113 protein-coding genes and 4 pseudogenes (2 of these 117 cut by a window edge) are annotated in these 113,737 nt (G+C 58.8%); 78 read left to right on the plus strand and 39 right to left on the minus strand.

Annotated features, from left to right (window positions below; genetic code table 11):
- On the plus strand, positions 1-568 hold the 3' portion of the coding sequence (locus EP837_RS18565) for an IclR family transcriptional regulator (RefSeq protein WP_197486439.1). 290 nt of this gene lie to the left of the window's left edge; only the last 568 of its 858 coding nucleotides appear in the window; its start codon lies off the left edge, out of view; its stop codon occupies positions 566-568.
- A gap of 141 nt (positions 569-709) precedes the next feature.
- On the opposite strand, the gene EP837_RS18570 is transcribed toward EP837_RS18565, so the two are convergent.
- From EP837_RS18570 to EP837_RS18580, 3 genes are all read right to left on the minus strand, one after another.
- Positions 710-1,516, minus strand: coding sequence for a sugar phosphate isomerase/epimerase family protein (locus EP837_RS18570; protein WP_066532024.1), 807 nt, complete (start codon positions 1,514-1,516; stop codon positions 710-712).
- A gap of 476 nt (positions 1,517-1,992) precedes the next feature.
- Positions 1,993-2,157 (minus strand): aldehyde dehydrogenase family protein, encoded by a 165-nt coding sequence (locus EP837_RS21685; RefSeq protein ID WP_225870686.1) that lies wholly within the window; start codon positions 2,155-2,157, stop codon positions 1,993-1,995.
- 215 nt (positions 2,158-2,372) lie between these two features.
- The gene (locus EP837_RS18580) at positions 2,373-2,759 is read right to left on the minus strand and encodes a carboxymuconolactone decarboxylase family protein (RefSeq protein ID WP_082919845.1); all 387 of its coding nucleotides are present in this window, start codon (positions 2,757-2,759) and stop codon (positions 2,373-2,375) included.
- 254 nt (positions 2,760-3,013) lie between these two features.
- Here EP837_RS18580 and EP837_RS18585 point away from each other — a divergent pair, with 254 nt between their 5' ends.
- From EP837_RS18585 to EP837_RS18600, 4 genes are read left to right on the plus strand one after another with little or no spacing between them, the layout of a single operon-like run.
- The gene (locus EP837_RS18585; RefSeq protein WP_225870687.1) at positions 3,014-5,104 is read left to right on the plus strand and encodes an acetate--CoA ligase family protein; all 2,091 of its coding nucleotides are present in this window, start codon (positions 3,014-3,016) and stop codon (positions 5,102-5,104) included.
- Positions 5,105-5,140: 36 nt separating this feature from the next.
- Positions 5,141-5,887 (plus strand): 3-oxoacyl-ACP reductase FabG, encoded by a 747-nt coding sequence (gene fabG, locus EP837_RS18590; RefSeq protein WP_066532028.1) that lies wholly within the window; start codon positions 5,141-5,143, stop codon positions 5,885-5,887.
- A gap of 15 nt (positions 5,888-5,902) precedes the next feature.
- Positions 5,903-7,153, plus strand: coding sequence for a thiolase family protein (locus tag EP837_RS18595; protein WP_066532030.1), 1,251 nt, complete (start codon positions 5,903-5,905; stop codon positions 7,151-7,153).
- A 2-nt stretch (positions 7,154-7,155) separates the two neighbouring features.
- Positions 7,156-8,013: a MaoC/PaaZ C-terminal domain-containing protein gene (locus EP837_RS18600; RefSeq protein ID WP_066532031.1), complete on the plus strand. Its 858-nt coding sequence runs from the start codon at positions 7,156-7,158 to the stop codon at positions 8,011-8,013.
- A 291-nt stretch (positions 8,014-8,304) separates the two neighbouring features.
- Here the strand turns inward: EP837_RS18600 and EP837_RS18605 are convergent, their stop codons facing one another.
- On the minus strand, positions 8,305-9,048 hold the full coding sequence (locus EP837_RS18605; protein ID WP_066532032.1) for an SDR family NAD(P)-dependent oxidoreductase: 744 nt from the start codon (positions 9,046-9,048) through the stop codon (positions 8,305-8,307).
- A gap of 342 nt (positions 9,049-9,390) precedes the next feature.
- Here EP837_RS18605 and EP837_RS18610 point away from each other — a divergent pair, with 342 nt between their 5' ends.
- On the plus strand, positions 9,391-10,155 hold the full coding sequence (locus EP837_RS18610; RefSeq protein ID WP_082919847.1) for an SDR family NAD(P)-dependent oxidoreductase: 765 nt from the start codon (positions 9,391-9,393) through the stop codon (positions 10,153-10,155).
- 79 nt (positions 10,156-10,234) lie between these two features.
- Complete coding sequence (locus EP837_RS18615) at positions 10,235-10,819, plus strand: carboxymuconolactone decarboxylase family protein (protein ID WP_066532035.1); 585 nt, start codon at positions 10,235-10,237, stop codon at positions 10,817-10,819.
- Positions 10,820-11,558: 739 nt separating this feature from the next.
- Here EP837_RS18615 and EP837_RS18620 read toward each other — a convergent pair.
- Complete coding sequence (locus tag EP837_RS18620; RefSeq protein ID WP_082919848.1) at positions 11,559-12,176, minus strand: VOC family protein; 618 nt, start codon at positions 12,174-12,176, stop codon at positions 11,559-11,561.
- 677 nt (positions 12,177-12,853) lie between these two features.
- Here EP837_RS18620 and EP837_RS20755 point away from each other — a divergent pair.
- Positions 12,854-13,309, plus strand: coding sequence for a nuclear transport factor 2 family protein (locus tag EP837_RS20755; protein ID WP_082919849.1), 456 nt, complete (start codon positions 12,854-12,856; stop codon positions 13,307-13,309).
- Between the two features lie 140 nt (positions 13,310-13,449).
- Here EP837_RS20755 and EP837_RS18630 read toward each other — a convergent pair whose 3' ends face one another.
- Positions 13,450-14,787: a hypothetical protein gene (locus EP837_RS18630; RefSeq protein ID WP_225870688.1), complete on the minus strand. Its 1,338-nt coding sequence runs from the start codon at positions 14,785-14,787 to the stop codon at positions 13,450-13,452.
- Between the two features lie 25 nt (positions 14,788-14,812).
- On the minus strand, positions 14,813-15,673 hold the full coding sequence (purU, locus tag EP837_RS18635) for a formyltetrahydrofolate deformylase (RefSeq protein WP_443019162.1): 861 nt from the start codon (positions 15,671-15,673) through the stop codon (positions 14,813-14,815).
- Positions 15,674-15,968: 295 nt separating this feature from the next.
- Here purU and EP837_RS18640 point away from each other — a divergent pair, with 295 nt between their 5' ends.
- The 8 genes from EP837_RS18640 to EP837_RS18675 all read left to right on the plus strand — a co-directional run bounded on the left by EP837_RS18640 (position 15,969) and on the right by EP837_RS18675 (position 28,801).
- Positions 15,969-16,871, plus strand: a complete 903-nt coding sequence (locus tag EP837_RS18640; protein WP_066532041.1) for an NAD(P)-dependent oxidoreductase — start codon at positions 15,969-15,971, stop codon at positions 16,869-16,871.
- A gap of 81 nt (positions 16,872-16,952) precedes the next feature.
- Positions 16,953-18,524 (plus strand): phytoene desaturase family protein, encoded by a 1,572-nt coding sequence (locus EP837_RS18645; protein ID WP_066532044.1) that lies wholly within the window; start codon positions 16,953-16,955, stop codon positions 18,522-18,524.
- The gene (locus EP837_RS18650) at positions 18,521-18,724 is read left to right on the plus strand and encodes a hypothetical protein (protein WP_066532046.1); all 204 of its coding nucleotides are present in this window, start codon (positions 18,521-18,523) and stop codon (positions 18,722-18,724) included. Before EP837_RS18645 ends, EP837_RS18650 begins: the two co-directional genes overlap by 4 nt.
- Positions 18,725-18,886: 162 nt before the next feature.
- Positions 18,887-21,388: a TonB-dependent receptor gene (locus tag EP837_RS18655; RefSeq protein ID WP_156518760.1), complete on the plus strand. Its 2,502-nt coding sequence runs from the start codon at positions 18,887-18,889 to the stop codon at positions 21,386-21,388.
- Between the two features lie 321 nt (positions 21,389-21,709).
- A complete protein-coding gene (locus EP837_RS18660; RefSeq protein WP_066532049.1) occupies positions 21,710-24,019 on the plus strand; it encodes a TonB-dependent receptor in 2,310 nt (769 codons plus the stop codon).
- 215 nt (positions 24,020-24,234) lie between these two features.
- Positions 24,235-25,317 (plus strand): alpha/beta hydrolase, encoded by a 1,083-nt coding sequence (locus EP837_RS18665; RefSeq protein WP_066532052.1) that lies wholly within the window; start codon positions 24,235-24,237, stop codon positions 25,315-25,317.
- A 293-nt stretch (positions 25,318-25,610) separates the two neighbouring features.
- A complete protein-coding gene (locus EP837_RS18670) occupies positions 25,611-27,947 on the plus strand; it encodes a TonB-dependent receptor (RefSeq protein WP_066532060.1) in 2,337 nt (778 codons plus the stop codon).
- Positions 27,917-28,801 (plus strand): SDR family NAD(P)-dependent oxidoreductase, encoded by an 885-nt coding sequence (locus EP837_RS18675; RefSeq protein WP_082919852.1) that lies wholly within the window; start codon positions 27,917-27,919, stop codon positions 28,799-28,801. Before EP837_RS18670 ends, EP837_RS18675 begins: the two co-directional genes overlap by 31 nt.
- A 58-nt stretch (positions 28,802-28,859) precedes the next feature.
- Here the strand turns inward: EP837_RS18675 and EP837_RS18685 are convergent.
- The 3 genes and pseudogenes from EP837_RS18685 to EP837_RS18695 form a co-directional block, all read right to left on the minus strand.
- Positions 28,860-29,620 (minus strand): annotated as a pseudogene (locus EP837_RS18685) (CmcJ/NvfI family oxidoreductase).
- Positions 29,621-29,820: 200 nt separating this feature from the next.
- The gene (locus tag EP837_RS18690; RefSeq protein ID WP_066532069.1) at positions 29,821-30,207 is read right to left on the minus strand and encodes a nuclear transport factor 2 family protein; all 387 of its coding nucleotides are present in this window, start codon (positions 30,205-30,207) and stop codon (positions 29,821-29,823) included.
- Between the two features lie 156 nt (positions 30,208-30,363).
- Complete coding sequence (locus tag EP837_RS18695) at positions 30,364-30,741, minus strand: FAD-binding oxidoreductase (RefSeq protein WP_066532071.1); 378 nt, start codon at positions 30,739-30,741, stop codon at positions 30,364-30,366.
- 293 nt (positions 30,742-31,034) lie between these two features.
- On the opposite strand from EP837_RS18695, the gene EP837_RS21185 reads away from it, so the two are divergent.
- Both EP837_RS21185 and EP837_RS20760 read left to right on the plus strand, forming a co-directional pair.
- The gene (locus EP837_RS21185; RefSeq protein ID WP_156518763.1) at positions 31,035-31,187 is read left to right on the plus strand and encodes a hypothetical protein; all 153 of its coding nucleotides are present in this window, start codon (positions 31,035-31,037) and stop codon (positions 31,185-31,187) included.
- Between the two features lie 318 nt (positions 31,188-31,505).
- The gene (locus EP837_RS20760; protein WP_237234903.1) at positions 31,506-31,727 is read left to right on the plus strand and encodes a c-type cytochrome; all 222 of its coding nucleotides are present in this window, start codon (positions 31,506-31,508) and stop codon (positions 31,725-31,727) included.
- Between the two features lie 34 nt (positions 31,728-31,761).
- Here EP837_RS20760 and pcaF read toward each other — a convergent pair whose 3' ends face one another.
- From pcaF to EP837_RS18710, 3 genes are read right to left on the minus strand one after another with little or no spacing between them, the layout of a single operon-like run.
- Positions 31,762-32,970 (minus strand): 3-oxoadipyl-CoA thiolase, encoded by a 1,209-nt coding sequence (pcaF, locus tag EP837_RS18700; protein ID WP_066532073.1) that lies wholly within the window; start codon positions 32,968-32,970, stop codon positions 31,762-31,764.
- Between the two features lie 19 nt (positions 32,971-32,989).
- The gene (locus tag EP837_RS18705; RefSeq protein ID WP_066532074.1) at positions 32,990-33,646 is read right to left on the minus strand and encodes a 3-oxoacid CoA-transferase subunit B; all 657 of its coding nucleotides are present in this window, start codon (positions 33,644-33,646) and stop codon (positions 32,990-32,992) included.
- 13 nt (positions 33,647-33,659) lie between these two features.
- A complete protein-coding gene (locus tag EP837_RS18710; protein WP_066532075.1) occupies positions 33,660-34,343 on the minus strand; it encodes a 3-oxoacid CoA-transferase subunit A in 684 nt (227 codons plus the stop codon).
- Between the two features lie 140 nt (positions 34,344-34,483).
- On the opposite strand from EP837_RS18710, the gene EP837_RS18715 reads away from it, so the two are divergent.
- The 6 genes from EP837_RS18715 (at position 34,484) to EP837_RS18740 (ending at position 41,179) form a co-directional block, all read left to right on the plus strand.
- A complete protein-coding gene (locus tag EP837_RS18715; RefSeq protein ID WP_066532366.1) occupies positions 34,484-35,221 on the plus strand; it encodes an IclR family transcriptional regulator domain-containing protein in 738 nt (245 codons plus the stop codon).
- Between the two features lie 698 nt (positions 35,222-35,919).
- Entirely contained in the window at positions 35,920-36,909 is a 990-nt protein-coding gene (locus EP837_RS18720) for a LacI family DNA-binding transcriptional regulator (RefSeq protein WP_197486424.1), read from the plus strand.
- A gap of 121 nt (positions 36,910-37,030) precedes the next feature.
- Positions 37,031-37,846 carry an SDR family NAD(P)-dependent oxidoreductase gene (locus EP837_RS18725; RefSeq protein ID WP_066532078.1) on the plus strand — a complete coding sequence of 272 codons (816 nt, stop codon included), beginning with the start codon at positions 37,031-37,033 and terminating at the stop codon, positions 37,844-37,846.
- Positions 37,847-37,948: 102 nt separating this feature from the next.
- Positions 37,949-38,857, plus strand: a complete 909-nt coding sequence (locus EP837_RS18730) for an NAD(P)-dependent oxidoreductase (RefSeq protein WP_066532081.1) — start codon at positions 37,949-37,951, stop codon at positions 38,855-38,857.
- Between the two features lie 4 nt (positions 38,858-38,861).
- Positions 38,862-40,292, plus strand: coding sequence for an MmgE/PrpD family protein (locus EP837_RS18735; RefSeq protein WP_225870676.1), 1,431 nt, complete (start codon positions 38,862-38,864; stop codon positions 40,290-40,292).
- 86 nt (positions 40,293-40,378) lie between these two features.
- Positions 40,379-41,179: an N-acyl homoserine lactonase family protein gene (locus EP837_RS18740; RefSeq protein ID WP_066532085.1), complete on the plus strand. Its 801-nt coding sequence runs from the start codon at positions 40,379-40,381 to the stop codon at positions 41,177-41,179.
- 69 nt (positions 41,180-41,248) lie between these two features.
- On the opposite strand, the gene EP837_RS18745 is transcribed toward EP837_RS18740, so the two are convergent.
- Positions 41,249-42,511 carry a DUF3422 family protein gene (locus tag EP837_RS18745; protein WP_066532369.1) on the minus strand — a complete coding sequence of 421 codons (1,263 nt, stop codon included), beginning with the start codon at positions 42,509-42,511 and terminating at the stop codon, positions 41,249-41,251.
- 245 nt (positions 42,512-42,756) lie between these two features.
- Here EP837_RS18745 and EP837_RS21190 point away from each other — a divergent pair, with 245 nt between their 5' ends.
- Complete coding sequence (locus EP837_RS21190; protein ID WP_156518765.1) at positions 42,757-43,287, plus strand: hypothetical protein; 531 nt, start codon at positions 42,757-42,759, stop codon at positions 43,285-43,287.
- Positions 43,259-44,137: an N-acyl homoserine lactonase family protein gene (locus EP837_RS18750; RefSeq protein ID WP_066532087.1), complete on the plus strand. Its 879-nt coding sequence runs from the start codon at positions 43,259-43,261 to the stop codon at positions 44,135-44,137. The genes EP837_RS21190 and EP837_RS18750 overlap by 29 nt, the downstream gene beginning before the upstream one ends.
- Before the next feature lie 136 nt (positions 44,138-44,273).
- Here EP837_RS18750 and EP837_RS18755 read toward each other — a convergent pair whose 3' ends face one another.
- The 8 genes and pseudogenes from EP837_RS18755 to EP837_RS18785 all read right to left on the minus strand — a co-directional run bounded on the left by EP837_RS18755 (position 44,274) and on the right by EP837_RS18785 (position 50,672).
- A complete protein-coding gene (locus tag EP837_RS18755) occupies positions 44,274-45,116 on the minus strand; it encodes a CmcJ/NvfI family oxidoreductase (RefSeq protein WP_156518767.1) in 843 nt (280 codons plus the stop codon).
- A 113-nt stretch (positions 45,117-45,229) separates the two neighbouring features.
- Positions 45,230-46,636, minus strand: a complete 1,407-nt coding sequence (locus EP837_RS18760) for an aminomethyltransferase family protein (protein ID WP_066532091.1) — start codon at positions 46,634-46,636, stop codon at positions 45,230-45,232.
- 19 nt (positions 46,637-46,655) lie between these two features.
- Positions 46,656-46,850 (minus strand): hypothetical protein, encoded by a 195-nt coding sequence (locus EP837_RS21195; RefSeq protein WP_156518769.1) that lies wholly within the window; start codon positions 46,848-46,850, stop codon positions 46,656-46,658.
- Between the two features lie 315 nt (positions 46,851-47,165).
- Positions 47,166-47,355, minus strand: a pseudogene (locus EP837_RS20765) (histidine phosphatase family protein); the annotation flags it as partial.
- Positions 47,356-47,499: 144 nt separating this feature from the next.
- The gene (gene folB, locus EP837_RS18770; RefSeq protein WP_066532096.1) at positions 47,500-47,862 is read right to left on the minus strand and encodes a dihydroneopterin aldolase; all 363 of its coding nucleotides are present in this window, start codon (positions 47,860-47,862) and stop codon (positions 47,500-47,502) included.
- A complete protein-coding gene (folD, locus tag EP837_RS18775; RefSeq protein WP_066532099.1) occupies positions 47,862-48,725 on the minus strand; it encodes a bifunctional methylenetetrahydrofolate dehydrogenase/methenyltetrahydrofolate cyclohydrolase FolD in 864 nt (287 codons plus the stop codon). Before folD ends, folB begins: the two co-directional genes overlap by 1 nt.
- On the minus strand, positions 48,706-49,599 hold the full coding sequence (locus tag EP837_RS18780; protein ID WP_197486425.1) for a dioxygenase family protein: 894 nt from the start codon (positions 49,597-49,599) through the stop codon (positions 48,706-48,708). Before EP837_RS18780 ends, folD begins: the two co-directional genes overlap by 20 nt.
- A gap of 2 nt (positions 49,600-49,601) precedes the next feature.
- Entirely contained in the window at positions 49,602-50,672 is a 1,071-nt protein-coding gene (locus tag EP837_RS18785) for a maleylacetate reductase (RefSeq protein WP_066532106.1), read from the minus strand.
- Positions 50,673-50,847: 175 nt separating this feature from the next.
- On the opposite strand from EP837_RS18785, the gene EP837_RS18790 reads away from it, so the two are divergent.
- The 5 genes from EP837_RS18790 (at position 50,848) to EP837_RS18810 (ending at position 55,523) form a co-directional block, all read left to right on the plus strand.
- Positions 50,848-51,624 carry a GntR family transcriptional regulator gene (locus tag EP837_RS18790; RefSeq protein ID WP_082919857.1) on the plus strand — a complete coding sequence of 259 codons (777 nt, stop codon included), beginning with the start codon at positions 50,848-50,850 and terminating at the stop codon, positions 51,622-51,624.
- Positions 51,625-51,744: 120 nt separating this feature from the next.
- A complete protein-coding gene (locus EP837_RS18795) occupies positions 51,745-52,641 on the plus strand; it encodes an MBL fold metallo-hydrolase (protein ID WP_066532110.1) in 897 nt (298 codons plus the stop codon).
- A 35-nt stretch (positions 52,642-52,676) separates the two neighbouring features.
- Positions 52,677-53,108 (plus strand): nuclear transport factor 2 family protein, encoded by a 432-nt coding sequence (locus tag EP837_RS18800; protein ID WP_066532115.1) that lies wholly within the window; start codon positions 52,677-52,679, stop codon positions 53,106-53,108.
- Positions 53,105-53,857 (plus strand): SDR family NAD(P)-dependent oxidoreductase, encoded by a 753-nt coding sequence (locus tag EP837_RS18805; protein ID WP_066532117.1) that lies wholly within the window; start codon positions 53,105-53,107, stop codon positions 53,855-53,857. Before EP837_RS18800 ends, EP837_RS18805 begins: the two co-directional genes overlap by 4 nt.
- 22 nt (positions 53,858-53,879) lie before the next feature.
- Positions 53,880-55,523, plus strand: a complete 1,644-nt coding sequence (locus tag EP837_RS18810; RefSeq protein ID WP_066532128.1) for a GMC family oxidoreductase — start codon at positions 53,880-53,882, stop codon at positions 55,521-55,523.
- A gap of 40 nt (positions 55,524-55,563) precedes the next feature.
- Here EP837_RS18810 and EP837_RS18815 read toward each other — a convergent pair whose 3' ends face one another.
- Genes EP837_RS18815 through EP837_RS18830 form a run of 4 tightly spaced genes read right to left on the minus strand, consistent with a single transcriptional unit; the run spans position 55,564 to position 59,917 of the window.
- Entirely contained in the window at positions 55,564-55,998 is a 435-nt protein-coding gene (locus EP837_RS18815; RefSeq protein WP_066532131.1) for a nuclear transport factor 2 family protein, read from the minus strand.
- A 12-nt stretch (positions 55,999-56,010) separates the two neighbouring features.
- Positions 56,011-57,105, minus strand: a complete 1,095-nt coding sequence (locus EP837_RS18820; protein ID WP_066532371.1) for a CaiB/BaiF CoA transferase family protein — start codon at positions 57,103-57,105, stop codon at positions 56,011-56,013.
- Between the two features lie 8 nt (positions 57,106-57,113).
- Positions 57,114-58,703 carry an AMP-binding protein gene (locus tag EP837_RS18825; RefSeq protein WP_066532133.1) on the minus strand — a complete coding sequence of 530 codons (1,590 nt, stop codon included), beginning with the start codon at positions 58,701-58,703 and terminating at the stop codon, positions 57,114-57,116.
- On the minus strand, positions 58,700-59,917 hold the full coding sequence (locus EP837_RS18830) for an MFS transporter (RefSeq protein ID WP_197486426.1): 1,218 nt from the start codon (positions 59,915-59,917) through the stop codon (positions 58,700-58,702). Before EP837_RS18830 ends, EP837_RS18825 begins: the two co-directional genes overlap by 4 nt.
- Positions 59,918-60,241: 324 nt before the next feature.
- Between EP837_RS18830 and EP837_RS18835 the strand changes: the two genes are divergently transcribed.
- The 4 genes from EP837_RS18835 to EP837_RS21690 are packed head-to-tail and all read left to right on the plus strand — an operon-like array spanning position 60,242 to position 62,659.
- Positions 60,242-60,625, plus strand: a complete 384-nt coding sequence (locus tag EP837_RS18835; protein ID WP_066532373.1) for a carboxymuconolactone decarboxylase family protein — start codon at positions 60,242-60,244, stop codon at positions 60,623-60,625.
- Positions 60,626-60,651: 26 nt separating this feature from the next.
- Positions 60,652-61,821 carry a serine hydrolase domain-containing protein gene (locus EP837_RS18840; RefSeq protein WP_066532134.1) on the plus strand — a complete coding sequence of 390 codons (1,170 nt, stop codon included), beginning with the start codon at positions 60,652-60,654 and terminating at the stop codon, positions 61,819-61,821.
- 2 nt (positions 61,822-61,823) lie between these two features.
- Positions 61,824-62,147: an SDR family NAD(P)-dependent oxidoreductase gene (locus EP837_RS21840; RefSeq protein ID WP_066532135.1), complete on the plus strand. Its 324-nt coding sequence runs from the start codon at positions 61,824-61,826 to the stop codon at positions 62,145-62,147.
- A complete protein-coding gene (locus tag EP837_RS21690; protein ID WP_250637322.1) occupies positions 62,048-62,659 on the plus strand; it encodes an SDR family NAD(P)-dependent oxidoreductase in 612 nt (203 codons plus the stop codon). Before EP837_RS21840 ends, EP837_RS21690 begins: the two co-directional genes overlap by 100 nt.
- 57 nt (positions 62,660-62,716) lie before the next feature.
- On the opposite strand, the pseudogene EP837_RS18855 reads toward EP837_RS21690, so the two are convergent.
- Both EP837_RS18855 and EP837_RS18860 read right to left on the minus strand, forming a co-directional pair.
- A pseudogene (locus tag EP837_RS18855) lies at positions 62,717-63,507 on the minus strand (N-acyl homoserine lactonase family protein).
- 5 nt (positions 63,508-63,512) lie between these two features.
- A complete protein-coding gene (locus tag EP837_RS18860) occupies positions 63,513-64,766 on the minus strand; it encodes an FAD-dependent oxidoreductase (RefSeq protein WP_066532138.1) in 1,254 nt (417 codons plus the stop codon).
- Positions 64,767-64,951: 185 nt separating this feature from the next.
- On the opposite strand from EP837_RS18860, the gene EP837_RS18865 reads away from it, so the two are divergent.
- Together EP837_RS18865 and EP837_RS18870 are read left to right on the plus strand one after the other, a co-directional pair.
- Positions 64,952-66,136 (plus strand): cytochrome P450, encoded by a 1,185-nt coding sequence (locus EP837_RS18865; RefSeq protein WP_066532140.1) that lies wholly within the window; start codon positions 64,952-64,954, stop codon positions 66,134-66,136.
- 14 nt (positions 66,137-66,150) lie between these two features.
- Entirely contained in the window at positions 66,151-67,593 is a 1,443-nt protein-coding gene (locus EP837_RS18870; RefSeq protein ID WP_066532142.1) for an NAD-dependent succinate-semialdehyde dehydrogenase, read from the plus strand.
- A gap of 124 nt (positions 67,594-67,717) precedes the next feature.
- Here the strand turns inward: EP837_RS18870 and EP837_RS18875 are convergent, their stop codons facing one another.
- The 4 genes and pseudogenes from EP837_RS18875 to EP837_RS21695 form a co-directional block, all read right to left on the minus strand.
- On the minus strand, positions 67,718-69,022 hold the full coding sequence (locus tag EP837_RS18875) for an MFS transporter (protein WP_066532374.1): 1,305 nt from the start codon (positions 69,020-69,022) through the stop codon (positions 67,718-67,720).
- A 68-nt stretch (positions 69,023-69,090) separates the two neighbouring features.
- Complete coding sequence (locus EP837_RS18880; protein ID WP_082919863.1) at positions 69,091-71,400, minus strand: TonB-dependent receptor; 2,310 nt, start codon at positions 71,398-71,400, stop codon at positions 69,091-69,093.
- Positions 71,401-71,566: 166 nt separating this feature from the next.
- Positions 71,567-72,427 (minus strand): SMP-30/gluconolactonase/LRE family protein, encoded by an 861-nt coding sequence (locus EP837_RS18885; protein ID WP_066532144.1) that lies wholly within the window; start codon positions 72,425-72,427, stop codon positions 71,567-71,569.
- A gap of 1,282 nt (positions 72,428-73,709) precedes the next feature.
- A pseudogene (locus tag EP837_RS21695) lies at positions 73,710-73,910 on the minus strand (hypothetical protein); the annotation flags it as partial.
- 124 nt (positions 73,911-74,034) lie between these two features.
- Here EP837_RS21695 and EP837_RS18890 point away from each other — a divergent pair.
- The 6 genes from EP837_RS18890 to fdhD all read left to right on the plus strand — a co-directional run bounded on the left by EP837_RS18890 (position 74,035) and on the right by fdhD (position 81,112).
- Positions 74,035-74,937, plus strand: coding sequence for a LysR family transcriptional regulator (locus tag EP837_RS18890; RefSeq protein WP_066532385.1), 903 nt, complete (start codon positions 74,035-74,037; stop codon positions 74,935-74,937).
- 96 nt (positions 74,938-75,033) lie between these two features.
- On the plus strand, positions 75,034-75,486 hold the full coding sequence (locus EP837_RS18895; protein ID WP_066532147.1) for an NAD(P)H-dependent oxidoreductase subunit E: 453 nt from the start codon (positions 75,034-75,036) through the stop codon (positions 75,484-75,486).
- On the plus strand, positions 75,483-77,060 hold the full coding sequence (locus tag EP837_RS18900; RefSeq protein WP_066532149.1) for an NADH-ubiquinone oxidoreductase-F iron-sulfur binding region domain-containing protein: 1,578 nt from the start codon (positions 75,483-75,485) through the stop codon (positions 77,058-77,060). Before EP837_RS18895 ends, EP837_RS18900 begins: the two co-directional genes overlap by 4 nt.
- Positions 77,057-79,903, plus strand: coding sequence for a formate dehydrogenase subunit alpha (fdhF, locus tag EP837_RS18905; protein ID WP_066532150.1), 2,847 nt, complete (start codon positions 77,057-77,059; stop codon positions 79,901-79,903). The genes EP837_RS18900 and fdhF overlap by 4 nt, the downstream gene beginning before the upstream one ends.
- A gap of 10 nt (positions 79,904-79,913) precedes the next feature.
- The gene (locus EP837_RS18910; RefSeq protein WP_066532153.1) at positions 79,914-80,219 is read left to right on the plus strand and encodes a formate dehydrogenase subunit delta; all 306 of its coding nucleotides are present in this window, start codon (positions 79,914-79,916) and stop codon (positions 80,217-80,219) included.
- A 50-nt stretch (positions 80,220-80,269) separates the two neighbouring features.
- A complete protein-coding gene (gene fdhD / locus EP837_RS18915) occupies positions 80,270-81,112 on the plus strand; it encodes a formate dehydrogenase accessory sulfurtransferase FdhD (protein WP_082919874.1) in 843 nt (280 codons plus the stop codon).
- Positions 81,113-81,734: 622 nt separating this feature from the next.
- On the opposite strand, the gene pabB is transcribed toward fdhD, so the two are convergent.
- Entirely contained in the window at positions 81,735-82,964 is a 1,230-nt protein-coding gene (gene pabB, locus EP837_RS18920) for an aminodeoxychorismate synthase component I (protein WP_082919864.1), read from the minus strand.
- 370 nt (positions 82,965-83,334) lie between these two features.
- A complete protein-coding gene (locus EP837_RS18925; protein ID WP_156518775.1) occupies positions 83,335-84,030 on the minus strand; it encodes an alpha/beta fold hydrolase in 696 nt (231 codons plus the stop codon).
- 1,278 nt (positions 84,031-85,308) lie between these two features.
- Here EP837_RS18925 and vapB point away from each other — a divergent pair.
- From vapB to EP837_RS18980, 12 genes are all read left to right on the plus strand, one after another.
- Positions 85,309-85,539: a type II toxin-antitoxin system VapB family antitoxin gene (vapB, locus tag EP837_RS20775; protein ID WP_082919875.1), complete on the plus strand. Its 231-nt coding sequence runs from the start codon at positions 85,309-85,311 to the stop codon at positions 85,537-85,539.
- Positions 85,539-85,949, plus strand: coding sequence for a type II toxin-antitoxin system tRNA(fMet)-specific endonuclease VapC (gene vapC, locus EP837_RS18930; protein ID WP_066532158.1), 411 nt, complete (start codon positions 85,539-85,541; stop codon positions 85,947-85,949). The genes vapB and vapC overlap by 1 nt, the downstream gene beginning before the upstream one ends.
- A 107-nt stretch (positions 85,950-86,056) precedes the next feature.
- Positions 86,057-86,302, plus strand: coding sequence for an AbrB/MazE/SpoVT family DNA-binding domain-containing protein (locus tag EP837_RS18935; protein WP_066532161.1), 246 nt, complete (start codon positions 86,057-86,059; stop codon positions 86,300-86,302).
- Positions 86,299-86,688, plus strand: coding sequence for a PIN domain-containing protein (locus tag EP837_RS18940; protein ID WP_066532163.1), 390 nt, complete (start codon positions 86,299-86,301; stop codon positions 86,686-86,688). Before EP837_RS18935 ends, EP837_RS18940 begins: the two co-directional genes overlap by 4 nt.
- 244 nt (positions 86,689-86,932) lie before the next feature.
- Positions 86,933-87,337, plus strand: a complete 405-nt coding sequence (locus EP837_RS18945) for a DUF411 domain-containing protein (RefSeq protein WP_066532165.1) — start codon at positions 86,933-86,935, stop codon at positions 87,335-87,337.
- A 143-nt stretch (positions 87,338-87,480) separates the two neighbouring features.
- On the plus strand, positions 87,481-88,818 hold the full coding sequence (locus tag EP837_RS18950; protein WP_066532167.1) for an anti-phage deoxyguanosine triphosphatase: 1,338 nt from the start codon (positions 87,481-87,483) through the stop codon (positions 88,816-88,818).
- Positions 88,819-89,288: 470 nt separating this feature from the next.
- The gene (locus EP837_RS18955; protein ID WP_066532169.1) at positions 89,289-89,771 is read left to right on the plus strand and encodes an Lrp/AsnC family transcriptional regulator; all 483 of its coding nucleotides are present in this window, start codon (positions 89,289-89,291) and stop codon (positions 89,769-89,771) included.
- Positions 89,772-89,776: 5 nt separating this feature from the next.
- A complete protein-coding gene (locus EP837_RS18960) occupies positions 89,777-90,334 on the plus strand; it encodes an Lrp/AsnC family transcriptional regulator (RefSeq protein WP_197486427.1) in 558 nt (185 codons plus the stop codon).
- 152 nt (positions 90,335-90,486) lie between these two features.
- Positions 90,487-90,723 carry a hypothetical protein gene (locus tag EP837_RS18965; RefSeq protein WP_066532173.1) on the plus strand — a complete coding sequence of 79 codons (237 nt, stop codon included), beginning with the start codon at positions 90,487-90,489 and terminating at the stop codon, positions 90,721-90,723.
- A gap of 33 nt (positions 90,724-90,756) precedes the next feature.
- Positions 90,757-91,074, plus strand: a complete 318-nt coding sequence (locus EP837_RS18970; RefSeq protein ID WP_066532176.1) for a 2Fe-2S iron-sulfur cluster-binding protein — start codon at positions 90,757-90,759, stop codon at positions 91,072-91,074.
- 444 nt (positions 91,075-91,518) lie between these two features.
- Positions 91,519-92,433 carry a MucR family transcriptional regulator gene (locus tag EP837_RS18975; RefSeq protein ID WP_225870677.1) on the plus strand — a complete coding sequence of 305 codons (915 nt, stop codon included), beginning with the start codon at positions 91,519-91,521 and terminating at the stop codon, positions 92,431-92,433.
- Positions 92,434-92,566: 133 nt separating this feature from the next.
- Positions 92,567-92,989 (plus strand): HIRAN domain-containing protein, encoded by a 423-nt coding sequence (locus EP837_RS18980; protein ID WP_066532180.1) that lies wholly within the window; start codon positions 92,567-92,569, stop codon positions 92,987-92,989.
- Between the two features lie 27 nt (positions 92,990-93,016).
- Here EP837_RS18980 and EP837_RS18985 read toward each other — a convergent pair whose 3' ends face one another.
- A complete protein-coding gene (locus EP837_RS18985; protein WP_066532183.1) occupies positions 93,017-93,553 on the minus strand; it encodes a hypothetical protein in 537 nt (178 codons plus the stop codon).
- Between the two features lie 174 nt (positions 93,554-93,727).
- Between EP837_RS18985 and EP837_RS18990 the strand changes: the two genes are divergently transcribed.
- From EP837_RS18990 to EP837_RS19005, 5 genes are all read left to right on the plus strand, one after another.
- On the plus strand, positions 93,728-94,003 hold the full coding sequence (locus EP837_RS18990) for an HU family DNA-binding protein (RefSeq protein WP_066532389.1): 276 nt from the start codon (positions 93,728-93,730) through the stop codon (positions 94,001-94,003).
- A gap of 426 nt (positions 94,004-94,429) precedes the next feature.
- The gene (gene istA / locus EP837_RS18995; protein WP_156518777.1) at positions 94,430-95,725 is read left to right on the plus strand and encodes an IS21 family transposase; all 1,296 of its coding nucleotides are present in this window, start codon (positions 94,430-94,432) and stop codon (positions 95,723-95,725) included.
- Complete coding sequence (gene istB, locus EP837_RS19000) at positions 95,725-96,522, plus strand: IS21-like element helper ATPase IstB (RefSeq protein ID WP_066532187.1); 798 nt, start codon at positions 95,725-95,727, stop codon at positions 96,520-96,522. Before istA ends, istB begins: the two co-directional genes overlap by 1 nt.
- A gap of 17 nt (positions 96,523-96,539) precedes the next feature.
- Positions 96,540-96,671 (plus strand): DUF4186 family protein, encoded by a 132-nt coding sequence (locus EP837_RS21200; RefSeq protein WP_156518782.1) that lies wholly within the window; start codon positions 96,540-96,542, stop codon positions 96,669-96,671.
- Between the two features lie 136 nt (positions 96,672-96,807).
- A complete protein-coding gene (locus EP837_RS19005) occupies positions 96,808-97,791 on the plus strand; it encodes a GSU2403 family nucleotidyltransferase fold protein (RefSeq protein ID WP_066532189.1) in 984 nt (327 codons plus the stop codon).
- Positions 97,792-98,034: 243 nt separating this feature from the next.
- On the opposite strand, the gene EP837_RS19010 is transcribed toward EP837_RS19005, so the two are convergent.
- A complete protein-coding gene (locus tag EP837_RS19010; RefSeq protein ID WP_066532191.1) occupies positions 98,035-98,502 on the minus strand; it encodes a PIN domain-containing protein in 468 nt (155 codons plus the stop codon).
- Entirely contained in the window at positions 98,499-98,729 is a 231-nt protein-coding gene (locus tag EP837_RS19015) for a type II toxin-antitoxin system Phd/YefM family antitoxin (protein ID WP_066532194.1), read from the minus strand. Before EP837_RS19015 ends, EP837_RS19010 begins: the two co-directional genes overlap by 4 nt.
- Positions 98,730-98,844: 115 nt before the next feature.
- Between EP837_RS19015 and EP837_RS21455 the strand changes: the two genes are divergently transcribed.
- From EP837_RS21455 to EP837_RS19030, 3 genes are all read left to right on the plus strand, one after another.
- Entirely contained in the window at positions 98,845-99,183 is a 339-nt protein-coding gene (locus EP837_RS21455; RefSeq protein ID WP_197486428.1) for a hypothetical protein, read from the plus strand.
- Positions 99,184-99,235: 52 nt separating this feature from the next.
- Positions 99,236-99,694, plus strand: a complete 459-nt coding sequence (gene trxC, locus EP837_RS19025) for a thioredoxin TrxC (protein ID WP_066532196.1) — start codon at positions 99,236-99,238, stop codon at positions 99,692-99,694.
- Positions 99,695-99,856: 162 nt separating this feature from the next.
- The gene (locus EP837_RS19030; protein ID WP_225870678.1) at positions 99,857-100,759 is read left to right on the plus strand and encodes a lytic transglycosylase domain-containing protein; all 903 of its coding nucleotides are present in this window, start codon (positions 99,857-99,859) and stop codon (positions 100,757-100,759) included.
- An 8-nt stretch (positions 100,760-100,767) separates the two neighbouring features.
- Here the strand turns inward: EP837_RS19030 and EP837_RS19035 are convergent, their stop codons facing one another.
- Together EP837_RS19035 and EP837_RS19040 are read right to left on the minus strand one after the other, a co-directional pair.
- Positions 100,768-101,265: a hypothetical protein gene (locus EP837_RS19035; protein WP_066532203.1), complete on the minus strand. Its 498-nt coding sequence runs from the start codon at positions 101,263-101,265 to the stop codon at positions 100,768-100,770.
- A gap of 116 nt (positions 101,266-101,381) precedes the next feature.
- Positions 101,382-101,759, minus strand: a complete 378-nt coding sequence (locus tag EP837_RS19040; RefSeq protein WP_156518784.1) for a hypothetical protein — start codon at positions 101,757-101,759, stop codon at positions 101,382-101,384.
- A 446-nt stretch (positions 101,760-102,205) separates the two neighbouring features.
- Here EP837_RS19040 and EP837_RS19045 point away from each other — a divergent pair, with 446 nt between their 5' ends.
- The 15 genes in view from EP837_RS19045 to trbC are tightly spaced (at most 59 nt apart) and all read left to right on the plus strand, a layout consistent with a single transcriptional unit that may run on beyond the window.
- Entirely contained in the window at positions 102,206-102,445 is a 240-nt protein-coding gene (locus EP837_RS19045) for a hypothetical protein (RefSeq protein WP_443019163.1), read from the plus strand.
- 59 nt (positions 102,446-102,504) lie between these two features.
- Positions 102,505-102,795 carry a type IV conjugative transfer system protein TraL gene (gene traL / locus EP837_RS19050; protein ID WP_066532209.1) on the plus strand — a complete coding sequence of 97 codons (291 nt, stop codon included), beginning with the start codon at positions 102,505-102,507 and terminating at the stop codon, positions 102,793-102,795.
- A gap of 1 nt (position 102,796) precedes the next feature.
- On the plus strand, positions 102,797-103,360 hold the full coding sequence (locus EP837_RS19055; protein WP_066532212.1) for a type IV conjugative transfer system protein TraE: 564 nt from the start codon (positions 102,797-102,799) through the stop codon (positions 103,358-103,360).
- Positions 103,360-104,163 carry a type-F conjugative transfer system secretin TraK gene (locus EP837_RS19060; protein WP_066532215.1) on the plus strand — a complete coding sequence of 268 codons (804 nt, stop codon included), beginning with the start codon at positions 103,360-103,362 and terminating at the stop codon, positions 104,161-104,163. The genes EP837_RS19055 and EP837_RS19060 overlap by 1 nt, the downstream gene beginning before the upstream one ends.
- Entirely contained in the window at positions 104,163-105,479 is a 1,317-nt protein-coding gene (locus EP837_RS19065) for a TraB/VirB10 family protein (protein WP_066532399.1), read from the plus strand. The genes EP837_RS19060 and EP837_RS19065 overlap by 1 nt, the downstream gene beginning before the upstream one ends.
- Entirely contained in the window at positions 105,466-106,335 is an 870-nt protein-coding gene (locus tag EP837_RS19070; RefSeq protein ID WP_066532217.1) for a DsbC family protein, read from the plus strand. Before EP837_RS19065 ends, EP837_RS19070 begins: the two co-directional genes overlap by 14 nt.
- Positions 106,332-107,168 carry a TraV family lipoprotein gene (locus EP837_RS19075; RefSeq protein WP_225870679.1) on the plus strand — a complete coding sequence of 279 codons (837 nt, stop codon included), beginning with the start codon at positions 106,332-106,334 and terminating at the stop codon, positions 107,166-107,168. The genes EP837_RS19070 and EP837_RS19075 overlap by 4 nt, the downstream gene beginning before the upstream one ends.
- Positions 107,168-109,750: a type IV secretion system protein TraC gene (gene traC, locus EP837_RS19080; protein ID WP_066532225.1), complete on the plus strand. Its 2,583-nt coding sequence runs from the start codon at positions 107,168-107,170 to the stop codon at positions 109,748-109,750. The genes EP837_RS19075 and traC overlap by 1 nt, the downstream gene beginning before the upstream one ends.
- A gap of 5 nt (positions 109,751-109,755) precedes the next feature.
- Positions 109,756-110,091 carry a hypothetical protein gene (locus EP837_RS19085; protein ID WP_066532411.1) on the plus strand — a complete coding sequence of 112 codons (336 nt, stop codon included), beginning with the start codon at positions 109,756-109,758 and terminating at the stop codon, positions 110,089-110,091.
- Positions 110,084-110,734, plus strand: coding sequence for a type-F conjugative transfer system protein TrbI (locus EP837_RS19090; RefSeq protein WP_066532227.1), 651 nt, complete (start codon positions 110,084-110,086; stop codon positions 110,732-110,734). The genes EP837_RS19085 and EP837_RS19090 overlap by 8 nt, the downstream gene beginning before the upstream one ends.
- Positions 110,715-111,251 carry a S26 family signal peptidase gene (locus EP837_RS19095; RefSeq protein ID WP_066532229.1) on the plus strand — a complete coding sequence of 179 codons (537 nt, stop codon included), beginning with the start codon at positions 110,715-110,717 and terminating at the stop codon, positions 111,249-111,251. The genes EP837_RS19090 and EP837_RS19095 overlap by 20 nt, the downstream gene beginning before the upstream one ends.
- Positions 111,248-111,904 carry a type-F conjugative transfer system protein TraW gene (gene traW / locus EP837_RS19100; RefSeq protein ID WP_066532231.1) on the plus strand — a complete coding sequence of 219 codons (657 nt, stop codon included), beginning with the start codon at positions 111,248-111,250 and terminating at the stop codon, positions 111,902-111,904. The genes EP837_RS19095 and traW overlap by 4 nt, the downstream gene beginning before the upstream one ends.
- On the plus strand, positions 111,904-112,173 hold the full coding sequence (locus EP837_RS19105; RefSeq protein ID WP_066532233.1) for a hypothetical protein: 270 nt from the start codon (positions 111,904-111,906) through the stop codon (positions 112,171-112,173). The genes traW and EP837_RS19105 overlap by 1 nt, the downstream gene beginning before the upstream one ends.
- A 5-nt stretch (positions 112,174-112,178) precedes the next feature.
- Positions 112,179-113,189, plus strand: a complete 1,011-nt coding sequence (gene traU, locus EP837_RS19110) for a conjugal transfer pilus assembly protein TraU (RefSeq protein ID WP_197486441.1) — start codon at positions 112,179-112,181, stop codon at positions 113,187-113,189.
- A 31-nt stretch (positions 113,190-113,220) separates the two neighbouring features.
- Positions 113,221-113,737, plus strand: the 5' portion of a protein-coding gene (gene trbC / locus EP837_RS19115; protein WP_066532237.1) for a type-F conjugative transfer system pilin assembly protein TrbC. 233 nt of this gene lie beyond the right edge of the window; the window shows 517 of its 750 coding nt (coding positions 1-517); it begins with the start codon at positions 113,221-113,223; the stop codon falls past the right edge of the window.

Genomic DNA, 113,737 nt, shown 5'->3' on the forward strand with positions numbered 1-113,737 from the left:
CAGGAACACCGATCCGCTGCTGAAGGCGTCGGAAGGTATCCTTGGCGAGCTTGTCAAAGCCACCACGCACTCCGCTCTGCTGTGCATGCTGTTCCAAAACTCGTTGGTCTGCATCGCCGATTGCCAGACCCAATTCAGCCCGAAGACCATATTCGCGCGCGGACAGCGCAGACCGCTGTTTAAGGGCGCCGTCTCGAGAGTCGTTTTAGCGAACCTGCCTAATCATAGGCTTCGGAGCATTTTCGCGCGTCGCCAAGATGCAATACTAGAAGCCAGGCTCGGAGACTCCTGGGAGGAGTTTAACGAGGCAATGAGCAAGATCCGGTCCGAAGGCTTCGTCAAGTCGATCGGCGAGTTCAACCCAGGCATTGTCGGCATCGCGGCCCCGGTGTTTAATGGCGAGGACGCGATCATCGGTTCGGTAGGGGTTTCCTGGGAAGAAGAGGAGATCGAGGATATCGACATCAACCGGACCGTGTTGCTGGTCAAACGCGCCGCCAGGGAAATTTCGCAGCGGATGGCCAAGAGCGATTCAGAGTTGATCCTGCCGCCGCGTGCCGTTGGCTAGGCTGCACTGAAAAATGGGCGGCTATTTTCTTAAAAGGCAGATAGTGACCCCGTTCAGCGACCGCGCGCCAGCTGACGATGGATCGATTGCCAGCGCGAGGCAGCGACATTTTTTTGCGGTTTGGGCCGCTGCCGGCACCTTTCACCTCCGAACTGCGTCGATAATCCCGCGCGTTGCCTCCGCGGCTTGCTGCGCCCGCACGAGAATCGGCAAGCCTGCCCGGGTAATGTCAGGCACTTCGACTCCGATGGGAATCTCGCGCGGCAGCGCGCTCAGCATGTCCTCCAGAGGCAATCCGCCTTTCCCCGGCAGTAGGCGGCCGAACCGCGCCTCTCTGGGGAGATCGTCGGGAGCAGCAGCGGGCGCATCGCAGACCTGGAAACAGGAAATCAGACTGGGATCGACGCGCGCTAGTTCGTCGGGCGTGCCGCCGGAACGATGGAAATGCAGCGCATCGACACAGATAGTCAAATTGGGGCGCTCCACCCTCTTCACCATCTCCAAAGCGGCACGCAACGTACCGATGCTGCGATATTTCATGAATTCAAGCGACGGCGATGGACCGTATTGCGCGGCCAAATCGCACAGTCTGCCAAGATTACGCGCTGTGGCTTCCAGATAGCCGGGCGTCCAGTCACCATGCGGCTCCCCGGTGATTGCAATCGAGCGGGCGCCGATCTCGCCCGCATAGCACAGCAACGGCTCCCACGCGTCGACGTCCGTCTCCGGAGAGATGCGGACGACTTCCACATCAAGCACCTTGATGCCGGTTTCCGATAGGCGTTGTGCAATCGTGGCCCGTAGCGGCGCGTCAGCCATGATGTCCGGGTCCGTCGCCAATGTGGCCGTCACCCGTAGCCCGATCGCATCATAGTTCGCCTGAATCGCTGCATCAATCTGTTCGAGCGGTGAGCAAGGAAGAACGGTCAGTGGGCACAAGGAAAACATGCATCTCTCCCAAAGCATTTCAGTCATGGCTTAGCTGCCTGAGCGGCAGAACATAACCGAGGCTCTAAAAAAATCCACATTGATCTCACACTGTGAGATAATTCATATTCTTTTGCGGGGCAGGCCGGTGGGCTCGCCCAGATAAATCAGTTAGCCTTAAGGACGCTGGGGCCGAAGCGGGGAGGGAGGTGCGCTTCCTCGCTTCCTGCACACCGTTCTGCGCGTCGAGGCTGCATATCTGCTAGGAATAGCGGAACGATCCCCGTGTCAGAGCCTCGACAGCTGCAGCCACGTTCGTTCCTTCCGGCAGAATCCCCGCCAACTGCCGCCGCAGCTCCAATGTGAAGGGTCGCAGAAGATCACCGCATTTGCCGGCGAGCTTCCGACCAGTGATGGTCGATCCCAGAACGACACCTTCTCGACGCCCGGATAGAGCGCCAGACATTCGCTGACCTCGCGCTCGGCGGGAAGAACGTTCACCGCGCCTTAGGGCAGTCTGGCGTCGGCCGCATTTCGGCCAGCATGTAGGCATCGAGCGGCGGTTCCGGCGCGGGTTTCAGAACGACGGTGCAGCCGCTGAGCAGCGCCATACTCCTTTTCGCTATTATCGCCATCAAAGGTGCCTTCCAGGGCACGATCATCGCCTGATTCCCTTAGAACTGCGATGCACTATTGCATTCCAGTGCTGGGCCGGCGAATTTTTGTCCAACGATAACTGCTGGCGATGTCGGCATGCGTTTCGAGCGTTCGCACCGGGAAGCGGACTGGATCGTTCTCGACCGGGTGAACGAGCTATTCATCTCCACCCCCAGAGTTCCCGCAGTCCGACGCACCGTCAGCGGCGAGAGAAAGTCGATCAGTCGCCAGCATTCTTCTTGAAAGCCTCGATTTCCTCTACGGCGGCGGGCAGCGCGGTGCTCATTCCATGGAGGTTCGAAACACCTACGATCTGCAGCGCTTCTAATATCTCTTCCTCAGTCGCTCCGGCCTTTAGCGCAGCTCGTGTCTGTGCTCGAACTCCGAACTCATGGAACTGGAAAGCATTCAGGCAGGTCATGATGATGTATTTAAACTTTCGCGGCAAAGTATCGCGGTGGAACAACGGGTGCATCACAGTATCATGAAGGCGCTCCAGGAAATCAGGATCGCGCTCAGCCATGATTTTGGTCCATCCGCGAGCCATGCCACGCTCACGCTCTACCCTCTCTAGGATTTGTTTCGTTCTGTTGGGGTCGACGGCCATTCCAATTATCCTCTGAAATTGTGGTGATCAAGAATATCCTGATATATGGGACGGCTGTCAATCTCGAGGATTGGAGCGGCCAGAGCATACGCCATGAGCAAGCGATTGCCGAAAGAACCATGATTACGGCGCCGAGTTATTCGAGTTGAATCAAGTCCCAGAATATGACAATAGTTTCCCAGAGGTGTGCGGCGTCCGTAGGTCGAACGGTACCGTCACCTAACCGCTCACCAAACAGGAATAGGAAGCCCATCGTGAATTTAGAAAGTAAGAGGCAGTTCGAGGCGCTGTTCGCACCGAAAAGCATCGCACTGATTGGCGCATCCAGCGACTCGAAAAAGCATACCTCGCGGCCTCAGCGCTCTCTTCGCAAGCAAGGTTACGAAGGCAGGATATTCCCCATCAACCCGAACCGCGCGGAGGTCGGGGGCGATGTCGCTTATCCGTCGCTACTTGATGTGCCCGCAGCGGTTGACCATGCCTTCATCATGGTTCCCCGGGATGCGGTTCCAGCAGCGATCGAACAATGCGTCGCCAAGAATGTCCCTGTGGCAACGATCTGCACCGACGGTTTTGCCGAAACAGGGGACGAGGGCCTAGCGATCCAGCAGCAGATCCTGGCCACTGCGCGCGCAGGCGGCCTCCGCCTGCTGGGCCCCAATTGCAGCGGCATATATAGCAGCACGCCGTCTTGCGCCTTGTCGATCAATGCGTCGGTCGAGCTGCTGGACGTCCGCCCGGGACCGCTGGCAATCGTCTCGCAGTCTGGGAGCATGACCGGCGGCCTGATGTCTCGTGGATTGGGTCGTGGCGTCGGTTTTTCCCGCATCGTTTCGATAGGTAACGAATGCGATCTGTCGGTGGGTGAAATCACCGACTGGCTAGTCGATGACCCGGAAACAGGAGCGATCCTCCTATTCTTGGAGACGTTCAGAAAGGCGCCCGACCTGGCGCGTGCGGCACGACGTGCAATCGAGGCGGGCAAGCAGATCATCGCCTACAAGCTGGGGCGCTCCGATCTGGGGCGCGACCTTGCAGCATCCCACACAGGCGCCATGGCGGGTGGGGACGAGGTCGCGAATGCCTTCTTCCGCGCGAACGGCATACTGCGTGCCGATTGCTTGGAGACATTGTTCGAACTTCCGCTGCTGCTGGCCAACCGGCGTCCTTCAGCGCAGCATCGCGTGGCCGTGATGACCACGACCGGCGGCGGCGGCGCGCTGGTAGCTGATCGGCTCGGTACGCTGGGCGTCAACATCGTCGCGCCAACAGACAAGGTGGTTGAGAATTTGGCCAAAAAGAATATCAGTATCTCCAAGAGCCGGCTTACTGACCTAACGCTCACCGGCACCAAGGCGGAAGTTTACGGAGCGGTCGCGAGTGAATTGCTCGCATCGGATCATTGCGACCTTGTCCTGGCCGTCGCGGGCAGTTCCGCGCAATTCCAGCCGGAAATTACCGTCGGATCACTGGTCCAGGCCGACAAGCACGGCAAGCCGCTGGCTGTGTTCATCGCGCCCGATGCGCAGGTTGGCCTGCAACAGCTGGCCGACGCCGGCATCGCCGGGTTCCGCACGCCGGAAACCTGCGCGGATGCAGTCAGTTCCTGGGCCAACTGGGCCATGCCGCAGGAGCAGCCCAAGGCTGATCCCGCTACGATCGAAGCGGTGGAAGGCGCAATCAGCGCTCTTGCCGGCCGTCAGCCCAACGAATTCGATGCGGGCCTGATCTTCGGCGCGATCGGCATTCAGACCGCGCCGGCCAGCATCATCCGGGAACCGGGGGAGCGGGTCGATCTCCAGTTTCCAGTGGTGGCGAAGATCCTGTCACCGGACATCCCGCACAAGACCGATGCAGGTGGGGTCGTGCTGGGTATCAAGGGTCAGGACGCCCTTGCCGAAGCGGCAACGCAGATATTGAGCCGCGTCGGCGCCGGTCATCCCGGCGCGGCAATCGATGGCATATTGGTGCAGCAGATGGAGCGCGGCAGCCTGGCGGAGGCGATTTTGGGATTTCGCAACGACCCGGAGGTGGGCCCGATCGTGGTGCTCGGCATCGGCGGCATCCTTGCCGAAGTTTACAAGGACGCGGCAATCCGCCTCGCCCCCACTACGTCAAAGGAAGCGCGCTCGATGATTGAGGAGGTGCGGGGGCTGGCGGTGATCCGCGGCTATCGTGGGCTGCCTGCCGGTGATTGCGATGCCCTTGCCGACGCGATCGTGTCGATGTCTCGGCTCGCGGAGATCCAAGGTATCGCCGAGGCCGAGATCAACCCGCTGTTCGTTAAACCGGCCGGTCAGGGTGTGGTCGCGGTCGACGGGTTGGTCATACTCGACAGGGACTGACTTGCCTGGGCTTCATGAAATGAGAGGAATGCCAAAATGGATTTGGGTTTGACCGGCAAGACAGCCATTGTAACCGGAGCCGGCAGCGGCATCGGGGCCGGCATCGCGGCGCGTTTCTGTGCGGAGGGCGCGAATGTCGTGGTCGCCGACGTCAATCTGGAAGCGGCCGAAGCACAGGCGCAAAAACTTCGCGAAGCTGGTTACAACGCACTCGCGGTCGGCGTGAACGTGATCGACGAGGCCGCCGTCAATGCGATGGTTGAAAAGGCTGTTGCGGAGTTCGGGCGGATTCACATCCTGGTGAACAATGCGGGCCTTGCGCGCGATATGCGGATCACCAAGATGACCACGAATGACTGGGACATCGTCCTCGACGTGATCCTCAAGGGCTCCTTCTATTGCACGCGCGCGGTCGTTCCGCATCTGGTGGAACAGAAATGGGGCCGGATCGTGAACATCTCATCGCGCGCGCATCTGGGCAATCCTGGGCAGGCAAATTATTCCGCCGCGAAGGCGGGCATCATCGGCTTCACCCGGGCGATGTCGCTTGAGCTTGGCCGGCATTTCGTCACCGTGAATGCGGTAGCCCCCGGAATCATTGAAACGCCGCTGGTGAACTCTCTGCCCCATTGGGACAAGGTTCGCGAAAATGCGGAGAAGACCACGCCGGTTCCGCGCATCGGCCAACCGGCGGACATAGCCGACGCCGTCGTGTTCCTGGCGTCCGAAAACGCCGGCTACATCAGCGGCGACGTGCTGCACGTTACCGGCGGCCGGTACTGATAGAGGATAATGAGTATGACCGAAGCTTATATCATCGGCGCCGGAATGACGCCGCTTGGGAAGCACTGGAACGAGAGCGTCAAACAGCTCTCCGGACGGGCGATCGACGCTGCGCTGGCCGACGCCGGCATCGGCCTGGATTCCATCGAGGGCGCATGGTTCTGCAACACGCGACTCGGCGTGCTGGAGGGTCAGCATAATATTCGCGGCCAAACGGTCCTGCGCGCCTATGGTTTCGAGAATATCCCCATCTTCAACACCGACAATGCGTGCGCCAGTTCCAGTTCCGGCCTGGCGCAGGCCTGGGCCGCGGTCCGTTCCGGCATCCATGACGTCGTGCTGGTCGTGGGCGCCGAGAAGATGAACTTCAGCGACCGGGACGAGCAGATGTTCGAGGCTTTCAAGGGAAGCTGGGACCGTGATCTCGCCGACCAGCAGATGGAAGCTCTGCTGGCCTTGGGCGAAGATATGACGTTGCCCGAAAAGGCGCTCAACCAGGCCGGTCAGCGCTCCGTCTTCATGGACATCTACGCCGCGATGGCGCGATACCATATGTATCGGTTCGGCACCACCGAACAGCAGATTGCCGAGGTTGCCGCGAAGAACCACTGGCATTCGCAGTGGAATGAATATGCCCAGTACCGCACGCCGATGACGGCGGAAGAGGTTCTGGCCGACAAGCTTATTTCCTATCCGATGACGCGCGCCATGTGCGCGCCGATGAGCGACGGTGCCGCCGCACTCGTCATCGCCTCCGAGCGTGCGATGAACCGTTTCGACCGGACGCGGGCGGTTGGCATTCGCGGCGTGGCCGTGAGCAGCGGCAGCAACCGCAAGCCCGAGGAGCTGGACAAGCACCTCACCAGGACCGCCGCCAATCGCGCCTATGAACTGGCCGGGCTGGGGCCGGACGATGTTTCGGTTGCCGAGCTGCATGACGCCACCGCCTTTGCCGAAATCATGCAGAGCGAGCATTGCGGTTTTGCGGCCTATGGAGAGGGCGGGCCGCTGGCGGAAAGCGGTGCGACGCGTCTTGGCGGCAGGCTTCCCATCAACGTGTCGGGTGGGCTCCTATCCAAGGGGCATCCGATCGGCGCGACCGGGGCCATCCAGGTCAACGAGATCGTCACGCAGCTGCGCGGCGAAGCCGGCGCACGGCAGGTCGAAGGCGCCCGGATAGGCCTGTGCGAGAATGGCGGCGGCTTTTACGGCTTCGAGGAGGCAGCCTGCGTGGTTTCCCTGTTCGAGGCACCCGGCAGGAACTGAGCATGGCTATCGACCGGGAAAGACTCCTGGCCTATCGGGTCGAGGACGTTCGGCAGGAATATAGCGCGCGCGACACGGCCTTCTACGCTCTGTCCGTGGGTATGGGCCACGATCCGCTCGACGAACGCCGCCTGGCGTTCGTCGACCCGAACAAGGGCGCGGAACAGCAGGTCCTGCCGTCCATGGCGCTGGTGCTGGGCTATCCGGGCTTCTGGCTGGTCCGGCCAGAAACGACGATCGATCCAAGCCGGATATTGCATGGAACGCAGGCCGTCGAATGGCATAATCCGCTTCCGCCCAGCGGCGCTGTGATCGGCCGTACCAGCCTTATCCAATTGATCGACCGTGGAGAAGGAAAGCATGGCTTCGCCGTCTCCAAACGCGAAATCGTGGATGCCGTAACGGCGACATTATACGCCACGCTGACGCAGGTTCACGTCCTGCGCGGGCAGGGCGGTTTCGGGGGAGAGGACGCACCCCTGGCGCCGTCCCAGAAGCTGCCGGACGAGCCGCCCTCCTGCCAGGTCGATGTTCCGACGCAGGCCGACCAGGCGCTGTTTTACCGGCTGAACGGCGACCTTTTCGGACTCCATGCCGATCCTGAACTGGCGCGGCGTTCCGGTTTTCCCAAACCCATCCTTCATGGAATGTGCGTTGCGGGAATCGTCACCCAAAGCCTGATGAAAACACTGGTGGGGGACGACCCCGTGCGATTGAAAGCCATCGAGATGCGCTTCTCTGCACCGCTTTTCCCCGGCGAAACGGTGCGGGTAGAGATATGGCCCGACGGCTCTTTCCGCGCGCTCAGCGTGGAGCGGAACTTGGTCGTACTCGACAATGGAAGGGTCAGCTGGACTTGATGAACGCCGCTGGCTCTGTCGATAGTCGGTGAGCCAAGGTCCGCGCGTTTTTCCAAGCGATCGGATTCCCTTGTCGGAAAATCCGTTGGTTGGGTCGATCCCAACACGCCTATGTCTCGGCGTGCCTCGAAAATAATCGAGTATGATTGCCGCCACTGCGGCAGCGGTTGCCTTGCCCACCGCGCCAGCATGAGGCAGGGCGGGTAGGGACGATCCTCGCGATGACAGCAAAACAAAGCTACGCGTCAGCTGAGGATCGTCCTTTACAAGGTCACGAAAACGAACTGAGTGTCACCAGCCGATTTTCAGCAGCATGCCGCCTTCAACAGGCAGCGTCACGCCAGTGATGAACTTCGCCTCATCCGAGGCGAGGAACAGCGCAGCGTTGGCAATGTCCCAAGCCGATCCTCCCTGCCGGCGCAGCGGAACCTTGCTGTTTCGTTCCGCGATCAGATCTTCCCGCGACCGTCCGGTGGTGCGCATGCGCGTATCGATCGACATTGAGGTCTGCATCAATCCGGGCAGGATGGCGTTGGCCCGAACCCCGAATTCAGCATTGTGCATGGCGAACAATTGCATAAAGGCGATCATGCCGGCCTTGCTGGTCCGATAGGCGACGAGCGGCGTGAAGGTTTCGATGGCCGACATTGAGGACACGAAGTTCACCGCGCCGGAACCTTGGGCACGCATGATGGGCGCCACGAATTTCGCCGCCATGATCGCGCCGCGCAAATTGATGTCATTCACGCGATCAAATGTCTCGTCCGTTATTTCGTCAAGGTTCTGGGGGCCGCCCATGATGCTCACCCCGACATTATAGTGGAGAATGTCAATGCGTCCCCACCTGTCGTAAGCATCTTGGATCGCGGCACGCAAAGTTTCGGTGTCCGCGGCATCTGCCTTGAGGGCGTGCGCATCGACGCCTTCACCCATCATCTTGACGGTTTCGCGCGCGGAGTCTTCATTTAGATCTACTGCCAGCACCGCTGCACCTTCTTGCGCGAAGCGGATCGTAGTTGCCCGTCCATTGCCCATTTCTTCTCCTGGGCTCTGGCCTGCTCCAATGACAACGGCGACTTTTCCTTTTAGCCGATCCACCACCTTCAGTCCTCCTCATTTATAAAATGTGCCACAAAGATCAACGGACGATCCTTGCATATAATCTAAAGGCGGATCGAACTTTTGTCACGCGACTATTAAATATTCCTGCATGTTGACATTATTTGCCGTCGCTTGTAGGGATCGATGATTGTTTTTGCGACGGCTGCCCTCTAGCGGCCCTAAATGCATGCGATGCCCCGAAGTTTGACGCATGAAATCCTCTGTTACCCGGCTGCTTTTGACCTTAGGGAACATCGAATAGGAGAGGTTATGTAAGTGGCGAGGATAGCAGTAATAACCGGCGGCACCTCCGGTTTGGGGAAGCGCGTGATTGAACGCCTTCTCGATGATGATTGGCATGTCTGGTCGCTAAGCCGTAGCGAAAAACGCCTGGAAGAGCAGCAGGCGGCTTTGAACGCCGGTGACCGTCTCCGTTATGCCCCATGTGATGTCGGCGATCATGAAAGCGTGTCTAACGTATTCGCGCTGATCCGTAGCCAGACTAACCAAATAGACGCGTTGATTTGTTCTGCCGGGATCAATATTCAAGGCTCACTGGAAGATATGACGCCTCAACAGGCCAATGATCTGATCGGAACCAACTTGCTGGGTCCATGGCTATGTGTACGGGAAGCGCTGCCCTTGCTACGTGAAAATGCCGATGTCTCAAATCCGAAACGCGTGGTGATTATCGGGTCCATCGGGGGCATGCGTCCGAAAGTGGGTGCGGGCATCTATTCGGCGACGAAGGCGGCCGCCCACATTCTTTCCCAGGTTTTTGCGGTAGAACTCGCTTCGTCGGGGATAGTTGTGAACGTGGTGGCGCCGGGCAGCACGAACACGCCGATGCTGGCAGAAGCACAGCAGGCGGTCGGAAATTCGGCCTATAGACCGTCTGGCGCTTCGCCCTTGGGCCGGATTGCGGAACCCGACGACATCGTTGATGTTGTCCAGTTCTTCCTGAGCGATGCGGCCAAATTCGTGAACGGCGCAATATTACCTGTCGATGGCGGTACGCGAGCGGCATATATGAAGACATGAGTCGCGGCGTTCGAATCCTCCACGGTCGGCAGATTGCTGGTGCACCTGGCAACTCTTTGTAAAGAAGTGGAACAGATAAGTGGCGCGACTCCCCTATCTTCCCGCAAGCCTGGACGAGCCAAGGGACATCGTCGATGAGGTCAGGGCCCGGCGAGGTGGCTCGCTGAATCGTATCGACCGTTTGCTGCTCTACAGTCCGCAATTCGCCTCAGCGTGGAATGCCTACGCCAGGACGATCCGGACCCGGCTTTCCTTGCCGCCGCTGCTTAGGGAATTGGCGATAGTCGCCGTGTCTGCGCTGATGGGGACGGAGCATGAGATCAATGTTCATGGTCCGCATTTTCTCACGGCAGGCGGTTCGCAGGAACAACTGGATGCGTTGCGTGACGTCGACGGGGCTGCCGCCAATGGCGATCTGTTTGACGAAACCGAACGCGCGGCTCTGGCAGTCTGTCTGGAGATGACGCGGGCGATTCAGGTCGAGGACGCCACCTTTGCAAAGCTTCTCGCCGCCCTTGGGAGCCCTCAAAATGTTCTCGAACTCATAGGAGTTGTCGCCACCTATAATATGACCAACCGAGTCCTTATAGCCCTCGACTTCGAGCCCGAAAGCAAGGTTGCGCCATCAACGTCGCCGGTGAGCGGGCCGAACGATCGCAAATAGTAACGGTCTCGCACTCTGGTAACGATCGATAGGAAAATGCCCCGGTGATCACGATGAGCGGGAAATGGCTGGCCCCCACGTGTGTGATCAGCATCCAGGAACAAGGATTAACTGTCCCATCGATGCAGCGCCGGCAGGTGGCCACCTATGTTATCCTTGGCCTTCTTGTAATCGCCGGTGAAGGAAGGCCGTTGATAGATGTATTTATCGTTTGTGCCTTAGTTGACAGCGGCACGGACGGCCGGACTACCGCTCACCGGTACGTTTAGCACCCGGTGGCGCGGCGAGAGCGCCATTTTCCGTCGGTAAATTCTCCCGATCAAAACCAAAATGCCGTGGTTCGTGATACTTGGATGTGCCCGCAGTCGCAATGCAACAACATTGCGTTCTATAGTTTGATCGAATCTCTTCTAGAACCGCCTGCAATAACGGTATCCACCGACAAGCTGCTGATCGTATTGACTGTCGCCAGCATTGACGCCGGCTTTGCCGGCTCAGGAGGTCGATGCGTATCCCGCCTCGATGATTGAACTGAGAGACTAAAAGGTCTGAGTTCTCATTTGCGCCCTGAATCGCTGATATTTCGCCGTCGGAACTCGCTTGTTCGTAGCGGCGACCCTCTTGAAGAGGGCTGCAGCCAGGCACATCGTGAGGTTGGCAGCAGGGGTCCTCCTTGGCCCAAGATGGAAGGCTGACTGTAACGGCATTCCACAAACACCGATCTGGTCTGATTATTGACTTAGACCTCAACGCCTTCGCCTGAAGCCAAAAACTCCGCGCGGCCCGAGAAGCGGCGGACAGGACGGGTCTTGCCATCCCAGCTTCGCGCAATCTTTTCCATCCTGCCAAAATAGGCCGCGCGCTGTTCGGTGAGCGGCACCAGTTCGACAATCCCACCCATCACACAGGGCGACTCATAGTAGGCTCCGCTGCGCCTGCCATCAGTAAGCACGGCGTATATTTCCTTGAAGCCCTGTTCCTCGAAATGACCGCGGGCCAACTCGAAATCGTCGGGCCAAAATCCGATATGATGTAAGCCCTCTCGACCACTGTCGAGAAATTCCCGAAAGGGGGAAGGTTCGTCATCGAGCGGCTGAATTATCTCGATCTGGACATCGCCTATATAGGCAAACGCCAGGGATATGTCTGCGTAGGTTTGCGTACCGCGATACAGAATAGTACGGCCATCGCGCGATCGGTCGAAAACGACGAAAGGGCCTACCTTCATGACATCGAGCCAGTGCTCGAGGGCAGCGTCCATGTCGCGGACGACATAAGCCATCTGAATGCGCTTACCCAGATAGTTTAAAGCAGGAGTGGGATCAGGAAGATTCACAGCCATTTCCTCCAGTTTCATCGCAAACGCACGCGGCGCGAGATTGTGGGCCAGCCTGTCGACAAAAGGACAATATACGGAAGGATTGGCTTCAACAACAAGCCTTTTGGGCCTAATACTGGATAGATGCTACTGTCGCTACTAATGTCTTGCCGGCCGGTGAGAGCCGCGTGTCAGCTGGCGGGTCTTACGAATAACAATGATGGCACGCACTGCCGTCCGAGGCGGCCTCTCTAGCTTTTTAGCCTATCTCTAAACATTCGAACCGCGAAACTCAACGACATCGATCCGAACGATAGGATTGGCTTGTTCTCGGACGTCTCAATCGCACAGAGCCGTTGGTCAAATGCTGTGCCGCTTCGTATGTCAGATAGCCCGCAGCATAATATCCTTGATGGATACCCTTGCGAAGTCTGGAAATGGCTACGGCGACGCCGTCATGATCGAAAGCGCAGACCTCCTCGACAGGATTGCCGAATAAAAACGCACATTCATTTATGCCGTCGTCGAAAAGGACCATTGAAGCTCATGTGATTTAAGGTACGGCCTGAAATTTATTGAAGATGTTTAATGCGCTAAATTCCAGGACATGGTGCCCTAACAAATCTGCAATCTTCAATGGATTAAATTCCTCTATGTGATTAGATGTTGTATAAGTACTTTATAAAAGATGAAGATTTTCCGCTAGGAGGTTAAACATGATACATGATGAATATTCTCATATAGCGCAGCTAGGTTATCTGTACGGGAGAGGAGCCGATAACAGAGGGGAATTTGGACATAAATTTTTTGATAAATCTCTCTTGGATGACGTGGAAGTTGTATATGATTTTGGGCGGTGGCGTGGTCTAGCTGAACATAAGAAGAGGATTGCAAATCTCCAAGCTGCTTTCACATTCACCCACCACGCTGTCACATCTCCCTTGATCGACATTGTTGGGGACGAGGCGATGAGCGAATACAAGGTTGTCGCTGGGCATGGCGTGCTGGTCGATGGGCGGACGCACGTCGTCTGGGGTGGTGCTATCTATCGTCAACATTGTTTGCGCACAGAAGCGGGTTGGCGCGTTCGCCAACATATCTGCGAAAATAGCTGGGTCGATGATCCCGCCGGTCTGATGGCTCGCGCAATGGAGGCTCTTAGTCAGAACTGACTTAACGATCGTCGGGCAGCAAATGGTGACGTAGCGGCCATTGGACGAAAGGCGCGTTCTGCTTCTCTCCGGTGTCGTCAGGCGTTATCGAAATGAGGTTGAGATGTGGGTGCAGCCGATCTGCTGCACCCGCATTTTCTTCAGATGTAGGACGGCAGCGTATTGACGTCGATCTTGCGGTTGTCAGGCTTATAGGGCGCCGGCGCAACTGTAGCGCGGATCAGTTTCTGCGGCCCGGTCGACGGTCCCCAAAGTACTTCCACTTCAGTTCCGGGCGTGCTCAAGAGCGGGTCAATGACACAGAGAGAAAGCATCTGCCGGAAATGATAGCTATAGCATCTCGATGTAGCCGTACCAACGAGGACGCCGTCCTTGAGCACCTTGTCCGCCCACATAGCGCCAAGCAGATTACGCGGCATTTCCATAAATTCATAAGGCGTTTCGGAGCGATACAATGATGCTTGCACGTCAGCGACGTCTTCAGAATTCCACACCAGGGTGACCATAGCTCCGGTAGGGGCAGCCACTTCCTTTTCGAGGGCGGCTCGCCCCAAGAAATCATGTGTGAACTTGATGTTCTTGGACCATCCCATCTCGACCGGGGAGCGGTAATAATCGCTGATATCGGAGGATTCCAAGCTGCCGGCCGGCTTGAGGATCTTCAGGAATAGAGGCGCGACGTCCTGCATGATCTGGTGGAATTCGCGCTCCTCCTCGGTGAAGAGGGCGGGTATATAGTCAACCGTGGGGGTCGGGAAGCAGGCTTCCACATGGTTGACCATTTTCGTTCGGCCGCCCAGGCGACGAATGCCCCATTTTTCGCCTACCTCAAGGAGTCGATTGTAGATCGCCACGCCGTGGTCGGAGCGGCCATGCAGCTCATATCCAAGTTCGCCCGCCATGCCCTGACGGAGAATGTCGAAGGACATACCGTCGATCTCGGCTCTCCTGAACCGCATGAAGCCCACGTCTCGGATGGACGAGCCGATTGCCTCTTCGAGAACGAACAGAGCGTGGGGCCCCTGAACCTGGAAGATAAACTGATTCTCGCTGATGAGTTCTGCGGTGGCGTCGTAAGTTCCCTTCTGGAACTGATAGTGCATCCAGGGAATGCCGGGTCCACTGGTGAACAGGAATTCTTCGTCCGCTTGGCGCATCAGAACGCCCTCGCCCATCAGCTTCCCGGCGCGGTTGCACATAATGATGTGCTTGGCCTGCCCGATGTCGAATTTATGGTAGCCGTTGACTGTGATGTCCGAGAAGAAACGGATCGCATCGGGCCCCTTGATCTTCAGCTTGAACAGGGGGGACCAATCTCCAATGAAGCAGCTCTTCTTCCAGGACATGCTCTCGTCGATCCAGCCGCTATATTCATGCGGCTCGAAACCCATGCCAAACCGCGTGTACGTCACGGCCATCGGGTCGAACGGTACTTCTGGAATGTGTGGCAGCGATAAGGGCGTTGCGGCAGTTTTCATGAAAAGTCCTCTCAAAAGGTCTTTGCTATTCTGGAAAGACCACGGTTTTGGCACCATTCGTTATGACGCGATCGAGAAGATGATAACGCACAGCGCGGGCGAGGACCCGGCGCTCAATGTCGCGCCCCTTGCGCACCAGATCATCCGGCGTATCCCGATGCGAGATCCGCTCCACATCCTGCTCGATGATGGGGCCCTCATCAAGGTCGGACGTCACATAATGCGCCGTCGCGCCGATAAGCTTGACCCCACGCTCATGTGCCTGATGATAGGGTTTGGCGCCCTTGAAACCAGGCAAGAAGCTGTGATGGATGTTGATGCAGCGGCCACTGAGCTTGGCTGAAAGATCGTCTGAAAGGACTTGCATATATCGGGCGAGAACGACGAGATCGGCCTGCGTTTCCTGCACGATCCGCCAGATTTCAGCTTCCTGAGCCGCTTTCGTCTCTTTTGTAATGGGAAGATGATGAAAGTCGAGATCGTCGAAACGCAATCGGCGATAATTTTCGACGGCGTGATTGGAAATCACGCCCACGACGTCCATCGCCAGTTCGCCGTCGCGCCAACGATAGAGAAGATCGCCTAGGCAGTGATCGAATTTGGAAACGAGGATAAGCACCTTTTGCCGCTCTTGGGTAGAGCGCATTGTCCATTCCATCGCGAAGGATATGGCCACTTCGGAAAACTGATCTCGGGTGGCGGAAAGTTCCGCGCTGTCGAGGCCTTCGAAAGCGAATCGGGCAAAGAAGCGGCCGGTCTCGCTGTCATCGAATTGATTCGCTTCCACGACATTGCAGCCGCGCTCGAACAGGAATTTCGATATTGCCGCCACGATTCCAGGTCGGTTGGGGCATGAAAGCTTCAGGATGATGCCTGGCTGGCTCACCTTGTTTCTCCTATCCTCTCAATAGATGTTCAGCCATCTTGGCCGGACAAGTATGGTTCAGATAGATGGTCGCATGCAACAAGTCCATAGGGGGATTCGACGAAAAACGCTATTGGCAAGACTTTCCATTCGCTCTACCTATCCGTACATGTGATCGGGCGGCCATTCTGAGAATGGCACTCGATCGAGAGGGTGGCGGAGGCGTCGTTCGGCTGGCTTGCCGCGTCCGCCCACATTTTTGTCATTCCCAGGGGACGCCTCCTGCTGGGCAGCGCATGCGAAGGTTGAAGCGGGTATGGAAAAGGCAGCAGGATTTGTTGGGCTCGGTAATATGGGCGATCCATTTTGCCATCACCTCAAGGATGCAGGTTATGAACTCCATATCTGCGAGTTGCGGCCGGACGTCGCCGCGCGCTGGGCACAGGAGGGTGCAACGGTTTACGGCTCGGCCAGGGCTCTGGCCGACGCGGTGGAGACTGTATTTCTGAGCCTGCCGACGCCCGACATCGTCGAAACGGTGGCGATCGGGCCTGAGGGGCTCATCGAAGGTGGTCGCATAAAGCGGGTCATCGACCTGTCCACGACCGGCCCGGACGTTGCGAAGAGCGTTGCTGCGGCCCTGGCTGGGAAAGGGGTCGCCTTTGTCGATGCGCCGGTAAGCGGCGGAGTCGCCGGTGCACGTGCGGGCAACGTTGCAATCATGCTGGCCTGCGATGACGAGCAGCGAAGCGCTGTCGAAGCCATGCTCGAGACCTTCGGCCGGATCTATCATGTAGGACAGGCACCAGGGTTGGGGCAGATCACGAAGGTTCTCAATAATCTTCTATCTGCCGGTTCGCTTGTCCTGGCGGGCGAGGTTGCCGCGCTGGGGGCCAAGGCGGGCCTTCACCCCAAGGTCATGATCGATGTCTTCAACGCGGGCAGTGGCAGGAGCAGCGCTACGCTCGACAAATATGTAAAAGCGATCCTGCCGGGGACGTTTACGACAGGATTTACGAACCGGTTGATGTACAAGGATGTATCTCTGTGCCTTGCTCTGGCTGAGAAGATGGGGCTGGAAATGCCGGCGTCCGCGGCGGTGAGGGATGAATGGCTCGCTGCGATGAACGAGGTTGGTGCCGATGAGGACTTCAGCAAGATCGTGCTGATGCGCGAGCGGGCGGCTGGCGTCGAGGTTCGGGATTTGGCCCAGGGCTGATTAAGGGCCGGCAACTCTGCGGAGACGGATTCCGCACGGCGCTGTCACAGACGGTAAATAGGAATATCAGGAGAAGATGAAATGACCCAGTTGAGCGACATCGTTGCAGTCGGTTCCGGGCATAATGGCCTTATTGCGGCAGCCTATTGTGCCAAGGCGGGGAAAAAGGTCACTGTTCTTGAACGCAACAACTGGTTTGGCGGCGGCTGCGTTTCCCGCGAACTGACCGTGCCTGGGTTTACGCACGACCAGCATTCGATGTCGCATATTTTTATTCAGGCGAACCCGCTTCTGAAAAATGACGAGCTGGGCTTGCTGAGCAAATATGGGCTGAAATATGTCTATCCCGATTCCCCAATGTTTTCGGTGTTCGAAGACGGGACGACGCTGGGCCAATACAGGGATCGCAACCGGACCGCTGCCGATATTGCAAAATTCTCGACGAAGGACGCAGACGCCTATCTGAAGCTGGCGGCCAAGGCGGCTGAGCTGTTGCCGATGTTTGTGTCGCAGCTGTTCGTGCCGCCTATGCCGAACGGTGCAATAAGCGCCATGATGGACCAGAGCCGCGAAGGCCGGGAGCTTGGGCGACTGCTCCAGATGTCCAGTCATGACCTGCTTTGTGACACGTTCGAGCATGACAAGGTTCGCATGCATTTTGCCCGCGTTGCAGGCGAGGCGCTGGTGTCCCCTGATGAAAAGGCCACGGCAATCGGAATCTTCGTCTTTGTTGGTTTCATGGAAGCGACCGGAATCGGCGTGCCGGTTGGTGGGAGCGGGCAGCTGACCCGTGCGCTGATCGATTGCATCCGTGACCATGGCGGGGAAGTGCTGAGCGACGTCGACGTAACCAAGGTCCGGACGTCTAACGGTCGCGCGACGTCCGTCGCGGCAGCTGACGGCCGGGAATGGCAAGCGCGAGAGGCGGTCATCGGTGCGTTCCATCCGCACGTGCTTGGCGACATCGTCGAGGGTGTCGACCCCTATGTGGATAGAACGGCCAAAGAAACCCATGTCAGCCACACCGGCTGCATTACGCTCCACGCATCTCTCAGCGAGCCGCTTCGCTTCCGTGCCGGGGCGGACATACAGGGGGCGATGATCGAACTTCTGCCCAATAATTACGACACCCTGCGCAAATCTTTCGACTGTCTCCGGTACGGCGACTTGGTCAGCCATCCTCTCATTGGCGTTGGCATGCTGACCCAATTCGATCCGAGCCGTGTTCCCCCGGGCAAGAGCATTCTTCACAGTTGGGATTATGCGCCCTACGAGCGGCCGGACGGCAGGAGCTGGGACGAGGCGAAGGAGGAATATGGCCAGCGCATGATCGCATATATGCAAAAATATTTCGAGAATTTGAACGAGGACACGATCCTGGGAATCCATATCGACAGCCCCGTCGATATGTACCGCACTTCGCCCTCCTTCTATCGGGGCGACCTGCACGGCATCGCTGAGACGAGCTATCAGCGCGGATCCTGGCGTCCGACGGCGGAGCTTGGAAATTACAAGGTGCCCGGAATAGAGGGGCTCTATCTCGTGGGTCCGTTCCAAGCGCCCGGTGGCGGTGTATATGGTGCTGGTCGTGCAACGGCGATCAAGATGTTCGACGACATGGGCATCGATATGGATAAGGTGATCGACAAATGAAATTGTTCAGCGCGGATAAGAGTGAGCTGATGAATGTTTCCGCAATAGAACGCGACGGAAACGATCTGGTCATCAAAGGAAAGGTTTTCGGCGCGATGCCGATGGTCGCGCGCCTGACGCCTGAGCAGGCTCGCTCGGCCTTCAAGCTTGTCGACCTCAAGCTCATATTCTTTGTTTTGACCCTCCCCTTCCGAAAATGAAGGTAATCTGTCCGGACATTTATATGGACCAATAAGCCACCCTGAAAAGAGTGGCTTTTTTGTAACGCTATTTCTGAAAATCCTCGCGCAGCGACCAATGACTTGACCGGACATGTTGGTGTGCAGTATCTGGCCATCAATAGGCAAAAGCGCCGGATTATCATGGGGGGATTCGAGATGGGCACCAAGGTGCGAGCATTTCTGCTGACGGCAACTTCAATCATGGCCTTCGCTGGTGTCAGCAACGTCGCAGCCCAGAATAGTTCAAAGCTGGAAAAAGATGCGCCCGAAGGCCTGGCGGACATCGTCGTGACCGCTCAGAAGCGCAGCGAAAATGTTCAGGATGTTCCGGTTGCAATCACAGCCTTTTCCGGCGAGGCAATCACGCAGCGCGGCATAACCGGCGTCCAGCAGCTAGGCGCCCTGTCGCCTGGCGTCAATCTCGACGAAACATCGCCTTTCTCAGGTTCGTACAATGTGTTGGCCGCTTCCATCCGCGGCGTGGGCCAGGATGACTTCGCGCTGAATGTCGATCCTGGAGTAGGCGTCTATGTGGACGGCGTCTATCTGGCGCGCACAGTGGGCGCAAACCAGGATCTCATGGACGTCGAGCGGATCGAGATCCTCAAGGGCCCTCAGGGCACACTTTTTGGTCGCAATAGTATTGGCGGCGCCATCAGCATCGTGACCACGCGACCCAAGGATGAGTTTTCCGGTCAGGCGAAGGTCACTCTGGGTAGCCGGAACCGACGGGATTTTCAGGCATTCCTGAACGTTCCTCTCACCGAGAGGGTGCTTTCCACTCTCTCTGCATCCAGCAGGCAGCAGGATGGGTTCCAGAAGCGTATCCCCTTCCCGGGGCTGGCAAATTATTACAGCGATCCCTTTGTCTGGCAGCATGCTGGCAATGACCGGAGCGATGAGGCCCAAGGCGGAAAGAATCTTTTCAGTATCCGCGGAAAGCTTCTTTTGCTGCCTGCTGACGATCTCGAAATCACCGTGTCGGCAGACTGGGCGCATGAAGATTCTCCATCGACGGCTGCCACCGTCCTGGCGACGGATGGGTCTCCAAGCGCGTTTCTTGCGAACATCTACAACACATGCATTTCCAATTCTGCCGCTGCGCTCGCCGGAATGGGTCTTGGCGCTGTGTGTGGGCCGCGGGCGATGGTGGGAACGGGCCTTGCTGGAGCCAATGTCCCGGGATCGACAACGGGTCCACGGTTGCCATGGGGCGATCTGTCTGTCGCCAACACGGGCAATATCGACACCACCTATGCCAATGGTCTGAATTTCACCAAAATCGACAGCTATGGCGGTTCGGTGACCGTCGATTATGATCTTGGCACCGAGATCTCGCTCAAATCGATCACCGCCTATCGTGAGCTGCACTGGAAGGCCGGCATGGATAATGACGGTTCGATCCTGCAGATGAATGAGCCCAGCTTCCCGATCGACGAATGGCAGTTCTCCCAGGAGCTTCAAGCCACCGGCAAGCTGTTCGACGGGTCAGTCGATTACGCGACAGGCCTCTACTATTTCAAGGAAAAGGGCACGACCAGCAACTATGTGGTGCTTGGCCAGGGGCTGCTGCAGGCGGCGCCATCCTTGGGTTATGAGGACAGCGCTGAAATTGGCGCGGAATCCTATGCCGCCTATGCGCATGTCAACTGGAAGCTGTCGGATCGGCTGGGCCTGACCCTTGGCGCGCGCTATACCCGGGAAAGCAAAACGATCGAAGGCAATCAGGCGGACCTCAATTATTTCGGTCTCAAATTCGCCTGTGGGTCGCCGCCGTTCGACCCCGGCTGTGTCGCTGCGGCGGGATATCCTGTCCCGACGATGCCCGAGCGTCTCTTCCCCGAGGGCCGATACAAGCTGAATTACACTGTGTTCACGCCACGGATCGGCGCCGAATATCATGTGACGAATGATGTCATGGCCTATGCCAGCTATTCGCGGGGTTTCAAGGCCGGAGGCTTCAACGAGCGTCTGACGGCCGCCGCTTTGGATGCGCCAAGCTTCAAGCCCGAGCGAAACGATGCCTATGAGGGTGGCATCAAGGCCGAGTTGTTCAATCGCCGGCTGAGGCTGAATGTCGCTGGTTTCATCCAGGATTATAAGAATATTCAGCTGCTGCTGACCTTGCAGGGTGCCGCGTCGCCGCTATTCGGAAATTCTGGGGATGCGAAGATCAAGGGCTTCGAGGTTGAAGCGACGGCGCTGGTGGCCAAGGGCCTGACTATTTCGTCGGGGTTGTCTCATGTTGACGCGCGTTACACGCGTGTGGAATCCAACGCGGAGATCGGTATCGACACGAGGCTTCCGAAAACGCCGAGCTGGAAGTTCTTCGTGAGCCCGAATTTCGAGCATAGCTTGCCCGGTGGCGGAAAGATCCGGATTGGCGGCGACTACACCCACACGACCAGCCTTTTCAATGATGTTGCGAACAATCCGATCGTGGCCAGGGCGCCCACCGATATTGTGAACGGGCAGGTGACCTACACGCTGCCCAGCGGCGCGGTGGACATCACCGTGGGCGGTCGCAACCTCACCGACGAGCGCTACAAGATTTCCGGTTTTATCAACTTGGCAGCGGGCGCGGTCGGAGCAAACTATTCCGCGCCGCGCGAATGGTTCGCCAGCGTCGCCGCGCGTTTCTGATCATACTGAAGGGGGGGGTAGCGGCCGGGCGGACCGGCCGCGAGTGCTGCACTTTGCTATATGTATGGACATGTGTTCGAAAAATATTCGACCACATATTCATACCGGCAGGATTTCGCGGTTGTAGCTGCTGAAAGCCTGTTCAACCGTAGCAGAATATCAACATGGCCGAACAACTTGTGATGCCTGGCCACCGCAGAGGAAGGTTCCGATTGACCAGCAAAGGTTGAGGCAATCGGCTCCTGTCCTCTGCGTTCGATCGAGTGGATGCGGCGACGGGCCGGCCACCAGAAATCATTCATTGCGGGAGGAAATGAAAAGATGAACTCCAAGTCAGCATGGGTCCACCTTGGCGCCGCGCTCATTGCACTCGCAGCCGCGGAAACGGCAAATGCCCAGTCTTCGCAGACAACGGACACAGACATCGTCGTGACTGCGCAGAAGCGCGAACAGAGCTTGCAGGATGTGGGCATCTCCATCGCCGCCTTTGGCGGGGAGATGCTGAAGGATATGGGCATCAGCAACGCGCAGCAGCTTCAGGTCGCGGTGCCGGGGTTACGGATGGAATCACCGGGTGGGCCAGCTGCCACCACCTTCACGGTGCGTGGCGTCGGGCAGCGCGATATATCCGACCATAATGAAGCCGCCGTGTTGCTGTATAATGATGGCGTCTATGTGAGCTGGATCGGCGCGGCCGGTGCTCCGCTGTTCGATGTGAAGCGCGTGGAAGTCCTTAAAGGGCCGCAGGGCACACTTTTCGGCCGGAACTCGACCGGTGGCGTGATCAGCATCATCAACAACAAGCCGGAGCGCGAATTTGGCGGCTATGTGAAGGCGCATGTGGGAAGCTACAGCCAGTATGGCGTTGAAGGGGCACTTAACGTGCCCATAAGCGATGCGCTGGCGGCTCGTATTTCGTTCAGCACCGATCGTCATGACGGTTATTACGAGAACAGCCTTGGCAAGGACTTGCAAGAGAGCGAGAATTACAATGTCCGCGCGCAGCTTCGCTTCCGCCCGAACGATGATGTCGATCTCAATCTGCAGGCGCGGATCACTCGCTTCGAGCCTGCTTTAACGCAAGGCGTGCAGTCCAAGCCGCTGATTGTCGATGGCAATGGCGACATCCGCAATCCGGTCAGCAGAGATGAATTCGTTTCTTACTGCAATGCGACCTTTCCTGCGGCGGGCGCCTTTGGCTACCAGCTGGCGCCCATCGGCAGCGAGGTGAATGGTAACTGCTTCGCGGCAGGCAGTGCCGATCCCTACAAGGGACGCTGGCTCCAGCCGAAATATTACAACCGCTATGAAGATTATTCCGGCACTCTCAATGTCAACCTGACGGATGGGCTGTCTGCGACCATCATCAGCTCCTACCAGCTGCTGGAAAAACAATATCAGGCTGACGACAGTGTCGGGGCGTTCCCGCGTCTTTTCTTCTTCGACAACCAGACATCGGGCAGCCAGTTCACGCAGGAGATGCGGATCCAGGGTGAGGGTTCCCAATATCATTGGGTGCTGGGAGGTTATTATTTCTGGCGCGTGGACGATGTTTACACGTCACTGGATTTCTATAACAATCCTGCTCTCGGCGTGCAGATCGGCTCCAGTTTCCGTTCCAAATCGGAATCGTCGGCAATCTTCTTCCAGGGCGACTATTCGCCCGTCGACCAGGTGACCATCACGCTGGGAGGCCGTTACGGAACCGACGCAAAGCGCATCGACAATATGCCCTTCTGCGATCCCAATCCCGCTTTTACCGGAGCGGTCGTACCCGGATTCAATCAGTGCCAGCTGCTCGGGACATTCGTTTTCCCGCAGAGCTTGCAGTTCCATGGCCGGTATCGCGCGGCTTTTGAAAATAACGACTATGCTTTGAAGGCCCAGGTCGATGTCCGTCCCGTTGAAAATGTACTGATCTATGCCGGCTTCAACCGGGGCATAAAGGCAGGCGGATTCAACGCTGGCGCCGCCCAGTTCTATGCTTTGTCCGATGTTTATTATAAGCCGGAAACGCTATATGCCTATGAAATCGGTTTCAAAACCGAGCCCATGCGCGGTCTCACCTTCAACGGTGCCGGCTTCTATTACGACTATAAGAATTATCAGACCTTTGTTCTCAATCAGGGTGCATTCCAGACACTGAACGTCAATGCAACCGTCAAGGGTGCCGAAGCTGACCTGACCTGGCAACCGGTCGGCGGGCTGAGCCTGCGTGCGAGCGCCACATATCTCGACACGCGGCAGAAGGATGTTCCCTACAAGGGCGGCTTTGCCGATTTCGTAATGCCCAGCTCGCCCAAATGGTCGCTCGCTGGTTTTGCCAGGTACGAGATCCCGGAGAGCGATGCCGGCACCTTCGCCCTGCAAGGAGATGTTTCCTATACCGCCAAGCGCAGCACGAACGCGGTGGATTATCCAGGTCTTCGGCTGGGGGCCTATACTTTGGTAAACCTGCGCGCTTCCTTCACTTCCGCTGACGGGGACTGGGAAGGCGCGGTGTTCGTCAATAACGTGACGGACAAGGCTTACACGCTGATCCGCAGCGGGGTCGAAGGGCTGACGGGCGGAACGACAGATACCTATGCCCGGCCGCGGTGGTTCGGTGCGAGCCTCCAATATAATTTCTGAGCCTCCCCATGCGGGCCCCTCAATGACGAGGGGCCCGTCTTTTTTCAGATCCTCATGCGGAATGATCAGGTCAAGGTGGAGCCATGTGGTATCCGCGCGCCAACGGTCGTTCCAACCGCTGACAGCGTCTGGCGCAGGTGGCTTTCAAGTCCAGATATCTGGGGCCGACCCTTTCAAAGCCAGAGCATATCTCGTCCGAAGCCGCGGAGATACTCATGACCCGATTATTTTCCCCTCAGGCGCTGCATGCTGCCGCACGCGGCGCGCTGAGATTGTCCGATTTTGGGATCTTTTGGACCGGCATCGAGCGCATTTCTTTGCCCGGCGGCACGGGCCTGCGGGGCCAGAGCTGCGTTGAGTATTTCATTCCCGAGAAGCTGACAGAGAAATATCCTATCGTCTTTTTGCATGGTGGCGGTCAGGCAACAGACTTTTTGAGCACAGCGGACGGACGACCTGGCTGGGTCCACCACTTCGTCCGCGAGGGCTATGCCGTCTATCTGGTCAATCAGCCCGGAACGGGGCGATCAAGTGGTGCGCCTGACTTGAACGGCCCCTTCGCGCCCAGCAACAGCTATGAGTCGACCGTTGCGATGCTGGTCGCGCCTGAACTGGTGCCCTCAAACTACCCGCAGGCACAGCTGCATACCCAGTGGCCCGGCAAGCCCGAAATAGGGGATCCGGCAACGGATGCCTTTGTTGCTTCAGGCGAGCCATTCAAGCTCAATCCGATCCAGGCCCAGGAAGACGTTGTTCGTGGCGTAAAGGAACTGTTGGACCATACCGGTCCCGCCATTCTCGTCACCTGCTCGGCCGGAGCTATTCCGGGATGGCTCATCGTCGACCGCGCACCCGACAAGGTAGCTGCCATCGTTGCGGTGGAACCCTTTGGCCCCCCAGTAGATGGCATCGGGCCGATGCAGTTGCCATGGGGAGTCACGGCCTCTCGCATGGCCTATGATCCTCCAGCAGAGGATGCAGCCGAGCTTCATTTCGTTCTGAACGATCCGCCATCTCCTGATCGCGTCGCGTGCAAGCTCCAAGTCGAGCCGGCGCGCCAACTTGTCAATCTGCGCAATATCCCCATCGGAATTTTTACATCGGAAGCGTCCTGGATGGTCCTCGACAACCATGGCACCGCGGCTTTTCTCCAGCAGGCAGGTTGTGATGTCGATCACGTCTACTTCGCGGATCGCGGCGTTCGCGGTAACGGCCATCTTCCAATGCTGGAACGCAATAGCGATGAAGCGGCCGCATGTCTGACCGAATGGATTCGGGCGAAGCTTTCGGCCGCGTAATCGCTCGGACAGTCGCAAGCCCAGCAGTGCGATCTTCCCGGGGCGATTTACAAGAGCGAACGCGCTGCCTGAGCGGCTTGTGGTGACTGGCGAATGGCGGATTGGGGTCCAGCGGGTTCGCCTGTACTGCGGGGAAGCGACCTGTCCGAACAGGTGGTAGCCGTTCCAAGCTTCTTGACTGCCCAGTTTTGCTATGCCAGCACGCCGGCGCTGGTTGACATGTCCGGTCCTGTTGATACTGTATCTGACAAGTTCGATGGGTGAACGTCGAACCATTCAGGTGGAGGATTGACATGAAAAGAACCGGAAGGGTTTCGTTGGCTGCGCTCGTCATGGGCATCCTGGCACATGACAATTCGGCGTTCGCTCAGTCGGGGCCGGGCGCACCTGACGCCGCTGACCAACAGCAAGAAAAAGCTTCAGCGATCGGTCAATTGACCGACATCATCGTGACGGCTCAATTCAAGTCGGAGAATGTCCAGAAGGCGCCTCTGGCTATCACGGCCGTCAATGCCGAGATGCTTGAGGCGAGGAGCCAGAGCAGCGTCACGGACGTGGCGAACCGCGCGCCGAGCGTTCAGCTGAGCACCGGCGGCCAAGGCGGAGGATCGCAAACCGCGGCCGTCGCCATTCGCGGCATCGGAACAAACGACTTCCAGTTTCCTGTGGAACCTGGCGTGGGCATTTATATCGACGACGTCTATTACGGGATATCGTTCGGTTCGTCGTTCGACCTGGTTGACCTTGATCGGGTCGAGATATTGCGTGGCCCTCAGGGAACGCTGTCGGGCAAGAACTCGATCGGCGGTTCGATCAAGCTGTTTTCCCGCGCTCCAGGACCAGATCCGGATGCCTATGTCGAGGGCACTTATGGGTCGTTCAATCGCCTATCGGTGAAGGCGGCGTCGAACTTCACTCTGGTGCCAGAAAGGCTCTATGCACGCTTCACCGGCATGGCCCGTCATGTCGCAGGCTATATGAAGCGATATGATTATGGTTGCGTTACTGGACGCAATGCGCCCGGCGGCAACTTCGCGCCCGGAGCTGGGAACTGCAAGATCGGGACCGAGGGTGGTCAAGAAGTCTATGCGGTCAGGGGGGCGTTGCGCTGGATCGCATCCGATCGCATCGAGGACCATCTCGTTGTCGACTTCACGCAGGATCGTTCGGAAGCCTCTCCGGCAAAGCTCCTTTTGCAGCACGATTTCGGGAACGGAAACAATTATATAACTGGTCCCAAGGATTATACCAGTTACGCAAATTACACGGGCCATCCCGGTACGGCCGACCAGTTCACGGTGCCGGCGATCAGTCATTTGAAGAGCTGGGGAATTGCAAACACGCTGGATGTTCGCCTGAATGAGAGCCTCTCCCTGAAGTCGATCACGGCATTTCGGAAATCCTCGGGCCAGAACGCGTGGGATGGTGATGCATCGCCCGAATCCGTGTTCAATAATTTCAATGTCTTCACGCACAAGCAGTTTACGCAGGAACTGCGGCTTTCTACGTCTTTGGGCTCACTCGTGGATGCGACCTTGGGGGGCTATTATTATGATGCCGACAGCACATTGGGTGGACGGATCGATGTCGAGGCTGCGGGGCTGGAGTTCGCGTTCGACGATCCGTTCAAGCAGACGTCCAAGTCGGGTTTTCTCCATGTCGTCGTTCATCCCAGCAGCCGTTTGAATATTACTGGCGGGATACGCTACACGAAGGAGGATAAGGACTATACCTTCACGCGGTTCAGCCCCATCCCGGGGCAGCCGACCAGTCCCTTCGTCGCGCCCCTCGACGGCGTACAGCGCAGTTTTTCCGGAAGCCGCTGGGACTACCGGATCGCAATCGACTATGAAATCGCCGATGATATCCGTCCTTACGCGCAGGTTGCGACCGGCTTCAAAGGCGGCGGCATCAATCCACGGCCCTTCTTCGTTTCGCAGGCGGTTACCTTCGGCCAGGAAAAGGTGACTTCATATGAAATCGGGCTCAAGACCATGCTCCTCGACCGTCGACTGCGGTTGAACGGTGCGATCTATCAGACCGACTATAAGGACTATCAGGCGCAGCTGCTTTTCTGTCCTGACCTGTCTCCGCCGGGCCTTGGTAACAACTGCGCCGCCACGCAAAATGTCGCGGATGCCAAGATTCACGGGTTCGAGGTCGAAGGGGAATTTCAGCCAGTTGATGGCCTGTCGATCGACGGCTCAGTCAGCTATGTCGATTTCAAATTCCGCAACATCGATCCGGCCAGCGGCCTGACCGCGAATACGAGGCCTCAATTCTCTCCCAAATGGAAATATGCGATCGGCGCGCAGTATCGTGCCGATCTGGGCGGGCATGGATCGCTGACACCCCGACTGGACTGGGCCTATCGCTCCTCCATCGAAAGCAACGCCATAAACAGCACGCCTGGCTTCATGATGGGGCATGTGAACGCGGTGGGGCTTCTCAATGCCCGGCTGACCTATCGGAGTCCGGATGAGGACTGGGAAGCTTCGCTGGCTGTGACGAACGTCACCGACAAATTCTACTATATCAATAAATATGACCGCGAGGCCGGGTTCAATACTGTGTTTGGTCAGCCTGGCAGGCCGCGTGAATGGATGGTCAGCATCAAAAGGAAATTCTGAACCCGTCGTTGGCCGGAGCCTGGTCTCCGGCCAGTTTGCCGTTCAGCGCACGATTTTACAGACCCCCGATGAAAGATCGTTTACGGATGACCCAGCCGATAGCTTATGACTTTCAGAACAAGTGCGTGCTTGTCATAGGCGGCACGAGTGGGATCGGCTGGGCCACCGCGAAGGCTTTTGCCAGGGCCGGGGCGAAAGTTGCGGTCGCGGGACTTCTGGACCGCGGCGGCCTGGAAACAGAGCTGCTCGATTCAGGAGCGCAGGATGCGTTCGTCATGGCATTGGACGTTCGTTTCGAGGAACAGGTTGCTGCTTGCTGCGATCAGATCGCGGCTCGTTTTGGCGGAATCGATGTGGGTTTGAATTTCGCAGGGACGGAGGGACCATTTGGCGGCATCGAAGCGATGGATCAGGCCGATTTTGACCGCGTCATCTCGATCAATCTTCGCGGCGTATGGCTAGGGATGAAACACCTGATCCGGCATATGCTCGTGACGGGCGGCGGCGTGATCATCAATATGTCGTCGAGTGCCGGGATCAAGGCGATTCCCAATGTCACAGTCTACTCGGCCAGCAAGCATGGAATCATCGGACTTACGAAGGGCGGAGCGCTTGAGCATGCAGCTGCCGGCATCCGTATCAATGCAATTGCTCCTGGGCCGGTTGAAACGGGGCTGCTGTCCCGGATGGTCGATGGGCATATCTCCATTTCAGATATAGCAGCGGGCGTACCCATGAAACGGATCTCACAACCCGAAGAAATTGCCAATGTTGCGTTATGGCTAGCATCCGATGGGGCATCGTTCGTCAATGGCGAAACCATCGTAGTCGATGGCGGCATGACACAGCTCTAAGTCCCCAGCATGGAACCCCAAGAGAGAGTAAGATTGCTTGCCCTTGGGGTGAAGAGGCTCAATAAAGAACCAGGAATCGAGCGTCTAAACTGACACGCGGGAGAGCGTCTTCTGGTGTGGTCGGATCTTCGAAGGCGGTATGCGCCGCCCATTGAGGTTGATTCTGGTCCGTATCCCACATTTTTAAGATCAGCGCCTCATCCGCGCGCATTTGCGGGAAATACGCCCAACGCTGTTCGGGGTTGAAACGGACACCGAGGCCCGTGCGGGGGAGGAGAGGCTCACCAGGGCGGGTCCCCACGCCAGTCGGGATCAGGTCACGCTCGAACACGGTTCTTGCATCGCACACCGCGAGCGGGAAAGATTCCACAGTCGCAAGCGGTTTCCAACGTTATAGGCACCCCAATGTTGGGTCAGCCAATATTCTACCTCTTCCGGCGGCATGACTTGCGTCATACTATATTCGTATGTCGCCTGGTCGTGATCGACATGAACGTTAGTGGCCGGGCCCAGATTCTCGTCATTGGCGCTTTCGCGCATATCTCTGGCAAGCGATGCGAACATGATCACCTGCCGGGCAGCGAGCTTTTGGGCTAGCAGCCATTCCGCCTCGGGCTTGAAGATGGTCTGAACTGCTGCCTTGTCCAAAACATCTTGGAGACTTGTTTCAAATTGAACGAGCTCGAAGCCGCTTGTTTCTAATTGCGGGGGCACGTCGTAAAGTCGGGCATTCTTGATGTTAACCACATGAGGTTCCAACTTAATCGTCGTTGCTGCATAATCTACCAGATAGACGATCGGGTGATTTTCTTGTGGCACGGTGAACGCAGTTCCGCCTTTACGGCCTTGGTAGTGTGGGTATCGTCTTGGTAGCGCTTTGCTCTGGAACCGTTCATCTTTTGCTCTCCAAATTTTCGAAGGCTCGCTCGCGCCTCGATGACGGGTGCAGCTACTCGCGAAATTATTTCAACATGTCCAGACATGTCAAATAAGTTGCGCCTGGGAGCTAACCGCGTTGCCTATCTGAACGCTGAAGTGATAGCGTTTGTGTTACAATATTCCCGCATCTCATGAATTTGGCCGTCAGCGATCACGAACAGAAAATGATAGATGTTTGAATAGGTTCTTCCATTCGTCAGCTCGGCCCGCCCCGAAGCTGCGATTGCGACCCGGTTCTGCTCCGCAGTTATTCCCAAGATGTTCTGTTGAAACGGTGATGCTAGCAGCGTCCGAAAAGCCTCGAGTTGCATGCGAAGTTGTGTTTTTGAAGAAGCTGTTCCGTCACCGCCCTTGATGCACGCATCGTCTGAGATGAGATCGAAAGCAGCGTCGATACCGCCTGCCTTGACGTGATCGAGAAAAGTCAGTGCGATCTGTTTGGTCGATATGGGTGATGGGCTAGACATTGACAGCTCTCCTTTGCTTCAGATATGTGCGGATAAGTTCTACGTCTAATGGGCGGCGTCAAGCTGCCAGGCACAAGTTGGAGAGCGTAACTTATGGAGTCGAAGTGGTTGCCAGTGAGTGTCTCACTGTTGCTGACTGCGACCCCGACGGCCGTATTAGGTGCGGCAGGTGATGCGGTCCTCATCGATAGCTAGGATACGGTTCATTCGTTTAAGATCGAGCACGACACTGCCCGTCATCGCTGGCGCTGCACCCCCATAACCAAGATTGCGGCCCGTTGAGATGGCGTAGAGAGGGATGCGGTACCGGTTGGCGATGCGGACAACCGCCTGCACCTCCTCAACATTGGAGGGAGCGACTGCCGCAGACGCGAGACGCTCAGCCGGTTGATCCTTTAAGGGCGAATAATCATCGCGGTATAGTGCGACATCCTCATCATTGTAGAACACCCATTGCGCCTCGACTGTAGCCCTGAACTGCTCAAGCGCCGCACTAAAGTCCAGCTCCGAAACCCCGTCGGGAAGATTACTCATGTGATGATGCCCCGGCCCCGGTGTCACCTCTGCAGTCGCGATCGTTCGCCCGCCTGCCGTGCGTCGCACTCGTGCCCATTATGACCCCGACTGAAAAATATGAGCGACAATCTTCGCCCGCTCCTGCGCATTAGCAATGCCAGGAAACATTGATGACGGAAGCGCTGCCTTCGCGCGCTGTACCGCCTGCCATAGCCTGTCGGCCACGAAAAAGACGATCGGGCCCAGCCTTCCGCTCTTGCTGGACGTAAGGCTGGCACTCTGGCCGGCTACAATTCTTCTTCCGCTATGCGATGTCCCTGCTTTTCGTCGACGCCGATTTGCCTGGAGCTGAACTGCTCGGCCGGCAATGGCTGGTTGCACAGGGGGGAGAGATGATCGTCTATCGCCATGACATCGGGCGAGCTTGGTACGGTCATCTGCATCGTAAATGGGACGGGGAGTAAGCAGGCTGGCGGGTATTACGACGCGAAATGCCTATTTCTGCATCGCAATGCTGACTCGATCGCATCGCTCCAAGACATTGACGGTCGATACCAACAAGCTGGCGATGGATGGGACAGAACTGTGTCGGTGGATGATAGGGCCGGCACATTCGGTGCTTCCAGCAGGAGTAATCGTATGAAGTATTTGGCAACTATTCTGCTGTCCAGCGTGCTCGTTGGTGCTGCCCGGTGCAATCGAGGACGGGTGGCCGGAACAGGGCCACGCCCAGCGGGCAGGCTGTATTCGGACGCTGGTGTGCAGCCTGTCACGCAGCTGGCATGCCGGGAACCAGTGCAATTCAGATCAAATATGAGGGGCAAAGGCCTGCTCGTATAGAGGATTGGCCTGATCTCTCGTCAGAGATCACAGGTCTGGTCGTGCGCAAGGGCGTTGGCGCAATGCCGCGGTTTCGAAAGACGGAAATCACCGATCCTGAACTCACGGCATTGTCCGCCTATCTCGGTTCACCCCACAACAGGAAAGCGGCCGCGCGCCCTTGAGTGACTAGGTGCAGTGCACTGAAGGCACTGGCCGTCAAATCCTTTCGACCGCCAAGGCGAGGCCCATGCCCACGCCGATGCACAGCGTTGCCATACCACGCTTCCCACCGGTCTTTTCCAGTTGATGCACTAGCGTCATTGCAATCCGCGCGCCCGACATGCCCAGTGGATGGCCGAGTGCAATCGCGCCACCGTTGGGATTCACATGCGCCGCATCGTCGGGCAGGCCAAGGCGTCGCATCACTGCGATGCCCTGGCTGGCAAAGGCTTCGTTGAGTTCGATCGCGTCGAAATCATCGATGCCGAGGTTAAGACGTGCCAGCAACTTCTGTGTCGCTGGCAAGGGGCCGATGCCCATCACGCGCGGTTCAACCCCGACCGATGCCATTCCCAGAATGCGGGCGCGCGGGATGAGGCTATGGGCTTTCGCCGCCGCCTCGTTGGCGACGATCATAGCCGCTGCGCCGTCATTGATACCCGACGCATTGCCCGCCGTGACAGTGCCCTCTGGCCCGAACAGCGGCTTAAGATTCTGCAACGCCTCGATACTCGAGTCGGCGCGAGGATGCTCGTCCATGCTCACCTGCAGCGTCTCGCCGCGCTTCTGGCCGGGTACGGCGACGGGGATGATCTCCTCGGCAAAGAAGCCTCTTGCCCGCGCGGCGGCAGCCCGCTGCTGGCTACGAAGGGCGAATGCATCCTGGTCAGCACGGCTGATGCCATATTGTTGAGCGACATTCTCGCCGGTACGCGGCATGGTTTCCGTGCCGTAGAGCGCATCGAGTGCCGGGTTGACGAAGCGCCAGCCCATTGTCGTGTCCTCGATCTTATGATTTCGGCCGAAGGCGCCGTCCGCCTTGCCCATGACGAAGGGCGCACGGGTCATGCTTTCTACCCCGCCGGCGATTGCTATCGCCATCTCATCGGATCGGACAGCTCGCGCTGCCGTTCCTACAGCTTCCAGTCCCGATGCGCACAAGCGGTTAAGCGTTACCCCCGGGACGGTATGCGGTAGACCTGCGAGCAGCAGACTCATGCGCGCAACATTGCGATTATCTTCCCCGGATTGGTTGGCGCACCCGTAAAAGACCTCCTCAATGAGTGCCGGATCCAGCCCCGGGTTGCGTGCCAATAAAGCTTTCATTGGCAGGGCACCTAAATCATCCGCTCGGATATTGGCCAAAATACCGCCGTACCGGCCAATCGGCGTGCGTACGGCGTCGCAAATAAAAGCGTCGGTCATCAATCAATCCTAATGATTGTCAGGCACATTCCGTTTTTCCGGCAGGGGTAAGCGGCACACCCGTCAGTCTGCGCAGTTCTTCGATCGATACGCCTTCCACCATCTCAATCACCTCTGCACCCCGCGGACCAACCGCGAAAACGGCAAGATCGGTATAGATGCGCGACACGCAGCGAAGGCCAGTCAGCGGATAGCTGCACGCCTCGACGAGCTTGCTCTCATTCTGCTTAGTCAAGAGATCCATCATCACGAACGTCTGCTTGGCGCCGATGGCAAGGTCCATCGCTCCGCCCACGGCCGGGATCGCACCTGGTTCCCCTGTATGCCAATTGGCAAGGTCGCCTTTCACTGACACCTGGAACGCACCAAGGACGCAGATGTCGAGATGGCCGCCTCGCATCATCGCGAAGCTGTCCCCATGGTGGAAGAAGGAGCCGCCGGCGAGCAGAGTGACCGCCTGCTTGCCTGCGTTGATCAACTCCCAATCCTCGTCGCCCGGCGCGGGCGCAGGTCCCATGCCCAGCAGGCCATTCTCACTCTGAAGGAAAATGTCGCGATCGACGGGGAGGTAATTGGCGATCCTTGTCGGCAGGCCAATTCCAAGGTTGACATAGGCGCCTTCTGGGATGTCGCTAGCCACGCGTGCGGCCATCTGCTCACGGGTCAGTCGGTTCATGCTCGTCTCCCGGTCACGCGGCAGTGGAGAGGGCGGGGGCGATTTCAACTATACGCTGGACGAAGATACCTGGCGTCACGATGGCTTCCGGATCCATTTCGCCTAACGGCGCGATCCGAGACACTTGCGCGATCGTCGTCCTGGCAGCCATCGCCATAATCGGGCCGAAGTTGCGAGCGGTCTTGCGATAAACAAGATTGCCCCAGCGATCCCCCTCATGCGCCTTGATTAGGGCGAAATCGGCGTGGATAGGGTATTCCAGCACATGCTCCCTGCCGTCGATCTGGCGGGTTTCCTTGCCTTCCGCCAGCAAGGTTCCGTAGCCTGTAGGTGTGAAGATTGCGCCCAGACCAGCACCGGCAGCCTGAATGCGGGCAGCAAGATTACCCTGCGGAACCAGTTCCAGCTCAATCTGTCCTGAACGATAAGCCGTATCAAAATGATGCGAGTCTGACTGCCGTGGGAAGGAGCAGATGATCTTCTTCACCCGGCCTTCGCGGATCAGCGCAGCAAGGCCCTCTTCGCCATTGCCGGCGTTATTGTTGATGATCGTCAGGTCACCGACCCCGCTCGCGATTAGTGCGTTGATCAGCTGATCAGGCATTCCAGCCGTACCGAAGCCTCCGATCATGACCGATGCCCCGTTCGGAATGTCGGATACAGCTGCCTCCGCGCTGACTCTTTCCTTGTCGATCACGCGACTCCTCCTCTCGGTCCGAACTACCGCCGTGTCGGCGCGACCGACTATTGCGTCAACCGATAAACGTTATATTGTCCGGTTATCGGTTAGTAAAATTGGAGCGCACAGTGTTGGATGCAGACGGCGATCCGGAGTTTATGACGTCGCTAGCAAAGGGATTGGCAGTTTTGCGCTGCTTTGCTGACGCGCAGACACCTATGACCATTGCGCAAGCCGCGAAAATGACAGCGTTGAGCCGCCCCTCCGTTAAGCGCTGCCTGCATACGTTGGTGCGGCTAGGATATGCGGCGCTGGACGGCACACGTTACACGCTTCGGCCCAAAGCGCTGGCCTTGGGTTATGCATACCTGTCGTCCAGCCCTCTGGCGATTCGCGCTCAGCCGATGCTCGATCAGTTGCGCGACGAGCTTCACGAAAGCTGCTCGGTTGGCGTGCTCGAAGAAGATGAGGTCTATTATGTCGCGCGCGCGGAGATCTCGCGGATCATGTCGATTGCTCTGCGAGCGGGAAGCCGCCTGCCCCTTTATTGTACGTCCATGGGGCGGATATTGCTGGCTGCGCAGGATCGGCAGAGCCAGATCAGCTATCTTAGGCGAACCAGGCTGATTGCCCGGACTGATTACACATGCACTCAGCCTTCCGACCTTCTGGAGATACTGGCGAGCGTCGCTGAGGAAGGCTATGCGATCGTCGACCAGGAATTGGAAGTTGGGCTTCGCTCCGTCTCTGTTCCAATCCTAGGTCGCCGTGGCGTTGTAGCCGCGCTCAACATCGGAACTCAGGCGGCTCGCGTGCCGGTGACTGAATTGAGGACGCGCTATCTCCCTGCGCTACGTCGCATCGCGCAGGAGCTGACGGCTGTAGGGTTTGGGTGAAAGCGGACTTCAGCTTCGCACGAGCATCAGCTTCGCAATTCAGCGCCTCCGATGTTGCTTCCTCCTCGGTCGACTTCCTTGACGGACCCTGCTATCCTGCTGCGACGTTGGATTGCATGTTGGCGGTCAGGAAGCATCCAATGAGCGATCTTTCTGTTGCCGATTACTAGTGTGATATACAGTTCGGCCTACCTTAGGTCGAAACGAAGAGTAGATGCCCCAGTCGGTGGGGGCGGCTCATCAAGCGACCGCTGGTGGCTTCCTGTAAATACCAATCCTAACCTCCGCGACGGCAGACCGATCGCGGAGCATCGCGGTCTTGAGCCAGGTCGCGGCACTTGCGACTTGATAAACTTCCCTTGAATGGCGAACTGCGCTCGTCTTCGCTGAATCCGGAGGGATCGGAAAGTAACTCAACGCCTGTCAAAATGGGGGGATGCCCCTGGGAACGACGGGGAGCGGCGCTTGCTTGGGATTCAAGGCTTCTAGCACGGCGTGTCGAATTTTGGCGGGTGATGGATGTCCGTTGAATACGAAAGCGACCCGGCGGCTTCCTCCCAACCTTTCGCCGCGACCTAGCGATCGCGTGCGCATCGAGATTGGCCTTGCGCCTTCCGAACGGTATATGATTTCGTGAAGGGAAAATTATGCCGAAGCAGAGAAAGACAGGTAGCAACGGGGGAGAAGCAACCGTTCGCATGGGGGACGTGGCCAAGCATCTCGGGGTATCGAAGATGACTGTGTCACGCGCGTTGAATAAGCCAGGCCGTGTTTCCGCAACGATGCGTGAGCGGGTGCTTAGCGCCGTAGAGGAGATCGGCTATCTGCCGAACCAGCTGGCAAGCAGCCTCTCGTCCAATCGGTCGATGATCGTAGGGTTGATTGTTCCGAGCATCGAGAACTCAATCTATACTTCGACAGTGGCAGGACTATCGCAGATAATGAGGGAGGCCGGTTGCCATGTGATGATCGCGGAGTCCAACAACAGCCCTGACGAGGAAGAGAAGCTTGTTACTGCGTTTCTCGCGCACCGTGTCGGCGGACTGGTCCTCCATGGGACAAGGCACACGGAGCGCGCAATTAAGCTCATCCGCGCCTCCGGCGTGCCGGTCGTGGAGAACGGCAATATTCCCCTCGATCCTCTAGATATGGTTGTCGGATTCTCCAATTTCGATGCGGCGCATGCAATGACCATGCATCTGGGGCGACTGGGCTACAAACATATAGCGCTCGCCACGCTGTCATCAGTCAATAATGACCGGGCGCATGATCGCGTGCAGGGGTATCGCTTGGCGCTCGAAGAACTTGGTCACTCGCCCGATCCGCGGCTGATCATCGAATGCGGGCGCGGCGTGACAGCCGGCGCTGAGATGGTTAGCCATCTCGTGGAAACGGCGCCGGAAGTCGATGCGCTGTTCTGCGCCGGCGACGTCATTGCCTTGGGTGCTTTATTCGAGTGTCAGAAGCGGGGCTGGGCAGTGCCTGAGAGGCTTGCCATCGCAAGTTTCGATGATGTGGAAATACTTCGGCATGTTACCCCCGCGATCACCACACTGCGCCTTCCGCGCGGAGAAATTGGCGTGCAGTCCGCCATGCTATTGACCTCCCGAATGATGGGGCGCGCTGATGATGCGCGAGGCAGGGTGATCAAACTGAATTTCGAAATCATTCAGCGCGGCAGCACCTAAAGTTACATGAGAGAATTGCCTCCGCGAAAGATGCTCGCTATCGGAGCGGAATGGTTACCGGTATCCACGCGACATTTCGGCTTGATAGTGCCGCAGTCAAAATCAGGGGCGGGCGAAGAAAATGACAACGGCAACGGTAAACGAAAACGGCGCGTTCGGGTTGAAAGGGAGGCGCGCTCTAGTAACAGGATCGACCGGCGGACTGGGCCTGGCGCTCGCCCAGGCATTGTCCCGCGCAGGTTGCGACGTGATGCTTAGCGGCCTGGAAGCCAGTGCCAAAGTTCAGCCGCAGATTGATTCGATACGCCTGGAATCGGATTCAATCGTAGCCTATCGGCAAGCTGATCTTTCATCGATCGACGGCGTGAATGCGCTCGTCGATGCAACTGCCAAGCAGCTTAGCGGGGTGGACATTCTCGTTAATAACGCGGTCGTCCGACACTTCGGTCCGATTGCCGATTTGTCGCCAGAGAATTGGGAACACGGTTTGGCCGTCAACTTGTCAGCGGCGTTTTATAGTACCCGCCGAGTGTTACCGGCCATGCGGCAGAACGGATTTGGCCGCATATTTAATATGGTTTCGGTCTACGGCTTGAGGGGTACACCGGACCGGGTCGGGTATGTGACCGCCAAGGCCGCTCTCATCGGGCTAACCCGGGCCGTGGCACTGGAAAACTTGGACTATGATATCACCTGCCATGCACTCTGTCCGGGGTCGGTCCTGACGCCGGGTACCGAAGAGCGCGTCGAGGCTATGGTTGCTGAGGGCCTTGATCGAGCGGCCGCCGAACGTCGGTTCCTTGAGGGTAAGCAACCCAGCGGCAGGTTTGTATCGACCAGCAGTGTGGCTGACCTGCTTGTTTTTCTGTGCGGTCCGGTCGCGCAGGACATGACCGGATCCCTGTTGCCGGTTGAAGGTGGATGGCTGGCCAGTTGAACCATGGGTCAAGGGGCGGGCAGCCTGGAGGATCGGGGTTTCGCGGTCGTCTGGACGCATCGCTCGGACCGGCCACGTTGAACATAGATTGAGGAGAATGGAGTGACAGGTCAGAAAATAGGGTTCGCTGGGGTTGGGCGAATGGGTGCGCCGATGGTGCGGCGATTGCTCGAAGCCGGTTATGAGGTGACCGTCTTCGATCCGAACGCGGAGGCTGTCTCCTCTCTGCAAGAGAGGGGCGCTCGTGCTGCCTTGACGCCTGCCGAACTGGCAAAAAACAGCGACATCATATTCTTGTCGCTGCCGACGCCCGACATCGTCGAGCAAGTGATCGGCGGCGAAAATGGGATGATCGAGGCAGGAGGCGAACGGATCGTGGTCGATCTTTCCACCACGGGCCCGAGCGTGGCGCAAAAAATGGCCGCCATGCTGTCGAGCGTCGGCATGTTGCCAGTGGATTGCCCGGTCAGTGGCGGGGTCGCGGGTGCCGAACGCGGAACGCTGGCGCTGATGGCGGCATGCGCAAACGATGTTCTGCCGCGGATTCGCCCCGTGCTCGAGAATTTGGGCACGCTGACCCATGTCGGCGAGCAGGTGGGCATGGCGCAGATGCTGAAGGTGCTCAACAACATCATTTCAGTCACTTCGCTGGCGATATGCTCGGAAGCTCTGGTGGCCGGTGTGAAGGCAGGTCTTGATCCGCAGATCATGATGGACGTGATCAATGCGGGTTCGGGCCGGACCAATGCGACGACGGACAAAATTCCGAAATACGTCCTGACTCGTCAGTTCGACTTTGGCTTTGCGCTCGGGCTCTCGGCCAAGGATCTGCGCCTTTGCATTGAGGAGACGGCGAAGCTGGGCGCGCCGATGGCGGTGGGCGGCGCGGTGAGGCAGATGGTCGACGCCGCGGTCGAGCATCTTGGACCCGCCGCAGATCTCACCGAGATCATCCGACCGCTCGAACAACAGGCGGGCGTGGAAGTGTCCGGCGACCGAAAGGAGCGTTGAGCCAGTGGCCGATCTCATCTCTGACGGTGGTCAAGTGCAAGAAATGTTGCCGACGATGAGCCGTCAGCTTGCCTCGTTTGTCGCAGGCTCCCAGCTTGAAGCCATCCCTGCTCATGTGCGGCACCATGCGGTTCTGGCGCTCTTCAATGCTTTTGCCGCGGGGCTGGCGGGGGCGGGTGACGACGTCATCGCGCGACTAGGCGTCGCGTTCGAATCAGTGTCAGGGACGGGCAATCATGGTCTCATCGGCAGCGCGGGCCGGCACGATATTCAGTCAGCCGCCTTCATCAATGCCGCGACGATGAACGTTCTCGATTTCGACGACACCCACATACCCACGATCATCCATCCCACATCCGTGGTGGCCCCGGCCGTGCTCGCCCTGGCCGAGCGACTTGCGCTGTCTGGTGCCGAGGCTTTGCACGCTTTGGTCCTGGGCATGGAAGTCACCTGCCGAATTGGCAATGCGGTTACGCCGGGTCACTATGCCCGCGGCTGGCATATCACGGCGACCTGCGGCATATTCGGTGCAGCGGCGGCCTGCGCAAAGTTGCTAGGCCTGGATGAGCAAGCCACCCTGTGGGCGCTCGGCAACGCCTCATCGCAAGCTGGCGGCCTGGTCGAAACGCTCGGCTTTATGTCCAAGAGCGTGGGGGTGGGAGCCGCCGCGCGGGGCGGCCTTATGTCGGCGATCATGGCAAAGGGCGGCGTGCAGGGGCCGCCGCTTCCTCTTGAGGGGCCGCGCGGCTTTGTGCAGGTCACCTCTGATCGTCCGGAATTCGAACGCCTGCACACCGGCCTGGGAGAGGAATGGGACATGTTGCAAACCATGTTCAAACCCTATCCCTGTGGCGTTGTCCTCAACCCTGTCATCGATGCAAGCCTGACTGCGCGGAACCTTCTGCGCATCGACCCTGCCCAGGTCAGTTCTATCGTTGTGACCGGCAACCCGTTGCTGAGGAACCGGGCGGATCGCCCTGCAATTACCGCCGGGCGCGAGGCGCAGGTCAGCGCTCAACACGCGATCGCGGCGAGCCTTCTTAAAGGCGCGGCTGGCGCAGCCGAATTTAGCGATGCCGCTGTCGCCGATCCGCATTTGCGGGCGTTTCGAGCCAAGGTGCGATCAGTCGAGGTGGATCAAGACATCCCAATTGAAGCCGTGAGGCTGCGCATCGAATTGACGAACGGGGAAGCGGTCGATGTGGAGGAGGTCTGCGCCCGGGGCAGCGCAGCGCGCCCAATGGACGATGGTGACCTGTCCGCTAAAATGACTGCTGCAGCCAAGTTTGGCTGCCCGGGACTGGATTGCGAACCTTTGGCGGATGCGCTGTGGAATGTGCGCGATGTACCGGAAGCCTCGATATTGATGAAACTGGCTAACCCCGCGGATAGCGACGCAGCAGCAAGGCATGTCCGGTCAAATCTTCTGGTATGATGAGCATGCGGGATTTAAGATGGGTTGCCCGGACGGTGGGCATGACCCGGTTGATATTGGTCTTCCCAGATGCATGAGTGCAGACGATGACAGATTTTCCGCAATATGAAATCCTCGCTCTCCGTTATGCGGTCAACGAACGACAGGTGGCGACGCATAATTTCATCGATGGGGACGATCATGATCGCCTGATGCCGCTGGATTATTATATGTGGGTTATTCGGTCGGGTGATCGTGCCTTTCTGGTCGACACAGGCTTTGATGCGGAGGCCGCGGCCCAGCGGGGCCGAAGATTGCTTGCGACGCCTCAGCAATTGCTCGGCAAGATCGGCCTCGCGCCGTCCGATATCTCCGACGTCATCATCACCCATCTTCATTACGACCACGCGGGCAATCGTGACCTTTTTGGCGGCGCGCGGTTCCACATCCAGGATCGCGAGATGGCCTATGCGACTGGACGCTGCATGTGCCATGCGAGCTTACGCTCTCCGTTTGACGGGCGCGATGTCGCGGCGATGGTGGGACGTGTGTTCAGCGGCCATGTCTGTTTCCACGACGGTTCGGCAACGCTTGCCCCAGGTGTCGAACTGCACCGGGTAGGGGGACATACAGACGGGCTTCAGGTCGTGCGGGTATGGACCCGGCGTGGTTGGGTTGTACTGGCTTCGGACGCCAGTCATTTCTATGCCAACATGAATGAAGGCCGCAGCTTCCCGGTCGTCTATAATCTGGGAGACATGTACGAGGGCCACAGCACATGTTTTCGTCTGGCCGATGCGCCGCAAAATGTCATTCCAGGTCATGATCCCCTGGTCATTAAATATTATCCAGCGTTGCGACCTGAACTCGAAGGCATGATCATAAGGCTCGATGCCGACCCGGTTTGAAGGGGTTCAAGCTGGCCTAAGCATTCTGGGATGTGCCTCGTCGAGCAACACCCCAGATCGCAATGTTCCTCAGGCATCCTCCCCCGCATCGATATGGTGTCGAAGCCTCAGCTTGGCCAGCCATAAGAAGAACAGCACGGCAGGCGCCAGCATGGCCAACATAAGGTCGTGGGGGAGGGGGATGGAATGTTCGATGCCATGTAAAACATAGCCAAGAATGCCAACGAGATAGTAGGTGATCGCAACCACCGAGAGGCCCTCGACGGTCTCCTGGAGTCTCAGCTGCAGTCTCGCGCGGTGGTTCATGGATCTCAACAAGTCTCTGTTTTGCTGTGAAAGTGCCGTATCCACCCGCGTTCTCAACAGTGCTGTCGTCCATGCTACGCGTTGGGACAGATCTTCTAGCCGGTCGGAAAAGGAGATGCAGGTTCGTACTGCCGGCAATAGTCGGCGGTCGGTGAAATCCTCTAACGTAGGGAAGCTGCTCAAGCGTTTTGTCCGGAGCTGCTGCAGGCGCTCCGTCGTCATTGCAGCATAAGCCTTTGACGCGCTCATCCGATAACGTGTGCTCGCCACGATGGCCCCCAATTCGGCACTCAAGTCCGAAATGTCGTGCAGGAGTGTGGCGTCATCGGCGTCTATCATGGCGGTTTGACAAGTCAGCTCTGCCAACCGGCTCTCCAGTTGGGTCAGAGTTTTGGCCCATTGCTGCGCGACGGGCAGGCCAAGCAAAGCCATGTTACGATAATTGCCCAATTCCTGAACGCGCTGGATAGTCAGTGCAGCCTCGGTGCCGGACATATTCCGGTTGACGACGAGCAACCGACCGAACCCGTCAGGCTTGAGGCGGAAGTCCGACCAGATGGTGGCGCCGCCGTCCACGACCTCGCATATAACGAGATCATCCTGCTCAAACGAAGCGGCGACCACCTCGGGCATCTCACGATCCGAGAAGGCAATCTGGGTCGCGCGTACGACCTGGCCGTCTCCTTTGCTGAAATAATCGTGGGGCAGGCACCGGATTGCGTCCGCGTCGAAAGGAGCATCCAGAGCGCCGGGCCTGATGAAAGTATAGCTCAGTATCTCGGTATGACGCTCCCAGATGATCTGATAGCCGTCAACGGACAGGTTCAGGAAGTTTCGATCCGGATATTCATCCTGGCCGAAATCAAGCTCCGCCAGTAAGCGTAGCCTTTCCTGCTCCATTTTGTCGGGTGGCAGGAAGATCAGTATCTGCACAAGTCGGGTTGGCGCGCTGATCGGCGGCAACTTTCGCACGTGCATCTCGGTCGAAAGGAACACGCGGAAGGGATGGTTGGTGAACGAAAACATCGTGGATCTCTTCCCCCCAAAATAGGCCTGCAAGATAAACGACAGTCCTTCCTCGCACAATCTTGTCCGGTCAACTTATGACCAGCATGCTGCACCCAAGGCGAGCCTGCCATATTCGGCGCCCGGGCCGATCCGTCCCGTGGTCGCGCCTCAGCGCGACCTGGCGGCGAACCACCGGCGCTTTAGCGTTGGTTACCGGTATCCTTCCGTGCTAGCTTGCCCTATTCGCTGCATTGGAGAGGGGCGTGCAACCGGTTTTAGATGCGAACACCACCGACCAGCTTCGGGCCTACATGGCAGACGCCCATCCCATCCATGAAATGCTTGGGCAGACCCTCACGCAACTTGCTGCCTGCTCCTTGCTACGGTTCAATCGGAACGGCCCGCAACTGCGCCTTGAACAGGCAATGGCGCAGGCCAGATTGGCAGCAGACAAGTGCCTCGAGCAGCTGCACGCGATGATTGTCAGTGACCCTGCCGTGCATCATTTTCATCATCTGTTTTCGTCCTGCAAAGCCATCCATCTGGGATTTCGCCTTCTGGAGGATGCGATGTCCTCACATTCGGACGACCAGCAAGGAAGAAGGTTGGTCGATGCACTTTCCCTGGCGGTTCGGCACCGGCGCGCGGCAGCATCCATATTGCCGGGATTTGAAGGCGTCGACATCCATCATGCCTGCTGTGCCGCTCCCCGGTGCGCGAAAAGCGGGCCTCAAGATCATCAACAGCGAATAACGAGAGCAACCGATGGCCAACTATTCCATATGGGTTCTTGAATATGCGGCGGTGGAGAATTTTTCCCTCGGCGTTATGATGTACGGCGCGCAGTATGAGGGCGTCCGCAAGCTACCCTATGGCTATGTTCTTATTAAGGGGCATGGGGAAACAATTCTGGTCGATACCGGATATGATCACGAAAATTATGGCAAAGTTCTCGCCGACAGTTACGGCGTCTCGAATTTTCACGGGCCGCGAGAGGTTCTTGCCCAGTGCGGGGTGACCCCCGAAGATATCACTACCGTCTTCATCACCCATGCCCATTTCGATCATATGGGCGCCATGCACCGGTTTCCCAATGCCCGATTCTTCGTGCAGCGGCGGGAACTGGAGCAGTGGGCCTGGGCGTTGGGATTAGGAACGGAATATCGATTCCTAATTGGCGGCATCGATCCCGCGGATATAGTCAAGGCAACCGAACTTGCCACTAAGGGACGGCTGGAAATGGTTGATGGCGAGATGGAAGATGTGCTTCCAGGCATCGACCTGCATCTTGCGGCCGACACACATACTTACGGTAGCATGTATGTAACGGTGCGAAACGACAACGCTCGCAATAGCGCGGATACATGGATTTTCGCTGGCGACCTTATTTACAGCTATGACAATCTCACCGGACTTGATCCAGATGCGCCCGAGATCGTGCCAATCGGTCTTGCCGTGGGCAGTCAGCACAACTTGATATTCGCTGCCGCGGCAATGCTGAAAGAGGTGGGAGGCGAGGTGCGCCGGGTCATCCCGGTGCATGAGGACAGGCTGAAAACCACTTTTCCCTCTCGGCTGACCGAGGCTGGTCTACAGATCGTGGAAATCGCTTTGGCGGACGGGGAGGCGAGCAAGGTTGCCTGACGAGGGCCATCGCCAGCGATGATATGGAAAATATCTATTTCCCAATATGAAATCAGGGCGGCTGCAATCTCGACTGCAGCCGCCCCACCCTTTTCCCCGACTGTTGCCGTGGCAATCCCTGTTCTGGCAGACGCGTTCAGAAAAACGCGATGCAGCGTGCCTCTATGCTGACCCGCGGAACAGGATTGCGAGGCGTGGTGGGGTCGTCAAAGGCCGTATGAGCGGTCAACTGCGGCTTGCTGGTATCAGTGTCGCAAAGCTTGATTACCATAGCCTCGTCGACCGACATGAAAGGGAAATAATACCATTCGTGCCGGGGGTTGTACATGACGTTCACGCCGTGAACTTCCCACAGCGGCTCACCCGGGCGCGTACCCATGCCACAGAGCACAAGATCGCTCCGTTCAACCGAGCGCGCATCGCACACAGCCAAAGGCGACATTTCTACGGGGGCGAACGGCTTCCAGATATTATAAGCGGCCCAGCGTCCTCCCAGCAATTCATCAGCCTCGGCGCCCATGAACTGGCGAATGTTATATTCGTAGGATTCCTGATTATAATCGATATGCACATTCGCGGCGGCGTGGAAATTCTCGTTGGAGATTTCTCGGCCAAGATCGCGCAGGGCCGAATGGAAAACGATGACCTTACGGGCGCCGGTCAGCTCCTTCAGCTTCTCTTCGCACTCGGCGTGATAAATGGTCTTGATGCTGGCTGTATCGGAGGTGTCCTTTAGCGCACTCTTCATCTCGATAAGCTGGAAACCGTTATCTTCCGTGTTCCAGTCATTCGCCGATTTGCGGGCATTGTTCATGCGAACATCGTGGCTTTCGAACTTGATGGTCGTGGCCGTATATTCGATATTGTAGACGATCGGCATTTCCTCATCGTCCAGCGTATAGCGAACACTCGCTTCCACGCTCTCAGGCGCATTTTTCACAAGTTCTTCCAGTCGTGATTTCGAATCCACCATTGTCATCTTTCTCTCCTTGATAAAGCCGCGCGGACCGAACGTCCGCGCTGTTTCGCTATGGCGCGCCGGCAGTGGCGACTGGGATTAAACCTGCGTTCGCTCTGCAGATGCGCCGATCGCTATGCGCCAAAGCGGGGGATGGCCGATACATCCCGCAGCCTATTAGGCACCGAGTCGTGGAAGGGGAATTTCGACACCTTGACTCTAATCTCCCGCTGCGGAGTGCCGGGCGTGCCCCACAACAGATTAAGCTCGCTCCCGCAAATCTCATGCTCAGCGTCGATGAACGCAAGCGACAGCATGCGACGATAATGATAATCCATCACGCGGCCGGTGCTGATGCCCACCATTTTTCCACCAGACATGACGTGGTCGGCACGGTAGGTGTATCCCTTATCCGGCTGACCCTGACCCAGAATGAAGTCTTGATAAGAATAGTCGGTAGGCTGAGCGATGTTCTCGCATGGCTCGATCTCCCGGCCAGATAACTGTGTAGCGTAGATCGCGGCGACATCTTCCGCATTCCACTCTAGTGTGACAATTTTTCTGGGCGGCGACTCGGATAATTCTTTAAGCGCTGCCCGGCCAGGAAAGTTGTCAGACTTTGCGAAGTTCACAAGGCCGCCCAGGCCTAAGTCGTACGGCGTGACGAGCCGCGCGTTGAGATCTGAGCCCACGCTCCCTCGCAACCGTCGATTATACTGGAAAATGCCTTCGTAGGGTCTTGTCGAAAGGTATTCCGATAAACCTGAAAAACGCCCTTCGTCGGACTCGAACAAGGGGGCTGGGTAATGAACCAGAATGTTGGGCAGACCGCCGGGCGTATGATTGAGACCGGCATAGGCGTGCATGCCCAGCTTCTTGGCGCCCAGTGCTTTGCCAGCTTCCCATATTTTGCTGTAAACTTCATCGAAATCTTTTATAGGCCCATGAACCTCATACCCTAGACCGCCGGCCATACCCAGGCGCAGCACTCGCATGTCCTTGTCGCCAATCTTCGCCAGGCGATGACGGGCAAATCCGATGTCGTGAAGGTCCTGGCCAGTAGCACGTTCAAGGATCTCCAACGATCGCTCACCGTCGATTTGGATGAAATATTCCTGGAAGCTCACATCTTCGCCCACGACATCCATACCACTTGTGTCGATCAGATATTGCAGCGGGGGATTGAGCCAATAGGTGCGGTAGTGATCGACGGCCAGTTTGATGACGACGCCCTCGCTCATGATCTGACCACGTTCGTTGCAGATCAGTCCATGCCGGACCCCTTTATCGGTCATCGTCGTAAAATCGTTGACGCAAACGGAATTGAGGAAGCGTATTGCATCCGGCCCCTTCACATCGTGAACCGGCGAGATCATCAACTGCGTGCCGATCCATGCGGATGTGCGTGCGGCGGCGGCCTCGACCTGCACGCCCTCAAACTCATAGGGTACGATGAGGCCATCACCGAAGGGAAAGAATAAGGTAGCGCCCTCGAATAGGGGGCTATTCAACGTAAACATAGGCTCATGGACTTCAAGCATAAACTCTCCAGCAATTTAACTATACCAGTTCGAGATCAGTGCCTGGCAGGTTCGATAGATGCCGGTTGACACGATCCATAGCAGGAATATTTAAGATAATAGAAACTTGCTGAATGTTGCTTTCCCATGCTGCCACATTCGTCCCTGCCGTCTGGTCCGAAGCCGGACCGTGGAGCTTGCCATCACTCTTTGCACCACGATCGATCTTCAACATTGGATACCGGTATCCACATGTCCGGTCAAGATGTGGTCCACTGTGCTCGGTCCCTCCATAGGAGAGCGGTCGCAAAATCGACTATCAATTTGATTCAAATGACCAGATGTCATTTCGGGAGCTGGGGAATGATGTTATCGGGCAGGAACTCACCTGATCCTGACGCTTCATCCCCCATCAATCGAGGCTCAAAGCTTGCTTCAGCGCCGTTACAGCGCATGGCGGCTTTACCGCTCCGACGGTAGTGTCCCGAGGCGTGGTGTAGGTTCCGGCGGTAGCGGTGCTGGACGGACGCGCGCTTTCCCTATGGCGCTGCGTTTTGATCGCGCGGGTCTGGAGAGAGGTGTAGCACCGGTCGAAATCCACTCCCTTTTGCGCCATCAAACGCCCGGCGGCCTGAGCTTCATCCATGCCATTTTCTGTCATCAACGTCCCACCAGCCGGTGAAGCGGTTTTCGAGGTCCCACGCCGACTGGCCATGGTGAATAAGGACGAGAATAGGCATCTAACGCGTCTCCGCTGGACGATAACAGCAGATGATACTCACCCCTTATTGGAATAGTTAGCGGAAGCTAAGCGCGCGGAGCCACTGCGCCGCTGTAGAACCTAAGGAACTGTAGAAATTCAAATTCAACAAAAGCACATCATGTCATCTTCGCAGCGTGACGCAGACCGACGCGAGTGCGGGTGCTATGGCTTGTGGCTTGGCTACCTGAACCTGCGCGCTGTGCACGAGCGGATATTCCAGGCAACGCTCCGCCATTCGGTCGGCGAAAGTCTCGATTAGCTTGAGGGGCGATCGGCCTATTTCGATCGCGATATCACGGATCTCGCAATAATCGATGGTGGCCGACAGATCATCCGTCGCGGCCGGGGTCACTTCGAGCCATATCGTTAAAACGAGCGGCTGCGTGCGCCCCACCTCGTGCGCGTAGACGCCAATCCTTGCGTCGACGGTGAGATCGTCAATCCGGATAGCCCTCGACCGTAAGGACGTCGGCAATTCACCCATCACAGGCCGAGCGCGCGTTCTGCTGCTTCGACAGTGTTTTGCAACAGGCATGCAATTGTCATTGGACCAACGCCACCGGGCACCGGAGTGATGGCTGCCGCATGTCCCGCTTCCTCGTAGGCGACATCTCCCACGACAGTCTTCTTTCCATTCCGCTCAACCCTGTTAATGCCTACGTCAATCACCACCGCCCCTGATTTGATCCAACTGCCCTTTACCAGCGCCGGCGCGCCAGCGGCTGAGACGATGATGTCTGCTCGCCGAACCTTTTCTTCCAGGTCGACAGTTGCCTTATGCGCCACTGTCACTGTGCATTCTTCCTGTAATAGCAGTCGCGCCAGCGGCTTGCCCACTATGTTGGACATGCCGATCACAATTGCGTCCTTTCCGGCCAATTCTGCTAGTTCCTGCTTGAGGAGGATCATGCAGCCCATCGGCGTGCAGGGGGTGATGCCGCCGCTCCCCACAACCTGCCGGCCAACATTGGTCGGATGAAAGCCATCAACGTCCTTTGCCGGCTCAATTGCCTCGATTACCTTTGCAGCCGCGATGTGAGGCGGTAAAGGAAGCTGAACGAGTATGCCGTGAACAGCTGGATCAGCGTTCAACCGCTGCACCAAATCGAGCAACTGCCTCTCGGTGACATCGCTCGGCAGCCTGTGCTCGACCGACATCATTCCTACCGCACGACATTGGTCAGCCTTTCGCCGGACGTAGATTTGGCTGGCGGGATCCTCTCCCACCAAAATCACTGCAAGACCGGGAACGATGCCTGTCGCAGCTTTGATCCGTTCTACGCGGATACGAGTCTCTTCCGTCATCGCGACCGCAACTGCCTTGCCGTCAATTTTCTTGGCAGTCATTCTCTAGTTTTCCTCCGCCAATCGGTGCCTCAGGCAAGACCGAAGTCCCTTCCGCCAGGATGAAATCAAATTGGATAATCTCGTCGTAATCGGCGTTCGCAGGCGCAGTTTCATATAAACCGATAAGTCCCTGCACCACGCTAAACGTGACGTCCCTTTCGAGGTAGGGATCGCCAGGCGAGAAAATCTGGGTGACAAGCGTCCGGTATCCGGGCGCAGAAATCATTGCATGCAAATGCGCGGGTCGAAAAATGCTGCGCTTCTGTCGCAAAGTCAGTGCGCCTACCGGTCCGTGTGTCGGGATTGGGTAACTGACCGGTTTTATCGTCCTAAAATTGTATTCTCCATTTTCGTCAGTTTTGAAGCGACCGCGCAAATTGCCGGATCCCTCCGGGTATTGGTTCTCATAATAGCCGCTGTCGTCCGTTTGCCAGACGTCGATCACGGCGCCTGCTATCGCCGCGCCGCTGCGATCTCGCACGCGCCCGGACACTACGACGGATGTGCCCGCGGTTCCGGCATGCGCGATCGATTCACCGAGTGGCAGGAACGGCGCCTCAGCCTTCCAGAATGGCCCGAGTAGCGCAGACTCGGTTGCGCCATCCCCAGGCCTGTTGATCATGTCTACAAGGGTCGACACGCCCCACGTATCGGAGGCGAGGATAACCTCATTATGATGAGCTGTAGTCAGATGGCCCAGGGCCGTCACAAAGTCGATCCCGACCCTCCATTCCTCCACGCTCGGCCGGATTTCCCGGACGAAAGCGTGCAGATGAGACACCAGAGAAGTCATGACTTCCTGCAGTCGCGGCTCGCCGCTATGGCTCATTGCTTCTAACACATCGGCGGTCAGCGCTTCTTCGTCAGTCGTCATTGTCATACTCCCACCGCTCGCGGGGTTCGCCCGGCCCAGGCATTCTCCAGAAGTGCCGCGATACCATCCTCCCGAAGAGGCTCCGGATTTGGATAAGGCTTCTCAACGGCCTGACGTGCAATCTTGCTGATTTCTTCTTGACGCATCCCGATTTCGCGGAGCGATTTCGCTATGGGAAGTCGCTGAAGCAGCTCGAACAGCCCTTGAACGCCATCAGGCGCGTTCAACGCCCGAGCGACCCTCTGATTGGCCTCAGGGGCCGCAGCGGCATTATATGCCAGCGAATGCGGGAGAAGGATCGCGTGCGTCTGGGCGTGCGGGAGGCCCAGGACTCCGCCGAGCGTATGGCAAAGTTTGTGATGAAGCCCCATACTGACCTCCGCCAATACTGTCCCGCAGAGCCAAGCGCCGTACAACGCGTCTCCTCTGGGCCCAGCATCGGCATCATCGTCGATGATGTAGGGTAGAGCGCCTGCCAATGCGCGAATTCCTTCCACGGCCTTCAGCGACGTGACGGGATTGGCATCCGCGCTGTAGAGGCCTTCTACTGCATGAGCGATCGCATTCATGCCGCTTGCAGCGGCAATGGCTGCGGGCAGCGGGAGCACCAGCAAGGGATCGTAGATAATCGTTCGAGGGAGAACGCGAGCATCTCTACCTGTCGTCTTGTTGCCGTGCGCACTCTCACCCCAGACCGGCGTCGCCTCCGATCCGGAAAATGTGGTCGGCATTGCGATGATCGGCAGTCCGGTTTCCTTGGCGACCCCTTTGCCGAGGCCGATTGCCGAACCGCCGCCGATCGCGAGAATAACATCAACCTCGGCCTTATGGGCCACCTTCACTGCTTCGACCGTCACCTCAACCGGCGTGTGCATGACTGCTGTGGGCAGAAGATGTGTGGGTATCGACCCCAAGGTAGACGCTAGCCGAACGCCAAGCTCCGCCTGCCCCACTGTCGTGATCACTAGAACCTTGCGGCCCAGCCGTTCGACTTCGGTGGAAACATCTAGATGGCTACCTGAGCCGAACCGGACTCGACTAAAGGCCGGGCTATAGACGAACGGCGATATCATTTTTCTCCCCTACCTATCGCGGCGATGCATGCCACATTCAGCCTGACCGGACAAGTGGAATGCGCAGGTGCCAGCATTCGCTCTTAAATGTGGTCAGGAGCGAGCGCATTGCTTGCGGCCTCGTCCGATTCTGCTAAATTTGCCCAGACAAGCGAAGGTGAGGCATTTTCAGCAGATGACATCCAATTCAGAGCAGCCTTTAGAAAGCGCGGCACTCACGGGCACATCGCCACCTCTCTATCAAATGGTCGTCGGTGAGCTGAGATCGGAGATTCTCCAGGGTCTCTATCCCATCGGAACTGCGTTGCCCTCCGAACTTGCGCTCGTCAGCCGCTTCAACGTAAGCCGACATACGGTGAGGGAAGCGTTGCGGCATTTGAAGGATCTTGGGCTCGTGGAATCTCACCAGGGTAAGGGAACATTAGTTCTTCAGCCCGGTGGACCGCAGGTCTATGTCCACCAGGTCAATTCGATAGCTGACCTTCACGACTATAACGTCGAGTCGCGCTATGATAACCAGGCAAAGACGATCAAGCTCGACGGCATAACAGCTGGCCGGCTTGGTGTCGAAAAGGGCGAAACTTGGCTAAAGATCGGCGGGACCCGCTACGAGCCGGGCAAAAAAGACCCGATTTGTGCGGTGGAAATTTTTGTGCCCGGAAGATTTGCCGGGATCGGGCGCTTGCTCGGTCGTCGAACCGGCCCAATTTATGGTTTGGTCGAAGATGTTTATGGGGAAAGCATCGGCGAAGTCGATCAGACCCTGCGAGCAGCGCCGCTCCGGCCGGATCTCGCTGCCATTCTCAAAGTTGACGAGGGCGAAACAGCCGTGGAAATCAAGCGCATCTATCGCTTGCTGGACGGAAGTCCCGCCGAGATCACATTCAACTACTACAAGGCCGCCAATTTCAATTTCTCCATGAAACTGCGCCGGGTCCGAAACGGCGGCTAGGCGAGGGCGTCGGATTGACGCTTGAGTTTCCCTGGACCATCCTGCTAGATATGACCGGACAAGTTGCCGCTTCTTCCTGCGACTCAGTGGAGGAGGGCAGGACGGAAGCAGGAGAGTTGAATGGCGCTAGAGAACGTCAAGCACTGGGAAATCGGAGATGTTCGGATCACCCGGATTGTCGAGGTCGCCGCTTATGCCGCCGATATCGGCATGCTGCTCAAGGATGCGGGACCCGAGATATTCGAACCATATCTGGACTGGCTGAAACCGAACTTCGTCACGGAAGACGGATTGATGCTCATGCAATGGCAGGCGTTCGCGGTTCAGACGCCAAGCCGCACGCTGATGATCGACACATGCATCGGCAATGATCGCAAGCTGCACTTCGACATCTTCAACGACATGCAGACATCCTTCCTGGAGGATCTTCAGGCCAGTGGGATCGACCCACTCAAAGTGGACACGGTCTGCTGCACCCACCTTCATTACGACCATGTAGGCTGGAACACAAAGCTCGTCGATGGCGCGTGGATGCCGACATTTCCCAATGCGAGATATCTCTTCGATACCACCGAATATCAGGAAATCCGGCATCTTGAGGAGATTGGCGACTGGCATGGCAGCCATCTGCCGGATGCGATCGATCCGATCATGGCCGCGGGGCTTCATGAATTCATATCCGCTCCCGGATATCAGGTCTGCGACGAGATTCGCATGGAACATACACCAGGCCACACCGCCGGGCATTGCGCGATTCATATAGAGTCCAGGGGCGAGCGCGCCGTCATCACCGGCGACCTGCTGCATCATCCGATCCAGTTTGCGATTCCCGCGCGCCATGGTTCCTTCGATCACGATCCCGTCAAGGGCGCGCAGACCCGGCAAAAGTTCGTATCGGAAAATGCTGACGGCACCATCATGGTCATCGGTTCGCATTTCAGCGATCCGAGCGCCGGGTGGATTATCCCTGACGGCGACGCATGGCGCTTTGTGACGGAGCGGCCGAACGCCGACTGAATTGGCGGCATTCCGTTTTCAATATGGAGAGACAAATGATTGAAGCTAGCAATGCGAACGAGCAGCTCGTTCTCGATTTTTTCGCCACTCTGAGTTCCGGCGATCTTGAAGCACTTGCTTTCCAACTGCATGAAGACTTGAGCTGGACGACGATGATCACCGGCGTTCCTGGCGCCGGCCGCCATGACGGACGTGAGAATGTCCTCCATAATTTCCTCGCGCCGGTCCGCGGAATGTTCAAGGACGGCGATCCCAAGGTCCACGTGGACGGCCTGGTGTCGAGCGGCGACAGGGTGATGGCAGAGACCCATGCCGTTGGCAGCCGGGCCGATGGTCATCCCTATAACAACCTCTATGCCTGGGCCTTCGAGATTCGTGACGGCCGCATCCTGCATGTCCGCGAATATATGGACAGCCTGTATGTCGCGCGCTTCTTCAAAATGGACCTCTCGGAACCCGCGGCATGACGGATTTCAAGGGGAAGGCCTATTTCATCAGCGGAGCGGCAAATGGGCTTGGCCGCGCAATCGCGCTGGGACTGGCCCAACGCGGCGCTACCGTCGGGATTGCGGACCTTGACGGCGATGGCCTTGCGTCGCTTACGGAGCAGATCAGGGAGGCTGGCGCCGACTGTGTAAGCCTGAAGGCCGATATGGGGGATCGCGAATCCGTGTTCCGGGCCGTGCGCGCCCTTGCGGAAAAGGCGGGGGGTGTGGACGGCGTTATCAATAATGCGTCCTATCTCGTCTATGAGCCGATCGAGGATGTTACGGAAGAAACCCTGGACAAGATGATCAGCGCAGGGATCAAGTCGACGATCTGGGGTTGCCAGGCCATGGTTGAATGCCGCCGCCAGGGCGCTCCGGGAGCCATCGTCAATTTCAGCTCGCCCGTCGTTTTCAAAGGCTATCCACGAACGGCCATCTACAGCCTCGTCAAGAGTGCGGTCGCAAGCCTTACCCGTACCCTGTCGGCCGAACTGGGGCCGCAGAATATTCGGGTCAATTCGATCGCGCCTGGATCTGTTCCGACGCCGGGCGCCCTCAAATATGTCGGTGCCCAGGAATATGAACGCCGGTCCGCCACCATCCCGTTGCGCCGCCTTGGTCACGAGTCCGATATCGTGAGCGCCATCGCTTTCCTGCTCGGAGACGAGGCGTCTTTTGTAAATGGCGCGACCCTGGCCGTCGATGGCGGCATCATCGCTTCGGCTTAAGTGTTGGAAGGAAGCTGGAGCCATGAGCATCCAAGCGAATGAGAAGCACGACTATCTGATACTTGGCGGCGGCACCGCTGGCTGCGTTCTGGCAAACCGCCTCAGCGAGGACCCCCGCAATTCGGTCTGCCTCATCGAGGCGGGACCGCCAGACTCCAACCCGCTCATCCGCGTGCCTGCGGGCGTGGCTTTCACGATCCTCAATCCCAAGCTTGGATGGGGATTGAAGACCGTGCCGCAGAAGCATTGCAAGAACCGCGAGATCATGATCCCGCGCGGACGTGTGCTCGGCGGCTCGAGTTCGATCAACGGGATGGTATATTTTCGCGGGCATCCCGGCGACTTTGATGACTGGGCAGCGGCAGGCGCGGCGGGGTGGAGCTATGCTGAAGTCTTGCCCTATTTCCTGCGATCAGAAAATAACGAGAGCTACGCGGGAAGCCCTTATCACAATATTGGCGGCCCTATGAATGTGACGACTCTCAAGTCGTTCAACCCGCTGGTTTTGAGCTTCCTGGAGGCGGCACAGTCGTTGCAACTGCGGATGCAGGATGATTTCAACGGTCCCGATCCCGAGGGATTTGGCACCCGACAGGCCGCAATCCGCGAGGGAAGGCGAGAATCGGGAACCACCGCGTTTCTCAATCCAGCCCGTTCGCGTCCTAATCTGCGGGTCATTACCAACGCATTGGTGAAGAAGATCCTGATCGAGAATGGTCGCGCATCCGGCGTCATCTTTGAAACAGATGGCGTGGACCGAACCATATCGGCAGGCAGGGAGATCATCCTGAGCGGCGGCGCCTATGGTTCTCCTTCGATGCTTCTGCACAGCGGCATCGGTCCTGCCGATGAGCTGCGTGCGCTGGGCATCGCCGTACATCACGATCTGCCAGGCGTTGGCAAGGGACTGCGGGACCATCCGTCCGCCGCTTTGCAGATGCGGACGAACGACATCAGTTCTTACGGCATATCCTGGCGCAAGGCCCTTCCCAACGCGATTGATGGACTTCGCTACCTGCTTTTCAGAAGCGGTCCTCTGGCCGGGAATATGTTTGAGGCCCATGGTTTCTGGAGAAGCGGTCCGGGCCTTTCCCGGCCTGACATGCAGATCATCATGATGCCTGCGCACCGCAATGCGGAGCCCAAGGCCCTTCCGCGCGGGCACGGATATGGCATCATATCCGCGCTGGTGAAGCCCAAGAGCCTGGGCGAGCTCACCCTCGCATCGACCGATCCGCGCGAACGTCCGCTCATCGACCTCAACTTCCTCGGCGAAGAAGAGGATCTGATCAAGATACGCACCGGCCTGAAACTCGGTCGCAGGCTCCTGGCGAACCAAGCGTTCGACCGGTATCACGGGCACGAAATCCTGCCCGGCAAGGACGTTCAGTCGGACGACGAGTGGGACGACTATATCCGCCGCACCTGCACCATGGTTCATCATCCTGCAAGCTCTTGCAGAATGGGCATCGATCCGCTTGCGGTTGTGGACAGGGATCTGAAGGTCCGTGGCGTGGACGGGCTTCGGGTGGTCGATGCCTCTGTCTTCCCGACCTTGATCGCGGGGAATACCAATGCCGGGGTGGTAATGGTGGCGGAGAAGGCGTCGGATCTGATCTTGGGCCGCGCCGCTCCCGCCGCGATCGAGCTTCCGCACGCGGCATGATGACGCTGCCCGGCGCATGCGCGCGCCGGGCAGCGACCTGTCAGCTGTTGAGGATAAGGGTCATGCTGCCCTTGCGGGATTTAAGTCTCCAACCCTCCGGCATCCGCACAAAGCGATCGTGATACTCACCGACGAAAAGCTGAGCTTCTGCGGCAACCGGACGCGCGGCTTCGACATCGGTTGTTGACAGGAAGCTTACATAGCTGATGCCCCGGGCCTCATCCGGGCCTTCCACGTCGATGACGATGTTCGTCATGATATGGCGCGACAGACGCGGCGCGCGTGCTTCAAGCATCGCAAGGATTTCCGATCGCCCGACGGTCGGGTTCTCAGGATCCAGCGGCCGGGCGAAAGAACCGTCCTCGACAAACAGGTTGGCGAGCTTCTCAAGCTCGCCCAGGTCGTTGAAAATGGCGAACTGCTTTACGATCTTCTCGCAAGCCCGTTCGGCCGACAGCCTTTCCAGATCATTCATTCGGGTTTCTCCTTACCAATCATGTTCTACGCCCCATTCCCGCGCAGCTTCCTCGCCACCGACACCTGCCTCGACCGGTGGCGACTGGATGAAGCCGGGCGTTTTGGAGAAGCGCGGGGAGGGCGCGGGGTGCGTGACGTCATCCACGGCGACAAAGGCACCACGCGCGACATTATGCGGGTGCGAAGGGGCTTCCTTCATCGACATAACCGGCGCAAAACATGCATCGGTGCCTTCCAGCAAGGCGGCCCACTCGCTGCGCGGTCGGGTTGCGATGATTTCAGCCAGGCGCTCTTTCAGCGCGGGCCAGTCTTCTTCGCATAGCTGTCGGTCGAAAGCGGGATCGTCCAGCGACATCTTGCGCCGGAGTTCCTCGTAAAATTGCGGCTCGATCGCTCCCAATGCGATCCAGTGCCCGTCGGAGCATTGGTAGCAATTGTAGAAATGCGATCCACCGTCGATGATGTTTACACCCCTGCGATCATGCCATGTCCCGCGCGCAAGATGGCCATAGAGCAGCCCCATCAGACCGATGGTGCCATCGCTCATCGCGCAATCGACCACCTGTCCTTCCCCGGTCTGTTCGGCGTGGCGAAGCGCGGCCAGCAGGCCGAAGGCGAGATAGAGCGCGCCACCCCCGAAATCACCGACGAGATTGAGAGGCGGAACCGGCCGCTCTACCGTTCCGATGCCATGAAGTGCGCCGGTGATTGCGATGTAGTTGATGTCATGGCCCGCCATATCGGCATAGGGGCCAGACTGTCCCCAGCCGGTCATCCGTCCGTAGACGAGGCGCGGATTGCGTTGGAGCGCAATCTCAGGCGCGAGGCCCATACGTTCCATGACCCCGGGCCTGAACCCTTCGATCAGGAGGTCCGCTTTCTCCACCAGCGCCAACACGCCCTTTTGTCCCTGCTCGGACTTGAGATCCACGACAAGCGAGCGGCGGCCTCGTGTCTCGATCATATAGCGATCATAGGACGCGCCCGGCCGATCGATGCGCAGCACGTCCCCTCCCAGATCGGAAAGCAGCATGCCGCAAACCGGAGCAGGCCCCATTCCGGCGAACTCGAGCACCTTGATCCCGCTGAGCGGCCCTTTCGCCACGCGCCGCATCAAAGCGCCTGCAATTTCGCACGGCGAATCTTGATACCCGCGGTCTCCCGATCCCAGGTCCGTGGCGTCACGCCTTCGGCCCGCAGTCGATGTTTTTCGATCTTCTGGGTCGGGGTTCTTGGAAACTGATCCACCAGCCTGACGAACCGGGGGATCATGAAGTGAGCGATCTCCTTTTCCAGGAATGCGATCAGCGTTGCCGGGTCGAATGCTTGCGGCTCATGAACCTTGAGTATCGCCATGACCTCCTGCTCCGCGCCATCGGGAGCAGGCACGCCTATCGCCGCCGCCTCCACGACGCCGGGAAAGGACATCAGCGCATTTTCAACCTCGAACGAAGAGATATTCTCGCCCCGGCGCCTGATCGCATCCTTCGCGCGATCCACGAAATGGTAGTGCCCCTGCGCATCGCGCCGGAACATGTCCCCCGTGTGGAACCAGCCGTTGCGCCAGGTCGATGCCGTGGCGCGATCGTCGTTTAGATAGCCGTGGCTTGTGGTCCAGGGGACATCCATGCGCACGATAAGCTCGCCGACGGCTCCATCCGCGACCTCTTCGTCAAACGCATCGACCAGTCTCAGCTGGGTTCCAGGCGAGGGGAGGCCGCAAGTGCCCACGACTGCCGGATCAGGTCCGCAGAAAAGCGGCACGGCCAGTTCGCTCATGTTGAATTCGGTATAGACGCGCACGCCATAACGTTTTGCAAACTGCATCGCTGCCACCCCGTAGGGCGCAATCACCGCGGTTTGCAGGCTATGGTTTTTTTCGCCGGGATCGGGGGGGAGGGCGTTCAGGAAATCGACCATCGATCCCAGCAGCCCCGTCGTCGTGATGCCGTATCGCCTGACGATGCACCAGAAGGCTGCGGTGCTGAAACCGTCTGCGATGACGGCGGAGCCCCGGTGAAACATTGCCCAGAACAGCCCGTATATCCCGCCGACATGATAGAGGGGCATGGCGGTCAGATTGCGATCGCCAGGCCCGACATGGCGAAACCCCAGTGCTGCGCTGCGCGCGTGCCTGTAGCTTGTCAGTACCGCCTTGGATGGTCCCGTCGTGCCCGACGTAAAGATGACCATCTGGGTATCCCAGTCCTCAACCGCCCTGGCGGGGGGAATCAGCGCATCGGCGTCGCCCTCCAGCGCTTCTGCCGCATGGATTGTAAAGTTGGTGGAGACGCCGGGCCTTTCGCCCACGACGATGACGTCCTCGAGCGGGCCTGTATCAATCTCTTCCAGACGATCGAACAGTCCGGCATGGACGATCATGAGCCGTGCTTCCGCCGTCCGTATGACATGGGCGAGCATGGCCCCGCGATATGCCGTATTTATCGGTACATAGATCGCCCCGAGATAGGACAGGGCGAATAGCGTCGCAACGGAGGTGGGGCAGTTGGGCATCCAGCTGAGCACATAGTCGCCCTGGCCCACGCCAAGCTGCTGCAGTGCGGCAGCCTGACATCGTGCCTCCCGCCGGACATCGCGCCACGTCCAGACCCCTCGATCGACGAACAGAATGGCCTCCTCATCCGGCGCTTCATCTGCGAGGGAATCCAGAATTGCGGAGAATGGACGGTGTTGGAGACTCATCGACGGCCGCTCCCCTGTGCACCAGGTGGCGCTTTGACATATGCCCCGATCAGTGCGACGGCCAGTGCTGCTGCGGCAGCCGGGACCGCGAGGACAACGCACAGCAGCGCCATGTGCGATCCCGCCGCGACCATGAGGCCCGCCGTGCTGGGCCCGGCCACCGCCCCGATACGCCCTGCGGTCGAGACAAGGCCGACGCCGGTGACACGCAGGGCAACGGGGAATAACTGAAGCATCAGGGTGTAGAGCGCAGCCATGCTGGAAAACATCGCAACGCCCGTCACCAGGACGAAGGGGATGAGCGCCGCCTGCATCGCCAGAGCGATACCAGTCGCCGCCATGCCCAGGCACATCAGCAACACCGTGCAAATGGCTACACGTGAGGAGGTCGATCGAGCGAGGAGAACGCCCCCAGCCAGAGCGCCGGCCACTCCCCCGATGTTGAGCAACAATCCCGCTGTCGTGGCGGCCTTCCCAGGATATCCTGCCATGGCAGCGAGTTTGGGCAACCAGCTCAGGATGAAATAGAAGGATGTCATGAACGAAAAGAATATGAAAGCCAGTGAGAGGGTGATCGGCCGCTGCGAACGCTGAAACAGCGTGGCGAAGCGTGGAGCGCCGCCAGTGGACACTGTACGGGGCATCGCCGCGATCGGTTCGCGATTCATCGCCTCCAGTAGCCGGTTGACGGCGTCGAGAGCGCCCGGCCGGCGCTTTGCCATCAGGAATTCAACCGATTCGGGCAGAAAGATCAGGGCAAGCGGCACAAGAGCCAGGGTGCCCAGCGCGCCAGCCAGAAAGATGCTGCGCCAGCCGTAGCTTTCGGCCAGGAATAGCGCTGCGGCGCCTCCGGCAACCGCGCCGGTGGGGAAGGCTGCCGCCATCAGGGCCATACCCATGCCGCGCCAGCGCGTCGGGCAATATTCCGCAACCATCGCCGACGAGCTGGTGAGGACCGCGCCTATGCCCACGCCGGTCGCAAATCGCATGAAGGCCAGCTCTTCATAAGATCGGGCGAGCGCCGACAACAACATGCCGCTTCCCACCACAGAGACGCAAAGCAGGATCGCGGGCCGGCGCCCCCATATGTCGCCGAGAGGGGAGAGCAACAGCGCGCCAACGCCCATGCCCAAAGGACCGGCGCTCAACAACAGGCCAATCCGGGCCGGCTCCAGCGTCCATTGATGTCCGACAGCCGGCGCCGCAAAAGCCATTGCCAGTACGTCAAATCCATCCATTATATTGATCGCAAAGCAGATCAGGACCGCCCGGACCTGCAGCGCGCTGATTTGTCCGCCGTCCAAAAGGTGCGGCTGTTTCTCGACGAGCACTGCCACGCCATCCCTCCAGCTTATACGGACATGCTAACGCAACTGCTGTCTTTGCAAAAGGGGTATATCGCAAATGATTTCTTCACCGACGTTGCCGGCTACATGTCATTGGTTGCAAATTTGCCCGGACAAGTGCTAATTGACCCCGTTCGTTCAGCTCAACCGCGGATGCGGTCGAATGGAGCACCACAATTGAAAGGAATGAAGATGCCTAGCGAAGCCTATGATCGCGGACTGGCGCTACGCAAGGAGGTTCTTGGCGCCGATTATGTCGAACGCTCCTTCGCCAACGCCGATGATTTCAGCCGCCCGATGCAAGAGCTTTCCACCGAATATTGCTGGGGGAATATCTGGTCCCGCGAAGGTCTGTCGCGCCGTGATCGCAGCCTGCTGAATATCGGCATGATCAGCGCGCTCAACCGCCCTCACGAGCTGAAGCTGCATGTGAAGGCCGCGCTCAGCAACGGGCTGACCCGTGAAGAAATTCGTGAAGCGATTCTTCAGGTGGCGATCTACTGCGGCGTGCCCGCGGGCCTTGATTCGACCCGCATCGCCCGCGAGGCGTTTGCCGAGGTCGACGCAGCAGCCTGAGACAGTCTGGAGAGGAAATCGTGAACATGCATACCCCCACCTCCGCGAAAAGCGCAGGCCTGGTACAAGAGCGCCTTGAGCATCTGGAAAATGTCATCCGCACGGATGTTGAGAATGGCGCTTATTGGGGCGCAAGGGTGATCGTCGCGCGCCATGGCGAAGTCGGCCTGGATGCAACTATCGGCTGGGCCGACAAGGAGCGGACACGCGCACTCGAGCATGACAGCGTGTTCACGATCTTTTCGATGACCAAGGCGATGACGAACATTTTGTGCCTGCGGGCCATCGAAAATGGCCAATTTTCGCTCGCAACGAAAATATCGCAGGTGATACCGGAATTTGCCGGCGGCCTTCGTGAGCATATCACCGTCTTTCATCTGCTCACGCACATGTCCGGCCTGCCCATGCTCTTTCTCCTCAAGCCGGGCATGCCGATCGACATATTGGAGGACATGGTTCGTACGACCTGTGAAATGGTCCAGGCGATCGAGCCTGCCGGGGAGAAATGCAACTACTCGCCCATGCTCAATCAGTTGCTGCTGGGTGAAGTGCTGCGCCGCACCGACCCCAAGGGGCGTGCCTATCGTGATATCGTGCGCGAGGATCTGTATGAGCCGCTGGGTATGACCAGCAGCTCGATCGGTGTCCGCAAGGACCTGAAGGATCGCCATATATTCCCGGATTTTCGCGGGAATGCGCCGATCGACCATGTCGGCAGCAGCGGCCTTGGCGAGAATGGCGCCTATCGTGAAGAACTGGCGGAGATGCCGTGGGTCGGCGCGGTCTCGAGCGCGCCCGATATCTTCCGCATGGCGGAAATGCTGCGGCGTGGCGGCACCCTCGATGGGTCGCGCATCCTTTCGCCGGCGATGATCAGAAAAGCGCGGCAATGCTATACCGGGGATAAGCCGAACGAACTCTACAAGACGCTCGCTCACAAAGATCAGTGGGAAGTGTCGCCAGGCTATATCGGCCTCGGCTTCTCCCTGCGCGGCACCAAGATGACCAATCATATGTTCGGTACGCAGACCTCTCCGGAAACATTCGGCAACTACGGCGCCGGCAGCACGATCTTCTGGGTCGACCCGGAACTGGACATGACGTTCGTCTGTCTCACCACCGGACTTCTGGCATCCAATCCCAATATCGTGCGATTCCATCGCCTAGCGGACATCGCCGTTTCGGCAGGAGCCTGACCATGGCGCAGTCATTCGACGTCGCCCAGAAGGCTGCGGTCGTGACGGGCGGCGCCTCCGGGATCGGCAAGGGAATAGCTGCCGCGCTCAAGCAGGCCGGGGCCAGAGTCATGATCGCCGACATCGAAGTTGAGTCCCTTGCGCGCACCCAGGCAGAATTGGGGGTGGAGGCCAGCTTGTTGATGTCAGCTACGCCCAGAGCGTCGAGGCGCTCGCGCGTGCGGCAGTGTCGGCTTTCGGCAATGTTCACATCCTGTGCAACAATGCCGGCGTGGGTCCGTTTGCGACGGTGGCAGATCTCAGGCTCGAAGATTGGCGTTGGTTGATCGACGTCAATCTGTGGGGCGTCATACACGGCGTTCACAGCTTCCTTCCTTTGCTCACAGAGCATGGTGAGGGCGGACATATCGTCAACACCTCGTCCATGGCGGCCCTGTGCATCGTGCCGCATCTCGCCGCCTATTCGGTAACGAAGTTCGGCGTAGCAGCTCTGACCGAGACGCTGCGCATAGAATCGGAACTATATGGCTACGGCGTAGGTACGAGCCTGCTGTGCCCCGGTCCGGTTCGCACGAACATTGGCAGGAGCAGCCGGAACCGCCCGAACAATCTCACGGACGGCGCACTTGGAGATTTCGAGCTGGAGGACACCAATCACTTCGACGGTCCGGTACCCTGGCTGTCGGGAGAGGATGTGGGTGAGATGGTCGTGCAGGCCATCAAGACCAATGCACCCTATGTCATTACCCATCCCGAGTTTGCAGACCCGGTCATCGCCCGCCACGCTGCGATAGAAGCAGCGATGCAAAGCCCACGACCCGGCGGCTTATCTCGCTAAGACGGATCGGCGGGGCCCCACGGGTTCCGCCGGTTGCCGAGCTTTGCCAATACACCTTTAAGCCGGGTCAGCATCAAGCCTTACGACCAAGCCTTCCAACCCGGGCCGCAGCGCAGGATAGCGTTCCGTGACCAACGGGTCATGCCCTGGAATCACATTCTGGGACCGTAAGGCGCAGGCACGTCCTGTGCCCTTCATACGTGTCGCCCAGATTGTAGACGATCGGGAAGCTGCGGCCTTCATCCATATTGGCATAGAAGTGGCTGGCATCGAACGCCAAAGCGCCCCATCCCCGGCGCGTCCATACCCGAACGACCTGCAATCCGTCCGTGTGACCGCCCTCCCGATGTACTTCGACCCCCGGCATGAGCGTCACCGAACGATCATGGAAACATACATGACCGCTGAAAACGCGGCCGACCATGGCAGCGACGTCGCGACCGTCAAAAGCCGAGCGTAGCCCAGCATGGCACATGCAACGGCCTGTCGCATAGGCCATTTCGCGATCCTGGATATGAAATCGCGCCTGGCCAAACAGATCGCGATTACCCGCATGGTCATAATGAAGATGAGTGATGATGACATCTGAAATGCCGGATGGGTCGAGACCGACCTCCCGCAGAAGCTGCCTTGGCGTCGCAAGTGCGATCCCGCGCAGTGGCGGCCTCCGCATCAAAGCCTGTATCGACCAGGAAAGCACGATCGCCCGAGCGCACAAGCCACATGAAATAGTCGAGCGGCATTCGGCGATCATGATCATCACCATCAATGAATTTGTGCGCTGCAACCTGCCGTTCATTGACAGCATATCGCAGCGCGAGAACCTCATATTGCGGAAGGTCCGTCATAGTTGTCACGCAATCTGGCCGACCCTTTCTCCAAGATCCAGTCCCGCGCGCGGCGTGGGATCCGTGTCCTTCCACCGCGAGTCGGCGCGCAATGTGTCGCCGATGACCCTGAATGGGAAGAGCATCATCATCTTCTGACCGACAGGATCTTCCGAACCCGCCTTGACAGTCTCCATATCTTGCTTGCGCTGGACCGGGTCACCCTCCTCCATCATCCGCTTGTTCTGGGAAGCATTGGGAGAGGAAATGTCCCAGAACACCCGCCGCCTCTCGTCGGAATAACGATCAAGGATGGTATCGCTCTCCTCGCCCGAAATGACTGCAGGGAGAATGTCCGAGAGTATGCAGGTGTCCCAGATCCCCGTCGTCAAACCCATGCCCCCGGTCGGATTAGTGGCATGCGCTGCATCGCCGACCAGAAGAACCCTTCCCTTGCGGAGAGTCGCAGCGGCGCGCTGATGGATATTGTAGGGCCGGGCAGTAAGCAGGTCATATTTTTCGCCTTCGGGCACAAAATGCCGGTACCGTTCCTGGAGCCTTTCCATGAAAGTCTCCTCGGGCAACGCACTGCTCTCGGCGTAGGTAACGCGCCACAGGCCATCATTGTCGATCGCCGCAACGACACGTCCATGGCTGGGATCGAGGACGAAGTTCGACGCCTCGTAGCCGAGCTTCTCGAAAGGATAATAGACGTTCGTGGCGACGAAGCGCTCGGCCCAAGTGTGGCCTTCGAACTCGATATTCATCAGCTTGCGCACAGCGCTCCGCGCGCCGTCAGCCCCGATCAGATATTTGGTCCTGAACTTCTTTTCGCCCATCGGCGTTTCGGCGGTCGCGACGACGCCATGGCCATCCTGCTCGATGGCTGTGAGTCGGGTGCCGAACAGAGTTTCGACTCCATGCGCTTCACCATGCTTCATGGCGATCCGGGCGATCTTGTTCTGGCCGCAATGAAGGTTGTAGTCGTAGGTTATGCCGGTAACGACATCGTGGCTCACGGTCGCCTTGAACCCGAATTCGGGAATATGGCAGGCGAAGCGCTTGCCGACGAGCGATTGCGCGGTCACATCCCCCAGCAGGCCATAGCCATCAAGCGCGGCAATCGTCGACTGCATGTAGACCATGGCACGAGGCGCCTCCGACAGATCGTCCTCTGCCTCGATCACAACAACCTTGAGGCCCGCTTGCCCGAGTCCAAGTGCGGTGAGCAGGCCTGCGGGACCAGCGCCCACGATCAAAACATCGCCAACTTGTTCCATGCACCTCTCCTAGCGACATAACAAAGACGGTACCAAAATCTGACCGGACATATTTTCATTGGCATCCGTGATCGACCCTCTATGTCATCACAAAAGCTAGACATCAAGGCCTTACAGTGGCTAAGGAGCTGCCAGGCAATTGGTAATGATATGTCCGTATAATTGGAAAATCTGGGAGAGAGAAGATGAGCTTGCCCGCTTCAGCGCCGGCTGGCGTTCCTACGAGTGAGATTGATCTTTTTGCACCGAAGGTACTGGAGGACCCGCACAGATTCGACGGCGAGCTGCGGGAAATCGGACCAGTGGTCTGGCTCGAGAAGCATGGCGTTTATGCCGTGACCCGCCACAAGGCCATTCAGTCCATGTATGCCGACTGGCGGAATTTCCATAATTTTGGCAGCCCGTTCAATCCGGACACTCTCATTCCCGCCGTCATCATCATCGACAATCCGCCGCAGCATACGAGGCTGCGCAGCGCAATCATGCCATATGTCTCGCCAGCCGCGCTGGCGCGCTATCGCAAGGACTTCGAAACGACCGCGCAACTTCTCATCGAACAGATACTCGATGAACGCGAGTTCGATGCGCGCGATCTTGCCGCCTCATTTGTCCTCAAGGCATTTCCCGATCTTCTCGGTCTCCCGCTGGAGGGGCGACACTTCCTCCTGAACTTCGGCGAGGCCATACTCAACACCCTGGGCCCGATGAACGATCTCACGATCAAGTCACTGGAACGGGCAGGGCCAGCATTTGCCTGGGTCCAGTCGGAATGCTCGAGGGAGAAAGTGCTCCCGGGCAAACTGGCGTCTAAAGTCTATGCACTCACGGAAACCGCTGACATTTCCGAGGAAGAGGCAGGACTTCTCGTCCGGACGCTTCTGGCTGCCGGCTTCGACACCACCATCCTGGGCATTACGGCTGCCTTCTATGGCTTCACCCAGAACCCGGACCAGTGGCAACTGCTGTCGGATCCCAAGATGGTTCGCGCCGCATTCGAAGAAGGCATCAGATATTTTCCGCCCAATCGTTTCGGCGGTCGCCTGGTCGCGGCTGACACGGAGTTTGAAGGCGCCCATTTCAAATCGGGTGACCGGATCACCACCCTGCTTGCGGCAGCTGGCAGGGATCCCAGACGATGGGATGACGCGGATGTCTTCGACATTACGCGCCCCGCGCGTTCGCACCTCAGCTTTGGGCACGGTATTCATGCCTGTCTGGGCCAGGTGCTCTCGCGGACCGAATATGATGTGCTCATCACCGCGTTGTTCAAGCATGTGGCACGGATCGAAGCGGCCGGTCCCGCCGAGCGCGCCGTCAACAATGTCGCGCTGGGATGGGGCAAGGTTCCCATCCGGCTGACCTTAAGATAGGATGCCTTCTAATCATGACTCCATTACCCCTTCAGCACCAGGCCTGCCTCATCAACGGAGAATGGCGCACAGGCTCTGAGTGGATCACGGTTGAGAACCCTGCTACCGGTAGCTATCTCGGTCGGGTTCCAGCCTTTGGCGCATCCGAGACGCGAGAAGCCGTGGCTGCTGCCAAGCAGACCATGAAGGCATGGCAGACGCGAACGGCCGGAGACCGTGGGCGTATTTTGCGGCGGTTCTTCGATCTCATTATCGAGAATAGCGATCAGCTCGCCCATCTTCTGACCGCCGAGCAGGGAAAACCGCTGGCGGAGGCAAAAGGTGAAATCGCCTATGCCGCCTCATTCATCGAATGGTATGCCGAGGAAGGCAAGCGGCTCTATGGCGACGTCATTCCCTCGCATGCCGCAGACAAGCGGATCGTGGTCCTAAAACAGCCTATCGGGATCGTGGGGGCCATAACCCCGTGGAACTTCCCCGCGGCCATGATCACGCGCAAAATCGGCCCCGCTTTGGCGGCAGGCTGCTGTGTTGTCGTCAAGCCGGCTGAGCAGACGCCCTTCACGGCGCTTGCGCTGGGTGCTTTGGGTATGGAAGCGGGTCTTCCGGCGGGAGCTTTGAACATCGTCACGGGCCACTCGCCCATTATCGGCGAGGAACTGACGCGCAATGCCGACGTTGCCAAGATCAGCTTCACCGGCTCAACCAGGGTCGGCGCGATCTTGATGCAGCAATCGGCGCCAACGATCAAGAAACTGAGCCTTGAACTTGGCGGAAATGCGCCATTCATCGTGTTCGACGATGCCGACCTGGAAGCCGCGGTCGCAGGGGCCATGCAATCGAAATTCCGAAACGCGGGCCAGACCTGCGTCTGCGCCAACCGCATTTACGCACAGCAAGGCATCTATAACAGATTTGTCGACTTGCTCAGCGCAGAGGTCAGGCAGCTCAAAGTCGGTGACGGAACTGCACCAGACACGACGATCGGCCCCATGATCGACGATCGGGCACTCAACAAGGTCGACGAGCATATCGCCGACGCTCTGGCTCTGGGCGCGAGGGTGGAGGTCGGTGGTTCGCGGCATTCGCTTGGCGGACGGTTCTACGAACCCACGGTGCTCAGCAACGTCACCCCCGACATGAAGGTCTGCCGGGAAGAGACCTTTGGGCCTCTGGCTCCCGTGATCAGCTTTGCTGATGAAGCCGAGGTCATCGACCTTGCGAATGACACGGAATTTGGCCTGGCGTCCTATTTTTATGCGCGTGACCTTGGGCGGGTGTGGCGGGTCGCCGAGGCGCTCGAAGCTGGCATAGTCGGCGTGAATACGGGCCTAATCTCCACCGAGGTGGCGCCTTTCGGTGGCGTCAAGAGTTCGGGGCTCGGGCGGGAAGGGTCAAAATACGGAATCGATGATTATGTAGAGACCAAATATGTCTGCATGGGCATTTCCGCTTAGGGCCTCCAGGCTGACATGCCTTCCGGTTGCTGCTCCCGTCCGCTCTGTCCCTTTTTCCTGTCAGAAGTCGATAAGGACCGGCGGTGGGGAGGCAAGCGAGGGTGCGACCTGCCGGGCGGTGGGCCTACTCGCATGGGCTCGCCGCCTTTCCATTTGCTACTGCCCAAAACAGGACTGCGGCGATCAGAACCGGTGAGGCAAGGCCAAATGTCGTCATTGCCCGCGAAACGCCTGACCCCAACAGCAGACCGGCCGCATATGGACCCAGGATCGATCCTATCCGACCGATCGTGACGATGAGGCCAATGCCGCTGGCCCGGATCTCTGCTGGATAGGCAAGGGCGATGACGCTGTATGCCAGCGCCGATCCCGCCCACATGGAAAAGCCCAACGCCGCCGACGCAAGATAAAATGCGTCCGTCGTCGGAGGGAGCGAGCCGAAAATGGCGATCGTCGCCCACATCACGCAAAGTACGGTCGCCACGAGCCAGGAGAGATTCGTTCGGCCCGATGCGAGGCCGATGCACAAGCCTCCTGCGATACCACACAGGTTGATGATGATGGAGGCGGTGACACCAGAGTGATCAGGCAACCCCATTTCGGTCACCAGTTTTGTCGCCCAGTTTATGATGAAATAGAAGGCGAACATGAACGCGGCATAGGCAAAAGCCAGTTTGGCAGTAATGCCGCGATGGTCGCGCAACAGCGCGTGGATGCCGAATTGACGCGGGGCCTGGACGTCCACGGGGATCTGCGCCAGTGGCTCCAACCTCATGCGATATAGATAGCGGTTGAGTTGAAGCAGCGCCTTCGCAGTGCGCTTTTCCAGCAGAATATTTGGCGATTCAGGGAGCCAGACAAGCAGCAACGGGAACAGAAGCGCCGACGCTCCGCCCCCAAACCAGAATACCGCACGCCAACCAAATTCTTCGAGCAGCCAAAGGGCGCCGGCGCCCCCTGCGACCGCGCCAAATGGATATCCGATCACAACCAGAGATACAGCCAGCGTTTTTCTGCGGTCGGAACTATATTCCATTGCCAGCACCCCGCCTGAAGCAGTCATGCCGCCAATGCCAAGCCCGGTCACGACGCGGCTCAGAGCAAGGAAATCGGGTGTCGTGGCGTAGCCAGCAGCCGCCATGCCAAGCGACATTATGGCAAGGCTGGACAGAATTACCGGCCGCCGTCCCACTGCGTCTGCAAGAAAGGAGAAGAAAAGCGCGCCAATGCCGATCCCAAGCAGCCCAGAGCTTAACAAAAAGCCCAGCTGCTCGCTGGAAAGAGACCATGTCCGCGCCAGCGCGGGAGCGACGAAGGCCAGCGCAAGGATGTCGAACCCGTCAAGGATATTGATCGTGACGCACATCGCCACGACGGCGATCTGGTAGCGCGACATGGGACCGTCGCGCAGTATCTGCTGGACCTGCATGATAGAGCGCCTGCCCTGCTCGCGGTTATCGGACACGCGATGGAAAGGTATCGCGCGCCCGATCCGGCTCAGAAATTATATTTCGCGGTCAAAGCCCATTCTCTGGGCCGGCCGAGGGTCGCCTGAGCAACGCCCGCGATCGAGTAGAGATTGTCATAGTTGACGGTGGAGTAATATTTGTCGAACAAGTTCGTTACTGAGGCGGCAACCTCCAGTTTCTCGTCCGGGTGACGCCATGTCAGCCGGGCATTCGCAATCCCATATCCCGGCGTCCGGTTCGTTGGCCGGTTGGAGGCATTGCTCCAGAACTCGGTCTGATAGGCATAGTCGAAACGGGGGGTAAAGGAACCGATGGAGCCTGCATCGATCTCATACTGAATGCCGCCGCTAAGCTTCCAGTCCGATGTAAAGGGTGCGATCATGTCGAAGCGGATGCCAGAAGCAACGGCTTCCGGGGTCAGGCTCTTATAATCGAAATCCAAATGGCTGACCGAAGCGTCGATAAGAAGCGCATCGACCGGCTTCAGGTTGAGCTCCGCCTCGAAGCCCCTCATCTCAGCCCGCCCCGCATTGATGGGCACGGAAGCAGGCGCAGTTCCCTGGAACCGCTGGTTCAGGATGAGCTGGATGTCGTTATATTTGTTCAGGAATGCCGAGAGGTTCAGGCGCACGCGCCGGTCGAAGAAATCCAGCTTGGTGCCGACCTCGAAGGCTTTTAGCGTCTCGGGGAAGAACGGCACCACCTGTTGGACGAAGAAGGGGCGTGGGTTAATGCCGCCGCCCTTGAACCCGGTCGAGAATGTCGCATAGGTCATGATGTTGCTGGACCAGCGATAGTCCGCGCTCAGCCGGTAATCCCATCGTGAGGCGGAATATTTGAAGGTCTGGCCATTGAGCGCGCCAAGAGGGAAGGCCGCCGGTAGAAAGGAGGCTCGACCGAAGGTAAAATCCTTGCTTTCGTCGGTGTAGCGAAGTCCGCCCGACAGCGTGAACCTGTCGAACGGATGCACTTCGACATGGGCGAAGCCGGACTTGCTGTCTGAAGGGATGCGGTCCTTGCCAGCATAGAAGTTGTTCGCAGGCGCGAGGAAGTCGATCACGGAATCATATCGACCTTTCGCATCGAAATAAAAGCCGCCGATGGTATAATTCAGGACGTCATCGAAGGCCGCGCCGGTCAGACGCACTTCCTGGCTGAAGGAGCGGAAGCCCAACCCGAATGCCTGTGTAGCGAAGGCATAGGGCGATCCATCGAGATCCAGACCGTAATTGGCGGAATATTTCCTGTAGGCGGTAATCGACGTCAGCTTGAGGTCGTCGGACAGTTCGTAGTCGACCTGCCCCGAGACACCCCATCCCTTGTAGCCGTTGCGGTCGCTCACCACGAGGTTGCGCGATGTGTCGGCGAAGTTCCCATAATTGACGTAACGGGCGCCCTGGAGGAACTGGCTCATGTCGACGCCAGCGGCGACCGGTGCCAGCGCCGCATTGTTCACAGCCGAGATGCGGGTGCCGGCGACCTCGCTATTGTCGCGGGTCCAGTCAGCGATGACCAATATTTCGAGACGTTCGGAGGGCCTGATGCTCAGCGACCCGCGAAGCCCCTGAAAATCCTGGCCGCCCAGCCTGCCCAGCTGGCAGCTCGCCCCGGACTGAGCCTGGCGAGGGACGCCCGACCCGGGATTGAGGCAGCCGAAGTCCATGCGGCGGACATGGCCCTGGCGACTTTTGTAAACGCCCGCGAGGCGCAACGCCACCTTGTCCTCGATGATGGGCACATCGACGCTCGCGCGGAAATCCAGCCGGTCAAAATTGCCGACGGTCGCCTCTACAAACCCTTCGCCAGTGCCTCGTGGCTTGCGCGAGTAAAGCTTTACCGCTCCGCCGATCGAATTCTTGCCGGCAAGCGTACCCTGTGGTCCACGCAGGATTTCGACCCGATCAAGATCCAGGAGATCGAGCTGCGCCCCATAAACAGTAGGATAATAGACGTCATCGACGTAGAGGCCGACGCCCGGTTCGTAAGCGAAATTATTGTCAAATTGCCCGACGCCGCGAATGGATAGCGCTGCGGTGTTGCCATAAGCGCTCACCGACTGCCTTATGGTAACGTTCGGCGCGGTCTGTGCAATGTCGGACAGCCCGGTCTGGCTGCGTGCCTCCATCATCTCGGCGTTCATCGCGGTGATTGCGATCGGTGTGTCCTGAAGATTCTGGGCACGGAACTGTGCGGTCACCACGATATCCGAGGCGGTTGCCTCCTGTGCCGCCTGGGGGGTGGTTGCGTCCTGCGCAAGCGCCGTCCCCGAAACGGTTGCCAGTACCAGACTGGCAAGAGATGCATTTCGCATGAAATGTGAGATTTGGTCGGTCGCCATATCGCTCTCCCCTGTTTTCAGAATCTGGGGAGAAGCTAGACCGGCCGACCTGTCCGGTCAAGTAAAATGATTGAGCTAAAAAAGTGCGGAAGAAACGCATTATAATACAGCGTTCTAGCACTTCTAAGTCGGAGAGCCTACCAGCGATGCCAACATGTACGGTCATTTAGTCCAGTGGCACGCGCCAGATGTCTCCATATTCTGCTTCCGTCAAATATGCCCAGCCATTCTTGACGGCCAGGTTCGTCACGAAGTCGCCCGCGCCTTTTGGAAGCGACACCGACTGAAGGAGATTTCCGGCCGAATCCGAGCGGCCCAACGACCCGCCGCCAAACTGCGCCCACAAGAGCCCACCGTCGCTGCTGAGCACCATGCCGTCAGGCCCGAGGCCTCCTGTCGTCCTGACATGCACGAATGTTGACTTCATCGCTTCCCGATTGGTCACAGAAGGGATCATGAGGATAGACTTGTCGGTGAACTGGCCGACAAAGACGTAATTGGGATCGGATGACATGGCGATGCCATTGGGGAAGGAAAGGCCCTGCGCGACAACCGACATCTGCCCATTGGCTGCCAGGTAGAGGAGGCGCCCTTTCCTGTCCGTGGCAGAAGAGCCATTCGGTTCGGTGATATAGGCGCCGCCAGCATGATCAAATGCCAGATCGTTCAATCCTTTCAAGGGCTGGCCATCGAGGGAGTCGGCAATGACGCTCAACGCCTTTGAGTGCACGTCCAGCGCCAGAAGGCCCTTTTTGTTGTCCGTGATGAAAAGCCGCCCATCCTTGTGAAAGCGGGCGCCGTTAGGTGCTCCGCCAGTATTGGCGACGACCTCGCACGTCCCTTCCTTTACACGGAAGATATTCGCGCTCTTGAGATCCACGACCCACAAATACCCCTCCGTGTCGAACACTGCTCCTTCAAGAAAGCCTCCACAGTGGGCGACTTTCTCGACTTGCCTGGCTGGGACCTGCGCCGATGCAGCGCCAAGAAATGTGAGCGATGCCGCCAGAACCGCCATGATGTTCATCTTTACCTGCCTTCAACTTTTAGGAGTGGGGTGCGGAGGGAGCCAGACACATTTCGGCCGAAGGCCGGCTTTCATCGGGATCATCAAGCCCTTCCGCTCCATCTATTGATCAGACAATCGATCGTTCGCGACTTAAGGGCAGCAGTACGACCGGTCAGGTCCTTGCTACTCCATATGCAGCTATGATCGCAAGAGAGATGTGCGGACAAGTGGATGCGTGGCCTGCGACATCGTTCATTGCCGTTCCCGCGGGGCCTTCGCGCTTGGAATCCGCCGCTGGGTGTCACCAACTTAACCTTGAAGATGCTGGTTTGTCCTGCCTAGTTCAGTCTAGCGTGCAATTCTCCATCAGGGCAAGCTTCTGGCGCGAGCCTCGGAGCAAGCCCGCCAGGCAGCAAGAACGCCAGTTCATCATCTGCGGGTGGCCGTACGAACCCGACGCCGAGCTATCACGTCGAAAGGCGGCGCAGCAGTGGGAAAGCACTCGCCCGTCTTCCCGGCCGCGGCTTGTTGTTGCCTGGATAACCTTAGCGTGCCCACCTCACCGCTTTCCTCCCCCTGACCGTCACCAACGGTCTCCTCAAGCTGTATAAGAGTCCGGCAAACTTGACCGGACTTATTGGGTGCTGACCGGCCGCTGCAATTGGTGGCCTTGAGGGCGTCTTTGGCAGCCGACACTCCAGTCTTTTTCAATAACTGGGCGATGCGCCTGAAGGGAGTGCTGCGCCCGATCTTTTTTAAGCGGTGTTCATGCGTGCGGCAAATAGCCAACAGGCGTTACGGCTCATCAATTCGGATAGCCCGAAACTTAGTGATGACCTTGTGTGGCGGCAGGCGCGTAAAGTCGTGGTCCTTCTGCCAAACGATGACCTGCGGACCTTGTCTCGCCTTCCGAGCAAAGGTGGATCCTTCAAGTGGAGACCTGCTTCGGCTCTACCAGGACCCAATGGAAAAGAAGCGCCGCGCATTCTTAATCCATCGGGCCGATGAATTGAGCTATCTCCATCTATCAGCTGCTTAGGATCAGCATTGCGACCGCGGAATGTCCTATGATCAAGGCGCTACCCCATACCGGCTCTCGGGTTGGTGCCGCGCGATGATGAAGACCGCAACCTGTCGCGTGAGCCATCGAAAAAGAAGAAGCGGTCGTCTGGATCGTCCGCCTCCGGCGCCAAAATCAGGATTGTGAACTTTCGAACTCAAGGCATTGTTGGAATAATCCTCACAATTTTAAACTTCGAAATGATGCCTTTCCCAGGTCTAGGCTTGGCGGTACGGCTTTCACCCTCCCCTTGCCGACGCCGATAGATTGCGGAAGCCCAACGCTGGTCCCCTCATGGCAAATGTTCGAGCAGTCAGGAAAATTGTTAGTGCCGAAGGCGCGCGCCATCAGTTGGTAGAGGAACGTTGCTTCATTGGCGCGGCCAGAGCAGTAGAACTCTGCCTAATTCGGATCGGCGAGCCGTCGCAACCCGGCGCCTACTCGTTCAGACTTCTTCACCGGTTTGATTGGAAGGAGCTCTGCCCGGCCTTGATCTCGAGGAATGGTTGTGAATTCTCATAGGCGCGGGCTATGAGGGTCACTTGTGCTGATCTATAGGTCGCTCATGCAGACACGGCTCGTCGAATATTTTCTGGCGCTCGAGCGCGAAGGTCACTTCGCGCGCGCCGCGGCATCCTGCAATGTTTCGCAACCGAGCCTCTCGGCTGGCATTGCATCGCTCGAGGAACAGCTCGGCAAGAGGCTGATACGGCGCGATCGCAAATTCGTCGGTCTAACGGCTGAAGGCGAGGCAATTCTTCCCTGGGCTCGTCAGCTGGTCGCGGCCGCTGAGGCGATGGAGCACGCCGCCGAATCAACTCGAGGCCCGCTCAAGGGCGAGTTGCGGCTCGGATGCATCCCTGCGGCCATGCCTGTAGTAGGCAGCCTGGTCGAAGCAATGTTTAGCCGCCATCCCGGGCTCAACATCTCAGTGCGCGCGCTGACTTCCAGACAGATCGAACGAGATCTCGCCGCTTTCGAACTGGATGCTGGGATAACCTATCTCGACTTCGAGCCGCCCGCACACGCGCTTTCCGTGGCGCTTTATTCCGAGCGAACCATGCTTGTGAGCGCGGTCGGCGGGATCCCGATTTCCGACCCGCTTGGCTGGGCTGACCTTGCGCAACTGCCGCTCTGTCTTCTGCACCAAGGGATGCAAAACCGCCGTATCCTTGATTCCCGCCTCGCTGAGCGGGGCCTTGCACTCCAGCCTCGTGTCACGGCTGATAGCTATATAGCGCTACTTGGCCTTGTGCAGCATGGCCGGCTCTGCTCCATCATCCCGGATAGTCATGCCGCTTTGCTGAAAGGCCTGGAGTGGGCGCGGACTTACGAGTTGCCCGACATGGTGGAAGGCAGCAGGGTGGGCGTGATCGTAGCCGATAGCGCGCCGCTCGGCCAACTGGCGCAGGCAGTGTTGAGTGTAGCGCGGGAGCTCCGGCTTCCTCCAGAGTTCCGTAGCACCTGATAGCCTCACCCTATCATTCATAGCTCAGATCGATTTGACGCGCCTCTTCAATGCCGCAACATAGCGAGAAGAAAATAGCCGCGAGGGCGGGGTGGAATGGACGAGTTTATCAGTGCCTGGACGCTGCGGCATGGCAGCTCACGCGACAGGCTGCTGCCGTTGCTTCACGCCATCCAAGAGGAGGGCGGCTACATCAGCGATGCCCTCGTCCCGGCCATCGCGAAGGCGCTCAATATTTCGCGCGCGGACGTGCATGGCGTCATCACCTTCTATCATGATTTCCATCGCGCGCCGCCAGCCCACCATGTGGTGAAGCTGTGCCGCGCCGAGAGCTGTCAGGCACGCGGAGGAGCGGAAATCGAAGCGCAAGCGGCGCGGCGGCTTGGCGTGGCCATGGGCCAGACCCGAACCGACGGACAGGTGAGCCTGGAGCCAGTCTATTGCCTCGGCCTTTGCGCGATCGGTCCCAATGCGCTGGTGGACGGCCGTCCGGTGGCGCGCATTGATGCAGCCGCGCTGGAGCGGATCGCGATCGAGGTGGCGGCATGACGCGCGTGTTCATCAGCCGCGACATGGCCTCAGTCGCGCTTGGCGCGGACGATGTAGCGCGGGCTTTCTCCAATACGGGCTGCGAGGTGATCCGCACCGGTTCGCGCGGGCTATTTTCGATCGAGCCCCTTGTGGAGGTGGAAACGGCCGAGGGGCGGATCGGCTATGGTCCGGTGGGACCAGCGGATGCTGCTGCCGTGCTCGATGGTACGCACGCCAATATGCTTGGCCGCGTGGAGGAATTGCCCTTCTTTGCCGGGCAGCAGCGCTTCACCTTTGCCCGCTGCGGTATCGTCGATCCGCTAAGCCTTGCCGACTATGCCGCCACAAGTGGCTGGACAGGGCTAGAAGCAGCGCGCGCCATGTCGCAGCAGGCGGTGGTGGATGCCGTCAAGGCCTCGGGTCTGCGCGGACGCGGCGGCGCGGGCTTCCCGACCGGCATCAAGTGGCAGACTGTGCTGGATGCGGCCTCCTCCACAAAGTTCATTGTTTGTAATGCCGATGAGGGCGACAGCGGCACCTTTGCCGACCGCATGCTGATGGAGGGCGATCCCTTTTGCCTGATCGAAGGCATGGCAATTGCCGCTCATGCCGTCGGAGCGCGCCATGGCTACATCTATATCCGCAGCGAATATCCCTACTGCATCACCACGATGCGCGCCGCGATCGACGCCTGCGCGCATCTGATCGCGCCCTTCACGCTGGAGGTGCGCGAAGGGGCCGGGGCCTATGTCTGCGGCGAGGAGACGGCGCTCCTCGACAGTATCGAGGGCAAGCGCGGCCAGGTGCGCGCCAAGCCGCCGCTGCCCGCCTTGCAGGGGCTGTTTGGCCAGCCCACGGTCATCAACAATGTGCTGAGCCTGGCCGCCGTGCCATTCATCCTGACGGAAGGGGCAGAGGCCTATGCGGCGGTCGGCTTTAGCCGGTCGCGCGGCACCATGCCGGTGCAGCTTGCCGGTAATGTGAAGCATGGCGGCCTTTACGAGATCGGCTTTGGCATCACGCTCGGCGAACTGGTGAATGACATTGGTGGTGGGACCGCGAGCGGCCGCCCGGTCCGCGCGGTACAGGTGGGTGGACCGCTAGGTGCTTATTTCCCGCCAAGCATGTTCCATCTGCCTTTCGACTATGAAGCTTTCGCCCAGGCGGGAGGACTGATCGGCCATGCCGGGATCACCGTCTTCGACGACAGTGTCGATATGGCGCATATGGCGCGCTTTGCGATGGAGTTCTGTGCAGCCGAAAGCTGCGGCAAATGTACGCCCTGCCGCATCGGATCGACGCGCGGTGTCGAGATCATGGACAGGATCATGGCGCGCAGGGAGCAGGGGTCGCCGCGGGCTAATCCAGCGCTGCCCGGCGGCCTTGCCAAGGCACTCTATTCGCGTTCACCCTCGCCCATGCAGCAGACGGTGGAGCAGGAGATCAGCTTGTTGCGAGATCTCGCCGATACGATGAAATTTGGTTCGCTCTGCGCGCTGGGGGGCTTTACGCCCTATCCGGTGCTGAGCGCGCTCGACCATTTCCCCGAGGATTTCGGCGCCACCGCGCCTGCTAAGGAAGCTGCGGAATGACCTTCTCCCGCGAAGCCGACCGTGGCACCCCGCCTGCCATCGCGACGGCCAAGTCCGTCACGCTCACCATCGACGGCGAGCGCGTCACCATGCCCGAGGGCACCAGCATCATGCGCGCAGCATCGCTGACCGGCTGCTCCATTCCCAAGCTCTGCGCCACCGACAGCGTCGAGAGCTTCGGTTCCTGCCGCCTGTGCCTGGTCGAGGTGGAAGGGCGGGGCGGCTATCCCGCTTCCTGCACCACGCCGGTGGCGGAAGGCATGGTGGTGCGCACCCAGACCGATCGGCTGAAGCAGCTGCGGCGCGGGGTGATGGAGCTCTATATCTCCGACCATCCGCTCGACTGCCTGACCTGCGCCGCCAATGGCGATTGCGAACTGCAGGATCAGGCGGGCGCGGTGGGCTTGCGCGACGTGCGCTACGGCTATGACGGTGCGACGAACATGGGCCAGCCCAAGGATCAGTCGAATCCCTATTTCGACTTCGATCCGAGCAAGTGTATCGTCTGCTCGCGCTGCGTGCGCGCCTGCGAGGAGGTGCAGGGCACCTTCGCGCTGACGATCGAGAATAAGGGCTTTGCGTCCAAGGTTTCGCCGTCGCAGGGGGAGGATTTTCTCGGCTCGGAATGCGTGTCCTGCGGCGCGTGCGTGCAGGCCTGTCCGACAGCGTCCCTGATCGAGAAGAAGGTGGTCGAAACCGGCACGCCCGATCGCGCGATCGTCACTACCTGCGCCTATTGCGGCGTGGGCTGCACCTTCCGCGCCGAGATGCGGGGCGAGGAACTGGTGCGCATGGTGCCGTGGAAGGATGGCAAGGCTAATCGCGGCCACAGCTGTGTGAAGGGCCGCTTCGCATGGGGCTACGCCCAGCATCAGGACCGTATCCTCAATCCCATGATCCGCGCGTCGGTCGATGAGCCCTGGCGTGAGGTGACATGGGAAGAGGCGATCGCCCACACCGCAGCGGAGTTCCGCCGCATTCAGGCGAAATACAGCACACGCAGCATCGGCGGGATCACGTCGAGCCGCTGCACCAATGAAGAGACCTTCCTTGTCCAGAAGCTGATCCGCCAAGGGTTCGGCAACAATAATGTCGATACCTGCGCGCGGGTGTGCCACTCGCCCACCGGCTACGGCCTCAGCAAGACTTTTGGCACATCGGCGGGTACGCAGGACTTCGATAGCGTGATGAAGGCCGACGTGATCCTCGTCATCGGCGCTAATCCGACGGACGGGCATCCGGTCTTCGCCAGTCGGATGAAGAAGAGGCTCCGGCAGGGCGCAAAGCTGATCGTCATTGATCCGCGTCGCACCGACCTCGTGAAGTCGCCCCATGTCGAGGCGGAGCATCATCTTCCGCTGCGCCCAGGCACCAACGTCGCCATGCTGACCGCACTCGCCCATGTCATCGTGACCGAAAAGCTTTATGACGAGGCTTTCATTCGCGAGCGATGCGACTGGGACGAGTTCCAGGATTGGGCCGATTTCGTCTCCGAGCCCAGCCGCTCGCCTGAGGCAATCGAGCCGTTGACCGGGGTGAAGGCGCAGGAGGTGCGCGCGGCCGCGCGGCTTTATGCCACAGGTGGCAATGGCGCGATCTACTATGGCCTGGGCGTCACGGAGCATAGCCAGGGCAGCTCGACCGTGATGGCGATCGCCAATCTCGCCATGGCAACCGGCAATGTCGGGCGCGAGGGCGTGGGCGTGAACCCGCTGCGCGGCCAGAATAATGTCCAGGGAGCCTGCGACATGGGGAGCTTCCCCCATGAATTTTCCGGCTACCGCCATGTGTCGGACAATGCCACGCGATCGCTGTTCGAGCGGGCCTGGGGCGTGCCACTGGACCCGGAACCTGGCTTACGTATTCCCAACATGCTGGACGCGGCGACTGACGGGACCTTCAAGGGGATCTTCATCCAGGGCGAGGACATCCTCCAGTCGGACCCCAATACCCATCATGTCGCGGCGGGGCTAGCGGCGATGGAATGCGTGGTCGTGCAGGACCTTTTCCTCAATGAAACCGCCAATTACGCCCATATCTTCCTACCGGGCTCTACCTTCCTCGAGAAGGACGGGACCTTCACCAATGCCGAACGGCGCATTCAGCGCGTACGCAAGGTGATGGCGCCACTGAACGGCTATGCGGACTGGGAGATCGTGCAGTTGGTAGCGAAGGCCATGGGCCTCGATTGGAATTACAGTCATCCATCCGAGATCATGGACGAGATCGCCGCGCTCACGCCGACTTTTGCAGGGGTGAATTACGACCGGCTAGAGGCGGAAGGATCGTTGCAATGGCCCGCCAATGAGGCCGCTCCCGATGGTACGCCCATCATGCACATCGACAGGTTCGTTCGCGGCAAGGGCAAGTTCGTGGTGATCGACTATGTGCCGACTGACGAGAAGACAGGCCCCCGCTTCCCGCTGCTGCTCACCACCGGCCGCATCCTCAGCCATTATAATGTCGGCGCGCAAACGCGGCGCACCAGCAATACGGCCTGGCATCCCGAAGACCGGCTCGAAATCCATCCGAGCGACGCGGAGAACCGGGGCCTTAAGGATGGGGACTGGGTGACGCTGCGCAGCCGGGCAGGCGAGACGACGCTCCGCGCGCTCATCACCGAACGGGTCGCGCCGGGCGTGGTCTATACGACCTTCCACCATCCTGAGACGCAGGCGAACGTCATCACCACCGACTATTCTGACTGGGCCACCAATTGTCCCGAATATAAGGTTACAGCGGTTCAGGTCAGCCTCTCCAATGGCCCGAGCGACTGGCAACAGGAATATGCCGAGCAGGCCAAGCTCAGCCGGCGCATCGCGCCTGCGGAAGCGGCGGAGTAGGGGGACTGGCATGAACGAGGATGGCCATGTCATGTCGACCACCGAGCGCCTGGTCTATATGGCGCATCAGATTGCCCGCAATTTGGCCCCGATGGGTGAGGAGAGGGCAGCACTTGCGCTCAGCGAGCATCTCACCAGCTTTTGGGATCCTCGGATGAAGGCTCAGATCATCGCCATCGCCCGCGAGCAGCCCGAGAGGCTGTCTGCAACTGTCGCTGCCGCTGTAGCGCTGATGGCGCAGCACGGCCGCGCTGAACAGCCCGATCCTGCGCTGTTCAACGCTGTCAATGAGGCAGGGCATTGCGACGCGGGGTGAACCCGGGCGAGCGGGACCAGATCTGCGGCAACAGCGAGAGCCTCGCTTATATGCCGTTCGAGCGGCTTGAGCGGGATGGCGGTACGCGTTTGATTGATCGGGCGGTGCCGGAAGAGGTACCGGTTGCGATCGAGTTCAATGGCATCGGCTATGCCGTTCTCATGGCGACGCCCGCGGATATTGAAGACCTGGTCTGTGGCTTCGCGCTCGGGGAACGGCTGAATACGCCGGACGAGCGCCCGCTAGATGTCGATGTCCATCGCACCGAATATGGGATTGTGGCGCGCGCCACTCTGCCACCAGCGCAAACGGGACTGCTGCTGGACCGTGTGCGCCATCGCGCAACGGACTCTTCTTGCGGTATCTGCGGGATCGAGAATCTCGAGCGGGCGATAAGGCCGCTTCCCAGGGTCACAGCGCAGTCCTACGCTGGGCGGCAGACTATTTTCCGCGCACTGGATGCGCTGCGTGATCATCAGCCGCTCAATCGTGTCACCGCCGCGGCTCATGCTGCCGCACATGTCGATAGCGAGGGACGCATCGTTGAGGTCCGGGAGGACGTCGGGCGACATAATGCTTTTGACAAGCTCATCGGCGCGATGTGGCAGAGCGGCACCAGCTGGAGCGGCGGCTTTGCCCTTCTATCGTCTCGTTGCTCCTATGAACTTGTGGAGAAGGCAGCCATTGCAAACTGCCCGCTACTCGTCACCATATCCGCCCCTACCCAACTTGCCACAGCGCGTGCAGCTAGCGCAGGGTTAATGCTGGTAGTCCTCGCCAGAGCAGATTCTTTATTAACAAACAGCTTGCTGTTTACGGACACTAGTTTTTCAGCCAACAAAACTTTATGGTATGATCTTCAACAATGCCGCGGCGCGTCACAGAAAATATGAAGATTCAAGGGCATAAGTGGTCATGGACTCCATTATGTGATTACTCGAGGTTCGAGTCCATCAACAAGACGGGTGCCGTTTCCGACCAGCATCAAACTCAACTTCATTCGCCGTTCGTCACGGCTGTATCTATATCCCGCTTACGGCGGATGGGCTCAGGAAGACGAAACTATTCTGTACTGCGGCCGTGTGATCCACGCTCTCATTTGATCGTCCAAACTGGTCATGTCCTGAGAATTGGAATGACGGGCGGAAATGGGTCAGGCGACGGCGCAGATCCCAGTTCCTATGAGCATTCAAGAAGAGAGCAGCTGTGACGCAGCGTTGGATCTTCGGGAATGGTTGGGTTATTCACAGTGCAAGCGAGCAATGACATCGCTTCGCTCTTGTATCGCGGGTCATAGCAATGCTGAACGCCTCGATCTGATCCTGCAATTTTGTACATGACGGCCTCTCATGCATAGTTTGTAAAATCATGAGTGCATAAACGGGTCGTTCGCCGCGAAAAAGGGTCTTCTCTGGCTCGTTCGGTCAGAGGCGCTAGGGGCGCAATCAGGGTGTAATGGGTCAGGTCCGATCTAAGACTCGCTGAATTTAATTTTTGGAAATATCCTGACGGCGTTCACAGCAGCAGGAAATTGGCTTTAGCAAGGCATTCGTCCCATTCAGCCGCGCCGTCTGAACCCACGGTTATTCCGGAGCCAAGGCCCAGCTTTCCTGCTTGTTCATCCTTCGCAACAACTAGTGTCCGGATCGCCACATTGAACGCGCAGGCACCGTTCGGTGCGAAGAAGCCGATCGCCCCGGTATAAATGCCGCGTGGGGTTCGCTCGATGCGGGAGATGATCTCCCGGGAGCGCAGCTTGGGCGCACCCGTTATTGAGCCGCAGGGAAAGAGGTTTCTAATGATGTCGATGCTGTCTCGGCCGGGCAGTAAACTCGCCCTAATCGTGGAGGTCATCTGAAAGATAGTTGGGTATGCCTCGACTTCAAATAGTGAGGGAACGACAATAGAGCCGACCCTGCTCACTAGACTGAGATCATTCCGTATCAAATCAACAATCATCAGATTTTCTGATTGGTCTTTGGAACTGGCGCGCAGTTGCCGCGCCGCCTCTCGGTCACGCGCCGGCGAGGCTTGGCGCTTGGCCGTGCCCTTCATCGGCTTCGACCAGATATCGCCCGTGGCCGATGCTGCGACCATCAGCTCGGGCGAAAAAGAAAGAAAGTGATGCCGGCCATTGTGAAGCAGCCCACCCCAGCCGGCCGCCTGCGAACGGCGCAGCCGCGAATAATGCGCGAACGGATGGTCGGGAACCGCGACCCGACTCTGATAGGTGAAGTTCGCCTGGTAAATGTCGCCAGCCTCGATAAAACCGATGATCTCGCTGACGGCGGCTAGATAATCCGATCGTGCGAGGTCCGGCATCAGGTTCAGCCGCGCGCTGGTCGGCGGCGGCAACCATGCCTTGGGATTCAGCAGCAGCGGGGCGGAAAAAATTGCCATCCAAAGCAGGGGTTCCCGTGAGGCGCTTTCCAATCCTGCGCTCTTTCCCGCAGGATCGAACGCATTGCCAGCCTCATAGGTCAAATACCCGGCGACATAGTATCCGGCAGCAAGCGCCGCGCGTGCACGTTCGAGCGCAGGGGCAACGTCATCCGCTGCAAATGCTGTGATGATTCCGAGGGGCTCCTGGAACAGATAGGCGGACCCACCATCCCGTGCATCATCCAGCAGCAGAAAGGGTGATCCGTCGGGCGGCGACGGGCGCCGCCGGCAATCTACGTTCAGGTTGGTGTCCCCCCATCCTCTAGGACACAGAAGCAGTTCGAGGGGCGCGTGCAGTGTCATTTCCGTACCTCAAAGATGCCGCAGTACCGCCGTTCCATTAGCCATCTTTAGAGTCCAGCCGCGTTAACTCAAAGCGGAGAGATCGGACTCAAAAAGAGTGGAAATTTTGTTTAACAGGTCGATTTTCTATTCGAGCTCTACTTAAAAACCGGGAGAGGGTCCCAGAAACGCGGGCAGCCGTCGACCGATCGGTCTGATCCGATTGTACGCGTCATCCGACCTCCTTTGACAGGAGTCACCCTCCTTTTCCATGCACGCTCGCGTTTGCAACTGTCTGCCAATCGCGCACAGACAGCATTATTGCAATCCCTCGAGCAGTTTCGGAAACGATCATTTGGGTCATCATAGTCGCATTCAGAGCATGAAAAGACTATGGTTGATAGGAAAGCCATTCGCGGACCGCCTGGTTGAACCGCTCTGGTTCTTCCGTTGGCGCCATATGGCCGGCATTCTCGATCACGCGAAGTTGCGCACCAGGAATTTGGTCAATAATCTGTTGATGCTGGTCCACTGGCGACCACTCATCGTCCCGTCCCACAATGGCGAAGGTGGGGCAACGAATCTTCGGCAAAATAGCGCTCGGGTCAGGACGCGACAGAAGGGCCGCGATTTGCGCCTCATAGGTTAATACGCCCGCCTTCACCGCCATCGCATGCAGCATTGCGAATAGTTTGGGATCGGAACGATGCGCCGAACCGATCATTGGCGGAAGCCATGCGTCAACGAGTGCGCCGCTTCCGTGCCGTCGTCCCAGATCGAGCAGGGCGTGCCGCTTTTCAGCCTCCCCCGGCTTGGGCACATGGATTCCCGTATCAGCAAGGGCAAGACGTGTAACCCTTGCGGGTGCGATGCGCATGATTTCCAGCGCCACTCGGGCGCCCATCGAATGCCCGAGCAACGCGCATCGTTCAGGCATTTGTTTGAGGGCATATTTCGCCATGTCGACAATGCGAATCGCGCCGCCATAGAAGCCGCTCACGACTGATGCGTTGAAAGCTTGTAGCTGGTTCTGAAACATGCACGCGTCACAAAGCAGTCCCGGAAGTATAACCAAATGCTCCGACATGACCTCTCCAGCAATTGTCCCTTTTGAAAAGTCGATATTTGGAATGTACCCCTTGCGCTAGAGAGAAATAGACAGCGACATGAAAGAGGATTCTCGAGGATCCTAAACGGCTGATTCCTATATGCTCATCCCCCAGGAATCGGCATCGTGGTGGCCGGAAATCCAAGCTCGAGCCCAGGCCCCAGTCACCCGACCGCAATGAAGGTCGAGTTGCCGCGAGATCGGAAACCCTTTAGCCAAGTCTTGCTTGTTCGAAACAGGCGCCTCCAGTTCGAAACTGCTGTTCGGGACACAAATTCTGTTAGACCTAATGCCGATTTATAGGTTCGCTGTCCCGGTCCGCTTTATTCCAGCGATCCGACACGCCGTGCTCTGCATGTTGAAGTTCTTTTAAACTAATCAATGTTCACGGGGATCTCCGTACGTGGGCCGCGTGTAGCAGCGGCGCGAATGAGCTGCTCATGGGGGGCTACGAACGCCGAAAGGGTGCTGACATCGACCACGATGGTCAGGGGGGCGCGGCAAGCGAGAGTATCGTTGATTGCGTTTGAGCGCACAGCCATGACCTTGCAGATTTCGCTGGCGGCGCCAACGGCTGCGGTGACTTAAGCCTGTCGTCGCTCCAGCGTCATGTAGCGCACGCGATTTTTTCTTACCCGCGGCGGGGTACGAGAGCAGCTTTAGGAAAGCTGCATAAATCCGCGGTTTTCGGCTGACTGTGTTCTGACGGATTTTGGACCCACGCGGTTTTGGTACCGCAATCCAGAGTACCGATGCGACGGGCTGAAGCTGGGTACTGCACGAGTAACAAGAACATCGAAGATCGAGTAATTTAACATAATTACTATTATCAATCCGAAATTTTGTAAGCGGTGGATTCTAAATCGAAGTGCGAAAATCAGGGACATACAGGGGCTTAACCCCTTTCCAGCGCCTTTGGCACGGCGTTGCGGCTCATACCGTCGTTGACCAGCTTCCTGGAGTCTTGTCCTTCACCCCCGACCAACTGGGCTTATCGTCTCCGCACATTGAAATCGATTGATTGTCCGGAAACCGGGCGGGAATGCTGTCCAGCAGGGTCAGTTTCCGATAGTAAATGAACCCGCTCTGCCTGGTACTCGCCCCACGCGAGGGCCTCTCTGCACAGGCACTGGTAGCCGGCCGAACGAGCCACACTGCACCAGAAGAGGTGCTCCAGGGTTTCTGTATATCCCATTGACATATCCCAAGCAGTCCCTAAATTGCAGCTATTCTCAGACAATCCTGCAGGAGGGTAGAGTGGAACAAGGTTCTGTATTTCAGACCAACAGGAGCCAAGCAGTGCGTTTGCCAAAGGCTGCCGCCCTCCCCGACGACGTGAAGCGAGTTGATGTTATAGCCTTAGGTCGAACGCGTATCATCACCCCTGCAGGTGAGGGTTGGGACAGCTGGTTTGAAGGCGAAGGTGTCACTACTGACTTCATGTCAGAACGCGAGCAGCCGGCAGATCAGACCCGCGAGCCCTTCTGATGCTGAAGTTCATGCTGGATACCAACATCTGCATTTTCACTATCAAGAACCGGCCTCAGGAGGTGCGGAGCGCTTTTAAGCAGCATCAGGGCCAAATGTGCATCAGTTCTGTCACGCTGATGGAGTTGATTTATGGCGCGGAAAAATCCTCTAATCCAGAGCGCAATTTGGCAGACGTGGAGGGCTTTGCGGCGCGTTTGGAGGTGCTCAACTATGGCCGGGAAGCAGCTGCGCACACTGGACAGCTTCGTGCCGAACTTTCGCGAGCTGGGACGCCTATAGGCCCCTATGACCAGATGATTGCGGGACATGCTCGATCGGCGGGTTTAATAATTGTCACAAATAATCAGCGGGAATTCGAGCGCGTCCCGGGACTTCGAGTTGAAGACTGGGTCGCGAGTTCCGATTGACGGATCATCATGTCGCGATAGGGACAACGCGACAAATTTTAGAGTGTGTGGCACAACTGCCATTTTATGCAACGATGCCCTTCACCAGTCAAATTGGAGCAACTCCCATGGCGGTGCAAATAACGATCACGCCCAACGGTCGGATGAGCCTGCCGGTCGAGATCCGCAGGCGGCTTGGCCTTACTCGAGGCGGCGCCCTACTGGTTGAGGAGACCGAAAACGGGGTAATCCTGCGCACTGTCACACAGTCGATCGCCCATGCTCAAGCGCTGGCCGAGCAATATACCGGTCATAATCGGGAGGCTTCCGTCGATGCCTTCCTCGCCCGCCGCCTCGAGGAATCCGGCGAGTGAGCGAAACGGTGCTCGACGCCTCGGCGCTCTTGGCCCTGCTCCGGAACGAGCCCGGCGCGGCGAAGGTCGCTGACGCCATTGCCAACGTGCGCATGTCGAGCGTCAACTACGCAGAGGTGGTCAGCCATTTCATTCGTGCCGGCATGCCTGCCGATCAGGTCGATGCCATGCTCCGGCCGCTGCCGATGAACGTTGTCGCGGCCGATCAGGCGCTGGCGACGATCGCAGGAGGATTGCACGCCGCGACGGCGCAGGCCGGCCTGTCGCTCGGCGGGCGGTTTTGCCTGGCGCTCGCCCGTCGCGATGGCCTTCCCGCACTTACTGCAGATAAGCAGTGGTGCACCGTCGCAGATGCCGTGGGAGTCAACGTCTCCGTTGTCCGCTGATTGCGATGGGCACCCCTGGCGCTGGTAGGCGCCGCGAGCAGGCTACATCGCAGTCCCGGTGCTTAAGCAGCCAGCCCCTGCAAGAATGATGCTTCGAAGAAAGGCCGGTCGTCGGATTGCTGAGGGCAGATCGGCTGCCCTGCTTCCAAGGATCGGTAGATTAAGGCACCCAGTGCCGCTATGCCTAGCGTGATTTGCAAGGAGGCTCAAAAGCGTGAAACGTCATCTCATTGCGGCCGCATTGATGCTGCTTTCCGCTGCTGCCAGCGCCGCCACGCCCATCATCGTGCACCGTGATCCTGGCTGCGGCTGCTGCGAGAAATGGGCAAAGCAGGTGCAAGCCCAACTGGGCCGCCGCGTCACCATAATCGATGACCAAGCAAGAGCCGCTCTCCAACGCGCCCGCGGCGTCCCTGCCACACTCGCCTCCTGCCACACCGCCCTCATCGACGGGATGGTGTTTGAGGGTCACGTTCCGATTGCGGACATGCGCCGTGTTCTTGCCCAGCGACCCAAGGGTGTCCGCGGTTTGGCCGTTGCGGGAATGCCGCTCGGTTCACCCGGCATGGAAGTGCCAGGCCAGCCAAAACAATCTTATGTTGTTACTGCATTTGGCACGGGTGGGACGCGGATTTACGCTCGGCACTAGTCCGGAAATCCTATTCACGCCGCAATGGGCTGTGGCTTCCTAATTCTTTTCCTCCAGAAGTTGGCCCAGCAGGGGCTGGAGCAGCTACTACCTTGCCTAACGCGATTACACCAACACACGCGCAGATGGAGCTACCATAAGCCATGAGCTGGTCAGCGCGCCGCGAGGGCTGGAACCCGCAAAGTGAAGATGCCCGTGACGATGGCGACGTCGATTACTCGAGGGTCATCCACTCGGCCGCATTTCGGCGCCTGCAGGGCAAAACGCAGATCCTGAACCTGGGCGACAGCGACTTCTATCGGACCCGCCTCACACATTCGCTCGAAGTCGCGCAGATCGCAGGCGGTATCGCGCGCCAACTCGCAAAAAGCTTTCCCGATCATCCCGCCTCGGCGCTGCTCCCTGATCGCGGCACCATCCACTCGATCGGCTGTACCCATGATTTCGGTCATCCGCCCTTCGGGCACGGCGGCGAAATCGCGCTGAACTACTGCATGCGCGGCGCTGGCGGTTTCGAGGGCAATGGCCAGACCCTGCGTATCCTCGGCCGACTGGAAAATTTCTCTGAGAAAGCTGGGGCAAACCTTACCCGCAGGACGATGCTTGGCGTTCTCAAATATCCTGTTGCATTCAGCTGGGTGAACAATCCCGACATCCTGCCCGCCCTTCTCGATGCCCCGACCACCATCAAGATCCTCGACGGCCAAGCTTGCAAGCCGCCCAAAAGCTATCATGACAGCGAGCAGGACATCGTAGATTGGGTCTTGGCGCTTCTCTCCGCTTCTGATCGAGAAGCCTTCCAGTCGTACATTTCTCAGCCAGGCAAGCATGGCCGATCGCTTCACAAGTCCTTGGATTGTTCCATCATGGATGCGGCAGATGACATCGCTTACGGCGTTCATGACTTGGAAGACGCAATCGTCCTTGGCTTGGTCACGCGGGACGGCTTTGCGGGCGCGGTACAGGATCGTTGCCCAACCTTCCTCGATGCCCTCAAGGAAAAATATCCGGGGGAAAGTGCGAACGATGTTTTCTCGCTTATGCTCGACGGGCTCTTTGGTGGCGCTGCGTCCCGGAAGCGCTTCATCGGCCGCCTGGTCCATCATTTTCTAACCGCCGTCGAATATGTCGAGCACAAGGAATTTTCAGAGCCGCTCCTGCGCTATCGCGTGCGCGTACGAGATGGACAGCGTCAATTTCTCGATGCGCTCCAGGATTTTGTCGTGCGTGAGGTCATCACCAGCCCCGCCGTTCAGCATCTCGAGTTCAAGGGCCAAGCCATGGTGATTGCCGTCTTTGAGGCGATGCAGGCAGATCCGGTTCGCCTCTTACCACGCGACGAACTTCTGAAGTTTGAACAGGCGGGCGGCGATCTGCGGATCATCTGCGACTATGTCGCAGCGATGACCGATACGCATCTCCTCAAAACATATGAACGGCTGTTTTCTCCGCGAATGGGTTCTGTGTTCGATCGCCTCTAAGCCGAACGGACCGTCAGACGTGTACCGATTGAGGATGGCATCCTACCAGTCCTTGCTCGTTCCGCTGGTGAGTGGCGTCCGCCACCGCAGAAGAAGCCCCGCAGCGGGGAAATACGGCGGGGCTTCCCAGGCTTGCGCCTGCCGGGAATAATAACCGATTGCCAGCGATTCTGCCACATCTCTCGGACAGACTAACGGAGCGAACAGCGAGGCAGGACCTTATCCCAGCTCCGTAGCCCGCATGCAGCTCACTTCACCTCGGAAAAAAAATTATAAGCAAGTTAGTACGGGGATCTTCTACGCAAGAAGAACAGAGATCAGGGACCGGATACTGAAATTCGTACTTCTAAAATGCAATTTCCTGCAATCTAAGACTCGCCGCTCTCACTCTCCTGCCGAAGAGCTTGGCGTTGCTCTAGCAGCCATCATTTCTCAACGCTATGAGGCCGCGCCGTGGGAGATTTCACGACATGCGCTTAAGAAATGGCCGTCCCTCATCTGGACCTTCCCTGTCAAAACTCGACAACGAGATCATCTCGATTTTGCGAACAAACGGCAGGGCGACCAACCAGGACATCGCTGAGCAATTATCGGTATCCGCCGCGACAGTATCGGCGCGCTTGCAGAGGATGGAAGAATCCCGCGCAATGCGCGTCGTCGCGGTCTCTGATTTCGCCGCTTGGGGCTATAACGTCATCATTGCTGTCGGGGTGCGGGTGCAAGGGCGTGACGTTCACAAGGTTGGTAGCGACCTGGCAAAATTCCCTGAGGTCCTGAGCGTAAACGTGATGAACGGGAGTCATGATCTGGAGCTGCTGGTCGCCCTGCACGATTTCTCTGAGGTCCAGGAATTTCTTTATGATCATATTGCCGGCGTCAAAGGCGTTTCCCAGATCGATTCCGGCGTAGCAGTCGATATCCTCAAATATCACTTCAATGTGGTTCCCCTATGACAGATATGAGCCAACACAAGCTGGATGCAATTGACCGTCGAATAGTGGACATATTGTCGCACGATGCGCGCGTTTCGAACCGCTCAATCGCCAAAGACTTGGGTGTTACCGAAGGCACCATCCGGCAGCGGATCAAACGGCTTCAGAAAGATGGGCTGATCCAATTCACGGTCGTCACCGATTTCCGAATGGCCGGCTCCCCCAACCTTTGCATGATGGGCATCGACGCCGATCCCTCTCGTGTGCGCGCAATAGCGGAGCAATTGAAGCGAATTCCCGAGATCAACTGCGTCGTGTTGCTACTGGGCCGCTTCAACATCCTGGCGATGGGCCTATTTACCAACATCGAACAGCTTGACCGCGTAGTAAAGGCAAAGATCCGGCCCTTACCTGGCGTGCAGCGCGTGGAAACGGCAATCTCCGTCCACAACCTCAAATATGAGGCAGGCGTCGCCAAGATCATGCAGAGAGCAGAGCAGGCGGAAGGCCCTGCTCCGGATGCTGCGTCACTTCCAAGCGGCAAGGCGACGCGTTCGCGTCAAAGGCGTAAAGTGCCTGTCTAGGCGACAGCGTCAGGCGCTCGTCCTTCGGAAAGCTACCATATCAGGATCGAGCGGCTTCTCTTGCATTGCTCATGAGAATGCGGGGCCGCCGCGCTTGTAAACTCATCTAGCTAGGCAGATGATAAGTGCTCGACTCACAAGAGGAGCGCGGTATGCAAGTGGAAAGTCAGACCGATCATATCGCCATGCTGGCCCTGATGATGGTTGGCGTACTCATCAAGCGGCTGGACGCTGTGGGCCAGCTTGATGATGGAACGAAACACCAGCTTCATAAACTCGCCTCCGCGGTTCGCATCCATGCTGAAAATGCGGGACATGATGATCTGCATATCCTTTTCGACAATATCGATCGGGCGCTGGGCGCTGCTTCTGAAGCGGCCCCGGGCTGATCAGACTCAATGACCATCGGTGGATAACGCCAAATGCCTCAACTCATTGTCACTACCCGCAAGGGTGCAGAGATCAATATTGTGGAGTCGCGGGAGGTTTCTGTCATGGAAGCCATCCGAGACGCGGGTATCGATGAGGTGCTGGCGCTCTGCGGAGGCTGTTGTTCTTGTGCAACCTGCCATGTTCATGTTGATGAAGATTGGATCGAAAAGCTGCCGCCTATGACCGATGACGAGGGCGATCTTCTGGATAGTTCGGATCACAGAACAGCAACGTCTCGCCTCTCCTGCCAGCTGCCGTTTAGCCAGGCCCTCGATGGCCTGCGGGTGACTATCGCACCGGAGGATTGAAGTTCAGTGGTGGGGCATGACAATGAGCATCGTCATGTGGGATCAGGTCGGAGCAATAAACAGGGATGAAAGGTCGATTGCGCCAGGGGTGCCGCCCCAAGCTCTGTTGCAACGCATAGATTGAGATCGACGGTGGGCTTCGTTCAAGCCGACAGGTCCAAAGGCGAGGTTTCCGAACGGTAGTTTGGGATTTTTCCGGGCCAATGCTGTGTGCATCCTAGACGATATGGTATAAGGCAAAAGTGAGAGAGCCTCAGCAGACAATGCCCTAATGTCACAATTAGCCAAGCTGCGAGCATTGCGACATTTTGAAGTGGCAATCGAAGTTCGCCGAACCCGAACATGCCTTTTGCCACGAGGGCTGCTCGATTGATCGGGCTGTAGATGTGCTCGCAAACTGCTGCTTCATATCGTTTGAGGAATGGAAACTGTCGAACTTCGGCGGTGAACAGAGAGTCACATCAACAACGCAACATTTACATCTCTACAAATATGTTTAAAGGAGGGGCCTTCACTGATTACAGGTCCCTCCTCATGGCAGACGAAAACAAGTCCGACATCACCGCACTCACCGTTCAACTGCTAAGCGCCTTCGTATCGAAGAACACGGTTTCCAGCGAAAGTCTTGCCGAGCTGATCAAGACGACGCGGGCCGCGTTGACCGAAGAGCCCACGCCTGCTGTGAGCGAAACACCGGCACAGGAATTTGTGCCAGCAGTCTCTGTCCGCAAGAGCCTGTCTTCACCGGAGCACATCATCAGTCTCATTGACGGGAAGCCTTACAAGACGCTGAAGCGGCATCTTGCCACGCATGGGCTGACCCCAGAACAATATCGCGAGCGCTATAAACTTCCCAAGTCCTACCCTTTGGTGGCTACGAGCTATTCTGACGCCCGTCGCGCTGTAGCGCAGAGACTGGGTCTTGGCCGGAAGCCCGCCGCCACCTCTGTAGCCACCAATGCCCCGGCTGTTGAAGCACCGGCAGCGGAGAGCAAGAGCGCACCCAGCAAAGCAGCTGCCAAGGCCGCAAAACCGAAGGCGCCCCCCGCATCGGCCGAGAAGGCCGAGGTAAAGGCGCCTGCAGCCGCCAAGGCTGCCCCGCGCAAGCGCCTTTCGATTGCATTGGCCAAGGAAGAAAAATCCTCCACTCCGGCCGTCGCGAAAGCCGAGAACGCTGACAGTGTGACGAACGCTCCGCAGAGCGATGCTGGCAAGGCGACCCAACCCAAGGGGAGCGCTGCCAAGGCAAAGCCTGCGCCGAAGGTCAAGGCAGCCGGCAAGCCAAAGTCGCCAAAAGCCAGCACGAAGGCTGCTGCGGCAGATATCGATGCAAAGACCCCAGAGCCGGCAGCCAACTGATAAAAGGTTGTGCAGCCCTGCCGTTGGGTGGGGCTGCCTCCATTTTGGGCACCTGACAGACCCGCACTTGGTTGGTCGCATTGCTCTCCTTCGGCTCTGGACAGCGCAGCGGCGTTTCGCTTAAGCGCGCCCGATGCCACAAGAACTCAGTCTTGCCGTCGTGGGAGCACTGCACCCCAATGCCGACGGCACGAACCGGCAGTTCGAGATCCGGATGCTCAATCCCGGCGATCCAATTTCGCTTGTGCTGGAACCCAACAACAAGGCGGACAGCTCCGCCGTTGCGGTGTTCTCGTTCCGCGGATTGCAGATCGGTTATCTGTCGGCAGAACGGTGCGGGTGGATTGGTTCCAAGATTAGTCAAGGTCAGGACGTCCGCGCCATTTTCCAGGCTGCCACCAAGGACGGTGCGATCATTCGGGTGCATCTTGATGGCGGCACCCCTACCCTACCGCCGCCACCACCTGAGCCACTCATGACCCACGATGAGTTGCATGAGAACAAAGCCGATCCGGATTCCGGCTTTTGGCCGGATTATATTCCACCGGATGATTGAAGCGGCGCCGGTGCGACGGCGCTGGCTCTAATGCACACGGCCAAGAGCTCTCCTGGCCTCCGGGGTGATCGTATAGACAGCCTCCCGCTGCGCGCCGCGGTTCGCATGATCGATACGGTACCCCTTATAGTGACGCCGCAATAAACCCGCCCTCACTAGGTCTGATGCAGCCCGACTGATGCTTGTCCGGCCTGACCGCAATATCCGCGCTTTGACCTCCTCAGCGAGCAGAATCTCCGCTGCAGCGGGATCCTCCGGCAGCTGGCCTTTGGCGACCAGGTCCACGCGCACCGCCTCTATGAGCGTACGCCGCCGACCGTCACGCTGGGCAAGCGGAATCAGCGCCTCGCAAAGCCAGTCCCGTACCGGCAGCAGCGCGCCGCCATAACGTACATAAGGTCCAACGCTGTCACCGTTGCCTACGGCCTTGTAGATGAGGTTCAGCACCATGAACGCGTAACGGGGTCGCTTGGAGACCTGCGAAATACGTTCGATGAGATCGGGCAGCGAACCCAGGGTGGACGCTGCTTCATAGGGTGCGAAAAGATCGGCCTGCTGGAACATATCAGGAATCTAGCACAAGCTGCCCGCATGTGAATCCCCCTGCACAAGTAGCAAACGACAAAAAACACACGTGTCACTTTACCGGACGCGCAGGAAGGTCTTGCCCCGCAAATCTCATTGCCCAAGGCGAAAAAGCCGATAGATATGGCCGCTCCATTTTTACCGGAGACCTTCATGAACAATAGCGCTCTCGCTGAAGCCATCGCAACCGAGCATGGCCTTAGCAAAGCCGACGCCCGCACCTATGTCGACGCGGTGTTCAATGCCATCGCCAGCGCGGCTGCCAATGGCAACGAAGTAAGCTTGAATGGTTTTGGCAAGTTCAAGGTAAAGGATAGTCCTGCTCGTGAAGGCCGCAATCCGGCAAATGGTCAGACCATCCAGATCGCGGCGTCAAAGAAGCTGACATTCACGCCTGCCAAGGCAGTCAAGGACCAGCTCAACGGCTGAGACGGTGAGCGCCGCCGGACGGGGCGGCGCTCCATCCTTTTATGCGAATGTCACTTTTTCTAAACGGGTAAAGTGACACTTCTGGCATTCTGTTGGCCGGGCGCCAGCATCTTGCGCCACGCCGCCAATTGCACTTTCTGCAATCGCTCTGCCGCCCTTCGCAGTTGTCGGCCGGAAGGTGCGATGCGAAAGGGGGGCTGCCTTTCAGGCATCCTCTCCTAAGACTTAGTGGGCTGGTCGTTCTCGATCGGCCCTTTTTTTTTGTTCTGTTCGGCGTGAGATCCCTATTTATCGCATGACCCATCAGTCGCCGCATCAGTCCTTCAATCCCGCGCGGCGACACATGGACTTGTTGTTAGGCGACATGCAAAACTGACCCCCTCGCGTCACTGAAAACTGGCCCCCTCCGGAAGGAGGACGGGACAGATGAATATGGATGATGAGACGATCTCCGCAGTTGGCTTGCGGAGGGACGCGATGCTTGAGCCTGATGAGGTGACGGCGATGCTGAGGTTGAGGAAGCTGGGCTGGGGCAGCAAGCGCCTGGCGCGAGAGTTTGGCTGTTCGCGCACGACGGTGAAGCGATATCTTGGGGCAGGCCGGTGGCAACCCTATCAGCGGCGGGTACTTCGCGGGATGTTGGCCGGTCATGAGACATGGCTTCGTGAGCGATTTTTCCGGCACCGGGGCAATGCCGATGTCGTTCGGCAGGATTTGGCCCGTGAACTCGGTGTCGTAGCGAGTTTGCGGACGGTTGAGCGAGCAGTGGCTGGCTTTCGGCAACAGCTGGCGGCAGAAGCGCGCGCGACGACACGGTTCGAGACGCCGCCAGGTCACCAGCTTCAGATCGATTTTGGCGAAAAGCGCGTCTGCATCGGTGGTGATAGGGTCCGAATATATGTTTTTGTCGCGACCCTGGGCTATTCCCGCCGCCCCTTCACGATGGCATTCCGCCATGAGCGGCAGTCGGCCTGGTTCGATGGCATGGAGGCAGCCTTTCGCCATTTTGGCGGCGTAACCGAAGAGGTGCTGCTGGATAATGCGGCGGCGCTGGTCACGCGCCATGACGCGGCGACGCGGGAAGTTGTGTTCAACGATCGGCTACATGCTTTCTCACGTTACTGGGGCTTTCGGCCGCGGGCATGCGCGCCCTATCGTGCTCGCACCAAAGGCAAGGACGAGCGCGGCGTCGGCTACGTAAAAAACAACGCACTGGCGGGTCATGGCTTTGCCAGCATGGAGGCACTGGAGCAGCATCTGGCCTGGTGGATGCGCGAGATCGCGGATTTACGCTGCCATGGTTCGACCGGGGAACCCCCGCTGCAGCGCTTTGTCCGTGACGAAGCGAGCAAACTTAAGCCCTTGAATGGCCGGCCGCCATTCCGGCAGATCCGCGAACTGGTGCGCAAGGTGCACAGTGACTGTGCCGTCGAGATCGATACGAACGCCTACTCGGTTCCCTGGCGCCTGGTGGGCGAAACCGTGCAGGTAACAGTCAGTGCTGGACGTGTGTCGGTCTTCCATGTGGGGCGGTTGGTTGCCGAGCATGCCGAGGCTGCGGGTCGCCATCGCCGGCTGACAGACCCTGCCCACTTTGTCGGCGTTGCAGGCGCCAACGGTCCTGTGCGGCGTGCCGAAACCATCGAGGAGCCACGGCTGCATCTGCCCGAGTTGCTGCGCCCCCTGGCTGAATATGAGCAGCTGGCAGGAGGGCGTTGGTGATGGCTGTCGACCATGAAACGCTGCTGGGCTGGCTGAGCCGGCTGAAGCTCACCGCTATCCGCGACCAACTCGATACGTTGCTCGATGAGGCCGCGCGGCAGGATCTGACCATGCGCGAGACATTGGCCTTCCTGTGTGAGCGCGAAATCGCGCGCAAGGACGAGCGCCGGGTAGAGATGGCGATGAAGATCGCTCACTTCCCGCATGCCCGCGAACTTGACGGGTTCGACTTTGACGCCCAGCCCAGCGTCGATCCCCTTCAGATACGGGAGCTCGCCACGGCCCGCTGGGTCGCCCATGGTGAAGCAGTGCTGCTGCTGGGTCCACCGGGCGTGGGCAAATCACACCTGGCGATCGCGTTGGGCCGGGAGGTGATCCGCCAGAACCATACCGTGCTGTTCACCACCGCGCAGGCGCTGGTTGCCGCCTTGGTAAAAGCCCATGGCGAAGGGCGACTTGAAGAGCGCCTCGCCTTCCTTGCCAAACCTAAGCTGCTCATCGTGGACGAACTGGGCTACCTACCGTTCGACCCAAACGCCGCGCATCTGTTCTTCCAGCTAGTGTCACGCCGTTATGAGCGAGGAGCGATGCTCATCACTTCCAACCGCAGCGTGGGAGAATGGGGAACCGTCTTTGGCGATCCAGTGGTGGCCACCGCGATCCTGGATCGTCTTCTTCACCACAGCCACGTCATCACGATACGCGGCGACAGCTACCGATTGCGCGAAAAGCGACGGAGTGGCCTTTTGCAAAAGGCCACTCCGTCGCTTGAACCAGCAGGCAACAAACCATCATGAAAGGGGGCCAGTTTTAGGTGTCGCTAACCTGTTGTCGTTCTTGTCTAGCTACGTGGCACGCCATACCTAAATACCGGCCACTGACGCAAAGCGAGCAGCGCCACATCATCACGGCAATTGCACGTTGGCTCGAAGGACAATGTGGATAATCGCCCCTTGACCGTCAAACCAAAGGCCACGCGTTCTTTACCCCGCAAATGAGAAGAAACTCAATTTGCAGGGTAAACCTTGAAATTAGGTGAGTTACCCAGCAAAATGGGAGAAAGCCAATCCGCGGGGTAAACTGTGGCCGTTCAATCATTTTCCGACGAGCAAGCAAGGGTCATCGTCAATCTTGAGCAGGCCTACCAGGTCTGGATGGAGACCCTTCGCACCCTCAATGATATGCCCTACAATATGCGTATCAAAGAGGTGTCCGGCCGGGAATATCTCTACGAAGTGACCGACCGACTGGGAAGCATGAAAAGCAGAGGCCCAGTGGATGCGGAAAAACAAGCCGAATTCGATGAGTACAAGGCCGCCAAGGCCGAATTGAAAACGCGACTGACACGGAGCAAGGCCACCCTCAAAGAGCAAGGCAGCCTCTATCGCGCCTTGCGCCTCCCCATGCTCCCGACGGAAGCGGGCAAAATCTTGCGCCAGGCAGATCGCATGCGCTTTCTCGGCGCCCAAGCGATGGTGGTAGGCACCAATGCGCTGACTGCCTATGCACTTGAAGCGAACGGGTTCATACGCGATGCGCCGGACGCAACGATCGACTTTGATCTCGCACTTACCGCAACGGATGCTGATGAAGATCGGCCTACATTGTGGAAGATATTGAAGGAGGTCGATATGACCTATGCGGTCAATGCCGAACGGCCCTTCCAAGCTCGCAACGCCAGCGCTTATGAAATTGAAATACTGTCCGCTCCAAGTCGGATCGGCGGGCAAATTGCGCGCGACAAGCCTCGACCTGTGCCACTTCCCGAGCAGGAATGGCTGCTAAATGGTCGGCCCGTGGATCGGGTGGTCGGCGTGCGCGATGGCGAGGCGGCGCGCATTGTGGCGCCTGATCCACGATGGTTCGCTCTCCAAAAGTTGTGGATGGCAGAAAAACCGGAGCGCAGTCCGCAGAAAAGGCCCAAGGATCGCCAGCAAGGCATCGCGCTACTGAACGCCGTTTGGCAAACAATGCCGCACTACGCGCTGGACGCCGCCTTCTATGAAGAATTGCCCGACGAATTGAAACCTCACTTCATTCAATGGGATGATCAAAAGCAACGGTGAAATCCGCATGGGCACGATGATGGAGAGCCCGACTACAACTGAATTCGGCCTGCCAAAATCTGCGAGCGGGCAGCACGTGCGGACGGTGCAAGTGTCAATTCTTCAGGCTAGCCGACCTTCCGACACACAGGGAGAAGCATCATGCATGGATAGTGACGTTGGGCGCGGTGATCGCGACGATCGATAGCACGCCCACGCTCCCGCGGGACGATGAGGCTCGCGCTGGGGGGCGAATGAGTCTGCTTAGTGCGAGGCCTCAAGCAGCGTAGCATGTTTAGTGTTCAGACTGTCACGTAGCGGATTAACGACCGTGGGCCCTCGCGTCACGAAACCGTCTTGCATGTCTTTGGAAAGCAGCAACGTGCAACCTGCGTCGGCTGCCGCAGTGAGGATCAATGCATCCCAGAACTGCAACTTATGGTCCACCACTAGATCCGCGGCAGCAACTATGGTCTTGGGTTCTGAAACCGAACTGCCAAAAGCTTGAGCAAACTCGATCAGCACCGCCCGCGCCTCTTCCGCACTCGCGCCACCCCGGCGCAGCACGACGAACAGTTCGCCAAGCGTCTGCGCTGGAGCAATAAGGCTTACCCCACTACTAAGCCGCGCGATGAGATTTCTAATCTGGTCGATTTTCGCGTCGTCGCGAGCGTCACGACTGACCCCTGCGAGATAGGCCAAGATATTGGTGTCGAGGGCAACGCGCGTCATTCGTAAAGATCGTCACGCGACCAGTTTCCTGCATGCCGCACGGGCAAGGCAGCCACAAATTTCAGTAGATGCTGTATCGATCGTTGCTCGCGGGCACGGTCGACGGGCAGCACCCTTGCCACGGCGCGGCCGCGCGACATGACAGTAAAGCTCCCGCCCTCTGCAACTTCGCGTAAGAGTTCCGAGAAACGCTGATTGGCGTCACTAGCGCTGATTGCTCGTTCCATGCCACCAATCTAGTGACATAACACTAAATCTGGCAAGGTGGGGCGGGCAGCGCATGCACCGCCTACACACCGGGGGCTTGGGCCCCTTAGGCTGGAATGGAACGGGGGACCCAACATGATCGTCATCCGTTACACCAGCAGCTTTGGGAGAGAGACCATGAACCGCACATCCACTTTCATGACTGCGTTCGCGATCAGCTTGGCGCTGTCAGCCTGCGGCGGAAAAGGAGACGACAAGCTGGGTGAACAGGCACAGGAAGCGATGGAAAACAAAGCGGACAAAATGGACGCGATGGCTGACAATATGAGCGGCACCGCTGAAGACATGATGGAGGCCAAGGCCGACGCAACGAGAGAAGCCGGCGAGGCCAAGGAAGAAGCAATCGACAGGTCTGACGTCAATGCCGACGCGCTGTCCCCCGCGCAGCGAGCTGAAATCGTCAACGGGAATTGATGGTCCACTCAGGCGGCTGCGCCAGCACCATTAGGAGTAAAAGCCTGTCTTCATGAGCGACGACAAGAGCCTGATCATCATTTGCCCGCAATGCAGCACCGCGAACCGCGTTCCGGCTCACAGGCTTCAGGCGGGCGGGACGTGCGGGCGGTGCAAGCGGCCACTTTTCGCAGGCGAGCCGATAACGCTCACCGCATCGAATTTCGATGCGCATGCAAGTCGCAGCGGCATACCCCTGCTTGTCGATTTCTGGGCCTCTTGGTGTGGACCTTGCCGTCAGATGGCGCCTGCCTTCGCAGCGGCGGTGCGCCAGCTAGAACCCTTCATGCGCTTGGGTAAGCTCGACACCGAAGCAGAGCAGGCAATCGCGGGACGCTATGGGATCCGCTCGATACCCACGATGATCCTGTTTTCAAACGGGCGGGAAGTTGCCAGGCAATCAGGCGCAATGCCGCAGCAGGCGATAGTCGCCTGGGCCAGGTCCCAATCCATGGGAGGCATGCCGCGCTGAGGCATAGATTTGGCGGGCATAAGCCCGCCGATGTATTATCGACCAGCAGCACAGATCGGTCCGGTTATAGCGCGGACGCCCCCCCTCCCCCGCGAACAAGCGTGCAGTTGACAAGCTCCTTCTCCTGTTCTCGGCTTCTAGCTGAACGCAGGGAGACACATCATGCAACGGATAATGGCCGTGAGCGCCGCGATCGCGGCAATCGCTAGCACGCCCACGCTCGCGCAAGACAGTTCGGCGCGCACAGTGCAGCTGATTGATCTGACGGGCAGCGCGCCAAACGCCGCTGAGCAGCCAAGCTCGGCTGCACAGGCTGAAAGCCCGCACCGCGCCACGGCCGAGCCCAAAATCGCGTCCAGTGCTACGGCATTCCGCGTTCATGACCTCAGCCGCCGTTGGGTAGAGTTCCAGATGGCGAGCAGCCTTGCTGAACCTCAAAAGCCACCTTTGCCGGCTGAGTTTGCCGTCTCTATGACGGACGGTCTCGTCATCCCTGCCTGGATGCGCGGTGGTCCTCCCCTCCCCTCAGCCATTTTGCCAAGCTACACCCCCGGCTGTAACCCGCTGGGCTACCGGCCGACCGGCTTTCTCACTCCCGACGCAGAAGGCAGACGCCAGAGCTATTTTGCGCTCATGAGCAGGATCGCCTGCGAACATGGCCTTCCAATCGGCCTCTTCGACGCCATGATCATCCAGGAGAGCCGCTACAATCCCTTCGCTCTTTCCCCCAAACGCGCCTTTGGCCTCGCGCAACTTATGCCGGGTACCGCCGCAATGCTGGGCGTCAATCGCTTCGACCTGGTCGATAATCTCCGCGGCGGCGCCAGATATTTGCGCAGTCACCTCGACCAGTTCGGCCGTTATGATCTCGCTCTAGCCGCCTATAATGCAGGTCCAGGGAAGGTCCGGAATGGCCGGGTGCCCCCATTTCCCGAAACACGCCGCTATGTCGCTAACATCCTTGATTTCTGGCAGCGGCTGAGCGGACCAGTCCAGGCGCAGCCTATATTGTTGCGCAGTTCAGGAGCGAGAGTCAGCCGTATCACTGCGGTATCAACCTTCTGAAACCGGCGTTAGTTTTCCTCGAGCGCAAATTCATCGCGGACGCGGCGGCGCCGTTCGAGCTCGGCGAGCACCCGCTTGATCAGCAGTTCGGCCAATGGCCGCGACCATTCCCTTCGGAACTCCACGCCTTCCAGCTCGGGCGTATTCAGCATAATCTCCGGGAACGTCGCGTTGAACTCCATCAGAAACACGTAGAAGGCGTCAAAGCTCTTATCGTGCGTTATGTCTGCGGTTTCCCGCTTCTTGGCGCCAGCCCACGCATGGATCAATTCAAAACCCAAGGCGCGCAGGATGCCGATAAATTCCGGCAGCTGCATGATGACGCGCTTCGCCGGCTGCCGATGCAGGATGATGCCAAGACGGCTTTTTGAAATTTGGGAGCGGATCGCAAGATCGCGGAGCGTCATTTTCCGGTCGTCCAGCATGCCGTGAATCACTGGAATGTAGCGGTTCATTTCGGCGAGAACCGCAGAATGTTGGCCCTCATCCCGTACATTAGCGTCCATCACTTGCCCCTGTTGCGAACTGATCGCAACTCGCAAAGCATATCATTGGGCGCGTGGCAAGACCCCATTTCTGCAATAAGCTGTTGATTCTAGGTCAATATGAAGTTGATTTGACGTCACTTATTGGTTTCCATCGCGTCAACCAAAGACACTGCGGCGTGTTCAATTACATAGTCGATCAGCATCACTGTGACGGCTTGGGCGTCGCTGATATCCTGGCCCAGATGCGCGGCGATGATCGTCTTGTGCCGCTGAAATGTTTCGTGATCCGCCTCCGTCAGATCGAGCCGCACCGGCAAGGTTGCATCACCACTGGCGACGACGAGATAATCCCTGAGGTCAGTTGCCGAAGTCTGGGTGATCGCGCGGTTATGATTATGAAGCCGATCAGTGATGATGGAGCTGACCGCATCCTCCTTTTTAGTTTCCGCCGAGAAGAGCTTGAAGCTGGCGATGGCCAGTCCATGAAGGGGAACTGAGATCTCGAACTTCAACGCGACTTTACCCGATGTCATTCTCAGTCCCTACATCCGTGAGTGATATTATAGTCTATTGTTTCAGCACCGTGCGAGCATGTGTCTCCGGGCCGATTCGGCAAGGCATTACATCGCATTGCACAACTTTGATATTCGGTCCCGAATGTTCGGACAAGCCGTCCCGGTGGCCGGGACATACGTTTTAACCTCCGGGACAAGCTGTCCCGGCTCCAAGGACGCATGACGACTTAAGGCCGCCCGAACAGAGTTTTTTTCTCGGCCCTACATCTATCGGGTCGGCTTTCCCTTGGCGAATGAAATCCGACCGCCGCAATCTCCTTCTCGGCACGAATGATGTGCCGTCCTTCAATAAGGAATTGCTCATGCAGTCTCTCAAGAAAATCGCTCAAAGGGGCGAAGTCGCAGCGCTTGGCGTGGCCACCTGCGCTATTGGCATTGCAGCCATGGCCTCTCCTGCCCTTGCCGGCGCTGACGCCACCTTCGACACCGCGCTCAATCAGTTCACCGGCTTTTTGGAAGGCTCGGGCGGCAAGATCATCACCGTCCTGTCTTTGGCGGGCGGCATCGTTGGCTTGGCCAGCGGCCGCTTCAGCCTTGCCCAGGTCGCCATCCCCGTGGGCGTCGGCGTGGGTGCCGGAACCGGGATTCCGATCGTCACCTCGACCGTGACCGCAACAATCTAAGGCGCTTTGGCAGGACCGGGATTAGCAGCACCGGCACTGCCATTTTGGGGGGTGGTGTTATGGCCCAGGGCAAATATGTCATACCTTCTCATCTAGACGATCCTGAACTGATCGGATTGTGGACACTGGATGAGTTCCTGGCGATGGTGGCCCCGTTCATCTGGGGGATCCTGTCTCAGCACATCATCATCGGCATAGCGTCTGGCGGCGCTGCATGGTGGGGATTTCGAAAGGCTAAGGCAGGCCGCACCGCCTCATGGCTTTTGCACTGGGCCTATTGGCATCTTCCGGCCGGGCTTACTGGCCTTAGAGCCACACCACCTTCCTACCTCCGCCTGATGGCAGGGTGATATGGACCTCTCATTCCAACATTCCCAAGGGCAGCGCATCCTGCGCCAGCGCAACATCCTGGCAGCAACCAGCCTCGCTCTGGGCGGTCTCGCCCTCGTGATGGTGTTCATCAGCATGTCACGCGACCGCGAAATCGTTCTGCAACCTGTACTAAGCTCTCCAGTGACGGTGAGCAGCGCCGGTGTCAGCCGCGACTATCTTGAGATGATCACGCGCGATGTCGTGGTGCTCACGCTGGATCGCAGCCCGCAAAATCTCGACTATTGGATGAATGCAGTGCTCGATATCACAGCGCCGCGCGTCCACGGCAAGATCAAGGCCGATCTCCTCAAAATCGTGGAGGAACAGCGCGGGTCCTCGATCGCGCAGTTCTTCACAATCCAGTCGATGAAGCTCGATCCCTCCGGCCTTCACTCGGAGGTGAGCGGCGATCTCACCACAATCGTCGGCAGCAAGGTCGTGTCCAAGCAGCCGCGCACGTTCCGCTACGACTGGGAATATTCAGGCCTGAGCTTGAAGCTGATCGGCTTCGGCGTCGTGGAAAAAGAAGAAGCCAAGAATTGATGATGTCCTATTTTGCCTTCGGCAGCGCCGCGACGGGCGCCGCCCTGCTGCCACGCCCATGCATCGGTCACCGGACGATCGGCGCGTCCTTGTTGCTGATCGCCGCTGCGCTGGCGGCGCCGTCCGCTTGGGCGGACCAAAATATCGTCGCCGCCGATAGTGCGCAGGTCGATTGCCAGGCTTCGGCCAAGGACCTGACCCGCATCAGCCTGGTGGAAGACGAATTCGCCAGCGTGTCCAAAATCTCGACCGGCAACAGCACGGATGATTTTTCGGTGGTCAATGAACCGGTGCGCGGCGACATTTATCTCTCGGTGCCCGACGGGTTCAAGCGGCCGATGCTCTCCTTTTTCGGCACCAGCAAGCGCGGCTATGTCTACAAATTCGCGTGCCGCATCGGGGGCGACGACGCCGTGCAGCTGTTCGTCTCCAATCCCGCCATCGCGCGCGAGAAGGCGGCCGAAGCGGCACCCGGCGACGGGGCCCCCGATCCCCAGGAAGCCGCCGTGCAGTTGATGCAGGCCATGTATGCCGGCGGCGCGACGGCCGGATATGACATGCTCCAGCGCTCGCTGCGGCCCGTCTATGTAGGCGACCTAAAGGTTCAGATGATCGCGGAATATCGCGGCGCCGACCTTACCGGCAAGGTGCTACGCATCGAGAATAAGGGCGCAGCGCCCATTGAACTTAATGAAGCGACCGTCGCGCCAGCCAGCGCGCTCGCCGTTTCGATCGCCCAGCCCAAACTCGCTCCAGGCAAAGTCACGACCGCCTATCTCGTATCGCAAAATGGGAGGCCATGATGGCGCTTGCCAATCTCTTTTCGCGTAAAGCCACATCCACCATTCCGCCAAGCGAAGGCGTGTCCCCGGTCGCGGCCGATCTTCAAGCCAATGAGGATGTGCGGCGCAAGCAAATGACCCTGCTCGCCGGTGTTGCGGGCGTCGGCCTCATCGCAGCCTGCTTCTGGATCTTCAGCGACGACAAAAAGGCGGACGAGGTCGAAACCGGCAGCGTCACGGATGTCGATGTCTCCACCAAGGATCTCGTGAACCGCAACCTCTCCCAGCAAGAGTGGATGGCGATGTCGGAGAACCAGTTTCAAGCCCAGGAAAATCAGCTGAAGGCGGTTGGCGGCCAGCAAGAACGCATGGATGCGCTGACGGCGCAGGTGGAGGCATTGAAAGGGCAGAACCAGGCCATGCAGGCCGACGGGCAGCGGGTGCTCTCTGCCTATCAGGCTGAGAATGACCAGCTGCGCCGTCAAGTCTCCCAAGCGCGGCCTGCGCCAGCAGCAGGGCCGACGGCCCTTTATGGCCCTGGCGGTACGCAAGCCTATCAGCGGCCTGACGGGATCGAAGGCAAGGGCGCGCCCCTAGCGATCACCCGCGCCAATGAAGTGAAGATGGTTAGCTTCGCCGGTGGTGAGGGCGGGACGGCTTCCAAGGTCGAGAGGGGTAATACCGTCTATACTGACAGTCCCAACTATCTTCCGCCCAACAGCTTTGCGCGGGCGCGCGTGATCGTTGGCGTTGATGCCAGCGCCGGGGTCAACAGCCAGACCGATCCGCTGCCCGTAGTCCTGCGCGTCACGGGGCCCGCGCGCTCGGTCTTTGCCAACGGCAAGCTGCTCACGACCAAGATCGAGGGCTGCCTCGTCAATGGCGCGGCGCGCGGCGATCTCTCGAGCGAGAAGGTCTATGTGAAGCTCCAGAAGATGACCTGCCCACAGCCCGGCGGCCGCTACGCCGTCTCGGAAGTGAAGGGTTTCATCGCCTTTGCGGGCAAGACCGGCGTGCGCGGTCGCGTGGTGTCGCGCGAAGGATCGCTGGTCACCCAGGCATTCCTCGCCGGCATGATGGGCGGCTTTGGCCGGGGCTTCTCCGCCAACAGCAACAGCATCTTCCAGGGCACCAACATCTCGACCGACGGCAAACGGCCTAAGCTTTCCACCGGCGATATTCTCGAAGGGGGCATTGGCGAGGGCGTCGCCCAGACCGGCGACATGGTGTCCAAATATCTGATCGAGCGCGCCGAACAATATCAGCCGGTGATCGAGATGCCGACCGGCATCGATGTCGAGATTGTCTTCCTGGAGGGTGTCTATGTCCGCAACTAAGCTGGTTCGCCCCATCGGCGGGCTTGTCCGCCCCTCGCGCGTCGTCATCGCCGCGTCCGCCTGCGTTGGCCTTGCCAGCCTCGCCCTTGCCGCTGACGTTAGCAACGAGAGCAGCGCGGTCCGTGGCTTGCTGAAAGCTCGGCTCCCCAAGACAGCGGTGAGCGGCGTCAATTGCACCAAGATCCGGGGCCTGTGCGAAGTGACCGCCGGCTCCAACCTCTTCTATGTGGATGGCTCAGCGCGTTATCTGATCATCGGCCGCGTCTATGACATGGAAACGCGGCAGGACATCACCGCGGCGCGCCTGCTCGAAATGAACCCGGACATGTTGGTGGGCGCTGCTGCGTCCGCCAACGCGGCGGCGACCAGCGGCGAAGTGCAGAAGGCAGCAGCGGGCGCTGCGCGCGCCGACAATGTCGTGCCCGACTCCCCGCGCATCCTGCCGCTCGCCGAACTGCCCAAGGAGGGCGCGATCGTCTGGGGCCATAGCGCCGCCCCTTCGGTGACCGTCTTCTCGGATTTTCGCTGCAGCTATTGCCGTGCGCTCTCTAGCGTCCTGCGCGCGATGAACGTTCGTGTGATCGAGCGCCCCATCTCCTCGCTCGGCAGCCGTGATCTCTCCGACCGCGTTTACTGCGCGAAGAACAGGGAAGAAGCGCTGCACGCGGCCTATGCCGGCGAGCCGATCAAGGCCGGTCCCGCCTGCGACACCAGCGGGCTCGACGCCAATGAAGCCTTCGCGCGCAAACATGGCCTTAACGGCACGCCCGTGATCGTGCGCAGCGATGGCGCCGTGCTCGAGGGCTATCGGCCAAGGCCCTTCCTCGAGAAATGGCTCAAGGAAGGCCGGTCATGATGAGCCCTAATAAGCCACGCCCCTTTAGCTGGCCGGAGGCCCTCGCCGGCCTCTTCGCCATCACCACACTGTCCGGCTGCGTTGGGCTTGGCGGCAACATCAAGGGCAGCTTTGCCTGTCAGGCCCCCGACGGCATCTGTGCGCCGAGCGCCGTAATCGACGATCGCGCCCTTCGCCTTATCAGCGAGGATCCCTCGGCCACGCCGGCACCCGCCGGGACGTACCGGCCCGAAGCCAAACCCCCCACCGCAAAAAGCTCGTCGGTGCGGGTCGCCGCTGTTCAGCCGGTGCGCGGCCCGGTCAGCACGACGCCCGGCCGCTCGAATGAGCGGGTGCTGCGGATCGTCTTTCCTGCCCATATTGATGCGCGCGGGCGGCTGCACGAGGCGAGCGCTGTTCATGCCGTCGTTTCCCAAGGCGAATGGCAGACATCGACCGACGATAACGCGGCGCCGACCCGCAATGCGATGTCCGCCGCACCGGACATGCCGAGCCTCGCTGAAGCACTGGCCAGCAAAGAGGCTGCGCCTTTGGAGGTTGATCCCAATCTTCCCGATCCAGCTGTCGTCGCAGCCGCCCGGGCGCGCAAGGCCGATCCGGTCGCGGCCATCAAGGCGGAGGTCGCAGGGCGGCTGAGGCCTTCGCCGCGGTCTGCGGCCAAGGCGGAGGTGGCAGGGCGGCTGAGGCCTTCGCCGCGGTCTGCGGCCGATGATGTCGCGCCATCTACGGGCGGGCAGTCCACAATATCTGCAGCCGAGCAGCCGACAACCGCCGCTGTTCGACCGACCGTGCAGGCAGCCTCCTTCCCAGCAGCGGTTGCGGAGGACAAGTAATGCCCGGATTATTCCAGCGCCTAATGGCGACTATGCTCGGCGATAGCGATAAGCCGGATGCGGATCGGCCGGACATTGGCGTGCCGATGCTCGCCCATTGGCTCCCCTATCGCAGCTATGATCCCAAGACGGGCATCTTCTACAACAGCGCTTCGCGCGGCTTTGTGCTGGAGGTCGCGCCGATGGTGGGCGCAGACGAACGCACCGGCGAGATCCTATCGCAGTTCATCTCCGAAGCCATTCCTACGCCTGGCTGCCTCCAGTTCCACCAATGGATGTCGCCGCGTGTGGGGGAACATCTCTCCAGATGGAATGTCCCCCGCTATCTTGCCCGCGGCGTTTATGAACGCATGGCCAAGCACCGGGTCGAATTTCTGACCGAGGGCGTCTGGTCCTCGCTGTCGACCGACGCGCCCTTTTACCTGCGCGATCATCGCGTGGCGATATCCTATTCCACACCGGAATCCTCGGGCGTGTCCAATGAGCAGATTATAGCCGTGATGGAGGGGATGATCTCCGCCCTCGCCTCGATCAACGTCACCGCCCGCAAAATGGATCCGGTGAAGCTCATCGCCTGGATCGACGATCTCACCTCGCCCACCACCGCGCCCGGCGACGATGCCGTGAGCTACAGCCCCTATGACAGCATTGCCGACCAATCCATCCGCCGCGACATCGAGATGCGGATCGAGGCGGACAAAATCCTGCTGCGTACCGAGCGCTTCCGCCCGACCGGCAAGGAGATCGACGGCACGCCCGAGATCGGCGAAATCTACCCCGACGCCTTCGACGTCCGCTCCTTTTCTGTACGCAACCTCCCCCAGCGCTGGGCGCCCTGGGACATGACCCGCCTCATCGGCGACATGTTCACCGACAAGCTGCGCATGCCCTGCCCCGTCGCCACCAATCTTTGCATCGATTTTCCCGATGTGGAGGCCGCATCGAGCAAGGCCGGCATGAAATATATGCGCACCACCAGCCTTGCGGACAGCAAATCGGCCAGATTTCTGCCTCAGCTCAAGGAGCAGAGCCAGGAGTGGGCGCGGGTAAATGACGAGCTCAAGCAAGGCAGCAAGCTTGTCAAACTCTTCTATTGCGTCACCGCCTTTTCGCCGCAAGGGAAGGGCGACGCCAATGAGCGGGTCCTAAAATCCGTCTACCGCGCCTGTGGCTGGGATCTGCTCGACGACCGTTATCTCCAGATCATGGGCCTGCTCTGCGCCATGCCGATGACGATGGCGAACGGGCTGTCCAAGGATCTCGTTCGCATGAAGCGGATGCGCACCCAGCTGACCAGCACCGCTGCGAACCTGGCGCCGATCCAGGGCGAATATCTGGGCGGCCATGTGCCCCATATGCTGCTGATCGGCAGGCGCGGGCAGCCCTTTTTCTGGTCCCCATTCGAAAATGCCGCGGGCAACCATAATGTCGCAGTGTTCGGCAAATCCGGCTCGGGCAAATCGGTTGCGCTTCAGGAACTCTGCGCATCGCTCTGCGGCGCGGGCGCGCGCGTGGTCGTGATCGACGATGGCCGGTCCTTTGAGCATAGCGCCAAGCTCCAGGGCGGCGCCTTTGTCGAGTTCACCATGTCGTCGGGCTTTTGCCTCAATCCCTTCAGCATGATCGATGCCGAGCTCGCCGCGCGCGACGAGGATTATCTGCTCGACTGCATGGCGATGCTGAAGGCGATCATGAACCAGATGGCCCGGCACATCGACACCCTCAATGACACCGAACGCGGTCTGATCGATGGCGCCGTCAATGAAGTCTGGGAAGTCCAAGGCCGGGATGGGTCCATCGACGCGGTGATTGGGGCGCTCGAGCAGACCGGCAATGCGCTCGCCACCAATCTCGCCATCGCCATGCGGCCCTTCTCATCGAGGGGCACCTATGGGAAATTTTTCGAGGGCGAGGCATCGTTTGAACTGTCAGCGCAGCTGACCGTGTTCGAGCTTTCGGATCTTTCCACCCGCGAGGAACTGCGCAGCGTCGTCCTGACCGCGATCATGTTCATGGCGCAGCAGATGATGCGCAAGGTCGATCGCGCCGTCCCCAAAGCCCTGCTCCTGGACGAAGCCTGGCAATTGTTGCGCGGCGGCGCGATGGCCGACTTTATCGAAACCTATGCGCGCACCTGCCGGAAATATGGCGCGTCGCTGGTAACGGCAACCCAGTCGCTCAACGACTATTATAAGTCAGCAGGTTCCATTGCTGCGCTGGAAAATAGCGACTGGTTCATGATCCTCCAGCAGAAGCCGGAAACCATTGCCGACTTCAAGAAGCATGATCGCTTCGAGATGGACGATTATACCGACGCCTTGCTGCGGTCGTTAAAGCGCAACGGCTTTGAATATTCCGACATCATGATCAAGGGACCCGACACTTTGGCGGTCGGTCGCCTGGTGCTCGACCCCTATTCCGCCACCCTCTTCTCCTCGAGTCCCAAGACCTTCGCGGCGATTGAAAAAATGATGCAGGACGGGCTCACCATGGAGGAGGCGATCGAACGCATCGCTTATCCCGACAGCCCGGACAAATGGACCGGCGGCAGCGCGGCGCCGCTGGCCCTGGCGGCGGAGTGACGGCCATGGCGATCCCTTTCGAACAGCCACGGTCCTTCGATTGGCGGCACGCCGCCTATTGCCTGCTGCATGTCATAGGCACGATCACATCCACGCTGCTGATGAACTGGGGCCTTCTTGTCCTTTTCTTCCTGATGCTGGGCAACTTCAGCTTCGATGGGCTGATGCACCAGCTGCATAATCTAACCTCGCGCTACATGGCCGCCGATCGCGAGCGCGCGACTGCCTTCTTCGCATTGATTGCCGGCGTCCAGCTGTTCCTTCTCGCCTGCCTCCTTCTTCTCCGCCGCCATTCGATCGTGCCGCGCCGCACCGCGCGCAGGAGCCATATCCATGTCTGAACAAGATCAACTCCACCTGCCTCACATCCCCATTGCTGCTGCTCCTACCGCACCGAAGCTTCAGCAAAGCCGACAGACAGCGTTTGCCGGTCTCAGCTGCTCCCAGATCGCTGCTGGCACGCTCATCCTGGGCACCGCCATCTGGGGCATGTGGGTGACCAAGACGCTGGTCACGCCCAAACAGGACCTTATCGTCTCCGCCCGGCTCTCCGCGATCGTGGGCGATTATGTGCAGGCGCAAGCCCGTTCCGCTACGCCGGCTCCCCAGGTCGAGGGGGAGATGCGCCGTTTCATGGCGGCGCTCGATAAGGAGGTGCAGCGACGCTCCGACAAAGGCGAGATCATCATGGTCGGAGAAGCGGTGCTGACCAAAAATGTGCCAGACATCACCGACAGCATCAAAAAGGCCGTCTATGCCTCGGGCATCGCCTATCCGCGCCAGGCGTCGGCTCAAGGCATGCAGGCGCTGGCCCGGCAGACAGGCGTCCCACCCTCCCCCACCGCAGCACTGGCACCGGCGCTTCCAGCTGCCCCGCTCGCGATGACGTCGGAGGATGCCGCCGCGTCGGCTTTGGCCCCTCTCCCTGCCAGCTCTGCGCCAGTCCCGGCTTTTGGAGGCTATGATGGCGCAAGCGGCCAGTGACATGCCCGCTACCGGTTGGCGTCCGCGATGGCATCTGTGGGGCGCGCTAGGGCTCAGCCTGGTGGCACTCGGCAGCTATCGGGCGATCAGCGAATGGCGTGACGCCCATGCGTTGTTGATCAACAGCACGGACTCGCTGCCGAACTGGGCTTTCGTCATCCACAGAGCCACGGCCCCGCTGCGGGGCGATTACGTCTTCTTCACCCCGCCGAAAACGGTGCTGGTGCGCCGGCATTTTGGGGAGCAAGCGCAGCCCTTCGGCAAGCTCGTCTATGGCATGCCCGGCGACATTGTCAGCCATGACGGGGCCATCGTCGCCATCAATGGCAGGCCAGTCGCACGCATGAAACCAAAGACGCGCTGGGGTGAAATGCTGACGCCCGGCGCGACCGGGCCGATACCGCAAGGCTGCTACTATGTCGGGACACCGCACAAAGATGGTTTCGATAGCCGCTATGCAGAGATCGGCTTTGTCTGCTCGCGGCAGATCATCGGCACGGGCTTTCCAATCTTATGAGGGCGACGCTGGCAGGCATAGCTGGGGCGGCTGCGCTCCTTGGCGCGCTGTTCTCGGTGGGCCCGATGCGCGGACAGGCGAAGGATTTTGGCCAAGCCGGAGAAAGTTTTCCCATCATCGAACCCGATCTGCTCGCGACGATCGAAGCCCGGCTGAAGCGGGCGGAAGCCACCGGCGAGCTGGCGCGGATGAATGCGCAGTTCGCCAAGCGAGCAGAGGCCAAGGTGCGTCGGCCCCATCCGGTCAATGGCATCACACAGACTGAGCAGCCACGGTCATGGGACTTTGACCCGACCGTCACGCTGGAGCAGGATATTCGCGACCAGAGGGGCCAGCTCATCGCGGCCGCCGGGCAGCGCATCAATCCGCTCGATTTCGTGAGCCTCGCCCAGCAGCTGGTGTTCATCGACGGCGACGATGAAGCACAGATGGCATGGGCAACAGCGCGCTATAGCGACGCCCAAGCCAAGCTCATCCTTGTTGCCGGGTCACCCATTGACGAGATGACCCGCCGCCAGCGCCGCTTCTATTTCGATCAGGAAGGGCGCCTCACGACCAGGTTTGGCATCGAGCATGTCCCGGCAGTGGTGAAGCCTGCGGGCAAGGTCATGCGCGTAAGTGAGATTGCGCTTCCCAGAGAGAAGGCGAGCTAATGCCGCTTTGGCTAGACCTGCTGCGCACACCGATGGCAGCGCCAGAGACGCGCCGCCTTCGGCGCATGCGCTTGGCATGGCAGCTCCTCTGCCTCTTCACCGCTGTAGCCGTCAGCCTGATAGCGCCACTGCGTGCCCTGTTGGGCCAAGCCGCCCCGTGCATCGCCGCAGCGCTGATCGCACTGACGCTGATCCAGAGCGTGATCTACTGGGTCGCCAAGCAGCGGGCGGACACTGCCATCCTCGATCTTCGGGAGACGTCCGAGTGATCCGGCTGCATCAACGCGGCATCCTGCTCGTCGCGGCGCTCCTGCTCGGATCCATCCTGTCGCCAGCAGCGCAGGCAGCGCCCACCTGCAACGGCAAGTTCGTCAATCCGATCACGGACGTCTGCTGGTCCTGCCTCTTCCCCTTGTCGGTCGGCGGGCTCAAAATCTGGCCCGGCAATCGGCCCGACGCGTCGAACCCCTCCTCGCCGATCTGCGCCTGCTCCGATCCGATCCCCCGCGTGGGCATCTCAGTCGGCTTCTGGGAACCGGCACGGCTCGCCGATGTCACCATGAAGCCTTGGTGCTTTCCCAACCTCGGCGGTGTGCGCATCGCGCCGGGCTTCGATATCGGTCAGGGCTATATGGCTGGTCCCTCCATGGTCGGGGGACGATCGCAGAGCACCGCCAAATGGCACGTCCATTGGTATGTTTATCCGCTGCTCTATTGGATGGAGCTGCTGACCGATTTCGTCTGCTTCGAGCAGGCAAGCTTCGACATCGCCTATATGACCGAGGTCGATCCGCTTTGGCAGGATGACGCGCTCTCCGGCCTCATCAATCCCGAAGCCATCGTCTTTGCCAATCCCATCGCGCAAGCTGCCTGCACGGCCGACTGTGTGACCGCAACCGCCGCGATGCCGATCGACACGCTGTTCTGGTGCGCGGGCTGCCAGGGAGCCATGTACCCTATGAACGGGAACATTCCGTCCTCAATCGGCCACGTCCAATCCTCGCGCCTCGCGCTTTCGCGCTTTGCCTACAAGATGCATCGGCAGGCGCTCGCCTGGGGAACCATGGGCTCCAAGGGCCTGTGCAGCAAATATGTGATGCCGATCATGCGCAAGCAGCAATATCGCTTCCAGATGGTGAACCCGATCCCGACCGTGTCGGGCCGCTACGCCTGCTCCTCGATTGGCGCATCCACCATGCCGCCCGGCGCCGGGCGCGCCTACCCCGCCGGCGGCGAGGATATGGGCTATCTCGTGTGGAGAAAGAGAAATTGCTGTGTCTTCTGATTGCGTCTCCACTAATCGGAAAAAGCGCGCAATGAGCGCCTCCCGGGTGCGCGTCGGCATCGGGGTGCTGCTTGGCGTCGGCGGGATCTCTGCCTTGCTTGGCCAGACGGTCGAGGGCATCGACATTCAGGCGATCAAGCGGCGGGCTGCTGGGCTTGAAGACGACGCGGCCGCGTTCGTCGATCACGTCAAGGATCGCGGCGACGCTTTCCGCGAGGATGCGCTCGCGGTGCAGCACGGCGGCACTGAAAATATGCGTCGCATCGCAGCCAGCGATGTTCCCAAGGGACCTGATGGCGCGATAGATTTTGACGACATCGTTAAGGGCGCCGCCGCCAATCTCAACGGCAAAGCCGGTGAAGCGCCGCAGTTCATTGCCTTTGCCAGCCTCTCCATGCCGCCAGCCTCATTGAAGCAGATGGTCCACGACACCGCCACGGCGCGCGGGATCGTCGTGTTCCGCGGCTTTCCCAACAACAGCATGAAGCGCTTCGCCGCCGAGCTCGCCAAGGTCGTTGACACCAACGACTTTGCCAATATCGGCGTTG

The sequence above is a fragment of the Sphingobium sp. EP60837 genome (assembly GCF_001658005.1).
Lineage (GTDB): Bacteria > Pseudomonadota > Alphaproteobacteria > Sphingomonadales > Sphingomonadaceae > Sphingobium > Sphingobium tyrosinilyticum.

Bases quoted from the DNA above. Each gene is read 5' to 3' on its own strand.
- EP837_RS18570 (WP_066532024.1), bottom strand. From the start codon at position 1,516: ATGTTTTCCTTGTGCCCACTGACCGTTCTTCCTTGCTCACCGCTCGAA.
- EP837_RS21685 (WP_225870686.1), bottom strand. From the start codon at position 2,157: ATGATCGTGCCCTGGAAGGCACCTTTGATGGCGATAATAGCGAAAAGG.
- EP837_RS18580 (WP_082919845.1), bottom strand. From the start codon at position 2,759: ATGGCCGTCGACCCCAACAGAACGAAACAAATCCTAGAGAGGGTAGAG.
- fabG (WP_066532028.1), top strand. From the start codon at position 5,141: ATGGATTTGGGTTTGACCGGCAAGACAGCCATTGTAACCGGAGCCGGC.
- EP837_RS18595 (WP_066532030.1), top strand. From the start codon at position 5,903: ATGACCGAAGCTTATATCATCGGCGCCGGAATGACGCCGCTTGGGAAG.
- EP837_RS18600 (WP_066532031.1), top strand. From the start codon at position 7,156: ATGGCTATCGACCGGGAAAGACTCCTGGCCTATCGGGTCGAGGACGTT.
- EP837_RS18605 (WP_066532032.1), bottom strand. From the start codon at position 9,048: ATGGGCAATGGACGGGCAACTACGATCCGCTTCGCGCAAGAAGGTGCA.
- EP837_RS18620 (WP_082919848.1), bottom strand. From the start codon at position 12,176: ATGAAACTGGAGGAAATGGCTGTGAATCTTCCTGATCCCACTCCTGCT.
- EP837_RS20755 (WP_082919849.1), top strand. From the start codon at position 12,854: ATGATACATGATGAATATTCTCATATAGCGCAGCTAGGTTATCTGTAC.
- EP837_RS18630 (WP_225870688.1), bottom strand. From the start codon at position 14,787: ATGAAAACTGCCGCAACGCCCTTATCGCTGCCACACATTCCAGAAGTA.
- EP837_RS18640 (WP_066532041.1), top strand. From the start codon at position 15,969: ATGGAAAAGGCAGCAGGATTTGTTGGGCTCGGTAATATGGGCGATCCA.
- EP837_RS18645 (WP_066532044.1), top strand. From the start codon at position 16,953: ATGACCCAGTTGAGCGACATCGTTGCAGTCGGTTCCGGGCATAATGGC.
- EP837_RS18650 (WP_066532046.1), top strand. From the start codon at position 18,521: ATGAAATTGTTCAGCGCGGATAAGAGTGAGCTGATGAATGTTTCCGCA.
- EP837_RS18655 (WP_156518760.1), top strand. From the start codon at position 18,887: ATGGGGGGATTCGAGATGGGCACCAAGGTGCGAGCATTTCTGCTGACG.
- EP837_RS18660 (WP_066532049.1), top strand. From the start codon at position 21,710: ATGAACTCCAAGTCAGCATGGGTCCACCTTGGCGCCGCGCTCATTGCA.
- EP837_RS18665 (WP_066532052.1), top strand. From the start codon at position 24,235: ATGACCCGATTATTTTCCCCTCAGGCGCTGCATGCTGCCGCACGCGGC.
- EP837_RS18670 (WP_066532060.1), top strand. From the start codon at position 25,611: ATGAAAAGAACCGGAAGGGTTTCGTTGGCTGCGCTCGTCATGGGCATC.
- EP837_RS18675 (WP_082919852.1), top strand. From the start codon at position 27,917: ATGGATGGTCAGCATCAAAAGGAAATTCTGAACCCGTCGTTGGCCGGA.
- EP837_RS18690 (WP_066532069.1), bottom strand. From the start codon at position 30,207: ATGTCTAGCCCATCACCCATATCGACCAAACAGATCGCACTGACTTTT.
- EP837_RS18695 (WP_066532071.1), bottom strand. From the start codon at position 30,741: ATGAGTAATCTTCCCGACGGGGTTTCGGAGCTGGACTTTAGTGCGGCG.
- EP837_RS21185 (WP_156518763.1), top strand. From the start codon at position 31,035: ATGTCCCTGCTTTTCGTCGACGCCGATTTGCCTGGAGCTGAACTGCTC.
- EP837_RS20760 (WP_237234903.1), top strand. From the start codon at position 31,506: ATGCCGGGAACCAGTGCAATTCAGATCAAATATGAGGGGCAAAGGCCT.
- pcaF (WP_066532073.1), bottom strand. From the start codon at position 32,970: ATGACCGACGCTTTTATTTGCGACGCCGTACGCACGCCGATTGGCCGG.
- EP837_RS18705 (WP_066532074.1), bottom strand. From the start codon at position 33,646: ATGAACCGACTGACCCGTGAGCAGATGGCCGCACGCGTGGCTAGCGAC.
- EP837_RS18715 (WP_066532366.1), top strand. From the start codon at position 34,484: ATGACGTCGCTAGCAAAGGGATTGGCAGTTTTGCGCTGCTTTGCTGAC.
- EP837_RS18720 (WP_197486424.1), top strand. From the start codon at position 35,920: ATGGGGGACGTGGCCAAGCATCTCGGGGTATCGAAGATGACTGTGTCA.
- EP837_RS18725 (WP_066532078.1), top strand. From the start codon at position 37,031: ATGACAACGGCAACGGTAAACGAAAACGGCGCGTTCGGGTTGAAAGGG.
- EP837_RS18740 (WP_066532085.1), top strand. From the start codon at position 40,379: ATGACAGATTTTCCGCAATATGAAATCCTCGCTCTCCGTTATGCGGTC.
- EP837_RS18745 (WP_066532369.1), bottom strand. From the start codon at position 42,511: ATGTTTTCGTTCACCAACCATCCCTTCCGCGTGTTCCTTTCGACCGAG.
- EP837_RS18750 (WP_066532087.1), top strand. From the start codon at position 43,259: ATGGCCAACTATTCCATATGGGTTCTTGAATATGCGGCGGTGGAGAAT.
- EP837_RS18755 (WP_156518767.1), bottom strand. From the start codon at position 45,116: ATGACAATGGTGGATTCGAAATCACGACTGGAAGAACTTGTGAAAAAT.
- EP837_RS18760 (WP_066532091.1), bottom strand. From the start codon at position 46,636: ATGCTTGAAGTCCATGAGCCTATGTTTACGTTGAATAGCCCCCTATTC.
- EP837_RS21195 (WP_156518769.1), bottom strand. From the start codon at position 46,850: ATGTTGAAGATCGATCGTGGTGCAAAGAGTGATGGCAAGCTCCACGGT.
- folB (WP_066532096.1), bottom strand. From the start codon at position 47,862: ATGGGTGAATTGCCGACGTCCTTACGGTCGAGGGCTATCCGGATTGAC.
- folD (WP_066532099.1), bottom strand. From the start codon at position 48,725: ATGACTGCCAAGAAAATTGACGGCAAGGCAGTTGCGGTCGCGATGACG.
- EP837_RS18780 (WP_197486425.1), bottom strand. From the start codon at position 49,599: ATGACGACTGACGAAGAAGCGCTGACCGCCGATGTGTTAGAAGCAATG.
- EP837_RS18785 (WP_066532106.1), bottom strand. From the start codon at position 50,672: ATGATATCGCCGTTCGTCTATAGCCCGGCCTTTAGTCGAGTCCGGTTC.
- EP837_RS18790 (WP_082919857.1), top strand. From the start codon at position 50,848: ATGACATCCAATTCAGAGCAGCCTTTAGAAAGCGCGGCACTCACGGGC.
- EP837_RS18795 (WP_066532110.1), top strand. From the start codon at position 51,745: ATGGCGCTAGAGAACGTCAAGCACTGGGAAATCGGAGATGTTCGGATC.
- EP837_RS18800 (WP_066532115.1), top strand. From the start codon at position 52,677: ATGATTGAAGCTAGCAATGCGAACGAGCAGCTCGTTCTCGATTTTTTC.
- EP837_RS18805 (WP_066532117.1), top strand. From the start codon at position 53,105: ATGACGGATTTCAAGGGGAAGGCCTATTTCATCAGCGGAGCGGCAAAT.
- EP837_RS18810 (WP_066532128.1), top strand. From the start codon at position 53,880: ATGAGCATCCAAGCGAATGAGAAGCACGACTATCTGATACTTGGCGGC.
- EP837_RS18815 (WP_066532131.1), bottom strand. From the start codon at position 55,998: ATGAATGATCTGGAAAGGCTGTCGGCCGAACGGGCTTGCGAGAAGATC.
- EP837_RS18825 (WP_066532133.1), bottom strand. From the start codon at position 58,703: ATGAGTCTCCAACACCGTCCATTCTCCGCAATTCTGGATTCCCTCGCA.
- EP837_RS18830 (WP_197486426.1), bottom strand. From the start codon at position 59,917: ATGGCTTTTGCGGCGCCGGCTGTCGGACATCAATGGACGCTGGAGCCG.
- EP837_RS18835 (WP_066532373.1), top strand. From the start codon at position 60,242: ATGCCTAGCGAAGCCTATGATCGCGGACTGGCGCTACGCAAGGAGGTT.
- EP837_RS18840 (WP_066532134.1), top strand. From the start codon at position 60,652: ATGCATACCCCCACCTCCGCGAAAAGCGCAGGCCTGGTACAAGAGCGC.
- EP837_RS21840 (WP_066532135.1), top strand. From the start codon at position 61,824: ATGGCGCAGTCATTCGACGTCGCCCAGAAGGCTGCGGTCGTGACGGGC.
- EP837_RS18860 (WP_066532138.1), bottom strand. From the start codon at position 64,766: ATGGAACAAGTTGGCGATGTTTTGATCGTGGGCGCTGGTCCCGCAGGC.
- EP837_RS18865 (WP_066532140.1), top strand. From the start codon at position 64,952: ATGAGCTTGCCCGCTTCAGCGCCGGCTGGCGTTCCTACGAGTGAGATT.
- EP837_RS18870 (WP_066532142.1), top strand. From the start codon at position 66,151: ATGACTCCATTACCCCTTCAGCACCAGGCCTGCCTCATCAACGGAGAA.
- EP837_RS18875 (WP_066532374.1), bottom strand. From the start codon at position 69,022: ATGCAGGTCCAGCAGATACTGCGCGACGGTCCCATGTCGCGCTACCAG.
- EP837_RS18880 (WP_082919863.1), bottom strand. From the start codon at position 71,400: ATGGCGACCGACCAAATCTCACATTTCATGCGAAATGCATCTCTTGCC.
- EP837_RS18885 (WP_066532144.1), bottom strand. From the start codon at position 72,427: ATGAACATCATGGCGGTTCTGGCGGCATCGCTCACATTTCTTGGCGCT.
- EP837_RS18890 (WP_066532385.1), top strand. From the start codon at position 74,035: ATGCAGACACGGCTCGTCGAATATTTTCTGGCGCTCGAGCGCGAAGGT.
- EP837_RS18895 (WP_066532147.1), top strand. From the start codon at position 75,034: ATGGACGAGTTTATCAGTGCCTGGACGCTGCGGCATGGCAGCTCACGC.
- EP837_RS18900 (WP_066532149.1), top strand. From the start codon at position 75,483: ATGACGCGCGTGTTCATCAGCCGCGACATGGCCTCAGTCGCGCTTGGC.
- fdhF (WP_066532150.1), top strand. From the start codon at position 77,057: ATGACCTTCTCCCGCGAAGCCGACCGTGGCACCCCGCCTGCCATCGCG.
- EP837_RS18910 (WP_066532153.1), top strand. From the start codon at position 79,914: ATGAACGAGGATGGCCATGTCATGTCGACCACCGAGCGCCTGGTCTAT.
- fdhD (WP_082919874.1), top strand. From the start codon at position 80,270: ATGCCGTTCGAGCGGCTTGAGCGGGATGGCGGTACGCGTTTGATTGAT.
- pabB (WP_082919864.1), bottom strand. From the start codon at position 82,964: ATGACACTGCACGCGCCCCTCGAACTGCTTCTGTGTCCTAGAGGATGG.
- EP837_RS18925 (WP_156518775.1), bottom strand. From the start codon at position 84,030: ATGTCGGAGCATTTGGTTATACTTCCGGGACTGCTTTGTGACGCGTGC.
- vapC (WP_066532158.1), top strand. From the start codon at position 85,539: ATGCTGAAGTTCATGCTGGATACCAACATCTGCATTTTCACTATCAAG.
- EP837_RS18935 (WP_066532161.1), top strand. From the start codon at position 86,057: ATGGCGGTGCAAATAACGATCACGCCCAACGGTCGGATGAGCCTGCCG.
- EP837_RS18945 (WP_066532165.1), top strand. From the start codon at position 86,933: ATGCTGCTTTCCGCTGCTGCCAGCGCCGCCACGCCCATCATCGTGCAC.
- EP837_RS18950 (WP_066532167.1), top strand. From the start codon at position 87,481: ATGAGCTGGTCAGCGCGCCGCGAGGGCTGGAACCCGCAAAGTGAAGAT.
- EP837_RS18955 (WP_066532169.1), top strand. From the start codon at position 89,289: ATGCGCTTAAGAAATGGCCGTCCCTCATCTGGACCTTCCCTGTCAAAA.
- EP837_RS18960 (WP_197486427.1), top strand. From the start codon at position 89,777: ATGAGCCAACACAAGCTGGATGCAATTGACCGTCGAATAGTGGACATA.
- EP837_RS18965 (WP_066532173.1), top strand. From the start codon at position 90,487: ATGCAAGTGGAAAGTCAGACCGATCATATCGCCATGCTGGCCCTGATG.
- EP837_RS18970 (WP_066532176.1), top strand. From the start codon at position 90,757: ATGCCTCAACTCATTGTCACTACCCGCAAGGGTGCAGAGATCAATATT.
- EP837_RS18980 (WP_066532180.1), top strand. From the start codon at position 92,567: ATGCCACAAGAACTCAGTCTTGCCGTCGTGGGAGCACTGCACCCCAAT.
- EP837_RS18985 (WP_066532183.1), bottom strand. From the start codon at position 93,553: ATGTTCCAGCAGGCCGATCTTTTCGCACCCTATGAAGCAGCGTCCACC.
- EP837_RS18990 (WP_066532389.1), top strand. From the start codon at position 93,728: ATGAACAATAGCGCTCTCGCTGAAGCCATCGCAACCGAGCATGGCCTT.
- istA (WP_156518777.1), top strand. From the start codon at position 94,430: ATGAATATGGATGATGAGACGATCTCCGCAGTTGGCTTGCGGAGGGAC.
- istB (WP_066532187.1), top strand. From the start codon at position 95,725: ATGGCTGTCGACCATGAAACGCTGCTGGGCTGGCTGAGCCGGCTGAAG.
- EP837_RS19010 (WP_066532191.1), bottom strand. From the start codon at position 98,502: ATGACGCGCGTTGCCCTCGACACCAATATCTTGGCCTATCTCGCAGGG.
- EP837_RS19015 (WP_066532194.1), bottom strand. From the start codon at position 98,729: ATGGAACGAGCAATCAGCGCTAGTGACGCCAATCAGCGTTTCTCGGAA.
- EP837_RS21455 (WP_197486428.1), top strand. From the start codon at position 98,845: ATGATCGTCATCCGTTACACCAGCAGCTTTGGGAGAGAGACCATGAAC.
- trxC (WP_066532196.1), top strand. From the start codon at position 99,236: ATGAGCGACGACAAGAGCCTGATCATCATTTGCCCGCAATGCAGCACC.
- EP837_RS19030 (WP_225870678.1), top strand. From the start codon at position 99,857: ATGCAACGGATAATGGCCGTGAGCGCCGCGATCGCGGCAATCGCTAGC.
- EP837_RS19035 (WP_066532203.1), bottom strand. From the start codon at position 101,265: ATGGACGCTAATGTACGGGATGAGGGCCAACATTCTGCGGTTCTCGCC.
- EP837_RS19045 (WP_443019163.1), top strand. From the start codon at position 102,206: ATGGCCTCTCCTGCCCTTGCCGGCGCTGACGCCACCTTCGACACCGCG.
- traL (WP_066532209.1), top strand. From the start codon at position 102,505: ATGGCCCAGGGCAAATATGTCATACCTTCTCATCTAGACGATCCTGAA.
- EP837_RS19055 (WP_066532212.1), top strand. From the start codon at position 102,797: ATGGACCTCTCATTCCAACATTCCCAAGGGCAGCGCATCCTGCGCCAG.
- EP837_RS19060 (WP_066532215.1), top strand. From the start codon at position 103,360: ATGATGTCCTATTTTGCCTTCGGCAGCGCCGCGACGGGCGCCGCCCTG.
- EP837_RS19065 (WP_066532399.1), top strand. From the start codon at position 104,163: ATGGCGCTTGCCAATCTCTTTTCGCGTAAAGCCACATCCACCATTCCG.
- EP837_RS19070 (WP_066532217.1), top strand. From the start codon at position 105,466: ATGTCCGCAACTAAGCTGGTTCGCCCCATCGGCGGGCTTGTCCGCCCC.
- EP837_RS19075 (WP_225870679.1), top strand. From the start codon at position 106,332: ATGATGAGCCCTAATAAGCCACGCCCCTTTAGCTGGCCGGAGGCCCTC.
- traC (WP_066532225.1), top strand. From the start codon at position 107,168: ATGCCCGGATTATTCCAGCGCCTAATGGCGACTATGCTCGGCGATAGC.
- EP837_RS19085 (WP_066532411.1), top strand. From the start codon at position 109,756: ATGGCGATCCCTTTCGAACAGCCACGGTCCTTCGATTGGCGGCACGCC.
- EP837_RS19090 (WP_066532227.1), top strand. From the start codon at position 110,084: ATGTCTGAACAAGATCAACTCCACCTGCCTCACATCCCCATTGCTGCT.
- EP837_RS19095 (WP_066532229.1), top strand. From the start codon at position 110,715: ATGGCGCAAGCGGCCAGTGACATGCCCGCTACCGGTTGGCGTCCGCGA.
- traW (WP_066532231.1), top strand. From the start codon at position 111,248: ATGAGGGCGACGCTGGCAGGCATAGCTGGGGCGGCTGCGCTCCTTGGC.
- EP837_RS19105 (WP_066532233.1), top strand. From the start codon at position 111,904: ATGCCGCTTTGGCTAGACCTGCTGCGCACACCGATGGCAGCGCCAGAG.